Consider the following 115343-nt stretch of genomic DNA (forward strand, 5'->3'; position numbering starts at 1 on the left):
TTATGGTGCGACATAACAGCGGTGCAGGTCTTTCACCTCCACATTGGTTGACAGCGCCTCGTGGCGCACCCCCGGAAAAGCACATCCCCGATCCCGGGCGTGCAGCGCCTTGCGCTGCGCGACACTCACCGTCCGCTTCGTCCGCCCCAGATCCACCACCTCGGAATCACCTCCCATCACGACGGGGAGAATTTTCGCGTCGCACGCGATCCGCCGAGCCTGCGCCGCACTCAGATAACGGTCGCCGTCCAACACCGCGTGCCCCACACCCCGCCGCAACGTCTCGAAATCCAGGGTCACGCTGATGTGCGGACGTTCCCCCGCCTCCGACGGCAGATCACCCGACCGCGACGCCAGCGACACGACATCGGCGAACGCCTCGCCCAACCGGTGCGCCCGGTCCTTCGGCCCCTCCGGACGCGGCGTCGCCAACGGCTCCAGCATCGCGGTGAACCGCGCCCCCGTCTCCGCCGACAACTCACCCCAGAACTCCACCCGCCCACCCGGTAGATCCCGCACGTACAACACATCCCCGGGTTCGGCCGCAGGTTCGTCCAACTCGTCCATCGAGTCCTGCTCAACCCGGTCCCGGATGCGGTCGGCGAGCTGCCGGACCACTTTCGGCTCCACCGACCCGGCTGCCTCGACCAGGACCTCCTCCGACCAGTCCGGCAACTTCAACGTCGTGAACGCCCGGGTCAACTCCCGCAGATGCCCCTCCGACAACACGCCCTCCGTCAACGCGGCACCGGTAGCCCGGTACAGCGGCGGCAGTGGCTGCCCGGTCGGTGTGACCGACGGCAGGAACAACTCCACCTGCGCCGCCCACTGCTTGAATTCCGCCGGATTCGCCCGCGTCAACCGCCGATAGGCATCCAGGTCATAACCACACCGCAGTACTTGCGCCAGCAGTTCCAGCCGCCGCCGGTGCGATGCCCGAATCGACGCTTCGACCTCCGCAATGGCGGCGAACACGTCGTCCTCGCTCAACAACACCGGCGAAACATCCATACCCGAACAATAGTCGAACAGACATTCGTACGTCATCACCCGACCAGGTAAGGGAACTGGCCGGAAATGGCACGGTCCGTCACCAGGTCGCACGGACGCGTGAATTCAACCGTACGGCGAGGGAATCATGCCGGGGTTGGTGCGGATTCGATGATCTGGCGCAGCGGGGGTGTCCTACCCGTTGGGCGCACTCACCCACTGCCGCAACGACTGCCGCGGGTCGTAGGTCAATCTCGCCAGCGTCTCGGCGAACGTCGCACCGAAGGACACCACCGTCGTCTCGTCGAACAGGTCGGTCGAATACTCCATCACCACCCGGAGACCGTCGTCGGACGGCGCCAGCACGACGTACAGCTCGTTGCGCGCCAACCCCTCCCGCGCCGGCACGTGCACCGCGGCGGTCGCGTTGGGCAGGGAGAAGGTCGCCGGCCCGGTGGTGACGACGGTGAACAGGGTGGTCGGGAAGAGGGCGTCCGCGGTGTCCGGGTCGAGCAGGCGCGCGACCTCGGTCAGCGGCAGCGCCTGGTGGTCGAGCGCGCTGTAGACGGTGGTGCCCATCCGCGCGACGAGGTCGGCGAAATCAGCCGCCGCGGACACCCGTGCGCGCAGCAGGACCGCGTCACCGACGAAGCCGAACACGTCCTCGTGCTCGGGCCGCAGCCGGTTCACGCTCGACGCCGGCACGACCACGTCCGGCTGCCCGCACCGGGCGGCCAGCCACACCGCGTAGGCGCTGACCAAGACCGTGTACGGGGTGCTGCCCAGTTCGGCGGCCACCCGTCCGACGCGGTCGGCGACGTCACGGCCGATGACGAACTCGTGCAGGCCCCCGCGTCCGGACAGCCGTGCCGGACGGGGGCGGTCCACCGGCAGGGCAGGGCGCAGCGGCACACCGGCCAGTTCCGCTCGCCAGAACCGTTCGAGCGACGCCCTGCCGTCGCCACTGAGCTGCCGGTGCTCCCACCTCGCGTAGTCCGGGTACTGCGCTTGAACGGGTGGCAGTGCCGGGGAACCCGCGTACAGCCCGGTCAGATCCCGCCACAGGACGCCGAGCGACCACGCGTCGCAGATCGCGTGGTTGAGCACGACCACCAGCACCCACCGCGACCCGTCGAGCCTGCCGAGCCGCAGTCGGAACAGGGGTGCTTCTCCCAGGGAGAACGGCTCGTCGGCCGCCTCCCGGCACCACCGGTCGACGTCGAGATCACCCGTCAGGGTGGTGACGGGCAGGTCCACCTCCACCGCGGCGAGGACTTCGACCAGGAGGTCGCCGTCGCGCTGGACGGCCCTGCTGCGCAACGCCGCGTGTCGGCGCACCACCTCCCGGAACGCCCGCGTCAACGCCGCGACGTCCAGCTCACCGTCGATGTCGACCCGCTGCACCACGTTGTAGACCGACGGGTCCGTCCGCTCGTGGTGCCGCTGCCACAGCCGGCGCAGGCTCGACGGCATCGGGGCCGTGTCGACCACGACGCCGTCGTCGAGGCGGCGTGCCAGGGCGCGGATGGTCGGGGTCCGGAAGAACTCCGTCATGGTCACCTCGACGCCGTGGTCGCGGGCCATCCGGTTCACCAGGCGCAGGGCGGTCAGCGAATGCCCTCCCAGCTCGAAGAACGATCGGGTGACCGGCACCGCGTCGACCCCCAGCTCCGCCCGCCACGAGTCGTGCAGCAGCCGTTCGGCGCGGGTCGACGGGCCTTGCGCCGGCTCCGCGACCGGACCCGCCGGTACGGGCAGCCGGGAGTGGTCGAGCTTGCCGTTCACCGTGTGCGGCAACCGGTCCAGGGAAACCCACCGCCGCGGCACCAGGTGGTCCGGCAGGACGCGCTCCAAGTCCCGCTGGTACGACGCCACCTCGGCCTCCGCGCGTGCCGGCACGACGTAAGCCACCAACTCGGGCTCACCGCGGGACTCCCGGACGACCACGGCGGCGTCCACGACGCCGTCCAACCCCGCCAGCACGGACTCCGCTTCACCCGGCTCCACCCGGTGACCCCGGATCTTCACCTGGTCGTCGAACCGGCCGAGGAAGTCCACCGTCCCGTCGGACCGCCACCGGACCCGGTCGCCGGTCCGGTAGACCTTCGCGCCGTCCTGGTCGGGCGCGAACGCGGGCGAGTCCTGCCCGACGTAGCCCAGCGCCACCGGCTCTCCGCCGATCAGCAGCTCACCGGGCACACCGATCGGCACGTCCCTCCCCGCCGCGTCCACCACCCGCAGCCGGACGCCGTCGATCGGCGTGCCGATGGGCGGGCGCGGCTCGCCTTCGGGATCGACCCGGTGCGAGGTGACGATGATCGACGCCTCCGTCGGCCCGTACTGGTTGTGGAGCCGACACCCGGGATGACCGGCCAGGAACTGCCGCAGCGCGGGCGTGAGGACCAGCGACTCACCGGCCGAGAACACCTCCCGCAGCGACGGCAGCTCGGGCTGCGCCTCCACCAGGTACTTCAGCGGCGTGAACGGCAGGAAGAGCCGCTCCACCCGGTACCGGGCCACGACGGCGGCCAGGTCGTGGCGGGACTCCTCGTCCACCAGCACGAGGGTCGCGCCGGCCGCGAGCGTGGTGAAGATTTCCTGCACGCTCACGTCGAAGGACAGCGAGGTCCACTGCGCGGTGCGCAGCGCGTCGTGCCGTTCCAAGTGCCAGCGCACGAGGTTCACCGGACCCCGGTGCGGCACGAGCACACCCTTGGGACGCCCGGTGGAGCCCGACGTGTAGATGCAGTAGGCCGGGTCGTCCGGGCTGCCGCCGCCCGGCACGAAGTCGGACCCGTCCACGTCTTCGACCAACTGCACCGGAAGTCCGGCCCAGTCCGGCGCGCCGGCTGTGGTGAGGAGCAAGACCGCCGAGCTGTCCTCCACGCAGAACGCCGACCTCGCGGCCGGTAGGCCCGGGTCGAGCGGCAGGTAGGCCGCGCCGCTCTTGAGCACGCCGAGCACCGCCGTGATGAGGTCCGGCCCTCGTGGCAGCAGCACCGCCACCACATCGCCACGCCCGACACCGCGCGCACGCAACCGCGCGGCGATCCGATTCGCACGCTCGTCCACGTCCCGGTACCGCAGCTCCACACCGTCGCCGAGCAACGCGACCGCGTCGGGCGTGCGCTGAGCCTGGAGCGAGACCAGCTCGTGCAGGCAGAGGCCCGGCGGGTCGACGGGCGCACCCTGCCACGACCCCACCGCGGCCCGGTCGCCCTCGGTGAGCGGCGTCAACTCGGAGAGCCGGCTCGCCGGAGCCGCCATCGCCCGGCGCAGCACCAGTTCGACGTAGTCCAGCACCCGCGCCACGCTGCACTCGTCGAACAGCGCCGTGTCGTACTCGATCATGCACCGCACGCCCTCGCGGTGTTGGCTCAGGTAAATCGTGAGGTCGAATGGCGCCCGGTCGCTGGGCACGTCGAGCAACCGCGCCGACAGGGCGGGCGGGTCGAACGCCACCTCGCCTTCCTGCTCGAACTCCACCATCACCTGGAACAGCGGGTTCCGCCCCGCGTCGCGTTCCGGGTTCAGCGCCCGGACCAACTCGTCGAACGGCACGTCGCGGTGCTCGTAGGCGGCGGTCGTGCGCTCCCTGACCTGGTCCAGCAGCGTGGTGAACGCCGGATCGCCGGACAGGTCGAGGCGGACCGCGACGGTGTCGAGGAACAGGCCGACCTCCCGTTCGGCGCCCGGCGGCCGGTTCGCCACGGCGGTCCCCACCACCACGTCCCGCTGACCGGCGAAGCGGCCGAGCACCACCCCGATCGCGCTCAGCAGCGACATGAAGACCGTCGTGCGGTGTTCGGCCCCGAACGAGCGCAGGTCGCGCAGCAGGTCCGGCCCGAACTCCCGTGTGGTGCTCGCTCCCGCACCGGTCCGCACCCCGCCGCGCGGTCGGTCGGTCGGCAGGTCCAGCACCGGGAGGTCCGCCAGCTCACGCCGCCAGAACGCCAGATCGCGGTCCTTCGCCGCCGGATCGGCCTCGACCGGAGCGCGGACCGCCACGGGCGCCAGGCCCACCGGTCGCGCGGGCCAGGCCCGGTAGTGCGCGGCGAGGTCGTCCACCAGCACCGCACTGGACGACGAGTCGAACACGATGTGGTGCACCACCAGGAACAGCAGGTGGCGGTCCGGTCCCAACCTGAGCAGCCGGGCCAGGATCAACGGACCGTCCGGCAAGCTGAAGACCCGCTTGCCCTCCGTGGCCAGCACCGACCGCAGCGCGTCCTGCTCGTCGTACCCGGTGAAGTCCAGGACCGGGCAGTCGAGGTCGATCTCCGGCAGCACGACCCGGTGCGGTTCCCCGTCCACTTCCCGGAAGACGACGCGCAGCTCGGGATGCCGGTTCACGGCGCGGTTCAGCGCACCGGTGAGCGCGTCGACGTCCAGCGGTCCGTCGAACCGGACGGCCTTCGGCTCGTGGTAGGCACTGCTGCCCGGGTGCAGCTGCTCCAGGAACCAGATCCGCCGCTGCGCGGGCGACAGCGGCAGCGGCCGTGAGCGGTGTCGGAGCCGGAGCCGATCCACTGCGGGCAGCGCGGCCAGCACGTCGTCCGTCGGCACGCCGAAGTCCACGAAGCAGGCGATCTCGTTCGCACCGGCGGCCACCAGCCGGTCGACCACCGGTGCGGCGGTCTGCTCACTGCCGATCAGCGCCCGTGAGGCGCAGTAGCGCTCGTACGCCCGCTCCAACAGGAAGTCGACGTCCGCCGGTGGTGTGTTCTCGAGGTCGATCTCGAAGCCGAGGCTGTTCGTCACCTGGTCGAACAGCGACAGCGTCGACCGCAGGTAGTCGCAGAACGGCCGGAACGCCTCGGCCCGCGCCTGCTCGGCGTCGGCCCCCAGGTACGTGTGCACCAGCACCACCACGCGCCCCGCCGCGGGATCGAGCCCACGCTCGGCCCGTGTCCGCCGGTAGAGCGCGATGTTGTCCGCCAGCTGGTCGACCGTCTGGGTCATCAGGTTGGTCACCACGCCGAGGTCCTGTTCCGCGGCACGCCGGTAGCTGTCCGGGTTGCCGACGACCGCGAGGAACAGCGGCGGGCTGGACTGGACCGGTCGCGGGTACAGGCTGACGTCGACGTCGTCACCGCTGCCGGACTTCGTCGTGATCGCCTCACCGGCCCACAGCCGGCGAACGGTGTCCAGCTGCGCGTGCACCAACTCCTTGTGCCGCCCGTAGTTCTCGGGAGCCAGCGCGAAGTCCCTCGCGTGCCAACCACTCGCCACGCACAGGCCCACTCGCCCGTGGGAGAGGTTGTCGACGACGGACCACTCCTCGGCGACCCTGATCGGGTTGTGCAGCGGCAGCACCACCGAACCGGCGTGCAGCCGGATCTGCTTCGTCTTGGCCGCCAACCAGGCCGCGAGCACCGGCGGGCTGGGGAACAGGGCGCCGAACGAGTGGAAGTGGCGCTCCGGCAGCCACACCGCGTGGAAGTCGTGCCGGTCGGCGAACTCGGTCGCCGCGGTGATCAAGGCGTACTTGTCGCTCTCGTCCTGCTCCGGGTAGTCGCCGAAGAAGTAGAGGCTGAAGTCGCAGGACGACGCCGGTTCGGCGGTGATCAGCGGCTCGGGCACCGGAACGGGCTGCGGTGCGCGGGTTCGGGGGACGGGGACGGGGACGGGGACGGGTGGAGTCACGTCGGGAGCGGACAACGCGGCGAGTTGGCGCTCCATCAGGCCGACCAGGCGTTCACTCAGGTGCAGTTGGCGGTCGACCAGGTCCCGCACGCCGTTCGGTTCTCGCGCGTCATTCGGTTCCCGCAGGCCGTTCGGCGCGGCCACGGGAACCTGGGCCGGCTGCGGCGCGGTGCGGGGCTTGACCAGCGACGCGAGCTTGCGCGGCGTGTCGGCTTCGGTGATCAAGGTCCGCATCGGCACGTTGATCCCGAACCGCCGGTCCAGCACCCTGCCCAAGCTCATCAACGCCAGGGAGTCCGCGCCGAGCGCGAAGAACGAACCGTCCGGCGCGACCGCGTCGACGTGCAGCCCCAGCACCTCGGCGGCGGCCTCGCGCACGGCATCGAGCACGTCCGGCGGCACCGGTTCCCGTGCCGGTTCCACCTGCGAGTTCACCTGCGGTTCCACCTGGGGAGGCACCGGGAACCGCGTCCGTGCGAACGGGTACTCAGGCATCGGCACCCGCCTCCCGCCACGCACGACGTCGGGCCAGGACACGTCGGCGCCGCGGACGTACAGCTCGCCCAACGCCTCCAGCACCGCGACCACCGCCGGCCGATCGGCGCGCAGGCCCGCCAACCAGCCGTGACCGCCCGAGTCGGTCAGCACCTCACCGGGCCCGACCTCCAGGCAGGTGTGCTCCGCCACGGCCGACAGCACCAGGTCGAACCGGACCGGCCTGCGGGCCTGCCGCACCAGGTACTCGGCGTCGGGCCGCCACCCCACCGGCCTGACCTGCCCGTCGAGGCCGCTGACGAACGGAACCGTCACCGGCCGCAGCGAGGGGACGTGGTCCCGCAACGCCGGCAGCACCGGTTCGAGCAGGGCGGTGTGGAACGCGCCGTCGACCGGCAGCCGTCGCCCCTTCAGCCCTTCCTCGCCGAGCAGCTGTTCGGCCCGGCGCACGTTCTCCAGCGACCCGGCCAGCACGTGCGCAAGCGGACCGTTGACCGCCGCGACCTCCGTGCCACTGGCCCGCCCGATCCGGTGAACGACCGCCGCGTCGGCCCACAACGCGAGCATCCCGCCCGCCTCGCACCGCGCCGCCAGCCGTCCCCGCGCCCCCGTCAGCCGCACGCCGTCCGCGACGGAGATAGCCCCGGCCACGCACAGCGCCGCGTACTCGCCGAGGCTGTGCCCGGTGACGAGATCCGGCCGAAGCCCGAAGCTCTCCCACAGGCGGCCCAGCGCCACCTGGAAGGCGAACAAGGCCGGCTGCGCGGTCTCCGTCGGCCACACCTCGCCCGGCCGCGGGTCCGCGTCGACCAGGAGCCGGGTCAAGCCCGCCCCGAACTCGGCCGCGTACACCTGCTCGCACTCGTCCAGCACGCGGCGCACGACGGGGAACGCCGCGTACAGGTCGCGCGCCATGCCGTACCGGGCGACGCCTTGCCCGGGGAACGCGAACACCAAGCGGCCCAACGGTTCCGCGGCGGGCGCCACGCCGTCGAGACCGCTCGCCAGCTCGGCCGGGTCCGATCCGACCACGGCGACCCGGTGCGGCAAGTGCGGGCGGCCGAGCGCCAGGGTCGCGGCGGCATCGGCCACGGGCAGCGACGGATGGGCGGTGAAGTGGGCGCGCACCCGATCGGCCAGCGTGGCGAGCGCCTGCGGACCACGGGCGGACAGCGGCACGATCACCGGGCCGGCGGACGGCGGTGACGCCTCCCGCACCGGCGGTTCCTCCAGCACGACGTGGACGTTGGTCCCGCCCACGCCGAGCGCGCTCACCCCCGCTCGCCGGGGCAGGCCGTCGGTGGTCCACTTCCGCAGCGCGGTGCCGAGAACGAAAGGACTTTCCGCGAGGCGCAACTGCGGGTTCGGCCGGTCGAGGTTCAGCGTGGGCACCAGTTCGCCGTGCTTCACCATCAGCACAATCTTGATCAGCCCGGCCATGCCCGCGCAGCTGTCCAGGTGGCCGATGTTGCCCTTCACGGAGCCGAGCGTGCAGAACCCGCGGCGGTCGGTGCCCGCGCCCACCGCCCGTGACAGCGCCGTGAACTCCACCGGATCGCCCAGTTCGGTCCCCGTCCCGTGCGCCTCGACGTACGAGAGCGAGTCGCCCGGCACCCCCGCCCGCCGCAGCGCGCGTTGCACGACGTCGACCTGACCCGCCACACCGGGTGCGGTGAAACCCGCCTTGCCCGAGCCGTCGTTGTTGACCGCGGAGCCGAGGATCACCGCGTGCACGGTGTCGCCGTCCGCGATCGCCCGGTCCAACCGCTTCAACAGCACCGCGGCCACACCGTTGCCGCCGACCGTGCCGTCGGCTCGGGCGTCGAACGGCCGGCAACGCCCGGAAGGCGACAGGATGGAGCCGGTCGAGCTGCGGTAGCCGGACTCCTGCGGCAGGTGCACGGCAGCCGCACCGGCCAACGCCATGTCCGCCTCGCCGTTCACCAACGACTGCACGGCCAGGTGCACCGCGACCAGCGCCGTCGAGCACGCGGTCTGCACGCCGATCGCCGGACCCGTCAACCCGAGCCGGTAGGCGACCCGCGTCGCGAGGAAGTCCGGTTCCCGGCCGATGGCCGCCTGCAACCGCTCGGCGGGATCGTCCGATCGGGTCGTGGGCATCCCCTGGTGGCCGTAGAGGTTCATTCCCGAACCGGCGAACACCCCGATCCGGGCGTCCGCCGCGCCGGCGTAACCGCCGTGCTCCAACGCGTGGTAGCAGCTCTGGAGGAACAGCCGCTGCGCCGGGTGGGTCGACTCGGCCTCACGCGGCGTCATGCCGAAGTACTCCGCGTCGAACGCGTCGACGTCGTCCAGCGCTCCGATCGTGAGCACCCGTCCCGGATCGGCGGTCAGCTCGGCCGGCACGCCCGCCGCCGCGGCCTCGGCGGGGGAGAACGTGCGGGTGCTGTCGACGCCCGCGCGCAGGTTGAGCCAGAACTGGTCGACCGATGCCGCTCCGGGGAACCGCGCGGCCAGCCCGATGATCGCGATCCTGGTGTCGGGCGTCGCGGGCGGTGCCGGCTCAGGTGCCGTGGCCGATCCACCACCGGCCAGGTGCCGCGCCAACGCCTCGATCGTCGGGTGCTCGAACAGCGCGGTCTGCGGAACCGGCGTGCCGAGCCCTTCCTCCAGGCGGCGTCGGAGCCGGACCAGCGTGACGGACGACAAACCGGCGTCGTAGAAGGGTTCCCGGTCGCCGATGCGTTGCCCGGCCACCTCGGCGACGGCGTCGGCGAGCAGCCGTCGGAGTCCGGCGACGTCACGGCGAGGGCGGTCGGGCCGCAGCCGGTCGCGGAGCTTCGACCGTTGGACCTTGCCCGCCGGCGTGCGGGGGAAGTCCGCCGGTGGCACCGGAACGACGTGCGCCGCCGTCAACCGCAACCTGCCGTACAGCGAGCGCTTGATCTCACCGACGATCCGCGCGTCGTCGGTCCCCGCGCTGACGAAGAAGACGGCGAGCGCTTCGCTGCCCGTGCGGTCGTCCGGGACACCGCACGCGGCGACGTCCCCGATCCGGACACCGGGCACGGTCGCCGCGACGCCCTCGATCTCGTGCGCGAAGTGGTTGTGCCCGTTGAGGATGATCACGTCCTTGTGCCGCCCGGTGATCACGATCTGCCCGCCGGACAGGAAGGCCAGGTCACCGGTGTCCAGCCACTCCCCGTCCACGAACGCCGCCGCGGTGGCCTCGGGATCGTTGTGGTAGCCCGCCGTGACCCGCACCGACCGGATCAGGAGTCGCCCGATCCGGTCCTCGGGCAGCGTCGACCCCTGCTCGTCCACCACCCGCACGCTCGCCTCGTGAGCCGGTTCCCCGACCGCGATGAACGTCGAGCAGTCCTGGTCGGGCACCGTGTCGTCGGCGTGCGCGAGTCGACCGCCCAGGCTGGAGGTCACCACCCGCAGCACCGTGCCCGGTCGGTCGAGACGCCCGTAGCTGATGGCCGTCGTCGTCTCCGCCATGCCCCACGCGGGCACCACGTGACGCTCCTCGACACCGCAAGGTCCCAACGCGGTGAGGAACCGCCGCAGCACCGGCAACAGGATCTGCTCACCGCCGCACGTCAGGGACTTGAGACCGGACAGGTCCCAGTCCGGCTGCCGGTCCGCGAGCGCGTCCGCGACCATCTGGAAGGCGAACGTCGGCGCCCAGCTGTGGTTCGCCCGGTGCTCGGCGATCAGGTCGAACCACCGCGGGGGATCGGCCAGCACGACCTCGGTCGGCACGTGGACGTTCGTGCACCCGGCGAACACCGTCATCAGGTGGTAGAGCAGCAAGGCGCCGCTGTGGTCGAGGGGCAGCCAGTTCAACGTGACGTCGTCGGCCCGCACGTCCAGGATTCGGCGTGAACTCGCCGCGAACCGCACCAGCGCCTCATGGGTCAGACCGATCGCCTTCGGCAGGCCGGTGCTGCCGGAGGACAGCATCAGCAGGGCGACGTCGTCGAGCGGCACCTCGGCGAAGTCGTCGGCGGGTTCGTGCCGGGAGCACTCGGCCATCGTGACCGCCCGCGTCGAACGACCCGCGGTCGACGGATCGGCGAGCACCAGCGGCTCGCCGAGCAACGCCCACGTGTGCCGCAACCGCTCGGCCACGGGTGAGCCCTCGTCGGCGGGCTCGGCGATCACCGCCGGTCGGATGCCGCCGAGCAGGCACGCCCAGAACGCCGGGAAGAAGTCCGCCAACGGGAGCCCGCAGAGCAGGACGGAATCCCCCGGGTTAACGCCGTGTGCGCGCAGTCCACTGAGGACCCGTCGCGCACGGTCGAGGAGGTGCGGGTAGGTCAGCAGATCGGACCGCCCCTCCGCGTCGACCACCACGACCCCGGCGTCCGGCCGCGTCCGAGCGGCACGGGTCAGCGCCGACAGCACGGTTCGGGGGTCGTCGTCGGCGAGGTCGAGCTCGGGACCTCGGTAGGTGGTGCTTCCGGCCACGTTGCCGCTCCCCAATCCCACCGCTCAGCCGGTGCGTCTACGTGTGGTTGTGACGAACAGGAATGCAATCGCCGCGCACGTCGCCAGGCCGTGCATCAGCCCCACGACCGCGACCGCGGGCAGGACCTCCAGCAGGCCGCCCGCCACCGCCATGCCGACGGCGAAACCGGACGTCTCGACCGTCGCGGAGAGCCCGAACAGCCGGGTGCGGAGGTGGTCGGGTGCTTCTTGCAGGCGTGAGACGTAGGCGATCTCGGTGATGCCGTCCGCCAGCCCCGCGACCAGGACGACGCACGCCATCGCGAGGGCGGGCAGCCCGGTGAACGCGAGCGTGAACGACACCGCCATCAGGCACGTGGCGAGGCCGAAGGTCCGCTGGAGGCGGTCGGCGGTGCCCAGGCCGCCCCACTTCGTCACGACGCGGTGGGCGCACAGCACCCCCACCGCCCAGGCGACCCAGAAGTAGCTCATGAACGCCGCGGCGCCATCCGGCCGAACGGTGCTCGCGAACACCGGGAGGGCGATGTTGTGCGACGACGACGCCAACGCGTCGACACCGCGAAGAACCAGCATCAGCAGCACTACCGGTGCGATCCCGGCCAAGGCGTAGCCGCCCACGGCCTTGTCAGGCGGGGGCGTGGTGTCGTCGTGGCCGCGGAACCGGAGCAGGACCAGCGCGACGGCGGACACCACGAACGTCGCCGCGTTGAAGGCGAACGCCGCCGCGAAGCCGCCGAGGCCGATCAGCGGTCCCGCGCCGGCGAAGCCGACCACCATCGCCACCGACTTCGCGGTGACGAGCAGGCCGTTCGCCCGGACCCTCGCGGCGGAGCCCACCATGTCCGGCACCGCCGAGCGCAGTGCCACGGTGAACAGGCTGTTGCCCGCGCCCATCACCGCGACCGCGCCGCCGAGCAGCACGATGGCGGGTGCGCGGGTGGTCGCGGCCAGGACGGTCATCGCCGCCACCTGCGCGAGGTCCGCGCCGATCATGAGCCGGCGTCGGTCGAACCTCTTGACCAGTGCCCCGGCCGCGAAACCGGCGAGGGCACCGGCCGCCAGGCGCAGGGCGGCGAGCAGGCCGACGCCGAGCCCGCTGCCGGTCGCCTGATAGCTGAACAACGCCAAGGCGACGAGGTTCAGGTAGTTGCCGCAGGCCGACACCCCGTATGCGACGACGAGGCAGGCGAACCGCGCACCCGGTGTACTAGCGGGTGCCGACTGGTAACTGGCAGCGCTCAATGTCGTTCATTTCCCCCCACCCTCGGGGGAACGTATTCAGGACGTTCACGGCCGTCAACCCCGTGGACCGTCTCATCCCTCGACCGGAGTAGCGCGCCACGCTCCGTGTTCCCGCAGGTCAGCGGCACTGGGGATGGAACGCGGTAGGCCAGGAACCCGATGCTCGACAGCTTCGGTGCCGAATGGTGGGGGTTCCGGTGGCGGCGATTACTGTGGTAATTCGGCCTCTCGGAACACCGGGCCCGCGCGCGGTAGCGGTGGCTACCCCCGGCGGGTTTTCAGCGGGCGGGGATTCCGACCCGGGGTCGGGGCGGGGTGGTGGCCCGCCGCGGTGATTCTTTCGAATGGTCGCCGGTCATCCGCAAAAGGCGGGCGGACCGTCCGTCCGGGTGACGTGCCGGACGGAAGTGCTCGGGGAATGCGCGACGCCCGGTGTCGGGCCTGGTTCGTGCCGGGGCCGGCCTGTGGAGTGGTGTTCGGGCTTACTCCGCACGCCGACCCGTCTTATTCTCGCGCGCAGCACCTCGACCGCCAGGTCCACCAGGGCCTGGTTGTTCACGGAGTTCGCCGACGCCGAGCCGGCGACCGTCCGGCGCACGACGTCCAGCGCGTTGTCGGCGTGCGGGGCGATGGCCGTCGCCAGTTCGGCCAACAAGGTCAGCGCACCGGCAGCCGAACTGCCGCGACCTCCCGCCGCGAGCACCGCCCTGACCGCGTGCACCTCGATCGCGCCGTCTTCCCGGCACGACACGATGCCTCCTTCGACGGTCTCGGCGAGGAGTGCCGGCCTGCCGCGCAGCGCCTCGGTGACGGCGGGTTTCACCGGCATGACCTGGCTGAGGACCATGTCCGGTTCGAGCAGCGCCGCGACGGCGTCCAGCGACAACCCGCAGCGCTGGAGGTACAGCACCTGGCGCATCCGGCTGAGGTGATCGGCCGAGTAGTGCGGCGCCCGACCGATGCGCACGGGCGGCGGCAGCAGGCCGCGCCCGTGGTAGGAGCGGATCGTCCGGGCGGTCAGCCCGATTTCTGCGGAGAATTCGTCGGCATTCATCAGTCGGCAATTGCCCGGCCGCCCGATGTTCGACCGTGCGCTCCGGTAGTGCCCTGCGACAAGAGTGGCGTCATGCACCGCGGCTCCCCCTTCGGACGTGCATCTCACCCATTGGGCGGAGCTTCCCCGACGGATATACCGCGCTCCGCGAACGGCGGTCGTCCGGCTAGGAGTGTGCCAGTCGCCTCGTAAGCAAAACATAAGACCGGCATATGGTGCCCCGTTCGGGCTAGTGGAATGAGGCACCCGTGGAAGCGTCTGCTTCCGGGACTTCCGCCGGTCGGGTCGCCGTGCTATGCGCGCGTATTTCACGTCCGGGCCGGATATCGGTCAGCCGGCTGACTTCTCTTCCGTTTCATCTGGACCGGTCCGGTATTCGTCCATGCTGCTCCCCGTCCGGATTCATCCGACTTCACGGAAAGACAGGCCGCTGATGTCTACAACTTCTGCGAAGCGCTCGGTGTTCGAGCAGGGGCTGAAAGCTCTGGTCGTCGCGCTGGCGTTCTTCGGCGCCACGTTCGGTGTCGCGCAGTCCGCCTCCGCCGCACCCGCCCAGCACGCCGCCGTGGCGATCCAGGCCGTGGCGGTCGACGCCGCGCCGTCGATCGCGGCGTCGTGGTCCTGCACGAACTACTTCTACTCCAACGCCGTCGAGCGGTACTGCAACGTGTACTCCGGGTACCTCCGGTCGTACCTCTCGTGCAGCAACGGCTACACCTACTACTCGGCCTGGGTCGGCCCGGGTTCGTGGCGGATCGTGCAGGTCTGCCCGAGCGGCACCTCCAGGGTCGGGTCCGGGGTCCAGACCGTCGGCTGACCCCGCCCGGTGAGGCACGCGGTCCCGGCGGGCGACGAGTCGTCCGCCGGGACCGCTTTTACGCGTCCGCCAGCGCCGTAGTCGGCGCCATGCGTGCCGCGCGGACCGCCGGGTACAGCCCGGCGAGCACGCCGATCACCACCGCCGCACCCACCCCGCCCAGCAGCACCGGCACGGGCAGCACGGCGGGCCAGCCCTGCGTCACCGCGTACCCGGCCGTGACGGCGGTGCCCAGCAGCACGCCGAGCCCGCCGCCGAGACCCGCGAGCACCACCGACTCGGCGAGGAACTGCACGCACACCTGCCGCCTGCTCGCGCCGAGCGCCCGGCGGAGACCGATCTCCCGCCGCCGTTCGAGCACCGAGATCACCATCGTGTTCGCCACCCCGATGCCGCCGACCAGCAGCGCGATCCCGCCCAGCCCGAGGAACAGCGCCGAGTACGCCTTCTCGGTGATCCGCTGCGCGGCCAGGGCGTCCGACGGCCTGCTGACCAGCACCTCGTTCGGCCGGGCCGGGTTCACCGTGCGGCCGAGGACCGACTTCACGGCCTCGATCGCGTGGTCGGCGGCCCGCACGTAGATCAGGCCCGGCGTCCCGTCGAACCCGAGGAACGCCTCGGCGGCCGGCCACCCGACCAGCGCCGAGCTGTCGATCTCCGGCGCGAGCGGCACCGGGTCGAGCACGCCGACCACCACGAACTGGCGGTCGTCGATCCACACCAGCGGAGCCGGCCGGTCCGCCGGCAGCGCCACGCCGAGCAGGTGCGCCGCGCGGTCGCCGAGCACCACCACCGGGTAGCGGTCGTCGGCGGAGGTGAGGAAATCACCCTCGCGCACCCGTGCGTGCACCACGTCGAGCAGGTCGAGCCGGCTCGCCGCGACCCGGATGCCACCGGTCTCCTCGGCCGGCACCAGGTCGCTGCGCCGCACCGACGCCTTCGTGACACCGGTGGCGCTGACCGCCTCCACCGGCCCGATGCGCCTGATCATCGCGACGGACTCGGGCGGCAGCTTGGCCTTGTCCGCGCCGAACAGGTCGCTGCCCGGTGCGACGGTGAGCAGGTTCGGCCCGAGCGCCGCGATCTGCGCGCGCAGAGCCTCCTGGTTCGACGCCGGGATGCCGACCACCGCGACCAGGGCGGCGATGCCGATGGCGATGCCCAGCGCCGCGAGGACCGTGCGGGCCATCCGGGCGCGGAGCCCGACGACGCTCAGCACGGCCACGTCGCGTGCGGCGAGCCGGGTGGGGCGGGGCAGTCGGGGTCCGGTCACGACCGCCACCCCGTGTCCAGCCGCACGGCGCCGTCCAGCACCTCGACCCGCCGGGGCAACGCCGCCGCCACCGACTGGTCGTGCGTGATCAGGACGATCGTCGTGCCCTCGCCGTTGAGCTCGTGCAGCAGGGACAGCACCTCGCCGCCCGACGCCGAGTCGAGGTTCCCGGTCGGCTCGTCCGCCAGCACGATCAACGGCCGGTTCACCACCGCCCGCGCGATCGCCACGCGCTGCTTCTCACCGCCCGACAGCTCCGACGGCAGGTGGTCCGAGCGGTGGGCGAGCCCGACGCGGGCCAGCGACTCGTCCGCCCGTCGACCGCGCTCGCGCCGCGACACACCGCGGTAGACCTGCGCGGCCAGCACGTTCTCCCGCGCGGTCAGCCCGTCGACCAGGTGGAACTGCTGGAACACGAAGCCGATCCACCAGGCGCGCAGCGCCGACAGCCGCCGGTCCGGCACGGTGCCGACGTCGTGGCCGTTGACCAGCACGCGGCCCGAGCTCGGGCGGTCCAGCGTGCCCATCAGGTGCAGCATGGTCGACTTGCCCGAACCGGAAGGTCCGATGATCGCGACCATCTCGCCTTCGCCGACGCGGACCGACGCGTCGCGCAGGGCCGTGACGCCGCCGGGGTAGGTCTTCGACACCCGGTCCAGCTCCAGCACGGACGTCATGACGTCGTCACCACCTCGAGGCCGTCGGTCAACCCCGGACCCGACACCTCGACCCTGCCGTCGGCGAACATGCCCAAGGTGACCGGAACGAGCCGGCGCCCCTCCACGGCCTCGACCGCGTAGCCGCCTTCGACGAGCGCCACCAGCGCCTGCACCGGCACCGCCAGCACCTGCTGCCGTTGTTCGCCGTGGAGGACGACGCGCACGCGACCCGACTCGGGCGCGGCTTCGGGGTCGTCCAGGCCGATGGTCAGGAGCAGGTCGTCGCCGTCCGGCTTGCCCTCGACGGTCTTCACCACGCCGGGGACCGTGCGCTTGTCGGGCAGCACGACGTCGACCTTCGCCCCGACGGGCGCGTACGCGCGGCGGGACTCGGCGAGCTCCACCTGGATCAGCCGTCCGGTGCCGGTGACCTTCATCAGCTCACCGTCACCCGGACCGCCCGGTTGGGCGGTGAGGCTGTCCACCCGTACGGCGGCCGGGAGCACCACCACGTCACCGACGGCCAAGGCACCGCTGGGTTCGAGCCCGGTCGCCTTCTGCCACTTCTTGAGCGCGCGGGTGGTGGCCGGGCCGAACTTGCCGTCAGGCGTGCCGAAGTCGGTGTGGCCGAGGGCGGCGAGGTTCTCCTGCAGCTCCTTGACGTCCTGGCCGGCCGGCACGCCCTGCTTCAGCTCGCGGTAGTGGGGGGTGGTGCCGAGGAGCAGCGGGACGGGGATCGCGTTGACGGCGTACAGCGTCTGGCCGCGGTCGATGCGCTTGCCGGGTTCGGGCAGCCAGGTGATCGTGCCGGACTTGCGGCCGGACAGGGCGGAAGCGGCGCCGTGGCCGGACTCGCCGTCGACCCGGATGCGATCCACCAGGTCGGTGCGGACCACCTTGGCCGTGGCGGGCGGCCGACTGGCGGCCGGCGGGGGAGCAGCGGTCTCCGCAGCCATCCGCGTGACCACCACAACCCCACCGGTAGCGACAACCCCGACCACCACCCCGACCACCACCCACCGCCGCCGGCGCTTCCGCCTCGCGACGCCAGGCCCCTTTGGTGCGCGCCCACCCGGCCCGGATTCCGGCTCGCCACCTTCCGGCTCGCCGGCTGCCTTTTCGCGGACCGCGTGCCCGCCGCCCGCTTGCCCACCGGCTGCCTGCCCGCCAGCTGCCTTTTCGCGGACCGAGTGCTCGCCGGCTGCTTGCTCGCCGGCTGCCTGCCGACCGGCCGCTTGCCCGCCAGCTGCCTGCCCACTGGCCGCTTGCCGGTTGGCCGCTTGCTCGCCGGCCGCGTGCCCGCCGCCTGCCTGCCCGTTGGGCAGCTGCCCAACGGGCGTCCGGTTTGCGGGTGCCTGGCCGGCGGGGGAGTACCGACCAGGCACCGCGTCGACGCCGGACCCCGATCCGGTCGTCGGCTTCGGGGCGCCCGAACCGCCCGATGTGCCCGATGCACTCGGCTTGCCCGACTGGGTCGGCTCGCCCGACTGGGTCGACCCGGCCGGCGTACCCGCCCCGCCCGGTGTGCCCGACCCGCCCGGTGCACGCGGCTCGTTCGGCTCGTCGTGCCAGGCCTCCGCCGGCCCGTCAGGTGGCTCCGCCCGTGCCGCAACGTCCCGATCGTGTGACACCGCGTCCGTCACCGCGAACCCCCTGGCACGACCCCACCGGTCTGCCGTGAGCAGTCGGCCATCATCTCGCGCGTCGCCGGGTCGTTCACGTCGATTCCGCCGGGAATCGGGGTGACCCCTTCACCGCCGAGCGCATTCGGGTCCGGATCGGGGTACTCGACCCCCTTGTCACGCATGCACTTCGCGAACTCGCGCGCCTGTTGCAGCGCTTCCTCACCCAACGGTTTCGGCGCTCCGCCATCCGGCAGGAATTCACGGCACTTCGCCAGCGCCTCCTGTTGCGTCTGCTGGTCGGCGGGCGACGAAGTGCCCTGCGAGGTGCCGTCACCACCCTCGTCGTCGGGCGTGCCACCGGCGTTGAGGTCGACGCCGTTGTCCAGCATGCACTTGGTGAACTCGTCCTGCCCCTGGCCACCCGGCGGCGCCTGGCCGGGGCTCGTGGAGGCCGGCGTGGACACCGAGGCGACCTCCGGCCGCGGGCTGTCCGCCGAGCAACCCCCGACCAGCAATGCGAAGGCGGCGACAACTGGGAATAGGGCCATTCGAGCATTCATCGGTGGTCTCCCCGGTGTGAATGGGCGATGTCCGCAGTTCTACCGATCGGGCTATCTGTGGGCCGTAAGGGTCGTCCTTATGGCCTGCTTATGGCCCCCTGAGCACAATGAGCCGCATGCGAGTTCTGGTGGTGGAGGACGAGGTGATGCTCGCCGAGGCGATCGCCGAGGGCCTGAGGCAGCAGGCGATGGCGGTCGACGTGTGCTTCGACGGCGCCGCCGCGACCGAGCGGGTGGCCTTGACCAGCTACGACGTCGTGGTCCTCGACCGCGACCTGCCCACCGTCCACGGCGACGAGGTGTGCCGCACGATCATCGCCGGCCACAGCGACACGAGGGTGATCATGCTGACCGCGGCCCGCAACGTGATGGAGCGCGTGCACGGCCTTGGCCTCGGCGCCGACGACTACCTGACCAAACCGTTCGCGCTCGCCGAGCTGGTGGCCCGGGTGCAGGCGTTGGGCCGGCGCGCCCGCCCGGCCCTGCCGCCCGTCCTGAGGTGGGCCGGCATCGAGATGAACGTGCCACGGCACCAAGTGCTCCGCGAAGACAGGTTCATCCACCTGTCCCGCAAGGAGTTCGCGGTCCTGGAAGTGCTGATGCGCGCGGACGGCGCCGTCGTCAGCGCCGAGGAGCTCCTGGAGCAGGCATGGGACGAACACGTGGACCCGTTCACCAACGCGGTGCGGGTGACGATGATGACGCTGCGCAAGAAGCTCGGGCCGCCGGCGGCGATCCGGACGGTGCCGGGGGTGGGGTACCAGTTGGCCGACTGAGCCGCTGGCGGCCGGCGTTCCGCACCCGGCTGTCGCTGCTCATCGGCGCCATGCTGCTGGTCAGCGGCGCGTTGCTGCTCGGCGTGAACTACCTGCTGGTGCGTTCGGCGCTGCCGGTGCCCAACAGCGCACCGAACAGCGTGCCCACCACCGCGACCCTGCCGGCGATCGGCGAACCGCAGCTCGTGCCGGACGACCCCTCGGGCTCGCAGGCCCAGGTGAGCGAGATGAACATCGCCCAGTACCGCGCCGACGTGCTGCGAACCCTGCTGGTGCAGTCGGGCATCGCACTGGTGGGTTCGGCCGTGGTCGCGCTGCTGCTCGGACGACTGGCCGCCGCGGGCATGCTGCGGCCCGTGCACCAGGTGGTCGCCACCGCGCGCAGGCTCGGCGCCGACAACCTGCACCAGCGCATCCGCCTCAGCGGTCCGAGGGACGAGCTGACGGAGCTGGCCGACACGTTCGACCAGATGCTGTCCCGGCTGGAGAAGTCCTTCGACAGCCAACGCCGGTTCGTGGCCAACGCCTCGCACGAGCTGCGCACCCCGCTGGCCACGCAACGGACGCTGGTGGAAGTGGCGATGGGGCGTCCGGGTGACGGCGCGTCCCTGCGCGAGCTGGGCGAGCGGCTGCTGGTGATGAACGCGCGCAGCGAAGCGCTGATCGAGGGCCTGCTGGTGCTGGCGAGCAGCGACCAGGGCCTGGAGCACCCGGAGGACATCCGGCTGGACCACGTCGTGGCGCGGGTGGTCAGGGCGTGCCGTCAGGCCTTCGCCGACGCGGCGGTCACCGTGCACACGACCCTGGAACCACGAGTGGTGCGCAGCGATCCGGTCCTGCTCGAACAGCTGGTGCGCAACCTGGTCGACAACGCGGTCAAGTACAACGACGGCGGCGCGATCTGGGTCAGGGTGGGCGGGTCGCCCGCGCTGGAGGTGGCCAACACCGGTCCGCACGTGCCGGAGGACAAGGTCCCGCTGCTGTTCGAGCCGTTCGTGCAGTTGCGCCGGGAACGCGTGGCGGCGAACCGGGGTGTGGGCCTCGGGCTGTCGATCGTCCACTCCATCGCCCGCGCCCACGGCGGTTCCGTCGACGCCGTTCCTCGCCGGGACGGGGGACTGGTGGTCGGCGTATCGCTGCCCTGAGAACCCCCACCCCGGCAGAGGAGAGGCGTCAGCCCAACGCGGGCGCGAAGGTGATGCCCAGCTCCCGGTTGAGGCCTTCACGCTGCTCGGCGGTGGCCAGGACCATGAAGTCGTCGTCGTGGGCTGAGCCCTGCTGCTGGACGCAGCGGAAGGCCCGGGGGTCGTCGTCGGGGCTGAGCGCTTCGATGGCGTGCCGCGCGGCTCCCATGTCGAGGTAGTCGTTCGACTCCTGCTGGACGTCGAAGGAGAACGGCTTGCCGTTGCACGAGAAGTGCATCGTCCCCAGCCCGCACTCGTCGTCGTCCGGGTCGTCCTTCTCGAAGCGGTACTCGGAGACGGTGACCTTGCCGTCGGTGAGGGTCGCGGCCTCGTTCAGGAGCCAGTCGTAGTGCTCGTCGGCGAAGTCGACGTCGTCGGAGTGGATGCGCACGGCCACGGCGAAGGATTCGAGCGAACTGGCGACTTCGGGGCTGCGCTCGAGCGGCTCGGTCGCGTATGAGGAGGCCTCGGCCAGGACGCTGCGGGCCTTGTCCTCGGTGATCATGCCGAGGTCGGTCAGGACTTCGGCAATCCGCGTGTAGGTGAGCGGTCGGGTGTTCGCCATGCGGACATCTTGGCACCAGCGTCGGGTCGTTGATCAATCACGTCCGACCGTCGGCACCGCACCTCTCAGTGCGAACCGGTGAGCTGCCCGGTGAGCCTGCTGTGGAGCCGTTCGCTGTGCGGGTTGAGACCGACGATCTCGGCCTCGATCCCGCGTGAGGCGAACTTCGCGGTGACGGCGTCGAGCGTGGCGACCGCCGAGCTGTCCCAGACGTGCGCGTCGGACAGGTCGATCACGACCTTGGCGACGGTGTCGGTGTAGTCGAAGGCGTGCATCAACTCGTTGGTGGACGCGAAGAACAGCTCACCCGTGACGGCGTAGACGCGGATCGCGCCGTCGGGGTCCAGGACACTGGAGACGTCGACCAGGTGGGCGACGCGGCGCGCGAAGAAGATCGCGGCGAGCAGGGCGCCGGCGACGACGCCGAGGGCGAGGTTGTGGGTGGCCACCACGGTGCCGACGGTCACGACCATGACCGCGGTCTCGCTGCGGGGGGCGTGGCGCAGCGACTTCGGCTTGATGCTGGACCAGTCGAACGTGCTGACCGACACGAAGACCATCACCGCGACGAGGGCGGCCATCGGGATCAGCGAGACGACCGGACCGAGCGCGAAGACCAGGATCAGCAGGAACACGCCCGCGGCCAGGGTGGACAGCCGGGTGCGCCCGCCGGACTTGATGTTGATGATGGACTGGCCGATCATCGCGCAGCCCGCCATGCCGCCGAGGAAGCCGGTGGCGATGTTCGCGATGCCCTGGCCGCGGACCTCGACGCCCTTCCGGGAACCGGTGTCGGTGAGGTCGTCGAGCAGCTGCGCGGTCAGCAGGGACTCGACCAGGCCGACGACGGCCAGCGTCAGCGCGTACGGCGCGATGATCGTCAACGTCTCCACGGTGAACGGGACCACCGGCAGGCCGAAGAACGGCAGCGCGTCGGGCAGGTCGCCCATGTCGCCGACGGTCGGCACGGAGATGTCCAGGAACACCGTCAGCGAGGTGATCACCACGATCGCGACCAGCGGCGAGGGGATCACCTTGATGAGCCGCGGCAGCAGGTAGATGATCACCAGTCCGAGCACGGCCAGGCCGACCACGGGCAGGCCGCCGGCGGTGATGTGCGGGATCTGCGCGGTGAACAGCAGGATGGCCAGTGCGTTGACGAAGCCGACCATGACCGTGCGCGGCACGAAGCGCATCAGCTTGTGCACGCCGATCAGCCCGAACAGGATCTGGAACGCACCGGTCAGGACGGTGGCGGCGAACAGGTACTCCACACCGTGATCGCGCACCAGCGGCACCATGACCAGGGCCATCGCGCCGGTGGCGGCGGAGATCATGCCGGGGCGCCCGCCGGAGAAGGCGATGATGATCGCGATGGTGAACGAGGCGTAGAGGCCGACCTTGGGGTCGACGCCCGCGATGATCGAGAACGACAGCGCCTCGGGGATCAGCGCCAGGGCGACGACCAGGCCGGAGAGCAGGTCGGCGCGCGGGTTGGCGAACCAGGTGTCGCGAATCCTCGAGAGCGGGGTGGGGCGTGCGGGCGCCTCGGACGAGGACAATCAACACCTCGGGACTTGTGCGCGAGCAGGCAGGGTACGACTCGCGTGGGTGGGCAAGGGCGTGCCCGACGCGCTGTGCTGCGGCGGGAAGTTCCGTGACGGGAAGCGGCTTCTCCGGCGCAACCGCGACGAACTCTACCCTGACGTGACAGTAGATCCCGGTCGGGCGGGCCGACCGTGACCAAGCTCTCCGTGCGGACCCGACTGCCTCGCCCTACCGCCCTGCGCCCACCGCCCCACGCCCGCCCTGCGCCGGCCGTCCTGCGCCTGCCCCCTGCGCCTGCCGCGCTACGCCTCGACGACCACCGGGATGACGACGGGGCGGCGGCGGTAGGTGCGCTGGGCCCACATCTGGACCTCGCGCCCGATGAGTCGTTCGAGTTCTTCGATGTCCTTGACGCCGCGTTCGGCCGCGCCGGCCAGGGACTTCTCGATCGCGGCGGTGGCGGGCGTGAAGGTGCTGCCGTCGTGCTCGAAGCCGTGGGCGATGTAGTCGGGCGGTTCGGTGAGGTGGCCGGTGTCGGTGTCGATGAGGGCGACGACGGTGATGACGCCCTCCTCGCCGAGGGTGCGGCGTTGGGCGAGGGAGGCCTCGGTGACGCCGCCGACGGTCTGCCCGTCGACGTAGACGTTGTGGACCTCGACCTTGCCGGTGACCGTGACGCGTCCGTCCTGGAGGTCGATGACGTCGCCGTTGGCGGCGATCGGCACGCGGGCCCGGTCGACGCCGGTGCGGACGGCGAGCTCGGCGTTGGCGCGCAGGTGACGTGCCTCGCCGTGCACGGGCAGGACGTTGGCGGGCTGGACGATGTTGTAGCAGTACACGAGTTCGCCGGCGCTGGCGTGGCCCGAGACGTGGACCTTGGCGTTGCCCTTGTGGACGACCTTCGCGCCGAGGTCCGTGAGGCCGTTGATCACGCGGTAGATGGCGTTCTCGTTGCCGGGGATCAGGGAGCTGGCGAGCAGGACGGTGTCGCCCTCCTCGACCTGGATCGAGTGGTCGCCGCTGGCCATCCGCGACAGCGCGGCCATGGGTTCGCCCTGCGACCCGGTGCAGACCAGGGTGACCTGGTTGACGGGCATGCGGTCCATGCGCTTGATGTCCACGACGAGCCCCGCCGGCACCTTCAGGTAGCCCAACTCGGTCGCCACGGCCATGTTGCGGACCATGGAGCGGCCGACGAAGGCGACCTTGCGGCCGTGGGTGTGCGCGGCGTCGAGGACCTGCTGGATGCGGTGGACGTGGCTGGCGAAGCTGGAGACGATGACGCGGCGGGGCGTGGTCCGGAAGACCTCGTCGATGGCGGGCGCGAGGTCGCGTTCGGCGGTGGTGAAGCCGGGGACGTCGGCGTTGGTGGAGTCGACCAGGAACAGGTCGACGCCCTCCTCGCCGAGGCGGGCGAAGCCGCGCAGGTCGGTGATGCGCCCGTCGAGGGGGAACTGGTCCATCTTGAAGTCGCCGGTGTGCAGGACGAGTCCGGCGGCGGTGCGGATGGCGATGGCCAGGCCGTCGGGGATGGAGTGGTTGACGGCGAGGAACTCCAGGTCGAACGGTCCGCGCGTCAGCTCCTGGCCTTCGGCGACCTCGACGGTGACGGGGGTGATGCGGTGCTCGACCAGCTTCGCCCGGAGCAGGCTCAGGGTGAGGCGGGAGCCGATGATGGGGATGTCGGCGCGTTCGCGGAGCAGGTAGGGAACGCCGCCGATGTGGTCCTCGTGGCCGTGGGTCAGCACCACGGCGACGATGTCGGCGAGGCGGTCCCGCAGGCTCGTCCAGTCCGGGAGGATGACGTCGACGCCGGGTTGGTGCTCTTCGGGGAAGAGGACCCCGCAGTCGACGACGAGGAGCTTGCCGTCGTGCTCGAACACGGTCATGTTGCGGCCGATCTCACCGAGCCCGCCGAGGGCGGTGACGCGGAGTGCGTCGGGGGCGAGGGGCGGCGGAGGAGCGGAGGTTCGAGCCATGGTCACACCCTCACGCTACGTGAGAGTGGGGTGGCGGGTGAAATCGAGCACCCTGTCGGGTGGGATGGTCAGGCGACCGGCAGGTGGGCGCGCAGGGTGCCGGCGAAGTCCTCGGCGATGCGCAGCTGGGCCCGCAGTTCCTCGCAGCGTTGCTCGGCGGCGGTGTGGAACCCGGCCAGCCGGTCCAGGTGCTCGGCCCGGTCGGTGTCCTCGGCCGCGCTGAGGGCGTCGAGGATGGTCAGCAGCTCGCGCATCTCCTCGAGCTGGAACCCCAGCGGCTTCATGCGCTTGACCACCCCGAGGCGGTCCACGTCGGGCTGGGTGTAGAGCCGGAACCCGCCCTGGCTGCGCGCACTGGGCACCACCAGGCCGACTTCCTCGTAGTAGCGGATCGTGCGCAGCGACAGGCCCGTCTGTTCGGCCACCTCGCCGATCTGCATGTGACCGCCCACCGGACCCCTTCCGACGTCGAACGATCCGTCCAGACTACAGTAACGTGAGGGTAGACTTCAGTGGGTATCCGATTGAGCTCAGGAGATCACGCATGACCACCGCGCACCCGGTGACCGCCTCGTCCGCCGATGTGCTGCGGGAGGCTGGGCGGCGGCGCACGTTCGCCGTGATCAGCCACCCGGACGCGGGCAAGTCGACGTTGACCGAGGCGCTGGCGCTGCACGCCCAGGTGATCTCCGAGGCGGGCGCGGTGCACGGCAAGGCCGGTCGGCGCGGCGTGGTCTCGGACTGGATGGAGATGGAGAAGGCCCGTGGGATCTCCATCACCTCGGCGGCGCTGCAGTTCTCCTACGGCGACGCGGTGGTCAACCTCCTCGACACGCCCGGTCACTCCGACTTCTCCGAGGACACCTACCGGGTGCTCGCGGCCGTGGACTCGGCGGTGATGCTGCTGGACGCCGCCAAGGGCCTGGAGCCGCAGACGCTGAAGCTGTTCGACGTGTGCCGCCACCGCGGCATCCCGGTGATCACGTTCATCAACAAGTGGGACCGCCCCGGCCGTGAGGCGCTGGCGCTGTGCGACGAGCTGGTCGAGCGGATCGGGTTGCAGCCCATGCCGCTGACCTGGCCCGTCGGCGAGGCGGGCCACTTCCGCGGTGTGCTGGACCGCCGTGACGGGCAGTTCATCCGCTACGCGCGCACCGCCGGCGGCGCCACGGCCGCGGGCCAGGAACGCCTCAGCGCCGCACAGGCGGAGGCCGAGGAGGGCGCGGACTGGGTCCGCGCGGTCGAGGAGGCCGACCTGCTGTCCGCCTCGGACGGCGACTTCGACCTCGCCCGCTTCCTCGACGCCACCGCCACCCCGGTGCTGTTCGGGTCCGCGGTGCTCAACTTCGGCGTGAAGCACCTGCTCGACCTGCTCGTCGAACTCGCACCGGAGCCGACGCCGCGCGCGGACGCGCAGGCGAAACCGCGCGAGCTGGACGCGCCGTTCTCGGCGTTCGTGTTCAAGGTCCAGACCGGTATGGACCCGTCCCACCGCGACCAGGTCGCCTTCGCCCGCGTCTGCTCCGGAGTGTTCGAACGGGGCATGGTGGTCACCAACGCGACCACCGGGAAACCGTTCGCCACCAAGTACGTCCAGCAGGTCTTCGGCCAGCAACGCTCCACTTTGGACACCGCGTACCCCGGTGACGTCATCGGCCTGGTCAACGCCACCGCGCTGCGCGTCGGCGACACGCTCTACACCGACAAGCCCGCGGTGCGGTTCCCCGGGCTGCCCAGCTTCGCGCCGGCCCACTTCGCGGTCGCCCGCCCGGCGGACCTGAGCCGCTCCAAGCAGTTCCGCAAGGGCATCGAGCAGCTGGAGTCCGAGGGCGTCGTGCAGATCCTGCGCTCCCTGCGCCGCGGTGAAGCCGCGCCGGTGTTCGCCGCGGTCGGGCCGATGCAGTTCGAGGTCGCCTCCCACCGGCTGGTCGCCGAGTTCAAGTCACCGGTCCGGCTGGAACCCCTGCCCTACACGGTGGTGCGCCGCCTGACCGACCCCGCGCACCGGTCGCTGGTGGACGGCAACCGCAGTGAAGTGCTGACCCGCACGGACGGCGTCGACCTCGCGCTGTTCGCCGACTCCACCACCCTGGGCGTCCTGCGCCGCCTGCACCCCGAGGTCGAGGCGGCGCTGGAACCCCTGGTCGCCGGCAACACGTGACTCGCGGCGTCACTTGCGGCGTCCGGCCAATCGCCAACCGAGCACCGCGCCCGCGACGGCCAGCAGCACGGTTTCCGCGATCGGCGCGCCACCCCCGGCGACGCCGGGTCCGCCGAGCATGCCCTGCCACGTCAACACGGCCGTGGTCGCCAGCGTGATCACCAGGCCCGTCACGGCCGACACTGCGGCCGGTCGGGACGGGACCGGCGCGCCGGTGAGCCACCGGTGGGTGAGCGGAGCCGCGGCGGCGGCCAGCGCCGGCGCGACGTGGAAGGTGGTCGCGGGCATCCGGACCACGAGCAGCACCCACAGCAGGGCGAACCCGAGCGACGCCGCCGCCGGTTGCCACCGCGGCGTCCTCGGCTCGGTGGGCGTCAGGCCGGGGGAGTGCTCGCGAACGGCCGCCAGCACTTCGTCCATGCCGGGGTTGACCATGGCGTGCGTGCCGACGAACACCGTCGGCACGGTCTCGTTGCCGTCCGCGACCGAACGCACCCGCGCCGCGGCCTCCGGGTCGTCCCAGATGTTGACCTCCCGCAGCGGAAGCCCGCTGCGCCGCAGCGGCCCGCGCAGCGCGAGGCAGTAGGGGCAGCCGGGCCGCCAGTAGAACTCGACCACCGCGTCGTCACCTGTCATGAGCGGGTACTCAACCAGGTCGCCGCCGAGCCACCGGCGTGGAGCCCGCGACGGGTCGCCATCGGCCGGGACGCCCCGCCCGCCACGCTGGGGGCAACCCTCCATGGTGATCGCACGAACCTGAGAAACTGCTGAAAATCCAGTGCGATTGGCGCTGGATGTATACCCTTGGGTTTCCGGTGCGACGGTAGCCGATACCGCGGGAACCGAATCGATCATCGATTCGACCGGCGTCACCGGAGCCTGCGTCGGTGCGCTTCGGCTTGGGGTCCGAGTGCGTCGAGTGGAGCACTGGCGCGGTCCGCTGATTTCTTCATCAGGGGGTTCACTGTGCACCAGGGTGATGGGCCGGTCGATCTCGTGCGCATTGTCGGCCGGGGCGCGGAAACGCCTGCCCCGCGGCAGTCTGGTGGTGCCGGAGTCGGCCGCTCGCCGGTCAGTCGGCGACCTTTGGCTACCTCCGCCGGTATCGGTCACGGTTCCCCCATCGCACGTCGGCGGAGCATTGGACGCGCAATTCACGTATGTGCGTGCTCAATGCGGTGGATGGACTGCCGGATAAGTCGTCGACACCGGCCCGACGCGTCCGAAGTGGCTTGTCCGGCGTAGTCGTTCGACACGGCCGTTGACAGACGTACATCGTAAGTGCATAGTGAACGAGGGCAACTTACGCTGTACGCCTCGGATGAAGGCCCTGGTGGGAAGGGGGTATCCAGTGTTTCGCCGCGCCGGTCGCGGCCGGTCGTATTCCATTCGAACGGGAAATTGTGTTTGTTCGGGCACGCGGGTGGGCGGCAGATCCTGAACGCGGCAATCCGAAGTGCCGGGCAATTCGAACCAGGGGGGGTCCCTGATGTCGGAGTTGACGTGCCTGCTCGACGGGAGCGAGGCGTGCCACGCCATGAACGGCAGGTACAGCGGCCGAGCGGTCCGCGCCTCGAACCCGTTGGACGTGGAAGCGCTGTCGGCGGCGGTGAGTGCGCTGGGGGCGGCGCACTCGGTGCTGTCGAGCCGAGTCGACCGGGACGAGGAGGGACAACCGCTGCTCGTCGAGGGGTCGAGCAGCGAGTTCCACTTCTCCCGGTGCTGGGGGTACAGCGATGACCGGTTGGCCGGGATGCCGCCGCTGGACGGGCAGGTCGGCGTGGTCCACGTGGTGCACCACGACGCCGAGACGTGGTCGATGACGTTGCTGACGCACAACTCGGTGGTCGACGGCCCGCTGATGCTGAAGATCCTGACCGACCTGTGGACGTACTACACCGAGGCGGCGGCGGGCCGGAAGCCGTGGCCCCGCCGCTACGGGCTCCCTCGGCCGCCCACCGAGTTGCCGGCCCCGCGCGGCGCCGGGTCGAGGGTGCCGAATCCGGGTGCGCCACCATCGGGCTTCGCTGGGGACGCCGGTCGGCCGCGACCGACCGGCAGCGGTCCGGTGGTGGCCCGGCCGAGCCGCGACCAGGTGGTCCGCGACCTGGTCGGCGTGGCGCGGTCGCACCGGGACCTGCTGCACGTCCTGTCGAGGCCGAGCGGTCACGGTGAGAAGGTGCGCACCACCGCGTACCCCGGCATCCCGTTCAACCACGATGCCGCTGACGTGCGCAGTCGGGCCTTCGCCATGCTCGCCTCGTGGGCTCGCCTGGTGGTGGAGGAGCTGCGCGTGACCCCGCCACCGGGCCGGATCGACGCGGTGGTCGGGTTCCTCGTCCGGCATGTCGACTGGCTGCTGGCGCACGACGCCGCGGACGACTTCGCCGACGAGGTCGCGGAGCTGGTCCTGGCCGGGCACAAGGTGGCCGCGCCGAGGCCGGGGCGGTCGGCGGCCATCGGTGGGTGCGTCGTGCGGGGCTGCGGTGGCGAACTGCGCGCGATGGGTTCCGTCATCGCCTGCTCGGTCGACCCGGGGCACTCGTGGGTGCCGCAGCGATGGACTGATCTGCGGCGACAGCTGGGAAGGGTGTAGCGGTGGAGGGGTGATCCACCGAGTCGGTGTCGTGTGCCCAACCCGGACTCGTGAGTTGGGCGGGGTGTGCCCGATTCGTCGTCGAAAGGTGGTGGTCGTGGTCGACTCCACCGTCCGGCCGGCCCGGCTCGCGCAGGACGGTGACGACATCGCGTTCTCCTACCGCCGCGAGCAGGAGGTCGCCGACGAGGTCGTGGAGGAAGCGGGAGCGGCCGGTCGCCGCTGGACGTCCGACGAGCAGGTGCGGTGCACACGACGCGGGCGGGCGTGATCGGGCGCAGGTGAGCGCGGGCGTCTGGCAGACTGACCGCAAGTGGACGTACTGCTGCTGAAGCTGTTCCTGGCGCCACTGCTGGTCGTGGCGTCGACGCTGGCCGGGCGACGGTGGGGCGCCGACGTGGCCGGGATCCTCGTGGCACTCCCGATCGTCGCCGGTCCGATCCTGTTCATCTCCTACCTCCAGCACGGCGCGGACTTCGCCGGCGGCGCGGCCGTCTCGTCCCTGTTCGGACTCGCGTCGCTCGCCGCGTTCGCGGTGGTGTTCTCGTGCGCGGCCCGTCGTCTCGGCTGGCTCGCCACGGTGACCACGAGCTGGGCCGCCGTTCTCGCAGTGGACGCCGCGCTGTCGTTCGTCCGCGTCACGGCACCCGTGGCACTCCTGGTCACGCTCACCGCCACCGCGGTCGCGATGGTCTTCATGCCGAAGGTCGAGCCGGAACTCCCGGGCGACGTCGACCGACGCCGGCCGCCGCTCTGGGACCTGCCGGGACGCGCGGTCGTGACCGGTGTCCTGGTGCTCGGCGTGACGACGGCGTCCAGCGCGCTCGGTCCGCAGTGGACCGGCTTGCTGGCGCCGTTCCCCATCGCGACGAGCGTCGTGGCGGCCTTCGTCCACGCCCAGCACGGCCCCGTGGTCACCGCGCGAGTCCTGTCGGGCACGCTCGTCGGCTTGCTCGGCTTCTCGGCGTTCTGCTTGTCGGTCTCCGTCCTCGTCCGCCCGATCGGCGCCGCCGCGTTCGTGCTGGGCACCGTGGTGGCGGTCGCCGTCCAACTCCTGGCGCTGCGCACGCGACGGACGCTTCGCCTGCGGGCCGTCGGGCGGTAGCAACGCGGACCGCTTCACATCTCGGTGTGGCCGAGCAGGGGACCGGGCACGAACCGGGCCACCGGCGAGGTCATCACGCCCGTCTCGAACACGACCACCTCGTTGGCACCCGCGCGGACGGCCGGGCCGGGCACGTACAGCGTCCGCTGCGGGCCCAGCGACGAGTAGCGGCCCAGGCAGAAACCGTTGACCCACACGACTCCGTTGCCCCAGTCCCCGGTGTCCAGGTGGAGGTCGGCCGGTCCGTCCAGGGTGAACCCGCCGCGGACGAGGACCGGACCGCCGACCCGGCCGCCGAACGGCATGCTGTCGGCGTGCCACGGCCCGGACAGCGCTCCCAGGTCGAGCGGCAGGACGTCCCAGCCGCGCAGGGGTTCGCCGTCCAGGGTTGCGCCGCCGATGACGCCCTTGGGCTCGCCGATGCGCGGACCGTAGTTGACCCGTCCTCGGTCCTCCACGAGCACCACGAGTTCACCGACGGCCTTGTGGAACCCGAGCGCTCGCTGGTGGTGCTCACGGAGCAGGACCCCGACCGACTGGCCGTTGAGGAACACCGACGCGCGGTCGCGTACCTCGCCGAAGCGCAGCACGGCCGGTCCCGCGTGGTCGATCCACGTGCGCAGCAAGGCGATCTGCGGCGTGGGCGTGAGTTCGTCGAACGTCGGCAGCGCGCTGTGGTGCTGCCAAGCGCCCCACCGCTCCGGCTCGTCGAGCAGCGGGACGTGGTGATCCAGCGGCACGGTGAACTCCGGCGCGGGCCGTGCGGCGGGCGGCGGGGCGTCCGGCACGTCGTGGTACCGGGCGATCACCTCGCGGAACGCGTGGTACTTGGCCGTGGGGTTGCCCGCCTCGTCCAACGGCGCGTCGTAGTCGTACGAGGTGATGGTGGGCCGGTAGACGCCCTTGTCGTTGGCGCCGTTGGTGAGCCCGAAGTTCGTCCCGCCGTGGAACATGTACAGGTTCACCGACGCGCCCGCCGACAGCAGCGCGTCGAGCTCCGCCGCGGCGTCGTCGGCGGACGTGGTGTGGTGGTGCGAGCCCCAGTAGTCGAACCAGCCGTTCCAGAACTCCGAGCACATCAACGGCCCGGTCGGCTGGTGCTCGCGCAGCGTGGCCAGGCGCTCGGCACTGCGCGAGCCGAACGACGCCGTCAGGTGCAGGCCGTCGAGGCTGCCCGCGGTGAGCATCTCGTCGGTCGGCTGGTCGACGGTGGTCAGCGGAACGGTGATCCCCGCCGCCTTGGTGTACTCCACCAGGGCTTCGAGGTACGCCTTGTCGGAGCCGAAAGCGCCGTACTCGTTCTCGATCTGCACGAGGATCACCGGCCCGCCGTGCTGCACCTGCAGGGGCTCGACGACGGCGTACACGCGTTCGAGGTAGTCGCGGACCGCCGCCAGGTAACGGGGTTCGGCCCGTCGGACGCCCACGTCGGGGTCGCGGAACAGCCAGGCGGGCAGACCACCGTTGTCCCACTCCGCACAGATGAAGGGGCCGGGCCGCACGACGGCCTTCATCCCGGCCTCGCCGACCAGCCGCAGGAAGCGGTCCAGGTCCAGCCCGCCGGACAGGTCGAACACGTCCGGGGTGGGTGCGTGGGCGTTCCAGGGCACGTACGTCTCGATGGTGTTCAGGCCCATCCGCCTGGCCTTGTCGATCCGGTCCGCCCAGAGGTCCGGGTGCACCCGGAAGTAGTGCAGCGCGCCGGACAGGACGCGGAACGGCTCGCCGTCGAGCAGGAAGTCGTGCTCGCCGATGGTGAAGTCAGGCACGGGGACCTCCGGAGGTGCGCGGCTGGAACGCCGACCAGGGCAGGGCGCGGGGCGTCGCGGAGATGGTCGTTCCTTTCGGGGAGGTCGTGCGGACCCCTTGCCGGGGCCGCGATCCGACCGGTCTGCTGTGTCGTGGGCGAGCCCGTTCCGGAAGGGCGGGACGGCCGGCACCCCGGCAGGCGCCGGCCGTCCCGGGTCGGTCAGCTCGTGGTGACGGTGAAACCCTGCTGGCTGCCGTAGTCGGCCAGCGACTTCTGCCAGTCGGTCAGGCCCGGGTCGAGGTGCGACGAGTTCAGGTACGACTTGCCGACCGTGTCACCGAAGATGCTGTTGGCGTAGAGCTGGTACGGCAGGTAGCTCCAGCCGGCCGCGACCTGGCCCGCCGACGCGGTCAGGACCTGGTTGACCTGCTGCCCGCCGAAGTACGCCGACGCCTTGTCCTTGAACGCGGCCGAGTCGAGGTCCGCGGTGGTGGCGGGGAAGCCGCCGCTCTCCAGGAACGGCTTGACGCCGTTGTCGTGGTTGAGCCAGCGGACGAAGCCCGCGGCCAACGCCGGGTTGGCGCTCTGCTTGAGCACCGACTGCCCGCCGCCGCCGTTCTCGGCGGTGACCGGCTTGCCGTCGTAGGTGGGCAGCGGCGCCACGGCCCACTTGCCCGCGCCGCCCGGCACCGACGACTCCAGCACGCCCGGCATCCACGCACCGGCGAGCAGCGTGGAGATGGTGCCGTCACCCAGCGCCTTGTACCACTCGTCCGACCAGCCCTTGATGGACGAGAGCAGCTTCTTCTCCACCAGCGGGCTCCACATCGCGGTGAACTTCCTGGTGCCCGCGTCCTGGAGGTCGATCCTGACGGACTTCCCGTCGGTGGTGAACGGCTTGCCGCCCGCCTGCCAGATCATGCTGGTGGTGAAGCCCGCGTCACCGGTGTCGGAGGTGATGTACTTGGTCGGGTCCGCAGCGTGCAGCTTCTCGGCGGCGGCGACGTACTCGTCCCACGTCTTGGGCACCGCGATGCCGTGCTGGTCGAACACCTGCTTGTTGTAGAACAGCGCCATCGGGCCCGAGTCCTGCGGCAGGCCGTACAGGCCGCCGGCGACCTTCACCGAACCCCAGGTGGACTTCGTGTAGTCCTTCTCGAAGTCGTTGAAGCCGTACTGGCCGAGGTCGACCAGGGCGCCGGTGAGCGCGAACTGCGGCAGCGCCTGGTACTCGACCTGGGCGACGTCCGGCGCGCCGGAGCCGGCCTTCACGGCGTTCTGGAGCTTGGTGTAGTGGTCGTTGTTGGTGCCCGCGTTGACGTAGTTGACCTTGACGTTCGGGAATTCCCGCTGGAACGCCTCCACCTGAGCCTTGGCCGACGGCGTCCAGCTCCAGTAGGTGAGCTCGCCGCCCGCCTTCAGCGCGGCGTCGACCGCGTCGGGGGTACCGGTGGCACCGCCCGGGGTGGCGTTGTCGGACCCCGGGGAGCAGGCCGCGAGCGCGGCGACGAGCAGGCCCGCCACGGTGACGGCCGCCCTCGCGCGGTGCTTGGTGGGTGACATTGGTGACTGTCCTCTCGCGACGGTGTTCCGACTACTGCTTGACGCTTCCCGCGCTCAGCCCCGACTGCCAGAAGCGCTGGAGCAGGAGGAATGCGGCGACGAGCGGGATGATGGTGAGCACCGACCCGGTGATCACGAGGTGGTAGATCGGCTGCGCGCCGACGCCCGAGGCCTGGGCGCTCCACTGGTTGAGGCCGACGGTCAGCGGGTACCAGTCCGGCTCGCTGAGCATGATCAGCGGCAGGAAGTAGTTGTTCCAGGTGGACACCACGGCGAACAGCGCGACGGTCACGACACCCGGCAGGAGCAGCCGCAACGTCACCGTGAGGAAGATCCGCACCTCGCCCGCGCCGTCGATCCGGGCCGCCTCGATCACCTCGTCCGGCACCGCCTCGACGGCGTACACCCACACCAGGTACAGGCCGAACGGGCTGATCAGCGACGGGATGATGATCGCCCACGGGGTGTTGGTCAGCCCCAGCTCGCTGAACATCAGGAACGTCGGCACGGCCAGCGCGGTGCCGGGGATCGCGATGGCGCCCAGCAGCACGGCGAACACCGCCCGCCGGCCGGGGAACCGGTACTTGGCCAGGCCGTAGCCGGCGGCCGTCGCGAGAACGGTCGCGCCACCCGCGCCGACCACCACGTACAGCAGCGTGTTGCCCAGCCAGCGCAGGAAGATCCCGCCGTCGTGGGTGAACGTCTCGGCGATGTTGTCGAACAGCGCGAACGAGTCGCCGAACGCGAGGCCCGGTGTGCCGAACAGCGCCGGCTGCGTCTTCGTCGCGCTGATCAACAGCCAGGCCAGCGGGACCAGCGTGTAGACCAGGAACAGCGACATGAGGATCGTCAGCACGACGGACTTGCGAGGCCGCAGGAAGGGCGATGGCGGTGTCCGCACGGTGCTCACACACCCTTCCGCGAGCCGCGCAGCTGCACGACGTAGGCGATGATCGCGGTGATGACGCCCATGACGATCGCCACGGTGGCCGAGTAGTCGTACTGCTGACCGGCGAAGGACAGGTTGTAGGCGTACATGTTCGGCGTGTAGAAGGTGCTGATCACGTTGGGCGCCAGGGTCCGCAGGATGTTCGGCTCGTTGAACAGCTGGAAGCTGCCGATGATCGAGAAGATCGTCGCGATCACCACCGCGCCGCGGATCGCGGGCAGCTTGACGCTCAGGATCGTCCGCATCGTCCCCGCGCCGTCGATGGCCGCCGCCTCGTACAGGTCACCCGGGACGACCTTCAGCGCCGAGTAGAAGATCAGCATGTTGTAGCCGACGAACTCCCAGGTCACGACGTTGCCGATCGAGGGGAGGATCCAGTCGGCCGACAGCGGCGCGACGGCCTGCCTGCCGAGCAGGTCGTTCAGGTCGGCGGCCAGCCCGAAGTTGTCGCCGTAGATGAAGCCCCACATCAGGGCCGCGACGACACCCGGTACGGCGTACGGCAGGAAGATCACGACCCGGAAGAAGCCGGACGCGTGCAGCCGGGCGCTGTCGATGGCCAGCGCCGCCACCAGCGCGAGCAGCAACATGACCGGCACCTGGACCACCAGGAACACCAGGACCCGGAGGAACGACTCCCAGAACTTCGCGTCACCGAGGACGGCGGCGTAGTTGTCGAGCCCGACGAACTCCGTGCCGCCGAAGAACACCTGCTCGCGGAACAGGCTCAACCACACCGCGTAGGCGATCGGAGCCAGGAAGACCAGGGCGAACACCACCAGGAACGGGGCGACGAACAGCCAGCCCTTCCGCTCGGGACGCCGACGGCGGACACGGCGTGCCGGTGCCGGTGGCGCCGGCGGAGCCTCGACCGGCACCGGGATGGACGTCATCCTCAACTCCTGTCGAGCACGTGGCGGTGGTGCGTGTCCGCGCGGGATGTTTGCGTAAACATCGGTGGCAGACGCTAACCCGTCGACCCCGGCATGTCCAGGGGTGGGGGTCGGACCGGGGAGCCGGCAAGTCGGTCGAGGGGAGTGGTCGATCATGCTCCACTGTGGACCGTGCGACCGGCCGCGCGTCGTGCGGCGCAGGTGGCCTGACCGGTGTCGCGGCGGAACGACGGCCTTCGGCTGGCCGAGGATGGGCAGGCGGTCCATGCTGGGACGCGATGGCAGCCCAGCGGGATCCGACCGGCTCGGCGCTGGCCGATCTCGTCGCCCGGCAGCGTGACGAGATCGACCGGCTGCGCGCCGCCGCGCGCCGACAGGCCGTGGTCGAGCAGGCCAAAGGGGTGCTCGCCGAACGGCTGTCGTGCCGGCCCGACGAGGCGTTCGAGGACATGGTGCGGCTGACCCAGGCCACGGGCAGCGACCTGGTCGTGATCGCGGCGGGCGTGCTCGGGGTGCCGCCGCCACCCCTGCCACCGGGCCCGCGCCCCGCGTCCGCCGACGGTGCCCTCGACCCTGTCCGCGACGTGCCGCGACCGGACATCCCGAAGCCGTCACCGGCACCGATGGGTGAACGCACGCCGCAGCCCGTGGCCCTCGCGGCGATCGGCACGGCAGCCGACCCCGAGGAGCTGGCCGACCTCGTCCGCGAGCACGTCGGCTGCGACGGCGTGCTGTTCTACCTGCTGGAACCCGACGGCGGGATTCGGCTGGAAGCCGCCGCGAACGTGCCCGCCAAGGTGCGGTTGGAGTGGGAACGGGTGCCGTCGCGACTGGAGACGGGCGTCGTCGCCGCGGGCCGGAGCGGCCTGCCCCAGTGGCTCCCCGACCTGGCGGAGGCCCGTCGGCGGTACGTCCTGATCGGCGACCCCGAGACGGTGTGGCAGTCGCGCGCCTGGCTCCCGTTCCGCGACCGGACCCGCACCGCCGGCGTCATCGGACTGCTGTGGACCGACCGCCACGAGTTCTCGGCCGAGGAGCAGTGGGAGCTGGAGGTGCTGACGAGCGCGGCGGGCTCGACGCTCCTGGCGGTGCTGAGCACCGGAGGCGCGGGTCAGGGCCGCAACTGGACGCTGTGGGTGCAGCACATGCTCGACGTGCTGCCCGGTTCGGTGGCGTTGCTCGGCGCCGTGCACGGCCCGGACGGTGACGTGGTGGACTTCCGGTTCGAGGCCGCCAGCCCCGACGCGGTCGACTTCACCGGCCGCCGGTACCGGCAGCTGGTGGGGCGGACCATCCTCACCAGCTACCCGACGGTCGCCGGGACCGAGCTGTGGGAGGCGTACCACCGGGTGCTCCGCACGGGGGTGCGGGAGGTGCTGGACACGTTCGACTACTGGGAGAACGCCCCCGGGCTGCCGCAGCACGGCCGGTACACGCTGACCATCGGCAAGTTCGGCGACGGGCTGATCCTGGCCTGGTACGAGCACGAGGACCCGTTGCAGCTGGACCGGCTGCGCAACGTCCAGCGCCTCGGCAACATCGGCTGGGGCGAGTGGAACCTGATGACCAACGAGATCGGCTGGTCCGACCAGCTCTACGTGATCTTCGACCGGGACCCGGCACTCGGCCCCATGTCGCTGGACGAGATCCGGGCGGCCGTCGTCCCCGAGGACCTGCCGATCCTCCAGAACGCCGTGCGGCGGATGCTGGAGCAGGGCGAGCGCACCGACTCGGAACTGCACCTGCTGGCCGGCGACCAGGTCCGGTGCGGCCGGTTCATCGGCGAACCCGTGCTGGACGTCCAGGGCCGGCCGGTCAGGTTGGACGTCGTGCTCCAGGACGTGACCGATACGCGGCGGGCGGAAGAGCGGATGTTCGACCTGAGCGAGCAGTTCGCCAAGGAGCACCAGGTGGCGAACCACCTCCGCTCCGCCGTACTGCCGCTGCCGAGCCGGCCGCTGGAGCTGCCGGGGATGCGGGTCGCGGTGCGCTACCTGGCGGCCGAGAAGTGGGCGGAGGTCGGCGGCGACTGGTACCACGCGTTCCCGATCGACGACGGCAGCACGCTGCTCGCCATCGGCGACGTCGCGGGCCACGGCCTGGCGACCGCGGCGGCGATGGCGAAGCTGCGGTACGCGCTCACGGGCGCCGCGCTCACCAACCCCGACCCGTCCGGTGTCCTCGACGTGCTGAACCGCATGCTGACCGGCGGTGAGGGCATCACGCTGGCCTCGGCGATCGTCAGCAGGTTCGAGCCGACCACCCGCAGGCTGTCGTGGGCGCAAGCCGGCCACCCCACGCCGCTGTTGCTGCGGTCGCACGAGGTGCACCGGCTGGACCGGCCCGCGGGCACCATCCTGGGAGCCATGCCGGGAGCGGTGTACGCGACGGCGCGCACGCTCCTCGCACCCGGCGACACGGTGCTGATGTTCACCGACGGCCTCATCGAACGACGCCCCTCCGCCGGTGCCAAGGGTGACGACCTGGAACGCCTGATGGAGGAGATCACCGGCTTCATCGCGGACCTGGACCCGGAGGAGATGCCGGAAGCCCTCACCTCACGCCTGGTCCCCGCCACCCCTCTGGACGACACCTGCATCGTGGCCGCCACCATCACCACCTGACGGGTCCCACCCCCTTCACCGCCGCGCCGCCCTGCCCACCGCACCGCCCACCGCACCGCACCGCCCTGCCCGCACCGCCGCCGCAGCACCGCCCTGCCCGCGCCGCACCGCCGCACCGCCTGCGCCGCAGCCCTGCCTGCGCCGGTCTGCCCGCCGCGCCGCACCGCACTGCCTGCCCGCACCGCTGCCCTGCCTGCGCCGTGCGGCCGCGCCGCACCGGCCTGCCCCATCGCTGCCCTGCCGGCACCGCCGTCCTGCCTGCGCTGCCGCCGCACCGGTCTGCCCGCACCGCTGCCCTGCCTGCGCCGTGCGGCCGCGCGGCACCGGCCTGCCCCATCGCTGCCCTGCCCGAACCGCGCCGCCGCCCTGCCTGCGCTGCCGCCGCACCGGTCTGCCCGCACCGCGCCACACCGTCGCACCGTCGCACCGGTTGTGGTCGCCGTGACCCTCACCGGCCCGCGCGCCGACCCGTGATCGTCAGATGTGCCACAACCCCGGTCGGCCCGACGTCGACACGTCGACCGGCTCGACCGCACCCGAACCCCGGGACACCTGGAGGAAGTAGGTGCTGAGGTGGCTCAGCCGAAGTCGCCCCAGCAGGCGGGCGTAGGACTCGCGGACCCGGTCCGGGGCGGCGTCCGCGATGGCGGCGACGGCCGGGACGAGCCGCTCGAACACCGCGCCACCCTCCGCGAGCCGCGCGTGGGAGATCACGGTGCAGCGGAGCGCCAGGTCGTTCTCGCGTGCCAACACCGACAACCGCTCGACCAGCGGGCCGGGGGTGCCGTCGGTCAACGTCATGCCCGCGAGGTGCGCGCGCCCGCGGTCGGTGAGGGCGTCGGGCAGTCCGGCGAGCACGCGTGACGTCACCCGCAGGCCGTCCTCCCCGCCGTGGCCGACGCGCGGTCCCGGGAGGTCCGCCGGGTACGGCAGGGTCGGCGGGTTGGCGACCACCAGGTCGAAGCGGCGTCCGGCGACGGGCTCGTAGAGGTCGCCCGGCAGGACCTCGACGCGGTCGGCCACTCCGTTCAACCGGGCGTTGAGCCGGGCGATCCGGGCGACGCGCGGGTCGAGCTCCACCGCGGTGACCTCGGGCGCGAAGCGGGCGCAGTGCACGGCGTGCAGGCCGGGGCCGGCGCAGAGGTCGAGGCAGTTCCGGGCACCCGCCGGCGTCAGGCGGCTCAGCAGGGCCAAAGAGTCGTCCCCGAGGTAGAAGAGCGGGTCGGCCTGGGGCGGGTGGCAGATCACCCAGCTGCCGCAGACGAGCAGGACGACGAGATCGGCGGCTGCGACCCACCCGTCCCGTTCAGCGAGCAGGCCGGCCGTCGTCAGACCGGGCACCAGCGCCGCCAGACCGGGCGGTAGCGCGCTCGGACTCACGCTCTGCCCCAGCAGGAACAGGTCGACCACCGGGCCGAGAGCGGGCGGCAGGTGGGTCCGGGCCGCCCGCCACGCCGACGGGTCGAGGACGAACGGGTCGAAGCAGGTCAGGAACTCCCCGTACCCGGACCGGGCCAGCTCCTCGCCCAGCCGCTCCACCGCGCCGGTGACGGCCTGCGGGGTGCGGAGGAACAGGCCGCCGTGCAGCATCCGCTCGACCGCCTCCGTGCCGTCGAGCGGTGCGGAGCCGTTACCCGCCTTGCCGTTGCCCGCCTTGCCGTTGCTCAGCGTGCTGTTGACGACCGCCTCGGCCTCGGCGACCGAAGTCCGGCCGTCGCAGAGCAGGAGCAGCGCGAACTCCCGCTCCGAGAGCCGCAACGACGCGCCGAACTCGTTCAGCCGGGCGACGGCGATCCCCGTGTCGGAGCGGAAGAAGTCGACGTCGAACTCGATACCGGGCAGGACCGGGCCGGGCGCCGGCGCCCGATCGCCATCCCACAGCGGGGTGCGGGGCACACCGTCGGACGTGCCGAGAAGACGTCGCTCCGCCCACGCGAACGCCGCCCGCGCGAAACCGGCGCAACGCACCGCGTGCGCGACCGCCGACTCCGGTTCCGGCAGTGCCGGTGCCCGGTGGAGGTCCCAGAACGCGCGATCCGCACGCACACCGGTGGGCCGCAGCCACAGCGGGCGCTCCCAGTCGAGAGGGAGCCGCGCCAGCAGACGGCTGCGCCACTTGGGGTTCGGGTTCGTGAGGTGGTGGCCAGCGAGCAGGCCGTCGACGCCGTGGCCGAGGAGGTCCTGCGCGGCCAGGACGAACGTGGCGTAGTCGCCTTCGGCGCGATACCCGACGAGGTCCACCTGGATGGTGCGGGCCTGGTGGCGCGCGACCTGGAGCTTGAGCCGCGCCAGCTCCGACCGGTCCGGCCGCCACGGCTGCGCCACGGGCTCGAGCGGGTGGACCACGAGCCCTTCGCGCAACCGGTGCAGCAGCAGCCGCTCGTCGTCGCTGAACGGGGCCAGCTCGACGAGGCTCCACGGCCGCCGCGCCCAGTCGCGCAACTTGCCGGTCAGCGCCTCGACGGTCGCCGGGTGGAGGATCCGCAGGTCGACCATGCTGCGCCCGACGGCCCAGCACAGCTCCGTCTCCGCGTGCCCGACGTCGTCGCCCGCGACGAGCAGAAGGTCGAGGTCGGACTTGTCGTTGGCGAGGCCCTCCGCGACGGAGCCGACCGCCAGGACCAGGTCACCGGGCCGCAACCCGACGGCCTCGTCGATGCTCGCCACGAGCGCCGCCTGGTCGGTGCCGCACCGGGCCAGGCACGTCGCCAGCGCGTCACCGGCGCGGGTGGTGCTGCTGCTCACTGCGGACCGAGTCCGATCTGGTGCAGGACCGGGGCGGGCGCGGCGTCGGTGGCCTTGGCCCGGCACGTGGGTCGACGCGCGCAGCACGCGACCGAGCAGTCGAACACGTTGCCGCCCAGCTCCTCGGTCGTGATGGTGTTGAAGTCGTGGAACCGCCTGCGGAACAGCGCACGCAGCCGGTCGGGGTCGGCGTCGCGCCCGATCTCGTCCACCAGGACGGCGGTGTAGGCGATGTGGGCCAGCTCGTCGGTCAGCAGCGCGTCGTGCAGCTTCGTGACCTTGTCCTGGTTGCCGGGCGGGCAGTGCTCGGCGAGCGCCGGCCGCTGCATCGTGTGGTGGATCGCGGTGCGGATCTCCGCGATGTTCATCTGGAGGAAGTCGTCGATCGTCGGCACCTTGGCGTACGGCGAACCCGGCACCGGGAACAGGTCCTGCCGCATCGTGAACCCGGGCGAGAGCTGCCGCAGCTCGACGCGGAACTCCGGTGAGACCGCACCGGGGAAGGCCAGGTCGAGGAGCGACAGGTAGATCAGGGAATGCCGGGACTCGTCGCAGGCGTGCCGTTTCAGCAGGTGCTGTTGCCGTTCGTCCACCGAGCACGCGGCGAGGGACCACAGCCGCTTCGAGCCGTCGCCCTCGCGCTCCGCGTTCGTGATGAGCGACACCGCCATCCATTTCGGTTCGACCGAGAGGCTGCGGTAGATGAGGCCGTACTCGCGGGTGCCGAACGGTGGCGGTTCGTCCTGCAGTGCCAGGTCGAGTCCCGCGAAGTAGCGCGGACATTCCAGACCCGGGTGGTGCAGGCGGACCGCCACCTCGGCGATCGATCGAATGAGGTCCGCAGACGGCTCGCGCTCGAGCAGCGTGTGCGCGAGAAGAATGTCATTCGACACACAGACCTCCGCAATTCCCGCGATTGACGACCGGTGCGACGGGTGGATCAGGTCAGACGGCCTGCGACTTGGCGTCGAAGGGCGAGTTGAGCGCGACGAACGCGACGTCCGCGTCGGGGTACTTCTGCCGGATCTGGTCGAGCGTCGGCTGGTCGAGCTGCAACTCGCCGTTCTTGATCCGGCCGGTCAGCACCATGCCGGTGCGGTTCTCCTGAAGTGTCTTCGCCGCATCCGCGAGTCGCGCTTCGTCGGCCGGGCGCTTTTCATTCGCCATGTCCGTGCCTTTCGTCAAACATATCTGTGACTTAGTTCACAGTTGCCGTCAGCGTACAGTGGGTCGACGGGACCGGCAAGGGATTCGGAACGCCTTGACCGGGGGAGCGAATTGTTCATCCGATGCGGTCACTCATAAGTGGCGCACATGACAGATCTATTGTCCGACGCCCGTCGTCGCGTCACCGGGCAGTGGTTCCGTCATCATTTCCGGGTAGCTCGTTCGGTGCAGTGGGTAGCGCTGCGGAATCACCGCGCCGCCGCGATCCACGTCCGGAACAGCAGCCGATTCCGACCCTCGCCCGGCTCGTTCTCGAACGCGGTCCGCCCGTGCACGATCGTCCGGTTGTTGATGACGATCAGCTGCCCCGGTTCGAGGCGGCGGTAGGTCCGCAGGTCCTCCCGGGCGAGCAGCGCGTCCAGCCGGTCCATCGCCCGCACCTGGAGCCGGGACAGCGGCGCGATGCCCGGCCGGCGGTGCGCGCTCTCGACGTACTCGCGCAGGTAGGTGATCCGCGGCGACCCGCCGTCGAACTCCAGGATGGACCGAGGCACCGTCGCCGGCCGGTCGGGGCGGCCGTCCCGGGTGTCGAAGTGCACCGGCTCGCGCAGGGCGGCCACCACGTCCGGCTCCAGGCACAGCTCGCGCACGAGGTCGTCGACGTGGACCAGCACGAGCGCACCACCGGACGCGGCCTGCCGGACGCAGTGCAACGTGAAGTAGGCCGGGATCTCGCCGGGCCGGTGCATCCCATCGGTGTGCAGGTTCCCGCCCTGGCGGGTGTCGGAGTAGCGCACGGTGGCGCCGCTCTCCAGCGTCACCCCGCGGTCGCGCACCTCGCGGATCATCTCGCCGTCGAAGTCCTGCGGCATCGGCCAGCCCAGCATCGCCGACACGGCCAGGACGAAACGGCGGGCCGCCTCCTCGTCCAGCTGCCCGAGCCCGGACAGGACGAGGTACCCCGGTCCGGACGACAGGCACCGCCCCTCGTGGTCGTGCAGCGCCGCCGCCAGCGCCTCGCACGCCGCGGGTTCGCCCCGGGCCACCCCGCTCACGAGCAGCGGGTCGACTTCGCAGGTCGGCACGTTCAGGGTGCTGTGGTTCATGTCGTCGCCAAGTCCTCCGTGGACGCACCGGACCGCCGTGAACACCAGTCGGCGATGTCCGGCCCGTGATGGCTCAGCCCGGCCAGTTCGATGTCGGCGACCGCCCGGCCGACGCGGTCGCACGCCTGCGCGCGGCTCGACCCGGTGGCCAGCACCTGGCTGGTGATCGTGTCGAACACGACCGCCAGACCGCCGTCGAGCGCGCAGTCGACGACCACGCCCGGCCGCGGGCCGGGCAGCCGCACGCCGGTGAGCAGTCCGGGCTTCCCACCGCGGACGAACAGGTGGGCCTGCGCCACGTGCGTTCCCCGCGTCACCACGTGCCCGAGCCGGTGTCCCATGGCGAGGCGGAGTTGCAGGGCGATGAGGTCGATCCCGGTCCGCGCCTCGCAGATCCGGTAGGACCCGGTCAGCCGCGCGTTGACCTCCAGGAAGGCGTAACCGCCGGGGTGGACGAGGAATTCGACGGTCGCGAGGTTGCGCAGGCCGAGCGCGCACGCCAGCCGCACCGCGTCGGCCCGCATCGCGCGAACGAGCACGTCCGGCACCCCGAGGACCGGCGCCGCCTCCAGCAGCTTGCGGTTGCCGGCCACCAGCAGGGACTCCCGCTCGTCCAGCCGGACCACGTGGCCCGCGTCGTCGGCCGCCACGGTCACGCCGACCACTCGGGCCGCCTCGACGTACAGCTCGGCGTACCAGCCGGAGTAGCCGCCGAGGGCAGCGGTGAGGTCGGCCCGGCTCCGGACCACTCGCACTCCGTCGCCGTGGTGGAGGTCCGACCGCTTGAGCACGACCGGCAGGCCGTGCCGGTCGACCAGCGCCCGGATCGCCCGCTCCCCGACGGCGTGCGGCAGCACGGGAACGCCGACCCGCTCGGCGGCCTCGGCGGCCGAACCCTTGTCCCCGGTGACGGCGAGCGCGGAGGCGGGCGGCCCGACGAAGCGGATGCCGCGCTCGGCAAGTTTCCTTGCCAGCAAGGGGTTCTCGGCGACGGCGCCCGGCCCCGGGTGGACGGCGTCCACCCGCGCGTCCTCCGCGGCACGCACGACGCAGTCGACGCAGCCGTAACCGCCGCAGCCGGTGTCGTCCAGGACCACGTGACCTGCCACGGCGTGCCGGCGTTGCGGATCGGACCGCGCCACCACGGTCACCGGCACCAGGCCGAGCGCACGGCACGACTCCACCGCCCGCACCGCCGGCGTTCCGCGCGCGGCGATCAGCACCGATCTCATCGGCCCGCCACGGGCTCGGCGGCGACCGGACCGACGCGGCCGTCGGACGCCACCCGCTGGAACCTCGCCCGGATCTCCCGGTTGCCGTAAGTCGAGGTGACCCGCGGCGGCGTGCGCGAACCGCCGGGCGCGATGCACAGCGCGACCAGGTGCGGGCCGGGCGTGCCCGCGATCCGCCGCAGGCACTCGTGGATCTCCCCGACGGTCCGGCAGACCGCGCCGGTGCGGTAGCCCACGGACAGCGCGAGGCGGTCCCAGGCCACCGGGTGATCGCGCGTCCGCTGCCCACCGGTCGAGTCGAACGTCCCGTTGTCGAGCACCAGGTGGGTGAGGTTGGCCGGCCGGCAGTCGCCGACCAGCGCCAGGCCGCCGAGGTGCATCAGGGCCGACCCGTCGCCGTCCACCACGACGACGGGCAGGTCCGGCCGGGCGATCGCGGTGCCGAGACCGAGGCCGATCGCGTGGCCCATGCTGCCCTGCATGTAGAAGTTGCCCGGGTCGTCGCGCAGCCCGAACAGCTCCCGGCTGATCATGCCGGTGGTGCTGTAGACCAGCGCGCCGTCCAGGTGCGCGGCCACCGCCGTGATCGCGTCCCGGCGCTCCATCGTGGTCTCCGCGGCCGAGTCGGCGCGGGGGCACGAGCCGAGCGTCGCCTTCGGCACGAGCAGCGCGTAACCGCGGTCCCGCCGGAATTCCTCGTCCGCGCGGTCCAGCGCGGCGGTGAGGCTTCCGGTCGACGGCTCCAGCACACCGTGCGCGAGCCCGATCGCGTCCAGCAGCGCGGTCGTGCTGCGGCCCATCACCTCGTGGTGCGGCTCGTCGTCGTCCGCGCACGGCCACCCCCGCAGGCTCATCACGATCAGCAGCGGTATCCCGTACGGCATCAGCAGGGACGTCAGCGGGTCGAGCAGGTTGCCCAGGCCGGAGTTCTGCACCAGGAGCGCGGCACGACGACCGGCGAGTTGGGCGCCGGCCGCCATCGCCGTCGCCACACCCTCGTTGGGCGCGGGCACGTAACCGGCGCGGTCCTGGAGCCGGGAGAACGGTCCTTGCAGGTAGGAACAGGGAACGCCGCTGAAGAAGCCGAACCCGCGCGCCTCCAGCTCCCGGCAGAACGCCTCCGCCTCGATCACGCGCCCCGCTCCTCCCGCTCGGCGGTCCCGGTCCTCGCCTCGCCGACGTTCCCTGCCGCCTCGAAGAGGCAGTGCCAGTGGTACGAGCCGGGCGCCGACTGCTCGGCGTCGAAGCCGTTCAGCAGCTCGAACCCCCGGTGCAGGCGGACCAGGTCGGCCGCGTCGACGTACAGGTGCGGGTGCACCTTGTCGTCCTCGGCCTCGGGCTGGACGAACGTGTTCGGCGACACCTCGACGCCACGGCCGTACTGCGCGTTGCGCTTGGACAGCATCGTGGACTGGTAGAGGCCACCCGGCCGCAGCACGCGGCGCACCTCGGCCAGCGCGCGGCCGAGGGCGACCTCGTCGGCGTGGTAGACCACGTTGAAGGCCAGCACCAGGTCGACGCTCGCCGTGGGGCAGGGCAGGTCCGTCACGTCGGCGACGTCGACCGCGACGGCCAACCCGTGCCCGGCCGCCTCGGTGCGGACGTGCGCCACGGCGGCGTCACTGCGGTCGACGGCCCGGACGGCGAAGCCCTCCGCGGCCAGGTAGAGCGAGTGCCGGCCGATCCCGCAGCCGAGGTCGAGCACGTCCCGGACGCCGCGGTCGCGCAGCGGCTCGACGCTCGCGACCACCCAGGGGTGCGGTGTGGACCAGTCGGCCCGTCCTTCGTCGGTGCGCCACATCTGGTCCCAGTAGAAGTACGCGGTCACGGAAATACCCCGACGGGCCCCGAGCGACCGGCGGCACGCAGATCAATAACACGCAATCGAGTGAACAATATGTGCACCTGGTCGAGTGACGGGAATTGCGCATCGTGGTGACCGCCGAGTCGGCCGTCCGTTCTCGCGCTGCCCGAGGTGTCGCACATCCACGCCCTCCCAACGGATTTGGCGGTCAGAGTAGCGGGTGCGGACTTGTTCGGCGTGTCGGAATCGAGCGCGTCCGGCGACGGTCCGCTTATCCTCTGGAAAAGCGACCCGCCACCGGTGCGGGATTCTGCGATGGAGGATTCGACGATGTCAGGTCGACGGGTGTGATCGTCGCGTTGGACGGCCCGGACGGTGCCGGGAAGAGCACCCAGGTCCGCGAACTCGTCGCGTGGGCCCGCGCCGAGGGCCGCACGGCCGCTGTCGTCGGCAAGTGGGACGTGTTCCGGCCCGGCGTGGTGCCGCAGGCGCGGTTCCTCCGCGGCACCGACCAGGTGGACCTGCGCACGTGCATCGCGGAGATGCCGTCACCGTCCCGGATGCTGTTCCTCGGCTGGATGAACACCACCGCCGCCACCCGCGCGCGGCAGGCCACCGAGGACCTGGTGATCCTCGACGGCTACTGGGCCAAGCACGCCGCCGCGGAGCTGCTCGCCGGTTGCCCGCCGGCGCTCGTGCACGCGATCACCGCGGCGATCGCCCCGGTCGACCACGTCGTCTACCTGGACGTCACGCCGGAGGAGGCGTTGCGCCGCAAGGGCTCCGACCTCGCCCCGTACGAGTGCGGCCGTGACCCGGGTTGCTCTCCCGCGCGTTTCCTGGCCCACCAGTCCGCGGTGCGGGAGGTGCTGCTCGACTGGGCGAAGACCCATGCCTGGCACGTGATCAGCGCCGACTCCCGGCAGACCGTCCAACACCGACTCCGGGACCACGTCGGGGCCGTGCCGGGAACGAGGGCCGCGGTCGAGCCGCTCGTGTGACCCGGCCTCCCACGCGACTGCCTTCCCCATGTCACAGACGGCGCGGCTGTTTCGTCTCGGGTGGCATGAGCGAGCACACCACACACAGGAAGATCGCGTTGGTCACCGGGGCCAACAAGGGGATCGGCCGCGCGGCAGCCGGACAACTCGCCGCGCTGGGCATGACGGTCCTGGTCGGAGCCAGGGACCCGCGGCGCGGCGAGGAGGCCGCCGCGGCGTTGCGAGCGGCAGGTGGCGACGCGCACGCGGTCACCCTGGACGTCACCGACGCGGCCACCGCCTCGACGGTGGCGGCGCAGGTCGAGGAGCAGTTCGGCCACCTCGACGTGCTGGTCAACAACGCCGGCATCACCGGTTCCGGGCAGGTCGCGCCCCAGGACGCGCTGGACCAGGTCCCCAGCTCCGTCGACCTCGACATGGTCCGCTCGGTGTTCGAGACCAACGTCTTCGGGGTGATCGCGGTGACCAACGCCATGCTGCCGCTGCTGCGGCGGTCACCGGCGCCGCGCATCGTCAACGTCAGCAGCCACGCCGGGTCGCTGGCCATCGCCGCGGACCCGGACGGCCCGCTCGCCGCCCTGCCCACGTCGGCCGCGTACACGCCCTCCAAGGTCGCGCTGAACGCGCTCACCGTGCAGTACGCCAACGAGCTGCGCAAGGACGGCTTCCTCGTCAACGCCGTCGCCCCCGGTTACGTCGACACCGACAGCAACGACCACAACGGGTACCTCACCCCCGCGCAGGGTGCGGCGGTGGTGGTGCGGATGGCTACGCTCGGCGCGGACGGACCGACCGGCGGGTTCGTGGGCGAAGACGGCCCGGTGCCCTGGTGATCGGCCGAGGGGGAGCGGCGTGACCCGGACCGAGGAGTTCGAGCAGCTGCGGTCGCTGCTGTTCTCGATCGCCTACCGCATCCTCGGCAGCGTGGGTGAGGCGGAGGACGCCGTGCAGGAGGCGTGGCTGCGCTACCAGCTCACCCCGACCCGCCCCGACTCGGCCAAGGCGTTCCTTTCCACCGTGGTCACCCGGATCTCGATCGACGTGCTGCGCTCGGCCCGCGCCCGACGTGAGGCGTACGTCGGGCCGTGGCTCCCCGAGCCGCTGCTCACCGACCCGTACCAGGACCCGGAGCGGTCGGCGGAACTGGCGGACTCGCTGTCGATGGCGGCGTTGCTGCTGCTGGAGCGGCTGAGCCCGTTGGAGCGCGCGGTGTTCGTGCTGCGCGAGGTGTTCGGGTTCGGCTTCCCCGAGGTCGCGTCGATCGTGGAGCGCTCGGAGTCGGCGTGCCGTCAGCTCGCGGTGCGGGCGCGCCGTCACATGGACGCGGGTCGGCCCCGGTACGAGGTCGACCGGAAGGTGCGCGACGAACTCGCCGAACGGTTCCTGGACGCCTTCCGGGAAGGTGACGTCGACGGGCTGCGGGACCTCCTGGCCGCCGACGTCCGGATGGTCGGTGACGCCGGCGGCAAGGCGCCGCGCTGGGGCGAGCGGTTCGTCGGCGTCGAGAACGTGGCCCGGTTGCTGGCCGCGCTCGCGCTGCCGTTCGCCAGTGTCGGCGGCGTGGTGGAGTCGCACGGGGTGAACGGCCAGCCGGGCGCGATCTTCCGCGACCGGGACGGCAAGGTCGTCAACACGTGGGCGCTCGACATCGTCGACGGGCGGGTCCGGACCATCCGCACGGTGATCAACCCCGACAAGCTCGGGCACGTGGGTCCGGTCGCGGACGCCTGGGCGGTGCTCCGCGAGACGAACCAGGCCCGCCGGTCCGCGGACTGACCGGTGGCGGCGACCGGTCGGTGCCGGCCGCCGCCTGCCCGGTGCCCGGGAGCGGGGTCAGAGCTTGCCCGCGCCGGCGCCCGCCGTGACGGACGACTTGACCGTGCCGACGGCTTCCGCGGTGTAGGCGTACGGGATCGGGGCCACGGTGCCGTTCACCTCGCACGGCCCGGAGCCGGTGAGCGAGTTGTCGCGCGCCACCAACCGCCCCGGATCGGAGTCCGCGTACCCGCTCGCCGACCAGCAGGCCTGCTGCACCCGTTCGAAGACGTTGCCCTCCACGAGCAGGCCGGCGTCCATGAGCGAAGCGATGGCGTACGAATCGGCATTGTTGTTGATGTCGGAGTAGTAGTTGTTGAACACGTGGACCGTCTCGCCGAAGCGCACCCTGGGGCTGCGCTCGAAGGTGTGGTCGAACCAGTTGTGGTGGTAGGTGACCCGCAGGTGACCGCGGTCCTCACTGCCGTTGCCGTCGGAGTGGCCGACCAACGACGTCTTCCAGTGGTTGCGCACGACGTTCCACGACACGGTGATGTAGTCGGCGGCGTGCGTGATGTCCAGCATGCCGTCGTAGAAGTCCGGGTCGTTCTCGATGGTGCTGGACATGGTGTTGTGGTCGATCCAGATGTGGGTGGCGCTCTCGATCTGGATCGCGTCGCGGCCGGGCACCCCGCGGATGTTCAGGTTCTGGACGATCACGTTCGCCGGGTGCATGTCCTCGATGTTGAGGGTGGTCCCGGAGATGCCCGAGTTGGCGCCGACGCCCCGGATCGTCTTGTTCGCGCTGACCTCGACGGTGCCGGAGCCGCTGAGCATCCCGTTGACCAGGATGGTCCGGGCGCCCGAGGCCTGCGCCTGCGTGCGGAGGTCGGCGAAGGTGCTCACGGTGACGGTCGCGCCGCCCGCGCCGCCGGTGGTGCCGCCGGCCTGCGTCGCCCAGCCGACGATCCCGCCGGGCGGTTGCGGGCCGGGGCCGCCGTCGCCGGTCTCGACGTCGAGGTAGTCGACGTTGGGCAGGCCGCCGGAGGTGGTCGGGTTCAGCCGGATGGTGTTGCTGCCCGCGTTCACCGACACGGTCAGCGTCTTGGTCACCCAGGTCGACCACGCGCCCGTGCCCTCGAACGACGGCGTCTGGATCGCGGACCCGTTCACGACCAGGTTGGCCGGGCGGGCCGTTGAGGTGCCGTTGGCGAACCGGACTCCCACCGTCGCGGTGCCGGCGGCGGCGGCGTTCACCGTGAACTGGGCGTAGCCGCTGGTGGAGTTGCTGCCGTTGCAGAACCCGCTGCCGGAGTAGCCGGTCCAGTCGGAGTCCACCGAGCCGGAGCACACCGCCGGCGAGGCCTCCGCCTCGTACCGCGTCGGCGCGGCCTGTGCGGTGGAGGACGCGACTACGACCAATGCGCCGGCCAACAGGCCGACGCAGGCGATCAGGGGTCTCACGCGCATGATGGGTCTCCGTAAGGTCGAAAGGCGATTCTCCTGGGGCGGCGGTGGAATGGATCGCGGAATCCATCGGACTTCATCAGTGGGAAAACGGTTTCCCCGTCGGATGCTATGAGGTCCTCCACCTGCGGTCAACGGCCTGTGCGCGGCATTCGGCGGAAAACACGGGATGGTCATACTCGTGAACAAAATCGGGCGGTGCCGGTCACATTTGTGAACCGGCAGGGGGTGCGACCGGCGCGGATTCGGGAATTGATCCGCACCGCACCGATCGGGTCTTGAGGGGTTGCGCCCCGTGCGCGGGCATGGTGAGACTGTGGTTTCCGCTGACGTTGGGGGACACCATGCGGACGTTGCTCGTCACCGTGCTCGCCGCGAGCCTGCTGGTGGTCGCACCGGAGGCCGGGGCGGCGACGATCGCCTGGCAGCCGTGCCCCGACCAGCCCGCGGCCGAGTGCGGCGCGGTGTCCGTTCCGCTGGACTGGGCGGACCCGCACGGCCCGAGAGTGGACCTGGCCGTGTCACGGGTCCGCGCCACCGATCCGGCCCGTCGGATCGGCGTGGTGTTCGTCGACGCGGGCGGGCCCGGCGGGTCCGGTGCGGAGTTCGCCCGCGCGCCGTACCTGAGCCCCGACGTCCGCGCCAGGTTCGACGTCGTCGGCTTCGACCAGCTGGGCACGAACAACAGCTCGGCGATCCGCTGCTCGCCGGAGCTGATGGCGGGCAACCCCGGTGACGACCCGGCGGACGAGGCCGGGTTCGCCGCGCTGGCCCGGCACAACCTCGCGGTGCGGGAGGACTGCCGCGCCCGCAACCCGGTGTTCGACCACGTGGACACGGCCCGATCGGCGCGTGACCTGGACGCGGTGCGGAAAGCGTTGGGGGAGCGGCGGATCAGCTTCTACGGCATCTCCTACGGCACGCTGCTGGGCCAGCAGTACGCCGAGCTGTTCGGCGCACGCGTCCGCTCGATGGTGTTGGACGGCGTGATCGACCACAGCGCCGACCGACGCCGGTTCGTGCTGGATCGGGCGCTCGCCGTGGAGGAGTCGTTCGGCGCGTTCGTCGCGTGGTGCGCCGACAACACCACGTGCGCCTTGCACGGCCAGGACGTCCACGCGGCGTGGGAGAAGGCGCTGCTCGCCGCGGACGAAGTCGGGTTGGGACAGCGGGAGCTGATCGACTGGGCGTTCTTCGAGCTGCGCGGCGGGACGTGGGAGTCCCTGGCGTCGCTCATCACCCAGGTCGGCGGCGCGCGGCTGGCGTTCGAGCCGAACTACCCGTCGCTGCGCTACGCCGTGGTGTGCCAGGACTTCGCGTTGCGGTTCAAGGACTTCGGCGAGTACCGGGCCTTGCGGCAGGCCGAGCTGGACGCGGCACCGACGTTGCGCGGCACGCCCATCGGCCACGAGGAGGCGGCCACGTGCGTCGGGTACACCGACCGCCCGACGAACCCGCCGCACCGCCTCGACGTCGCTGACGCACCGCCGCTCCTGCTGCTGACCAGCCGCTACGACGTCGCCACGCCCTACCTGTGGGCGCGGAACGTGCACCGGCAGGCGAAGGGCTCGCACCTCGTGACGCTCGACGGCCCCGGCCACGGTGTGTACCACGCCAACGCGTGCACCGAGGCCGCAGTGGACTCCTACCTCCTCGGCACCGCGCCCGCGCACGACAGAACCTGCTGACCGGTCCGTTCCCCGTTGCCGCGAGATCGTCAGGTGATCGGCAGGTGGGACGGCGGCGTGGTGCGGCAGGATGGCCACGTGGTCCGCGAACCACTGTCCTTTGTGGACTGAAAGGTTCGGCCGAAGGGGGTGCGGTATCCGTCCCGTGTGGACTCCGACCGGTGACCGGTGCTCGACCTGCCACCACCACGCGCTCGAACGGGTCGGGCGCTTCGGCCCTCCGGCCCGGGAACCCGGGGCGACGACGTGAACTTCTGGGAATTCCTGGCCGACCGGTGGAACCGCCTGCTGGTCGAAGCCCTGTTGCACGTCAGCGCCGTGGTGCAGTGCGCCGTGCTGGCCGCCGTCATCGGCGTGGCGATCGGTGTCGCGGTGTACCGCAGCCCGCTCGGGTCGACCGCCGCGACGGCGCTGACCAGCGCGATCCTCACCATCCCGTCGTTCGCGCTGCTCGGCCTGCTGATCCCGGTGCTCGGCCTCGGCGTGCGGCCGACGGTCGTCGCGCTCGTGCTGTACGGGCTGCTGCCGGTAGTGCGGAACACGATCGTGGGTCTCGGCGGCGTCGACCCGGCCGTGCGCGACGCGGCGCGCGGCGTCGGGATGAGCCGGTTCGCGGTGCTGACCAGGGTCGAGCTGCGGCTGGCCTGGCCCGCGATCCTGACCGGTACCCGGATCGCCACCCAGATGCTGATGGGCATCGCCGCCATCGCCGCCTACGCCCGCGGCCCCGGTCTCGGCGTGGAGATCTTCGCCGGGCTGACCAGGGCGGGCAGCGCGAACGCGACCAACCAGGCGGTCGCCGGAACTCTCGGCATCATCGTCCTCGCGCTGGTCCTGGACGGGATCTTCGCGCTGATCGGCCGGCACACCGTCTCCAGGGGGATCCGTGGCCAGTGAGATCCAGCTCTTCGACGTGACCAAGCGCTACGCCGGCGTTCCGACGCCCGCGGTGGAGTCCGTCAGCATGACCATCCCGGCGGGGGAGACCGTGGTGCTGGTCGGCCCGTCCGGGTGCGGCAAGACCACCACCATGCGGATGATCAACCGGTTGATCGAGCCGACGTCGGGTCGGATCACCATCGACGGCGAGGACACGCTGTCGCTGGACCCCGATGAGCTGCGCCGGGGCATCGGGTACGCCATCCAGCAGGCCGGGCTGTTCCCGCACCTGACCGTCGGCCAGAACGTCGGCACCGTCCCGGGCCTGCTGGGCTGGGGCCGCGCCAAGGTGTCCGACCGGGTGGACGAGATGCTGGACCTGGTCGGGCTCGACCCGGCCGAGTTCCGCGACCGCTACCCCCGGCAGCTCTCCGGCGGCCAGCAGCAGCGCGTCGGCGTCGCCCGCGCGCTCGCGGCGGACCCACCCGTGCTGCTGATGGACGAGCCGTTCGGCGCGGTGGACCCGATCACCCGCGGCAACCTCCAGGACGAGCTGATGCGGCTGCAGTCCGAGCTGCGCAAGACGATCGTGTTCGTCACGCACGACTTCGACGAGGCCGTCAAGGTCGGTGACCGGATCGCCGTGCTCGGTCCCCGGTCGCAGCTGCTCCAGTACGACACGCCCGAGGCGATCCTGGCCAACCCGGCCGACGACACCGTCGCGGGGTTCGTCGGTGCGGGCGCGTCGCTCAAGCAGCTCAGGCTGCGCCGCGTGCGCGAAGTCGAGCTGAGCCACGCGGTGACCGCGTCGGTGACCGACCCGCCGGCCGAGGTCGGCCGCAGGCTCGCGGCGTCCGACCGCCGGTACGCGCTGCTCCTCGACGCCCGCAACCGCCCGGTGAGCTGGGTCAACGCCCGCGACCTCGGCCGACCGCAGCCCGTCGGCGCCCCGGTGTCGCTCCAGTCGACCCTCCAGGACGCCCTGGAGGCCATACTCACCGAAGGCGGCGCGGCGGTCGTCACCGGCTCGCGCGGCGAGTACGTCGGCCTGGTCGAGATGGACGCCGTGATCGGCACGGTGCAGAAGCTGCGCGACGACCACGCGGAGGTGGGTGCGTGACGGCCGCGACCTCGGTCCCGGCCGCGACCGCCCCACCGCAGCGGGCGGAGCGACTGCGCCTGCTGGTCCAGCCGCTCGTCGTGGTGGCGCTGGTCGGCGGCGTACTGCTCTGGGCGTTCGGCAGCGACCTCGACTCGATCGAGCGACAGAGCATCAACGCGTCGGCCCTCGCGTCGGCGACCTGGGACCACCTGGTGATCAGCCTGGTGGTGACCGGGCTCGTCCTCGTCGTGGCCGTCCCGCTCGGCATCGTGCTCACCCGCCGGTGGGCGCGCCGCGCCGCACCGCTGTTCCTCGGCATCGCGACCATCGGCCAGGCTTCGCCGGCGATCGGCATCCTGGTGCTGTTCTTCCTGGTGTCGGGCACGGAGGGGCTGTGGGCGGCGGTGCTGCCGATCGCCTTCTACACGCTGCTGCCGGTGCTGCGGAACACGATGGTCGGGCTGCAGGGCGTCGACCCGGCACTGGTCGACGCCGGTCGCGGCATCGGCATGTCGGCCGGGACCGTGCTGCGCCGGATCGAACTGCCGCTGGCCGTGCCGCTGATCCTGGCCGGGCTGCGCACGGCGCTCGTGCACGCGGTCGGCGTCGCCACCCTCGCGGTGTTCGTCAACGGCGGTGGCCTCGGGTTGCTGATCGACACCGGCTACAAGCTCGCCCGCGTCCCCGTGCTCGTCACCGGTGCCGTGCTGGCGGTCGGGCTCGCCCTGCTCGTGGACTGGCTCGGCGCGGTGGCCGAGACCTACCTGGGACCGAAAGGGCTGCGATGAGGCGGATCACCCGACTGGCCGCCGCGGCGGTGGTGCTGCTGACGTCCGGCTGCGGGCTGGAGTCGTCGTTCGCGCTGCCGTTCGACGTGGCGCCCGGCTCGATCCGGCCCGTGCCGGAACTGGCGGGGCTGGACATCGCGGTGGGCTCCAAGGACTTCACCGAGAACCAGGTGCTCGGGTACGTCGCGGAGGTCGCGCTGGTCGCGGCCGGGGCCGACGTGCGGGACATGACCAACATCCAGGGCTCGAACAGCGCACGCCAGGCGTTGCTCACCGGCGACGTCGACCTGTCCTGGGACTACACCGGCACCGGGTGGATCAGCTACCTGGGCAACACGGACCCGATCCCCGACGCGCAGGCGCAGTACGAGGCGGTCCGCGACGCCGACCTGGCCCGCAACGGCCTCGTCTGGCTGGACTACTCGGCGATCGACAACACCTACGCCTTCGCGGTCACCGAGCAGTTCGCCGAGGCCAACGACCTACGCACCACCTCCGACATGGCCGCGCTGATCGCCGCCTCGCCGGACAAGGGCGTGTTCTGCCTGGAGACGGAGTTCGTCAGCCGCAACGACGGGTTCCCGGGCGTCGCGCGGGCCTACGGCTTCGACCCCGCGGCGACGGAGGTCAAGACGTTCGGCACCGGCACGATCTACACCGCGACCTCGACGGGACTGTGCAACTTCGGCGAGGTGTTCACCACCGACGGCCGCATCGTCGCGCTGGACCTGGTGGTGCTGGAGGACGACAAGAACTTCTTCCCCCGGTACAACGCCACGATCGTCCTGCGGGACGATTTCCACGCCGCCCACCCCCAGGTCGGACAGGTACTGGCGCCCATCGTGGCCAAGCTCGACAACGACACGATCCGGGCGCTCAACGCCGAGGTGGACGTCGACGGCCGCGACCCGGCCGCCGTGGCCCGCGACTGGCTGGTGCGCGAGGGGTTCGTCTCGCTGCCCGCGCCCTGACCCTCGTCGTCCTGCCGGCGGCGTGACGGCACGCGAACCCATCGCGGTTCCGCGTGCCGTCACGCCGGGTCGAAGGCGTGCGCTGGTGTGGCCGCCCTCGTCGGTTCAGACGCGGCTGATCTGGAACTGCTGGTTCTGCCCGCCGTTGCACGGGTACTGCTTGAACTGGATGTTGTCCTGCGAGCCGCTGGGCAGGTCGAGGCACTTGCCGGAGTGCCGCGCGACCAGCCTGGAGTAACCCGACCCGACGTCGACGACGGACCACTGCTGGTTCTGCCCGGAGGTGCAGCTCCACTGCTGCACGGCCGCGCCGTCGGCCGTGCTGTTGTCGCTCACGTCCAGGCACTTGGTGGAGTGGCGGGCGATCAGCTGGTAGTACCCGCCGGTGGCCTGCAAGCGGAACTGCTGGTTGGTGCCGCTGCCGCAGGGGTACTGCATCAGCGCCGCGCCGTCGGCCTGGCTGACGTTGGCGATGTCGAGGCACTTGCCGGAGTGCCGCACGGAGATCCGGTTGTACGCCAAGGCCACCGTGCTGATCGTGCCGGTCGCCGTGTCGATGACGATCTGGCCGGCGTTCGACAGGGTCATCGTGGTGTCGTTCGAGAACGTGATCGGGAGCCAGACGTAGCTGGAGTCGCTCACCGGACCGCCCCACGCGCCGGCCCAGCGGTCGCCCATGTAGAGGTAGGACGTCGTCTGGGTGCCCTGGATCGGCAGCACGTACGCCGGTTGCGAGCCGTACGTGGTGGAGTCGCCCACGTTGCGCATCGCGCTCCAAGGGCCGGACATGCTGGTCGCGGTGGCGTACTTCGCCTGGTTCGGCGACCAGCCCGTCGCGCCGGACGTGAGCATGAAGTACACGCCGTTGCGCTTGAACACCGCGGGCGCCTCGCGGTGCCCGCCCGGCCACGGGTTGCCCACCAGCTGGGCGACGCCCCGGTAGTCGGCGTTGAGGCGGTAGATGTGCAGGTCGTAGTTCTCCCGCGCGGCCGAGATCATGTACGCCGTGCCGTTGTCGTCCTTGTACAGCGTGATGTCGCGTGACATGTGCTGGCCGAGCGGCCGGAAACTGCCCTGGTACGTGTAGTTCCCGTCCACTGTGGACGAGTACGCCACGGCGGCCCGCGCCTCGCCGTAGTGCTGGCCGTTCTCCCAGTGCATCCACATGACGTACTGGCCGGTGGACGCGTTGTAGATGACCTTCGGGCGTTCCACCCAGGAGGTCCGCAGCTCCGAGTGGCTGTTCTGGGTGAGGACGTTGTTGCGGAACTCCCAGTTCTTCAGGTCGGTCGACCGGTAGACCGAGACGGCCCGGAACAGGTTGTCCGGGTGCCGGTTCTCGCCGAACCAGTAGTAGTAGCCGCCGACCTTGATCACTCCACCACCGTGCGCCTCGACGCGGCTGCCGCTGGTGTCGGTGAACTGCACACCCACGTCGACGGTGACGGGCGCGGCGTGCGCCGTACCGCCGGGTAGCAGCAGGGTCGCCAGGCCGACGGCCGCGGCGGTCAACGCCGCACGCCACCGCTTAGGGGACAAGCGGGACATTCTGGACTCCTTTGTCCGGCCCACCACAGGGACGAGAACGCCAGCGCCGGGCGTGGGCGAATCCGTGCGCTGGTGCATCGGGCCGCCACCCGGCCGCGTGACGCGTAGTCGATGGCGGGGTGCGTGCGTGGAAGTCCGTGTTTACGCAAACATCGTGCCGAGAATCCTGGCAGCGCCGAGGGATCGTCGTCAACCCTCACCTCGTCGTCTCGGGGGACGGCCGGCTCAACCCGTCCGGGTGCACCCATCCGAGGTTGGTTCCCCCGATCGGCGGGTATCCGAACTTCGCGTCAAGCAGTCGGCGCATCGACACCTGGCGGTTGTAGAAGGGCGCGATGCTTGATGGAACTGGACTTCGACGACGCGTTGGTGCTGGGGCTCCGCGGGTACGTCCGACTGGTGACCGAGGAGGTCGGGCTCAGCGGTGAGTGCTCGTACGTGCACGCCGACCCCGCCGCCGCGTACCTCGCGCTGGACGGCCGGCTGCCCGGGTTCCCGGACCGCGACGTGGCGCTGCTGTGGGACGAGGACGGCGGCTGGTCGGTGGCCGTGGAGACGCACAGCGGAGAAGACCTCATCGTCTGCGCGTACTTCGGCGCGGACATCCTGCCGCCGCCTGCGGCCGTTGCCCGGTGGGTGCGCGGGCTGTTGCGCGGTGAACGGCGCCCCACGTCCCGGCCGGGGAAGCGGAAGGTGCACGGCGATCTCGTCCGACTCGTGGCGCCCTACGCCACGGCACTGCTCGTGCCGGCTCCGCGCACCGCGAGGCTTTCCGAAGCGGCGCCGGACGACGCCGCGTGATTCGGGGACTACTGGTGGGCCATCGATCGCGCCGGACGGTGCTCGGCACGCAGCGCCGTGAGCGCGTCCTCAAGAGTGGGGTGGACGTCCACCGCCTCGTCGACCAGCGTGACGCGCAGGGGGTGCAGGACGGCACGCCGGTCGGTCACCACGGCGAACCCCACGCCTTCGACCTGCGTGCGCAGCACCGCCTCCACCAGGAGTTGGATACCGGCCGACCCGAAGAAGTCGGTCCTGCTGAGGTCGACCACCAGCCCCGCCGGCCGTCGGTCGAGCTGCGCGGCGATCAACGCGCGCACCGCGGCGTCGCTGGCCATGTCGACCTCGCCGATCACTTCGACCACGGCGACGCCGTCGTGGTCGTGGGCTCTGGTTGTTTCCACGGGTGTTGTCCCGGTACGGGTGTGGCTCATGGACGCTCCTCGGTTCGCACGAGAACCGGCAACCGAGCTACTGCTCAACCCGAATCGTCGCTCCGCGCAGCTGTCATGGCTGGCCCACCCACCGTACGACGCCTGGTGAGGAACCACAACCGGGTGTGACACCGTCACCGTCGGTCACCGGTTCTTACGTCGCGACCGGTGACCAGCCGTCCGCGTGCCGACAGCACAACGGGGAACCCGGGAAGGAGAGCAGGACGAACCACCGTGAAGTGGAGACCCGTCGTGAAGCAATTGTCCGCACCGCGCAGGCGCGGCGGCCGTTGGGGGCCGTCGTACATGCCCGGTGCCCGCCAACCCGCTCCGCCGGACCCGACGCTGCCCGAACCGGGACCGGACCAGCCCGTGCCACCCGGCCCCGAACCGAGCCCGATCCCGCCGACACCGGTACCCGATCCCACCCCGCCGCAGCCCTGACGCGGGGGCAGAGCGGCAACCGGGTCAGAGCAGCAACCGGGTTAGCGCCGCGACCGGACCAGGGCGAGCAACCCGACCAGCACCGTAACCCAGGTCAGAGCCGCAACCCGGGCCGCCACCCGGGCCGCAGCCAGATGGGGGCCGCAACCGGGCCAGAGCCGCGACCCAGGTCAGAGCCGCAGCGGTTCAGGACCGCGCTACCGGGTCAGGGTCGTAGCCGGAGCGAGCCGTCCCGGTTGAGCCGGGTGCCCGGTCCGAACACCTGACGCAGGTGCTCCGCGTCCTCGACCGACGCGCGGCGCAGGCTCAGGCGGTGTGCGCGCATCGGGGTGATGCGGAGGTCGACCAGGTCACCGGTGCCCACGTCGACCGTGGCGAAGTACAGCGGGCGGAGGTCGTCGCGGTACTCCTCGTAGCCGCCGATCCCCTCGTAGTCGTTGACGAGATCACCGCAGCCGTAGAGGGCGAGCTTGCCGCGGTGGACCTCGATCCCGCGCGGGTGGTGCGAGGAGTGCCCGTGCAGGACGTCGACACCGCCGTCGAGGAGCCGGTGCCCGAACCGCACGTGATCGGCGGGTACCTCGTACCCCCAGTTCGACCCCCAGTGCAGCGAGACCACGACGACGTCACCGGCCCGCTTCACCCGCCGAACGCGGTCCACGACCCAGTCGGCGGTGGCGTCGGACAGGTCCGGGAGCAACACGACCCCCGGGCGTTCACCGGTCGCGCCCCACCGGTGCGGCACGCCGCTGGACCAGTGCGCGCAGGCGAAGACGACCACTCTCGCAGCTCCGACGGGAACGATCGCGGGCGCCACGGCCTCACCCGGGTTCCTCCCCGCCCCGGTGGTCGCGATCCCCGCCGCGGCCAGCGCGTCGAGCGTGTCGGCGAGCCCCCGTCGGCCGAAGTCGAGCACGTGGTTGTTGGCCAGCGCGCAGACGTCGGGGCGGGCGACCGTGAGGCAGCCGGTGTTACCCGGCGCCATCCGGTAGTGCACCGCCTTGCCGAGGTCGACGTCGTCACTGCGCGTGATGCTCGTTTCGAGGTTGATCACCCGCACGTCCGGGTCGACGGCGTCCAGTTCGGCCAGTGCCTCGCCCCACGGCCACGCGAAGCCCGCCGGCCGGGGAACCGGGCCGCCGACCTCCTCGGCCAGGCCGACGTACCGACCGGCGTCACGCACGTCCCGCTCCCACAACCGGGGGTCTCCCGGATGCGGCAGGATTTGATCCACACCCCGCCCGGTCATCACGTCACCGCAGAGGAACAGCGTCACCGAGGACACCTGGCGTCACCTCCGCCTGTCGGGCACGGCCAGTCCCCTCCACGAAGGCAATACCCACGCCCGACCTGCCGCGAACTCGCCCCGTTCGGTGGAGTGACAGGTCGCGGAACGGCGGGACCATGGGTCCGGGGGCCGCCATGGAATTCGACCGCAGGACCTTCATCCAGGCCACCGGACTCGTCGCCCTCGGCGCGTGGGACCGCGACTGGGACCGGCTGCGCCGCGCGCTCACCGGCAGGCTGGTGCTGCCCGGTGACGACCTTTACGACACCGTGCGCCGGCCGTACAACACGGTGTACGAGCACCGGAGGCCGGCGGCCGTCGCGCTGTGCGCCGACGAGTCCGATGTCGCGCGCTGCCTCGACTTCGCCGCACGGGAACGGATACCGGTCGCCGCCCGCAGCGGTGGTCACAGCTACGCCGGGTACTCGGTGCCCGAGGACGGGTTGGTCGTCGACCTCGCCGCGCTGAGCACGATCCGGGTGGACGACGACGGCCGGGCGCGGGTCGGCGCGGGCACCCGGATGATCGACCTCTACGACCGGCTGGCCGGTGCCGGGCGACTGCTGCCCGCCGGGTCGTGCGCGACCGTCGGCATCGGCGGGCTCACGCTGGGCGGCGGGATCAGCGTCGTCGGCCGCAAGTACGGCCTGACGTGCGACCGCTTGCTCGCCGCACGGGTCGTGACACCGGACGGCCGCTCGCACCGGACCGACCGGCACACCGAGCCCGACCTGTTCTGGGCGCTGCGCGGCGGCGGTGGCGGCAACTTCGGCGTCGTCACGTCCTTCACGTTCGACACCGCGCCCGCGCCCGAGGTGGTCGTGTTCACCCTGGAGTTCCCGGCGGGCGCGGCGACCGACGTGCTCGGCGCGTGGCAGGAGTGGATGGTGGGCACGCCGGACGGGCTGTGGACGGTGTGCAACGTCGGGTCGGGCACCCCGCCGGGAACGAACGTGGTCGGCACCTGGATCGGGTCCGAGCAGGAGCTGTCCCGGCTGCTGGACCGGCTCACCGCGAAGGTCGCGCCGTCCACCCGCACGGAGGTGCCGATGGACTACGGCACCGCCATGCGGTACTTCGCCGGCTGCCTGCCCGCGTGCGCACCGGACGACGGGTCGCCCTTCGTGGCCTCGTCGAGGATGCTGTACCGGCCGGTCGACCCGGCGCGGGTCGTCGCCCTGCTGACCGGTCGGCGGGCGGGACGGGCCCAGTTCGACTCGTTCGGCGGCGCCATCGGCCGGGTCCGGCCGGAGGACACCGCGTTCCCGCACCGGCACGCCATCAGCAGCGTGCAGGCGTACGTGGACGTCGTGGACGTCGACGAGGCCGAAGCCCGCCGCATCCTGGCCGATCTGCGCGACGGGCTCGGTCACCACACCGGTTACGTCAACTACATCGACCCCGACATGCCGGACTGGCAGACCGCGTACTACGGCCGCAACCTGCCCCGGTTGCGCCGCATCGCCCGCCGCTACGACCCGGACCGCGTGCTGGCGTTCCCGCAAGGCCTGACTTGACGATCAGCAACGCCGGTGGGGCGAGCCGAAAGAGACTCGCCCCACCGGCGTTGTGCTGTCAGGTCACGGGTAGTTGACCAGGTTGCTGGGCACGGTGCCCGGCTGCGTCACCCCTCCCGCGTCGTTGATCACGCGGGTGATGAGGCCCTGGTAGTTGAGCGAGACGGTCGCCATGTTGTGGAACCTCACGCCGGACGTGTTGGGCACCTCGAAGGCGTGGTAGGAGCTCACCGAGGGGTTGACGTTGAAGAAGCAGTAGCTGCCCAACCCCCACGCCTCGTGCGTGGTGACGTTGTTGCCCACCTTGTACGCCGCGTACCCGTTGACACCCGGCGCGCTCATCCAGGACGCCTGGTCGGGCACGTCGTAGGGCATCTCGTTCTGGTAGAAGATCGTCCTGCCGCCCTGGCCGTTCCAGATCACCTGGTGCTTCTGGTAGTGCTCGACGAACAGGCCGGTCGCCAGGACGTTGTTGCCGTTGACGATGAGCCCGGTGTCACCCGTCGCCTGCGTCCACCCCCACGTGCCCGCGTTGCCGTGGTCGGCGCGCCAGGCCCAGATGTGGTCGATGACCACGTCGTGGCTGTTGACGACCAGGCTCGTGGTCGCCTTGCCCGCGATCGCGCCGCCGATGCGGAAGAACACGTCCTGCAACGTCGTCGGGTTGCTCGCGTGACCGGCGTTCGAGCCCGCCGGGCCGACGGTCAGCAGCGCCGCCGAGTTGGTGGTGCCCGCGTCGAACAGGATGCCCTTGATCCGGACGCCGTCCACGTCGGCGACCTGCATGGCGTTGACCCCGTTGTCCGGGATCAGGGTCGGGTAGCCGATGCCGAGGACGACGGTGTCGGCCTTCGTCACGTTGAGCGTCCGGTCGAGGTGGTAGATGCCGGGGGTGAAGAACAGGTGGCAGCCCGCGGCCAGCGCGGAGTTGATGGACGACGCGGTGTCGCCCGCCTTCACCACGTAGAACTGGCTCATCGGCAGCGACGTGCCGGGGGTGCTGCCGTTCGCCCAGCTCGCGCCGGAGGCGTTGGTGCGCAGCGAGGGCTGGAACACCCGGTACTTGCCCGCGCTGTCGATGTACAGGTAGGGCACGTCACGGGAGACGGGAGTGGTGGCCAAGTTGGTGTGCGGCGGGTTCGGGAACGCGGTCGGCGGAGCGCCGGGCGTGCCGGAGAACACCATGTTCCACACGCCGCCGGCCCAGCTGCCGAGGTTGCTGTCCCTGGTGTACCACTGCTGCTGCGACACCGACGAGGTCTGGCCGGAGACCTTGGTGTCGGCGATGTAGCCGCCGCTGGCGAAGCCGTAGCTCGCCGGGTAGAGCTGGAGGTTGCCGCGGATGTCCATCCGGCGGAACGGGGCGGCCTGCGCCACCGCCCAGCGGTTGGAGCCGCTGCTCGGGTTGACGGCCATGTTCTCCGCCGACCGCCAGAAGTTCTGCAGCGCCACGCCCTTGTCGGACTCGTTGAACGCGTCGACCGTGATGTCGCCGTTGATCACCACGTCGCCGGGGTTGCGACCCAGGCCCGCGACCGAGGTGTAGTAGCCGACGTCGTCGTGCACGCTGTAGGTGCCCGGCTTGAACAGGTGCGCGACCCGCCGGTCGGCCATCTGCGCGGTGATCGTGTCCTTCTGCGCGTTGAAGTCCGCGTCGAGCTGCGCCTGGATGGTCGCCGAGGACATGCTCGGGTCGAAGATCCGGGTGTTGGGCCCGAAGTTCGGGGTGTCGGACTGGGTGGGGCACCCGGCCGAGGTGCCGATCGTGTAGGTGGCACTGCCCACCGACGAGTTCGCCAGACCGGACTTCAGCGCGATCGCGTTCACGGTCCTGCTGCTGGGCACGCTGATCGGCCCGCTGTACAGCGTGGAGGACGCGGTGGGAGTCGAACCGTCCACTGTGTACCGGATGGTCGAACCCGAGGTGGCCGAGGAGATCGTCACCGTCTGCCCGGACGCGTACTGGCCGCCCGCCGGGCTGAACGTCGGCGTGGCGACGGCGGCGCCGATGACGTACGCCGCGGTCGCGACGGCGGAGTTCGGCTGACCGGACTTCAGCCCGATCGCCTTCACCGTCCTGCTGCTGGGCACGCTGATCGGCCCGCTGTACAGCGTGGAGGACGCCGTGGGTGTCGAACCGTCCACTGTGTACCGGATGGTGGCGCCCGAGGTGGCGGTGGAGATCGTCACCGTCTGCGCGGTCGAGTACGTGCCGGCGCCGGGGGTGAACGTCGGCGTGGCGACGGGGGAGCTGACGTTGCCGTGGGTGTAGCTGAAGTGCGGCGTGTCGTACTGCGGACCGCTCTTCTCGTAGGTGAACCAGTAGTCCAGCACGGTGCCGGCCGTCAGGGAACCGACCGTCTTCTGCCACGTCCCGGCGTTGTTCGTCATCCGGAAGTTCTGCTGGCCGGCGCCGGTGGCGATGTAGTGGACGTCGACGTAGAGCGCGGCGGTCGTCGGCCGGAAGTCGATCCGCGCCTGCGTGGCGTCGACCTGCGTGACGGCCTGGGTGTAGTCGGCCTCGGCCGCGGCGATGCCCGTGACGGCCGGGAGGGCCGCGAACACGGCCAAGGCGAGCGCGGCCAGGCGTGAACGCCGGCGTGCGGGGCTGTGAGGGCTCGGTATCACGTTGATGCCACCTCCGTGCAGGGGAACAGCAGATGACTTGCACGTGAGAGCGCTCTCACAGTCCGAGACTAATACGGCGAGCTCCAGCCGGGAAGGGCTGCACCCGCAGAAACGAGCCGGAGACCGAAAACCGGGCCACGTTCGGGCTTTCGCACCAACCGACCCGCGCATTCGGCCCACGAAAGCCGGGGCCAGGCGGCTTCCTGGCCGCTCGCGGGCCGCTCAGAGCGCGCGGGAGAGGGCGATGATCGCCTGGGTGTCGCTCTCCATGCCGGCTTCCAGGGGCGGGGCGATGACCGTGGGAACGGTGGGATCGGTGGCGTCGGCGCGGCGCTCGATGGCCGCCCGGACCAGTGCGGCCTGCTCGGCCGGGGTGTGCGTGGGCAGCGCCGCGGTCGACATGTACGGGCTGAGGCAGACCAGCCCGTCACGGCACTCGATGACCCGCCGGTAGTAGCGCATCCGCATGCGGCGGACGGTGAACCAGTCGCGACCCGGGCTGCGCTCGGGGAACAGGGCGATGGTGGGGAACTCCCGGTACAGGATCTCCCACAGCGGCCGGAGTTCGTGGTACCGGCTCTTGGCCTGCACCCACAGGCGGACCTTGACGATCCCGGTGCGGGCGCCGGGGTAGCCGACGCCGAGGAAGAACACGGCCACGCCCGTCGCGAGCAGGGGAGAGGTCCAGGTCGCGGTGGCGGGCAGGACGGGGTCGCCGGTGGTGAGCCGGCCGGTCATGGCGATCACCCGGGGGACGTGGTCGCCGAGGCACGCGATGGCCAGCCCGACTGCGGCGACCCGCAGCCCCTTGCGGGTGTGGGCGAGCGCGTGCTGCGCCACCGTCCACGAGAGGTGGGCGCCGCGCGCGGTGGCGTAGGCCATGAACAGGTTGCCGACCAGGTGGAAGACGAGCACCCCGGCCGGACCGGACGCCTCCGTGTAGTCCCCGTAGTTGGCGCCCGAGCTCGACGGCTCGGTGGTCGCGAAGGTGATGACCAGGACGGCGCTGGTCGCGACCGCGAGACCGAGGTCGGTGAAGAACGGGGCGCGGGAGATGTCGAACCGGGAGCCGGTGGTGCGCAGCAAGCTCAGCAGCAGCACGAAGAAGAAGTTGAGCAGGATGAACTCGACCAGCACCGGCGTCTGCCGGGGGAAGTGGTTGCCCGCCAAGGCGACCGCGAGCTGGGCGGTGAGCGCGAGGAGCACCAGGACCGTGCACGTGGTGACGATCTGCAGGCCGCGGTCCCGGGGGACCCTGATCAGCTGCGATCCCTTCCAGACCGCCGCCATCGCCGCCGCGCACCACATGATCCCCAGCACTATCACCGCTACAGCCATCCCTGGTGGTCGTCGAACGCGCCGCTGACGAGTCTGCCCGCGCCGGTGGTCGACCGGCCCCCGGCGCCGAGCCCTTCGAGCAGGACGGCCCACTCCTTGATCACGGTGGCCACCATCTCCGCCTCCCGCTCGGCGACGGCACTGTAGCCCTCACGGCGCAGCGCCCGCAGCACGATGTCGGTGGGGATGTCGGGGAAGATCTGCGCCCACAGGTCGTCGTCGTCCTCGTCACCACCGTGCTCGCTGATGATGTGGCCGAGTTCGTGCAGGATGATGTGCTCCTGGTGCGCGGGCGTCGTGTCGCGCTGGTAGAGCACGTAGTCCTCGGTGTGCGTGCCGATCCACAGCCCGAAGGCGCCAGGGGTCGGCAGCGGGTAGGCGACGAGGTTGATCGCCCGCTTCCGGTGCTCGGACAGCCGCCGGCACAGCAGGCGCACGTCCAGCGGGGCGCCGATGTCGAGCTCGCGCAGCAACTGCTTCACGCCCCGGCGCAGGTGCGCCTCGCCGCGCCAGTGCCGACGGCCGGACTTGTCGGCTCTCACCCGGTCACCCCCGGACGCCGGCGAGGCGGCTGATCGCCGCCGCGGTGCCGCGCGGGTGGGTCGCGGGTGCTTCGTGGCCGCCGTCGATGCCCACGAACGGCACGCCGAGGTCCCGTGCGAGCTCGCGGGCGCAGCGGTACTCCCAGCGTTCGCTGCCGCCGGTGCCGCCGGTCAGGGTGATGGGGACCGCCGGGACGACCGGCCGGAGCAGGTCGGCGCTGACGCCGCTGGTGCGCACCGCGGGGAAGTCGTGGGCGAAGAACCGCTTCAGCGCGGCGTTGATGTCACCGCCGGGCCGTGCGGGCTTGGCGCCGGGTTCGAGTTCGGGCTGTTTCCCCGCGAGGCCGGCCATGTGGCGGATCGCCGCGCGTGCGTCGTCGCGGGCGAGCTGGGCGACGTGGTCGAGTTCGCGTTCGCGGTCGGGTTCGCGCACCACGTCCGGCAGGGGCGGCTCGTGGGCGATCACCGCCGACACCAGCTCCGGGTGGTCGACGGCCAGCCGGAGGGCGATCACCGCGCCGATGCTGGCACCCACCACGACGGCCGGCTGCCCGGCGGTGCTCCGCAGCAGCTCGGCGGCGTCGGCGGCGTGGACGCCGATCGTGGTGGCGGCCGTGTCGTCGACGGTGGAGCGGCCCAGTCCGCGCCGGTCGTAGGTGATCACGCGCGCACCCTCGTCGACGAGCTGGTCCACCAGCTGGCCGGTGGCGTCGGCGTCACCGATGCCACCCTGGACCACCAGGACGTTCCAGCCGGAACCCCGGACCTCGTAGTGCAGCGAGCCGCCGTCGACGGGCACAGTCCCGGACTGGGCGTGCGTCATGTGTCGTCTTCTCCTTGCCTGGCCTGGAAGTCCATGAACTCCAGCACGCTCCGCAGGCGCTCGGGGGACAGCTCGCTCGCCCGGGTCGCCAGGCGGTGGACCTGCTGCTCACCCAGTTTCGCCAGCAGTTCGTACTGCCGGGTCAGCTCCATGGCCCGGGGGGAGTCCGCGAAGTACTCCAGGTCCACCTCGAAAAATCTCGCCAGCTTGACGACCAGAGAGTAGCCGGGCTCGCACTGGCCAGCCAGGAGCAGGTACACGTACGACCGCGACACACCCATCGCGTCGGCGACCTCCGCCTTGCCGTACGGCTTGCCGTCGGGGCGGCGGACGCTGTTGAACAGCAGTCTCAACTTGTCGGCGAACGCCGAGCCCCCCGCACTGTCGGTATCAGACAAGGGTCCACCCTCCCACCGCCACAGGCGTCAAGTATGTTGGACAACGACCACGCTGGCAATGAGGATAGTTGACACCCTTGCCAGGGAACCCTACGATCGAAGCGTACTGTCGAGTTTACTTGACGCCGAGCGCGTCCGGGCCGGCAGTACCTGCCGGCGGTGAGCAGGGGGAGCAAGGTCGCCTGCCGCCGGGAGTGCTGGGGGATGGGGGCGTGGTGGGGCGGTGGCGTACATCCGCCGCCCCACCACGAAAGTCACCGCCCCACCGCGGAAGCCGCGGGAGCACGGCTCCCGCGCTCGCGGCATCTCGCCGGCGGGATGAGCGCCGGCCGTCTCGTCCACACCGGTCATCCGCCCTTTCGCTCGTGGACCCGACTTCGCGCGCGAAAACCCTTGCGCCGGAACAGGTCTCGGCCCACGGGCGTCACCTGGCCCTTTGATCGACGCTCACCGGCTGTGTATCGTCCGTCGCAATCGCGTGACGACCGATCCGGGGGGACGGGGCAGTGGCGAGTGGGGCGAAGGACGGTTTCCGGTTCCGACTCCTGTCCCTGCTCGTGTGGATCGGGATCGCGGCCGGGATCAACCTCGCCGTGCCGCAGCTGGAGACGGTGATCGCCGGTAGCTCGGTGCCCGTGGTGCCCGAGTCGGCACCGTCCTCGCAGGCGTTGGTCGCGATGGACAAGGCCTTCGGGAACGCGAACGCCAAAGCGGTCGCGTTCGTGGTGCTGGTCAACGAGAAGGGCCTGACCCAGGCCGACCAGGACTACTACCGCGACCTGGTCGGCAAGCTGCGCGCCGACCGCGATCACGTCGCCGGCGTGCAGGACTTCCTCAGCCTGCCGGAGCTGAAGTCGGCGCTGGCCGCCGAGGACGGCAAGGCCTGGTACGTGCCGGTCGGCCTGCACGGCGGTGCCGGCTCGGCCGAGGCGGCGTCCGACATCGCCTTCCTGCGTGCGACGGCCGACGAGGGCAGACCCGCTGACCTGCTCGTCAGCGTCACCGGCGCCACCGCGACGATCAGCGACCTGTTCGTCTCCGTCGAGGAGAGCATCCTCCCGATCACCGTGCTCACGGTCGTGCTCATCGCGATCATCCTGTTCGGCATCTACCGGTCGCCGGTCACCGTGATGATCGCCCTGTCGACGATCGGCGTGGCGTTGGCGGTCGCACGCGGTGTCACGGCGTTCCTCGGGGAGCACCTGTTCAGCGTGTCGACGGTGACCGCGTCGTTCCTCACCGCGGTGGTGCTCGGCGCGGGCACCGACTACGGCGTGTTCCTGATCAGCCGGTACCACGAGTTGCGGCGTGACGGGGTGGAGCCGCAGGAGGCCGTGCGCACCGCCGCGGCGAAGGTGAAGCACGTCATCGTCGCCTCCGCCGCCACCGTCGCCGCCGCGTGCGCCTGCATGGGGTTCGCCGAGCTGGGCGTCTTCAGCACCACCGGCCCCGCCATCGCGACCAGCGTCGTGGTCACGCTGGTCACGGCGTTGACGCTGACCCCGGCGCTGCTCGGCATCGCCGCCCGCTTCGGGTGGGCGGAACCGCCGCGCGGGCGCTCCGGCCGGTTCTGGCCGGTCATCGGCAAGGCGGTCGAGCGCCGTCCCGGTGCGGTGCTGGTGCTGGGACTGGTGCTGCTCGGTGCCATGGCCGCGTTCTACCCGTTGCAGCGCACGAACTTCGACGAGCGCGCCATGCAGCCCGAGACGACCGAGAGCAACGTCGGCTACCGCATCCTGGCCGAGCACTTCCCGTCGAACGAGGTGGTGCCGGGCTACCTGGTCATCGCCGCGGACCACGACCTGCGCAACCCGGGTGACCTCGCGGCGCTGGAGCACGCGGCGGCCGGTGCGGCGAAGGTGCCCGGCGTCGCGACGGTGCGCGGCGTGACCAGGCCGTTCGGCACGCCGCTCGACGTGGCCTCGCTCGGCAACCAGGTCGGGCAGGTCGGGCAGGAGCTGTCCGACGCGGGCACCAAGGTCGAGCAGACCAAGAAGGACGCCGACGTGCTGTCCGGCGGTGCGAAGCAGGTCGCGGAGGGCGCGGACCGGCTGGCCGACGGCGCGCGTGACGGCTTGAGCGGCATCGACACGATCATCACCGGCCTGCAGGACGGCGGTAAGGGGCTCGCCGAACTGGAGACGGGCGCGGCGCGCGGGTACGACGGCGCGACCGCGCTGGTGTCCGGCGCCCAGGAACTCGCCGCCGCGCTGCGGCTGGCCCACACCCAGACCTCGGTCGCGGTAGACGGGTTGCGGCTCGCCTCCGAAGCCCTCGCCGGGGACCTGCTCTGCGGGCTCGACCCCGTGTGCGCGAAGGTGCGGCAAGGAATCGACGAGATCTACCGCGCCCAGCGCGACCAGCTCCTGCCGGGCCTGCTGAGGGCGGCGGAAGGCGCGGACGCGCTGGCGAAGGGCAACACCGACCTGGCGAACGGCCTGCGGCAGATCCAGGAGGGCATCGGCACCGCGCACGCGGGCGTCGACCAGCTCACCTCCGCCCAGCAGCGGCTCAAGGAAGGGCTCGGCGGGCTCGTCGACGGGCTGGACAAGGTCGCCGACGGAGCCAACCAGGTCAGCGACGGCTCGAAGCAGGCCGGGCAGACCGCGCAGCAGTTCGTCGAAGGGCTCGACCGGGCCGCCGCTTTCCTGCTGAACGCGAGCAAGGACGCGGCTGACACGTCCGTGGGCGGCTTCTACCTGCCCGCCGGCGCCATCGACGACCCCCGGCTCGCGCTGGCGCGCAACTACTACCTCTCGGCGGACGGCCGGACCGCGCGGCTGGTGGTGCTGGACGGCACCGACCCGTTCGGCGCGGAGGCCATCGCACGGGTCGACGCCGTCAAGGACGCCGTGCGAACCGCGTTGCGCGGCACGTCCATGGAGAACAGCGAAGTGCTCGCCGCCGGCCCGGCCGCGGTCAACGCCGACGCCGACCGGCTGATCAAGAAGGACTTCGCGCTCGTCGCGTCGATCGCGCTGCTGTGCGTCCTGCTGATCCTGGTGCTGCTCATGCGCAGCTTCCTCGCCCCGCTCTACGTCCTGCTGTCCGTGGTGCTCTCCTACGCGGCGGCCATGGGCGCGAGCGTGCTGGTGTGGCAGGAACTCGTCGGCGTCGATCTCGAGTGGACGGTGCCGCTGATCACGTTCGTCGTGCTAGTCGCGGCCGGTGCGGACTACAACATCCTGTTGATGACACGCATCCGGGAGCTGGCGCCGAACGCCGACAGAGCGGGCATCCGCCAGGCGGTCGTACTCACCGGCGGCGTGATCACCTCGGCGGGCGTCATCTTCGCGGCGAGCTTCTTCGCGATGATGAGCTCCGACGTGGTGACGTTGGCACAGGCGGGTTTCACGATCGGCACGGGGCTCCTGCTGGACACGTTCGTGGTGCGCGCCCTGGTGGTGCCGTCGATGGCGACGCTGTTCGGCCTCTCGGGCAAGGGTTTCGTCGCTCGGACCCCCGAAGCCGCGGCCGTCCCGGCTCCCTGATCGCGGTGTGACGGCGCGGTCGCGGTAGGCGGCGTTGCGCCCCCGGTTCACCCGCCTCGTACGCGCTGCGTCACGGGCTTCGTCCGATTGTGTGTTTCCAGGTGGAGCCGAATGGTCCACGGTTGACAGCCGGATGCGGCCGTCCATATGATCGCTGACAATTGAACCAGGGGGTAACAAATCAGCGGTCGAGCGTGTCGGCCGAAAGATGTGGAACCTGTTCTCATCGGACCGTAACCTTCTCGCGTGTTGCTCGTTTACTGAGTAGGGAGTTCCGGCTTCGTCGGTGCGTGTGGCCACCGGCGCCTGAATTCCGCTGTTGGGGAGCCGATTTTTCGGTTGGTGCAGGTTCGATCACCGGGGGGTGTGGTGTTAAGTTTTCCATCACTTATTGATGGACACGACGCAGATCACGAGAAATGGCTGTACGTTGTCCGCGCGGGTGCGTTGTTGCGCGATGAGATCAACGTTCTGAAGCTCAAGCGGAATCTGGACCGGGGTCTGCTCCGGGACACGGACGACCCCAGGGTGGCGGGCAGGGTCGGCCTCAGCACGACCGGGCAGGTGGCCGCCGCCGCGGCGGCGGCCCGGCGGGCCCAACCCGACTGGGGTGCGGCGGGCATCGACGAGCGCATCGCGTTCGCCCGAGCGGTCGGCGAGCGGGTCCGCGCCCACACTGCCCAGTTCACAGACGTGTTGATCGCCGAAGGGCATCCGCGGAGGCTGGCGGTCTGGGAGGTCGCCAGCGCGCTGGAGATGACCTCGGAGGAGAACCTGGACCGCGTCCGCCGGCAGCTCTGCGAGATCGGCCGGGTCGGGCAGCGGGAGACCAGGCTCGTGCGCAAGGCGGACGGCGTGGTGGCCGTCCACCCGCCGCACAACGCGGCGACGGCGAATTCCCTGCTGGCCATGGGCGCCCTCCTGGCAGGCAATTCGGTGGTCATCAAAGCGCCGCGCAGCGCCCCGTTCGGAACGGCGTGGTTCTGGCGCGAGATGGTGTGGCCGGTACTGGCCGAAATGGGCGCCCCGGCCGGCATCCTGAACGTCGTCTGCGCTTCGCCGACCGAAGTGCTCGACCAGTGGCTGCACAGCGATGACGTTGACGACCTGATGTTCTTCGGTGAATCCGAACGCGGTGTCGCGATCGGTCACCAATGGCATGCGCGCGGTAAGAAAGCAATTCTGGAGTTGGCGGGCAACGACGGTGTGCTGGTGTGGCGCGATGCGGAGGTGGAACACGCGGTCACGGCGTTGACCGAATGTTTTTACGGCTCGTCGCAAATCTGCATGGTGCCGAAGTACGCCATCGTCCACGCCGACGTCGCGCCCGCGTTGTTGCGAGGCCTGGTCGACGCGGTGGGCGCGGTCCGTCCCGGCTATCCCGAGGACGCCGACTCGTTGCTGTCCCCGGTGCTGAAGCAGGGTGACTACGACGTCGTGCTGAAGGACGCGCTCGAAGCGGGCGCGGAACTGGTGCACGGCGGGCGGCGGCTGGAGGTCGACGGCAGCCCCGACGAGATGGGCCCGTTCATCGAACCGACCCTGCTGCGAGTCGACGGCCTCGCCGCCGCCGCGGACCTGGACGCCGTGCGGCGCGAGACGTTCTTCCCGCTGCTGCCGATCGTCGTGGTCGACCCGGGCGACGCCGGCGATCACCGGTTGCTGCTGGACTGCGTGGAGTTCTTGAACCGCAACCGGTACGGACTGCGCAACTCCGTGTGGAGCCGCGACGAGCACGTCATCGACACCGTGTGCCGCAGACTCGGCAACGGCGGCATCCTCAAGGTCAACGACAGCCACATCGGGCAGGTCGCCGGGCTGCCGACGCACGGCGGGACCGGCCTCACCGGCGGCCCGTTCGGCGAGGCGCACTACCCCGTGCTGCGCACCAGCCACCTCCAGGCGATCAGCATCGCCACCGCGGTCGAACCGAGATCCGCGGTGTTCTCCAGCGTCACTGCTCTCTGACCCGGTCTTGTAACCCGGTCTCGTAGCCCAGCCCTCCGCGATCCCGGACCCGAGCGGTCCGGCGAGGAGCGCTGCCCCGAAACAGACGGGATGTGTGGATGAACTTCACGGAGAAGTACCTGGCCACGCTGGACGCCAAGCTGCCCGGCCTGGCCGCCGACCTGGTGGAGATCGGGCCGGAGGAGCTGGAGAGCGACAGCACGCGCGGGATCGCGAGCTTCCGCGCCAGTGGGGGTCCGGGCCTGCTGGTGCCGGAGAAGCACGGCGGGCCCGGGGCGACAGCGCTGGAGGCCGTGCACTGCGTCCGGGCGCTGGGAGCGCTCGCCCCGTCGTTGTCCGTCGCGACGACCATGCACAACTTCTCGGTCGCGGCCCTCGTGGCGGTCGAGGAGAACTTCGACGGCTTCGAGTGGATGATCCTCGACGCGATCGCGAACGACCGCCTGCTGATCTCCTCCGCGTTCGCGGAAGGCCTGTCCGGCCAGGGTTTCCTGACTCCGACGATGACGGCCCGGAAGAAGGGCACGGGCTGGATCGTCAACGGGACCAAGAAGCCGTGCAGCCTGTCCAAGTCGATGGACCTGATGTCGGCCAGCGTCGCACTGGTGGACGGTGACGAGCGGATCGGCATCGGCGTGATCGTCATCCCCGCGACGATGGACGGCATCACGACCAAGCCGTTCTGGGCGGCTCCCGTGCTGCGCGGGGCGGAGAGCGACGAGGTGGTCCTCACCGACGTCGAGGTGCCGGACGAACTGGTGATGAAACCGGAGGAGAGCGCGACGGCGTCGCTGGACGCGCTGGAGGCCAAGGGCCTGATCTGGTTCACGCTGCTGATCTCCGCCGCCTACCTCGGCATGGCGAGCGCGCTGGTCGAGCGGTTGCTGGTGACGGGCCGGGGCGCCGCCGAACGCCGGGTCGCCGCCGCCTCCGAGCTGGAGGTCGCGACGATGGCCCTCGAACGCGTCGCGACCGTCGTGGACGAGACGGCCACGGCGCCGGAGTCGCTGCCGCAGGCCCTGATGGCGCGGTACGCGGCGCAGGGCGCGATCCGCCGCTCCGTCGAGATGACCGTCGAGTCGCTGGGCGGCATGCAGTACATCACCAACCCGATGGTGAGCTACCTGGCCTCCGCGGTGCACGCGCTGGCGTTCCACCCGCCCTCCCGCCTGTCGGTGGTCGAGGAGCTGGAGAAGTCCTTGCTCGGCAACGAGATGTCGATCAGGTAGGTGGGGGACATGCACAACGACACGATCGACCACCAGGAGCAGATCCGCTCGGTCTACGCGAAGAACCTGGGCAGCAGGCTCGCCGCGATGTCGCGGATGCTCGGCGGGCACGTCGAACGCGAGTCGCACGGGGCGCTGCTCGTCACCGAGGACGGCAAGGAGTTCGTGAACTGCGCCGGGTACGGCGTGTTCCTGCTCGGCGCGACCCACCCGGACGTGGTCGCGGCGGTCGTGGAACAGGTGCGGCGGCACCCGGTGTCGGCCCGGCTGTTCATCGACACCGTCAGCCCGCGCGCCGCGGAGGCGCTGGTGGACATCGCGCCGGACGGCCTGGAGAAGGTCTACTTCGCCGGGTCCGGTGCGGAGGCGGTCGAGACGGCGCTCAAACTGGCCAGGGTCAACGGGTACCGGCGCATCGTCACCACCGTCGGCGGCTACCACGGCCGGACGCTCGGCGCGCTGAGCGTGAGCGCGCGCCCGGTCTACCAGGAGCCGTTCCGGCCGTTGATGCCCGACGTGGCCGAGGTTCCGTTCGGTGACGCCGAGGCGCTCGACCGTGCGCTAGCGGGCGCTCCACCGTCGTGCTTCATCGTGGAGCCGGTGCAGGGCGAGGGAGGGGTGGTCATCCCCGATCCCGGCTACCTGGCCGCGGTGTCGCGCATCTGCGCCGAACGCGACTGCTTCCTCATCGTGGACGAGATCCTCACCGGCATGGGCCGGGTGGGGCGGATGTGGGGGATCAGCGGCCAGGACGTCGCGCCCGACGTGATGCTGGTCGGCAAGACGCTGTCCGGTGGGGTGATCCCGATCGCGGCCGTGCTGGCGACCAACGAGGCCTACGCGCCGTTCGAGAAGGACCCGCTGCTGCACCAGTCCACGTTCGGCGGCTCCCCGGTGGCCACGGCCGCCGCGCTGGCCACGATCGACGTGATCCGCAAGGACGACATCGTCGGTGCCGCCGATCGCATCGGCCGCAGGCTGCTGGCGAGCTTCCGGGAGGCCGCGGCGTCTGCTCCGGCCGGTGTGGTGGAGGAAGTCCGCGGCGCGGGCCTGCTGCTCGGCATCGAGTTCTCCGACGGCGGCTACGCGGGCGAGATGGTGCTGGCCCTGATCGAGCACGGCGTGATGGCCAACCACTCCAACAACAACCCGACGGTCATCCGGCTCACCCCGCCGGCGGTCATCGAGGAGTCCGAGATCAGGACCATCGAACGAGCCGTGCGCCGCGGGTTCGACTCACTCGGCTCGTACTGACCGGAGGGCACCATGCAGACCGTCACCGTCGAGGCCGTCGTGCCCGACTGGCAGGCCGCCGACGTCTACGAACGGCTGAAGGACTCGGACGTCTACGTGAAGTACGCGCCGGAGCAGGTGAAGTCCGTCGTCACCGAGGCGGTGGACGAGCCCGGCGAGGCCATCACCCACTGGGAGATCTTCTTCCGCAACGGCCTGCTGCGCTGGTCCGAGCGGGACTACTTCGACGACGAGAAGTGCACGATCAGGTTCGAGCAGGTCTCCGGCGACTTCGACGTGTTCGAGGGCGACTGGGTGGTGTCCACTCGCGACGGTGACGTGCTGCTCACCTTCACCGCCCACTTCGACTTCGGGGTGCCCAGCCTGGAGGCGATCATCGAGCCGGTGGCGATCCGCGTGCTGCGCCAGGCGATGAGCCGGATCATCGGCAAGCTCTTCGACGGTGTCGTCCTCGCCTAGATCGGGAGACCATGGATACCCTGAACCACTTCTGGACCCGCTCGACCGTGCTGCACGCGCGGGCCGAGTACGCGCTCGGGTTCGTCGTCTGCATGTGGTTGATGATCAGCCACTGGTCCGAGCTGGACGTGCTCCAGGCCGTCCTGCTGTTCGCCTACATCGACCTCATCGGCACCGTGCCCGCGCTCTGGGCGTACAAGCGCAGCCGGGACGGCCAGATCGCCAAGGCGTACTACCACGTCTACAACTTCCTGCACAGCTTCGTGACGCAGGGTCTCGTCATGATCGGCTACGTCGCCGTCTTCGGCTGGCAGTGGGCGCTGCTGGGCATCCCGACGCACCTGTTCATCGACCGCTTCATGTTCAACAACTACCCCAAGCCGCTGGGGGTGGCGTTCGACCCCGTCAAGCACCCGGTGTTCGAGAAGTTCGAGCGCGAGTACGCCGCGTTCGACCCGACCGGGGTCGACTGGAAAGCCGTGAAGAACGAGAAGTCACTGGTCGCGTAGAGCGCGGACCGCTGGGAAGGGGGAGGACGGCCGCATGACAACGACCGAGGAACGCCTGGTTTCGGCGCTGCGCAGCTCGGTGGTGGAGAACCAGTCGCTGCGCGCGCGGCTGGCCGAGGTGGAGGGGCAGCGGGCCGAGCCGATCGCCATCGTGGGCATGGGCTGCCGCTACCCGGGCGGTGTCACCTCGCCCGACAGCCTGTGGGACGTGGTGGCGCAGGGCAGGGACGTGATCTCGGCGTGGCCGGACGACCGCGGCTGGAACGTCGCGGACCTGTACGACCCCGCGATCGGCGTCGAGGGCAAGTCCTACGTGCGCGACGGCGGTTTCGTCTACGACTCGGCGGACTTCGACGCGGGGTTCTTCGGGATCAGCCCGCGTGAGGCGGCGGCGATGGACCCGCAGCAGCGGATGTTGCTCGAAGTGTCCTGGGAGGCCCTGGAGAACGCGGGTTTCGACCCCCGGTCGCTGAAGGGGTCGGAGACCGGAACTTACGTCGGGGTGGCGGGCGCGGACTACGGCGCGCGGCTGAGCGCGGCGGTGCCGCCCGGTCTGTGGGGCAACATGACCGAGGGCAACTCGATCAGCGTGGTGGCGGGCCGGGCGGCGTACGCGCTCGGCCTGGGAGGGCCTGCCGTCTCGGTGGACACGGCGTGCTCGTCGTCGCTGGTGGCGCTGCACTTGGCCGTGCAGGGGCTGCGCGGCGGTGAATGCGGGCTGGCGCTCGCCGGTGGTGTGACGGTCATGGGTTCGCCCGTGATGTTCCTGGACTTCTCGCAGTTGCGCGGGCTGGCGCCGGACGGTCGGTGCAAGGCCTTCTCCGACCGCGCCGACGGGTTCGGTCCCGCCGAGGGCGTCGGTGTGGTGGTGCTGGAGCGGTTGTCGGACGCCCGTCGTCTCGGTCACCGGGTGTTGGCGGTGATCCGGGGGTCGGCGGTCAACCAGGACGGCGCGACGAACGGGTTGACCGCGCCGAGTGGTCCGGCGCAGCGCAGGGTGATCCGGCGCGCGCTGGTCGGTGCGGGACTGCGACCGTCCGATGTGGACGCGGTGGAGGCGCACGGCACCGGCACGCCGCTGGGCGATCCGATCGAGGCGCAGGCGCTGCAGTCGGTCTACGGGCAGGATCGCGTGGCGCCGTTGTGGCTGGGGTCGGTGAAGTCGAACATCGGGCACACGCAGGCCGCGGCCGGTGTGGCGGGTGTGATCAAGATGGTGCAGGCGATGCGGCACGGCGTGCTGCCCGCGACGCTGCACGTCGACACGCCGAGCGGGCACGTCGACTGGTCGTCCGGTGCGGTGGAGCTGTTGCGGGAGAACCGGGACTGGCCGCGTGACGGTCGTCCGAGGCGTGCGGGCGTGTCGTCGTTCGGGTTCAGCGGCACGAACGCGCACCTGATCCTGGAGGAGGCGCAGTTCGACGACGGGGACGGGGCCGACGTGCGGGAGCGCCCGGCCGTGGTGCCGTGGGTGCTGTCCGCGCGCAGCCAGGAGGCTTTGGTGCGGCAGGCGCGCAGGCTGAAGGAGTTCGTGGTCGGGCGGCCGGAGGTGGATACGGCCGACGTGGCCGCCGCACTGGCCGGGCGGACCGCGTTCGAGCACCGGGAAGTGCTCGTGGGCGGCACCGTCGAAGAATTCCTCACGCGGTTGGACGCGGTGGGACAGCGGAAGGCGGCGCCCGGTGGCCGGGTGGTGTTCGCGTTCCCCGGCCAGGGCGCGCAGCGGTTGGGCATGGGGCGTGCGCTGTACGAGGCGTTCCCGGTGTTCGCGGAGAAGTTCGACGCCGTGGAGGCCGCCGGTGGACTGCCGCTGAAGGACGTTCTGTGGGGTGCCGACGCCGACGCGCTGGACATGACGTCGTTCGCGCAACCAGGCCTGTTCGCGGTCGAGGTGGCCCTGGTCGCGTTGCTGGAGTCGCTGGGCGTGACGCCGGACGTGGTGTTGGGCCATTCGCTGGGCGAGATCACGGCGGCGCACGTGGCCGGAGTGCTGTCGTTGACGGACGCGGTGACGCTCGTGCTGGCACGCGCCCGGCTGATGGCGGCGTTGCCACCCGGCGGTGCGATGGTGGCGGTCCGCGCGTCCGAGGACGAGGTCACGCCCCTGCTGACCGCACGGGTGGGGCTCGCGGCGGTGAACGGGCCGGAGTCCGCGGTGCTGTCCGGCGACGAGGCCGAAGTGCTCGCCGTCGTGGAACGGCTCGGGGTGCGGTCCAAGCGGTTGGCCGTCAGCCACGCATTCCACTCGGTGTTGATGGAGCCGGTGCTGGCGGAGTTCAGGGCGGTGGCGGCCGGGGTGACCGCCGGCGCTCCACGCATCCCTCTGGTGTCGAACGTGGACGGGCAGGTGGCCGGAGACGGCTACGGCACCGCCGACTACTGGGTGCGCCACGTGCGGGAAGCGGTGCGGTTCGGCGACGCCGTGGCGACGGTGCTCGCGGACGATCCCGCTGCGCGGTTCGTGGAAGTGGGGCCGGGCAGCGGGCTGTCCGCGCTGATCGGACCGCCCGCGGCGATCGCGTTGCAGCGTGGCGGCAAGGACGAGGTGGCCTCGCTGGTCGACGGGCTCGGCGCCGTGTTCGCAGGCGGCGGCGCGGTGGACTGGCGCGCGTTGATCGGACGGCGGCCGGTCGTGGACCTGCCGACCTACGCCTTCACCCGCAAGCGCTACTGGCTCGACCCGCTGCCGGCGGGCGGGGACGCGGGCAGCTTCGGCGCGCACGCGGCCGAGCACCCGTTCCTGGGCGCCGTGGTCGACCAGGCCGGTTCGGGCGAAGTGGTGTGCACCGGGCGGATCGGGCTGGACGCGCACGAGTGGCTGGCCGGGCACGCCATCGGCGACGTGGTCCTGCTGCCGGGTGCGGCCCTGGTCGAACTCGCCCTGGCCGCCGCTGGCCGGGCCGGGTGCCCGGTGGTGCGTGAACTGGTGCTCCAGGCGCCGCTCGTGCTGCCCGAACGCGGCGGCGTGCACGTGCAGGTGGTGCTCGGGCCGGATGGAGCAGACGGCGAGGACGAGCGTTCGGTGTCGATCCACTCGCGGCCGGAGGCGGACCGGGGTGCGTGGACGTGTCACGCGCGTGGCGTGGTCGGTCCCGCCGCGGGCACCTCGCCCGAACACGACCGCTCACCGTGGCCGCCCGACGCGGAACCCGTCGACCTCGCCGCGTTCTACGAGCGGTCGCGCGAGCTCGGCTACCGCTACGGACCGGTGTTCCAGGGGCTCACCGCCGCGTGGCGCCGCGCGGACGAGGTCTTCGCCGACGTCGTCCTGCCGGAGCAGGCCCGGTCGACCGCGGCCGGGTTCGCCGTCCACCCCGCACTGCTGGACGCGGCGCTCCAGGCCACCGCGCTGCTCGGCCTCACCGCGGATGACGAGCAGGTGCTGCTGCCGTTCGCCTGGGAGCACGTCGAGGTGTGCTCGACCGGCGCGACCCGACTGCGCGTGCGTGCGACCCGTGCCGCCGGCCATCGCGTCACGATCGCGCTGGACGACCCGGCGGGCAGGCTGGTCGCCCGGGTGCGGGCGGTCACGCTGCGCGGCGTCGCCCCCGACCAGCTCCGCCCCCACGACGACACGCTGCACCGGCTCGACTGGAGTCCGTTCGACCTGCCTGAAGGGGACGCCGCCGGTGACTTCGACGTGCTCAAGTGCGAGGACGAGTGGGACGGCGACCTGAGCGTGCTGCGGATCGCCCTGCACGACGTGGTGCGGGACGTGCGGGCCTGGTTGACGGACAACCGCGGCGGCACGGCCAGGCTGGTCGTGCTGACCCGCGCCGCCGTGCAGGTGACGGACGAGCAGGTGAACCCGGTGACCGCGGCGGTGTGGGGACTGCTGCGGTCGGCGCAGAACGAGCACCCCGGCAGCCTCGTCCTGGTCGACGTGGACGAACAGCCCGCGACCGCCGTGCTGGGCGCCCTGGCCCGCGGTGACGAGGACCAGGTCGCGATCCGGGGCGGACGGTGCCACACGGCACGGCTGGTGCCCGCCGGCCGGTCGGACTCACCCCCTCCGGCCAAGACCGGTGGGACCGTGCTCGTCACCGGCGGAACCGGCACTGTCGGCGCCGCGCTGGCCCGCCGCGTCGCCGAGCTGTCCGGCGCCTCCCGGCTGGTGCTGGTGAGCCGCGAGCCGCGCCGACACGTGCTCGACGGGTTCGCCGACCTCGGCATCGCGGTCGAGTGGATTTCGTGCGACCTCGCCGATCGCGCTGCCGTGGCCGCGCTGTTGGAGAAGACCGGACCACTCAGCGGTGTGGTGCACGCGGCCGGTGTGCTGGACGACGTCACCTTCGACGCGCTGACTGCCGATCGCCTGGACACCGTGCTGCGGGCCAAGGTGGACGGTGCGTGGCACCTGCACGAACTGGCCGGTGACGTCGGCTTCTTCGTCCTGTGCTCGTCCCTCGCCGCGCTCATCGGCTCGCCGGGTCAGGCGAACTACGCGGCGGCCAACGCGTTCCTCGACGGGCTCGCCTGCCACCGCAGAGCGGCCGGCCTGCCCGCCCAGTCGCTCGCGTGGGGGCTGTGGGACGGCGGCATGGCGGACGGACTTGACGCGGAGTCCGTGTCCCGGCTGCGGCGCTGGGGTGTGCGCCCGATGCCGCGACGCCACGCGCTGGCGCGGTTCGACCGGGCGGTGGCCGACGGGGCCGCTCACCTCGTCGCCGCCGACCTGGACCTCGCGCGGTTGCGGGAGACGAGTGACCGCACCGGCCTGCTCACCTTGCTGCGCGGACCACGAAAGGCCGCGGACCCCGTGCCGCAGGACGACCTGCTGGCCGAGCTGGCCGGCTTGGACCCCGAGCAGCGGCACCAACGGGTGCAGGAGGTCGTGCTGGAAGAGCTGGCGGCGGTGCTCGGCCACGCCGGCGCGCAGGACGTCGACCTCGACGGCCGCTTCGAGGACATGGGATTCGACTCGCTGAGCGCGATCGAGTTCCGCAACGGGCTCACCGCGCTCACCGGCATGAGGATGCCGCCGACGGTGGCGTTCGACTACGCGACCCCCGCCGAGCTGGTCGGGTACATCGCACGCGAGTTGTCGTCGATCCTGGCGAAGGGCTGACCTTGCTCACCGACGATCAGCAGTACGTCCTGGGGCTGCTCGGGAAGTACTCGGACAACCCGAGCGGCTTCCTCGCGCTCAACGAGGGCAACCGGTACTTCCGGGACGACGGGATCGACGGCGTCGTCTGCTACCGCGAGGTGCGGCGGCACTGGATCGGGTTCGGCGGGCCGATCGCGGACGCCGCCGACCGGGGCGAGCTGCTGGACAGGTTCCGCGTGGCCGCCCACCGGGCAGGACGTGCGGTGGCCGCGGTCCAGATCCCGGGTGCGGACGCGGCCCTCTTCGCCGACCGGGGCCTGCGCGTGAACCAGCTCGGCATGTCCTACGGCGTCGAACTCGCTGATTTCTCGCTGCGCGGCAAGAAGTTCGTGAAGCTGCGCAACAAGATCTCCCGCGCGGACCGGCTCGGCGTCGAAGTGGTCGAGGCGGGACTGGACGGGAACGAGGCCGCGCTCGCCGCGATCGACGCGAAGTGGCTGCGGTCGAAAGGGCGCTTCACCAAAGAGCTGGAGTTCATGGTCGGCGAGGTCGGCGGTCCCGCGCAAAACCTGCGCCGACTGTTCCTCGCCAAGGTGGACGGTCGTCCCATCGCCTACATCTCGTTCTCCCCGGTCTACGGCGAGCACGAGGGCTGGTTGCACGACCTCAGCCGCCGGTTGCCCGACGCGCCGCCCGGCGTGATGGAGGCGATCAACGCCTGCGCGATCGGGAAGTTCCGCGCGGAAGGCGTGCGCTGCCTGCACTTCGGCTTCACCCCGTTCACCGGCCTCGCCGCCGAGCACGGCCTGGGAACGGCCCACCCGCGCATCGACCGGCTCTTCGGGTGGCTGGCGAGGAAGGGGGACTTCCTCTACCCGGCGCAGAGCCAGCTCGAGTACAAGATGAAGTGGAACCCGACCTACCTGGTTCCCGACTACATCGCCTTCGAGAACCGCGTTTCGCCGTCATTGGTGTTCAGCCTGGCCACGGTCGCGAATCTGATCTGACAAAGGGGGAACCATGCGCGTACTCGCAGTGGTGAACAAGACCGCCGGCGGTCCGACCGACGACTTCGTCGCGGCGTTGGAAGCCGAGCGCGGCATCGAACTGGAGGTCATCCGGACCGCGGGCCCCGAGGACGGCACCCGCTGCACCGTGGAGGCGGCGACCCGCCAGGAACGCGACGTGGTGGTCGCGATCGGCGGCGACGGCACGGCGGGCGAGGTGGCTCGTGGCGTGGCCGCAGTGCCCACGTCGCCGGCCCTGCTGATCGCTCCCGCCGGCACCGGGAACTCCAACTTCCGCGGGCTGTGGGACGACCTGCCGTGGCCGGAGGTGGTGTCGGCGGTCTTCACCGAGCGCCGGTTCGAGATCAGGCCGATGGACCTCGTCCACCTCGCCGAGCTGGACACCGCCACCCTGCTCGGCGTCTCCACCGGCGCGGTGCCCGAGTGCCTGGTGATCGCGCCGACGCTGCCGCTGACCGGGCGGGAACGGCTGCTCACCGCCGCGTTGCAGGTGCTCACCACCTACGTGCCCTATCCCGGCAGGGTCCTGGTGGACGACGAGGTGTTGTGCGAGTGCGACACGCTGCTCGCCATCGTGGGCGGTGTCCGCTACCGCGGCGGCCTGCTGAAGATGCTGCCGCACTCGCTCGTCGACGACGGCCTGCTGGACGTCTGCGTGATCGACTCCTCCGCGTCGGTGGAGGAGCTCGCCACCGCGGCCCTGACCGGCGACATCACCGACGTCGCCGGCGTGCACTACGGCCGCGGGCGCACCGCTCGCCTGGAGCGGACCGACGGCGCGCCGATGAAGCTGGAGCACGACGGCGAGCTGGAAACCGGGCCGCACAGCTCCTACCGGCTCGAAGTCGTGCCGCGACCCATCTCGGTGGTCGTGCCGAGCCCCGCCCCCGAGTGCTTCGCCGGCGAGAGGTGACGGTCCCGTGACGGACAACCCTGAGATCGTGATCGTCGGCGCGGGCCTGTCCGGTATCTGCGCCGCCGTCAACCTGCTCAAGCGGGGCATCCGGGACTTCGTGATCCTGGAGAAGGCGGACGGCGTGGGCGGGACGTGGCGGTACAACACCTATCCGGGCTCCGCCTGCGACGTCATGTCCACCATGTACTCGTACTCCTTCGCCCCCAAGCACGACTGGGAGCTGATGTACGCCGACCAGCCGGAGATCCGCTCCTACATCGAAGGCGTGTTCGACTCCTACGGCCTGGGACGCGTCACCCGGTTCGGCACCGAGGTCATGTCCTACACCTACGACGACACCACCGACCGCTGGCAGGTCCTGCTGTCCGGGGGCCAGGTGCTCACGCCGAGGGTCGTCATCGCCGGGATCGGCGCGTTGCACAACCCGAACATCCCGAAGTTCAAGGGCGAGGAGACCTTTCGCGGCGACATCGTGCACTCGGCGCAGTGGAACCCCGACCTCGACCTGACCGGCAAGCGGGTCGCGGTGGTGGGCGTCGGTTCCAGCGCCGTGCAGATCGTGCCGGCCATCGCGGGCCAGGCCGAGCACGTGCACGTCGTGCAGCGCACACCGCAATGGGTGCTGCCCAAGCCGAACCGGCGCGTCAGCAGGGTCGAGAAGTTCCTGTTCCGGGTGCTGCCGTTCAGCCAGAAAGTGTACCGCAACATCGCGTACTGGACGCACGAGCTCGCGATCATCGCGTTCATGCACCCGCCGTTGCTGAAGGCGTTCAGGCTGGTTTCGCTGCGGCTGCTGGACAAGCAGGTCCCCGATCCGGAGCTGCGCGCGAAGCTGACGCCGGACTACACGATCGGCTGCAAGCGCATCCTGCTGTCCAGCGACTACTACCCGGCCCTGATGCGCGACGACGTGACGCTGCTCGACTCCGGCATCGCCGAGTTCACCGAGACCGGCTTCCGCGCCCGGAACGGCGAGGTCGTCGAGGCGGACGTGGTGATCCTGGCGACGGGCTTCGCCACGGACAACCGGCTCGCGGAGGAGCGGATCACGGGGCGCGGCGGCCTGACGATCCAGGAGGCCTGGCGCGACGGCATGCGCGCCCACCTGGGCACCACCATCGCGGGCTTCCCCAACTTCTTCCTCATGATGGGCCCGAACTCCGGCGGCGGCAGCCAGTCGATCCTGTTCGTGATCGAGGCGCAGGCGCACTACATCGCCGAGTGCGTCCGCGTGATGCGGGCGCGGGGCGCGCGGTCGTTCGAGATCCGGGCCGAGGTCGAACGCGAGTTCAACCGGCGCCTCCACGCCCGGCTCGCCAAGTCGGTGTGGAACTCCGGCGGCTGCGACAGCTGGTTCCTGGACCGCACCGGGCACAACCGGCAGGCCTGGCCGGGATCGAGCGTCAACTACTGGCGGCTCACCCGCCGGCCGAACGAGAAGTGGTTCCACCTGCGTTCACCGGAAACGGTCCGCTGACTCAGTGTGATGGGGGAGTGTCATGGCTACCGAGGAACGTCTCGTCTCCGCGCTGCGGAACTCGCTCGCGGAGAACCAGTCGCTGCGCGCCAGGCTGTCAGAAGTGCGGGAGCAGGCGGCTGAACCGATCGCCGTCGTCGGCATGGGGTGCCGGTTCCCGGGGGGTGTGACGAGCCCCGAGGAGCTGTGGGACATGCTCGTCGAAGGGCGTGACGCGGTCACCGGTTTCCCGTCCGACCGGGGCTGGGACGTGGAAGGGCTCTACGACCCCGACATCGGCGTCGAGGGCAAGTCGTACGTGCGCGAGGGTGCTTTCCTGCATGACGCGGGTGACTTCGACGCGGGGTTCTTCGGGATCAGCCCGCGTGAGGCGGCGGCGATGGACCCGCAACAGCGGTTGTTGCTGGAGGTGTCCTGGGAGGCGCTGGAACACGCCGGCATCGACCCGAAGTCGTTGAAGGGCACGGACACCGGCACCTACACCGGCATCTTCTACGAGGAGTACGCGCCCCGGATCTACACCGAGCGCGACGGCTACGCCGGGCACCTCGTGGCGGGCACGCTGCCCAGCCTCGCGTCCGGGCGGGTGGCGTACGTGCTGGGGCTGGAGGGGCCGGCGGTGTCGGTGGACACGGCGTGCTCGTCGTCGTTGGTGGCGCTGCACCTCGGTGTGCAGGGATTGCGGACGGGTGACTGCTCGCTGGCGCTCGTCGGCGGGGCGACCGTGATCTCGCTGCCGTCCACCTACGTCGGCTTCTCGCAGTTGCGCGGGTTGGCGCCGGATGGCCGGTGCAAGGCGTTCTCCGACCGCGCCAACGGTTTCGGGCCGGCGGAAGGCGCCGGTGTGGTCGTGTTGGAGCGGTTGTCGGACGCGCGTCGTCTCGGTCATCGGGTGTTGGCGGTGGTGCGTGGTTCGGCGATCAACCAGGACGGTGCGTCGAACGGGTTGACGGCGCCCAGTGGTCCGGCGCAGCGTCGGGTGATCCGGCAGGCGTTGGCCAATGCCGGGTTGACGGCGGGCGAGGTCGACGTCGTGGAGGCGCACGGCACCGGCACACCACTCGGCGACTCCATCGAGGCGCAGTCGTTGCTCACCACCTACGGCCAGGGCCGTGACGTCCCGGTGTGGCTGGGGTCGGTGAAGTCGAACCTCGGGCACACCCAGGCCGCTGCCGGCGTGGCGGGCGTGATCAAGATGGTGCAGGCGATGCGGCACGGCGTGCTGCCGGCGACCCTGCACGTGGACACGCCGAGCACCCAGATCGACTGGTCGGCCGGCGCGGTGGAGTTGTTGCGGGAGAACCACGACTGGCCGCGCAACGGCCACCCGCGCCGAGCCGGAGTCTCGTCGTTCGGCATCAGCGGCACGAACTCGCACGTGATCCTGGAAGAAGCGCCCCAAACGTCCGCACCGGAACCGGTGAACCCCGGTGCGCGGACCTCGGCGGACGAGACCGGTCCGATCCCGTGGGTGCTGTCGGCGCGCAGCCAGGAGGCGTTGGTCGGGCAGGCACGCCGGCTGCACGACTTCCTGGACGGTAGGCCCGGCACCGACGCGGTCGACGTGGCGGCGGCGCTGGCGAAGCGGTCGTCGTTCCCGCACCGGGCCGTGCTGCTGGGTTCGGACACCGGGGAGCTGACGCGGCGACTGGACGCGGTCGTGTCCGGGGAGGACGCGCCGAACGTGCTCACCGGACTGGCGCTCGCGAGCGACAAGACCGTGTTCGTCTTCCCGGGACAGGGCTCCCAGTGGACGGGCATGGGCCGGGAGCTGCTGGAGACCTGGCCCGCGTTCGCGCGGGCGCTGGGCGAGTGCGCCGAGGCGCTGAAGGAGTTCGTCGACTGGGACCTGCTCGACGTGGTGCGCGGCGGGCACGGGCTGGACGCCGTGGACGTGGTGCAGCCGGTGACGTTCGCGATGTACGTCGCGCTCGCGGCGGCCTGGAAGGAGCTGGGCGTCGTCCCGGACGCGGTGATCGGCCACTCGCAGGGTGAGGTCGCCGCCGCGCACGTCGCCGGGATCCTCCCGCTGCGTGAAGCGTGCCGCATCGTGACCCTGCGCAGCCGGGCGGTGCGGGACATCTCCGGCGCCGGCGGCATGGTGTCGGTGCCGCTGCCCGAGGCCGACGTGCTGAAGGTGCTCGCGCAGTGGCCGGATCGCGTCGGGGTGGCGGCGGTCAACAGCCCGGCGAGCACCGTCGTGTCGGGCGAAGCCGCGGCGCTGGAGGAGTTGCTGGCGTACTGCGAAGCGGAGGGCGTTCGCGCCCGCCGGATTCCCGTGGACTACGCCTCCCACTCGCCGCAGATCGACGCCGTCGAGCGGTCGCTGCGGGCCGGACTCGGTTCGGTGCGGCCCGACGCGGCGTCCGTGGCGGAGTTCTTCTCCACCGTCGTCGGCGGACTCGCCGACCCCGGCCTGCTCGACGCGGACTACTGGTACCGCAACCTGCGTGAGCCCGTCCGGTTGGACCTCGCCGTCCAGGCCGCCTACGCGCGGGGGTACCGCCGATTCCTGGAGATCAGCCCGCACCCGGTGCTGACGGTGGGCGTCCAGGAGAACTGCGAGGCCGTGGCGTCCGAGGAGGACCGGTACTTCGTCGGCGGCACGCTGCGGCGCGACGACGGCGGCGCGCACCGGTTCCTGACGTCGGTGGCGCAGGCCGACACGAGTGGCCTGCCGGTGGCGTGGAACGCGGTGCTCGGTGACGCGACGCACCTGGACCTGCCCACGTACGCCTTCGAGCACAAGCGGTACTGGCTGAACGCCGAGGCCACGGCTGGTGACGCCGGGAGTCTCGGGGTGACGTCGTGCGAGCACCCGCTGCTGGGCGCGGTGGTGGAGCAGCCGTCGTCGGGTGGGCTGGTGTTCACCGGGCGGATCGGGTTGGACTCCCACGCGTGGCTGGCCGACCACGCGGTCGGTGACGTCGTGCTCGTGCCCGGCGCGGCCCTCGTGGAGTTCGCGCTGTTCGCGGGCGACCGGGCCGGGTGCGGTGTCGTCCGCGAACTGGTCCTGCAGGCGCCGCTGACCGTGCCGGAACGGGGCCGGGTGCACGTCCAGGTGGCGGTCGGCCCCGTGGACGGCCAGGGACGCGGCGTGTCGATCCACTCGCGGCCGGAAGGCGTCGAGGACGGCGGGTGGACGCTGCACGCCCAAGGCGTGCTCGTGCCCGATGGCGGCACCGCGCCCACGCCGGCGGACACCTCCTGGCCACCGGCCGGGATGCGGGCGGTCGACGTGGCAGCCACCTACGAGCGCGCGCTGGAGCTGGGATACCGGTACGGGCCGGCGTTCCGGGGGATGACGGAGGTGTGGAGCGGGAACGGTGCGGTGTGCGCCGAGGTCGAGCTGCCGGAGCAGCTGCGGGAGCAGGCCGGCGCGTTCACCATCCACCCGGCGCTGCTGGACGCCGCCATGCAGGCCGTCACGTGCCTCGACCTGCCCGTCGCGCCCGGCGCGGTGCTGCTGCCGTTCACCTGGGAGGACGTCGAGGTGTTCGGCGTCGGCGCGAAGGCGTTGCGCGCCAGGGTGACCGCTGCGGGCGACGGCGTGGTCGGCCTGCTGCTGGAGGACTTCGCCGGTCGGCCGGTCCTGCAGGCCGGCCTGGGTCTTCGGGCCGTGGCGCTGGCCGATCTCGGTGCCGGTGCGCCCGACGACGAGCTGTTCGGCGTGGACTGGCTGCCGCTCGCGGTGCCCGCGGCGACCGTCGAGGAGGCCGACGTCCTGCGAGCCGACGCCGGCCTGCTCGCCGCGGCGGCCGAGGTGCGCGAGTGGCTGGCCACGCAGGACGGTGCGGGACGCCGCCTGGTCGTGGTCACCTCGGGCGCGGTCGGCACCGACGGGTCCGACCCGCTGCCCGGGTTGGCCGAGGCCGGTGTGTGGGGGATGGTCCGCTCGGTGCAGACCGAGAACCCCGGCCGGGTGCTCCTCGTCGACGTCGACGACTGGGCGGTGGTGGACGACGGCGTGACCGCCGCGCTGGCCACCGGTGAGTCACAGCTGGCACTGCGGCGCGGGGAAGCGCGCGTGCCGAGGGTGGTGCGGCGCGGTCGCGACCTGGTCGTCGGGTTGCCCGACGGGGACTGGGCGTTGGAGGTCGTCGGTGCCGGCACGTTGACGTCGGACAACCTGGTGGCCCGTCCGACCTCGTCGGGTGAGCTTGCACCTGGTGAGGTGCGGGTGGGGGTGCGGTCTGCGGGGGTGAACTTCCGGGACGTGCTGATCGCGTTGGGCATGTACCCGACGCCTGACGCGGTGATCGGTGGCGAAGGCGCCGGGGTGGTGGTCGAGGTCGGACCGGGGGTGACGGGTTTCGCTCCCGGTGAGCGGGTGCTCGGTGTGTTCCCCGGCCTCGGCTCGTCGGTGGCGGTGGATCACCGGTTGCTGGCCAGGATTCCGGACGGGTGGTCGTTCAGCCAGGCCGCGGTGGTGCCCGCGGTGTACCTGACCGCCTACCACGCGTTGCGTGACCTGGCCGATGTGCGGCAGGGGGAGCGCGTGCTCGTGCATTCGGCCACCGGCGGTGTGGGGATGGCCGTGATCGCGCTTGCCCGGCTGTGGGGTCTGGAGGTGTTCGCGACCGCGAGTCCCGGCAAGTGGGGAGTGTTGCGGTCGTTGGGGATCGACGACGACCACATCGCGAGTTCGCGGTCGTTGGACTTCGAGGAGAAGTTCGGTGAGGCCGACGTGGTGGTGAACTCGCTGGCGCACGAGTTCACCGACGCGTCGTTGCGGTTGCTGTCGCGCGGTGGGCGGTTCGTGGAGATGGGGCTGACCGATCTGCGTGCGGCCGAGCAGGTCGCCGCCGACCACCCGGGGGTCCGGTACCAGCCGTTCCGGCTGCTCGACGTGAGCATCGAGCGGTTGGGGGAGATGCTTGCGGCGGTGATGGAGCTGTTCCACGCCGGGTTGCTGGCACCGTTGCCCGTGTCGGCGTGGGACGTGCGGCGGGTGCCGGAGGCGTACCGGTTCATGTCGCAGGCCCGGCACGTCGGCAAGGTCGCCCTGACGATCCCGCGCCCGCTCGACCCCGCCGGCACCGTGCTGATCACCGGCGGCACCGGCGTGCTGGGCGGGTTGGTGGCCAGGCACCTGGTCGCCGAGCACGGGGTGCGAGACCTGCTGCTGGTCAGCCGCACCGGTGACGCCCCGGACCTGGTGGCGGAGCTGGAATCGGCGGGTGCGCGGGTGCGGGTCGCCGCTTGTGACGTCGCCGATCGTGTGGCGCTGGGGGAGGTGTTGGACGGTGTGTCGTTGACGGGTGTGGTGCACGCGGCGGGTGTGTTGGCCGATGGTGTGTTCACGGACTTGTCTGATGAGCAGTGGTCGGTGGTGTTGCGGTCGAAGGTCGACGCGGCGTGGAACCTGCACGAGTTGACCGCCGGCCATGACCCACCGGTCACCCGACCGTGGTGCCGGCCAGGCTGGACACGCAGGCGATCGCGGCGTCCGGCGCGGTGCCGGACGTGCTGCGCCGACTCGTGCGAGCGCGCCGGGTGGTGGACGACGTGGTGACCGGGCAGGGCCTGTCGAAGCTGGCCTCGCAGCTCACCGGTCGCCCGGCGGCCGAGCAGGACCGGATCGTGCTGGAGTTCGTCCGCACCCAGGCGGCGATCGTGCTCGGGCACGAGAGCAGCGGTGAGATCACACCCGACGAGACGTTCAAGGCACTCGGCTTCGACTCGCTGTCCGGCGTCGAGTTCCGCAACCGGCTCCAGGCCGCCACCGGGCTCAACCTGCCCGCCACCAGCGTCTTCGACCACCCCACGCCCACGCGGCTCGCCCAGTACGTGCGGCAGCAGGTGACACCGGACGGCGACGACGACGGCGGCGCGGCCGAGCTGAAGCTGATGTCGCTGCTGACCGAACTGGAACGCACGTCGGCGGGCACGGCGCTGGACGACCAGGTGAAGGTCACGTTCCTGCGCCGGATCGGCGCGCTCGAACGGGTGGTGCGCGGCACCGGCGACGCCGACGACCTCGACCTGGCCGACGACGCCGCGCTGTTCCAGCTGATCGACGGCAACTGACTACGGGGGAGCACATGTCGAACGAGAACGACCTCCGCGCCTACCTGAAGAAGGCCGCGGGCGAGCTTAAGGATTTACGCACGCGGCTGGCCGACGTGGAGGGGCGTGCCACCGAACCGATCGCGATCGTGGGCATGGGCTGCCGCTACCCGGGTGGCGTCACGTCACCCGACGACCTGTGGGACGTGGTCACCCGGAACCTCGACGTGGTGTCCGGCCTGCCGGGAGACCGGGGCTGGAACCCGAACCTGTACGACCCCGAGGTCGGTGCGGAGGGCCGCTCCTACGTGCGGGAGGGCGGCTTCATCGACGACGTCGCGGGGTTCGACGCGGCGTTCTTCGGCATCAACCCGCGTGAGGCGGCGGCGATGGACCCGCAGCAGCGGCTGCTGCTGGAGGTCTCCTGGGAAGCACTGGAACGGTCCGGTGTCGACCCGCGGTCGCTGGCCGGTGCCGAGGCCGGCGTCTACTTCGGCGTGTCGGGCGCGGACTACGGCAGCCGTCTCCTGGAGCGCGCCCCGGCGGGCTACGAGGGCTACCTGGGCGAGGGCAACGCCACCAGCGTCGCGTCCGGGCGGGTGGCGTACGTGCTGGGGCTGGAAGGGCCGGCGGTGTCGGTGGACACGGCGTGCTCCTCGTCGCTGGTGGCCATCCACCTGGCGGTGCAGGCCCTGCGCAACGGCGAGTGCGCGCTCGCGTTGGCCGGTGGCGCGACCGTGATGGCGTCCCCGGCGACGTTCGTGGAGTTCTCGCAGTTGCGCGGGTTGGCGCCGGATGGCCGCTGCAAGCCGTTCTCGGACCGGGCCGACGGTTTCGGTCCGGCCGAGGGCGTGGGTGTGGTGGTGTTGGAGCGGTTGTCGGACGCGCGTCGTCTTGGTCATCGGGTGTTGGCGGTGGTGCGTGGTTCGGCTATCAACCAGGACGGTGCGTCGAACGGGTTGACCGCGCCGAGTGGTCCGGCGCAGCGTCGGGTGATCCGGCAGGCGTTGGCCAACGCGGGGCTGACGGCGGGCGAGGTCGACGTCGTGGAGGCGCACGGCACCGGCACACCGCTGGGCGACCCCATCGAGGCACAGGCACTTCTGGCGACCTACGGTCAGGGCCGGGACACGCCGCTGTGGCTGGGGTCGGTGAAGTCGAACCTCGCCCACACGCAGGCCGCGGCCGGTGTCGCGGGCGTGATCAAGATGGTGCAGGCGATGCGGCACGGCGTGCTGCCCGCGACGCTGCACGCGGACACGCCGAGCGCGCACGTCGACTGGTCCTCCGGTGCGATCGAGCTGGTGCACGAGAACCGGGAATGGCCGGAGGACGGCCACCCGCGCCGAGCCGGCGTCTCGTCGTTCGGCATCAGCGGGACGAACTCCCACGTGATCCTGGAACAGGCGCCCGAAGCACCGGCCGTGACGTCGCCGCGAGAGGTCGAAGGCGGGTCGGTTCCCTGGGTGCTGTCGGCACGCACCCCGCAGGCGTTGACCGCGCAGGCGGTCCGGCTGCGCGACTTCCTCGCCGAGCGGCCGGAAATCGGCGCGGAGGACGTGGCGGCGGGCCTGCTCACCAGGACCGCGTTCGAACACCGGGCCGTCGTGCTCGGCAGTGACCGGACTGAGCTGATGCGTCGGCTGGGTTCACTGGCCGAGGGTGAGCCCGGCGTGGGCGTCCGCACCGGGCAGTCCTCACCCGGCGGGACGGTGTTCGTGTTCCCGGGGCAGGGCGCGCAGACGTGGGGCATGGGGCGTGCGCTGCACGCGGCGTTCCCGGTGTTCGCCGACGCCTTCGACCAGGTCGTCGCCGCGGTCGACGCCGAGCTGGACGCGTCGTTGCGCGAAGTGATGTGGGGCGCGGACACCGGACTCGTCGACCAGACCGCGTACACCCAGCCCGCGCTGTTCGCGATCGAGGTGGCGCTGTTCCGGCTGCTCGAATCGTTCGGCGTCCGACCCGACTACGTCACCGGGCACTCGATCGGCGAGATCACCGCCGCGCACGTGGCGGGCGTGCTGTCGCTGCCCGACGCCGCCGCGCTGGTCGTGGCGCGGGGCAGGCTGATGCAGGCGTTGCCGCCGGGCGGCGCCATGGTGGCGGTGGAGGCCACCGAGGCCGAAGTCCTGCCGTTGCTGGACGCACGGGTGGGCATCGCGGCCGTGAACGGCCCGTCGGCGGTGGTGGTGTCCGGCGAGCTGGACGCCGTCACGGTGGTGGGTGACCACTTCACCGGGCTCGGCAGGAGGGTCAAGCAGCTGACCGTCAGCCACGCGTTCCACTCGCCGCTGGTGGAGCCGATGCTGGAGGAGTTCCGCGCGGTCGTGGCGAAGCTCGCCATCGCACCGGCGGAGCTCCCGATCGTGTCCAACCTGGACGGTGCGCCGGCCGGGGAGGACTACGGCGTCGGCGACTACTGGGTGCGCCACGTCCGCGAGGCCGTGCGGTTCGGTGACTCGGTGTCCACCTTGGTGGCGGCCGAACCCGGCGTGCGGTTCGTCGAGGTGGGGCCGGGAGCCGGGCTGACCGCGATGGTCGAGCAGACCGGGGCGGCGGCCTCGGCGGTGGCGTTGCTGCGCGGCGGCAAGGACGAGGTGCCGTCCCTGTTCGACGGGTTGGCCGCGCTGCACGTGTCCGGCGCGCCGGTCGACTGGTCGGCGCAGGCCGGGACGCGGCCGTTCACCGAGCTGCCGACGTACGCCTTCGAGCACAAGCGGTACTGGCTCAACCCGGAGTCCGCGGGCGCCGACGTGGCCGGCCTGGGCGTGACGCCGGTCGAGCACCCGCTGCTGGGTGCGGTGGTGGAGCAGCCGTCGTCGGGCGGGCTGGTGTTCACCGGGCGGATCGGGCTGGACTCCCACGCGTGGCTGGCCGACCACGCAGTCGGCGGCGTCGTGCTGGTGCCCGGAGCCGCCCTCGTCGAGCTGGCGTCGTTCGTCGGTGACCGGGCCGGCCGCGCCGTGGTGCGCGAACTCGTGCTGCAAGCGCCGATGATCGTGCCGGACCACGGCGGGGTGCAGGTGCGGGTGGACCTGGACGAGGAGGGCAACGTCGCCGTCCACTCCCGTCCGGAGAACGACGAACGCTGGGTGCTGCACGCCCGTGGCGTGGTCGACTCCGACTCAGACTCCGACACCGCTGAGGCCTCGGCGGCCGAGCCGGCCGGAGCGTGGCCCCCGGCCGGAGCGACCGCGGTGGAGGCGGGCGACTTCTACGACGGCTTCGCCGAGCGCGGCTACCACTACGGGCCCGTGTTCCGGGGGCTGACCAGGGCGTGGCGGCGCGGCGACGAGGTGTTCGCCGACGTGGAGCTGCCCACCGGCGACGCCGGGGCGTTCGGCTTGCACCCGGCGCTGCTCGACGCCGCGCTGCAGGCGATCGGCTTCCTCGGCCTGCCCGTCGCGGACGGCGAGGTGCTGCTGCCGTTCGCCTGGGAGGGCGTCGAGGTGTACGCGGTCGGCGCGACCCGGCTGCGCGCCGCCATCCGTGCCGCGGGCGACGGCAGGGTGGGCCTGGTGCTGGCCGACGCGGGCGGACGCGTGGTGGCGAAGGTCGGCGGGCTGAGCATGCGCGGCATCGCACCCGGTGACCTGGCCGCCCGCACTCCCGGCGGCGACGGCCTGTTCACGCTGGAGTGGACCCCCGTCGACGTCGAGCCCACCGGCGTGCCGGCCGACGTGTCGGTGATCAGGCCCGACGGCCTGCTCGACGCGGTCGCCCGGGTCCGGTCGTGGCTGACGGACCCGGCGCACGCCGAAGGCAGGTTGGTCGTCGTCACTTCCGGCGCCGTCGCGGTGGACGGTGGCGAGGACGTGCCCGACCTGGCGTCGGCCGGTGTGTGGGGCGCGCTGCGTTCGGTGTGCAACGAGAACCCCGGCCGGGTGTTCGTGGTCGACACCGACGGTGCGGAAGCGGACGGCGTAGCCGCGGTGCTGTCCTGCGGTGAAGCGCAGCTGGCGGTCCGGCGCGGGACGTTCCGGGTGCCGCGGATCGTGCGACAGGCCGAGGACTCGGTGGTCGGGTTGCCCGACGGGGACTGGGCGTTGGAGGTCGCGGGTGCCGGCACGTTGACGTCGGACAACCTGGTGGCCCGTCCGACCTCGTCGGGTGAGCTCGCGTCGGGTGAGGTTCGGGTGGGGGTGCGGTCGGCGGGGGTGAACTTCCGGGACGTGCTGATCGCGCTGGGCATGTACCCGGCACCCGATGCCGTGGTCGGTGGCGAGGGCGCGGGCGTCGTGACGGAAGTCGGCCCTGGCGTCACCGGTTTCACGGCCGGTGATCGGGTGCTGGGTGTCTTCCCCGGTCTCGGGTCGTCCGTGGTCGTGGACCACCGGGCGCTGGCGGGGATTCCGGACGGGTGGTCGTTCAGCCAGGCCGCCGTGGTGCCCGCCGTGATGCTGACCGCCTACTACGCGTTGCGGGACCTGGCCGACGTGCAGCGCGGTGAACGAATCCTGGTCCACGCCGGCACCGGTGGCGTGGGGCTCGCGACGATCGCACTGGCCCGCTTATGGGGTCTGGAGGTGTTCGCGACCGCGAGCCCCGGCAAGTGGGACGTGCTGCGGTCGTCGGGGCTCGACGACGACCACATCGCGAGTTCGCGGTCGCTGGAGTTCGAGGAGAAGTTCCTGGCCGTCACCGGCGGGCAGGGCGTGGACATGGTCCTGAACTCGCTGGCGCACGAGTTCACCGACGCGTCGTTGCGGTTGTTGCCGCGCGGTGGGCGGTTCGTGGAGATGGGGCTGACGGACTTGCGTGAGGCGGGGCAGGTCGCCGCCGACCACCCGGGGGTGCGGTACCAGCCGTTCGCCCTGTTCGAGGTCGGGGTGGAGCGGTTGGGGGAGATGCTGGCGGCGGTGATGGAGTTGTTCCGCACGGGTGTGCTGGAGCCGTTGCCCGTGTCGGCGTGGGACGTGCGGCGGGTGCCGGAGGCGTACCGGTTCATGTCGCAGGCCCGGCACGTCGGCAAGGTCGCCCTCACCATCCCGCGCCCGCCGGCTGCTGAGGGTACGGTGTTGATCACCGGCGGTACCGGCGGCCTGGGCGGTGTGCTGGCCAGGCACCTGGTGGACCGGCACGGCGTCCGCGACCTGCTGCTGGTGAGCCGCCGTGGCGCGGACGCGGAGGGGGCGGCGGACCTGGTGGCGGAGCTGGAATCGGCGGGTGCGCGGGTGCGGGTCGCCGCTTGTGACGTCGCTGATCGTGCGGCGCTGGGGGAGGTGTTGGACGGTGTGTCGTTGACGGGTGTGGTGCATGCGGCGGGTGTGTTGGCCGACGGTGTGTTCACGGACTTGTCTGATGAGCAGTGGTCGGTGGTGTTGCGGTCGAAGGTCGACGCGGCGTGGAACCTGCACGAGTTGACCGCCGGCCATGACCTGGACACCCAAACGATCGCCAAGTCCGGTGCGGTGCCCGACGTGCTGCGCCGACTGGTGCGGGCCCGCCGGGTGGTGGACGACTCGGCGGCAGCCCAGCAGTCGAAGCTCGCCGCGCAGCTGGCCGGGTCCTCGGCGGCCGAGCAGGACCGGATCGTGCTGGAGTTCGTCCGCACCCAGGCAGCGATCGTGCTCGGGCACGAGAGCAGCGGCGAGATCGCACCCGACGAGACGTTCAAGGCACTCGGCTTCGACTCGCTGTCCGGCGTCGAGTTCCGCAACCGGCTCCAAGCCGGCACCGGCCTGAACCTGCCCGCCACCACCGTGTTCGACCACCCCACGCCGCTCGCGCTGGCCGGCTACCTCCGACAGCACCTGGCGGGCGCGGAGGAGACGAGCACGGGCGCGGAGTACTCCGAGTCCCACGTCCGCAAGCTGCTCGAACGGATCCCGATCGAGGCGCTGCGCTCCTCCGGCGTGGTCGACATCGTGCTCCGGCTCGCACCCGCCACCGAGCAGGAGCAGGCGGCCACCACCGACGGCGGCAAGCACATCGCCGACCTCGACGTGGACGAGCTGATCAACTTCGCGATGAACCAGTGAGGGGACGATGGACTCCGTGGACGGTCGGCTGATCCACCAGCTCGTGTCCTGGGCTGCCGGACTGCGCTACGACGACATACCGGCGCACACGGCGGCCCTGGCCCGCAGCCAGATCATCTCGGACCTGGCCGCGGTGCGGGCGGCGAGGGCGCACCCGCTGGGCCGCAAGATCGTCACCGCGTTCGGCGAGCCGTTCCGCGGCGACGCCCGGCAGACCGCGCACGTGCTGGCCGCGTTGTCGATGTGCCTGGAGTACGACGAGGTCGCGTACTCCGGGCACCCCTCGGCGTCCTGCGTGAACGTCGCCCTCGCCTACGCCGCGCAGGAACGGCTCGACGGGAGGCAGCTGATCACCGCGGTGGTCGCGGCGAACGAGTGCGCCACCCGGTTCCAGGCCGGGATGCTGCTCGGCTCGTTCTTCCGCGGGCAGAGCGCCACGTACACGCACCTGATCGGCACGGTGGTGGCACGGTCGCACGCCCAGCAGCACCCGGCCGGGATCTGGGCGGACGCGGCGGGCCTGGCCTTCGGCATCCTCCCGACCCCGGTGGAGGAGACGTTCCTGAACAGCGACGCCAAGTCGTTGGTGGCGGCGACCCCGGTGCGCATGGCACTGGACGCCTGCGACGCCGCGGTGGCCGGACTCACCGGTGCGCACGACGTCCTGGAGGGCGCGGAAGGCGTGCTCGCGCGGCTCTCCGACGTGCCCATGCCCGACGCCGTCGTCGCCGGACTCGGTCGCCGCTGGCACACCGACACGCTGTCGTTCAAGCGCTACCCGGCGAGCGCCTACCTCCAGGCCGCGTTCGAGTGCGCCGAACGCATCGCCGCCAGGGCGTTGATCGACCTCGACGACGTGACGGCGGTCCTGGTCGACGGCTCGATCCTGACCTTCCTGCTGCAGCACAAGGTCGCGCCGTTCCTGGCCGGCCCGGACACGCCGGTCGCGGCACTCACCTTCTCGGCCGGCTACCCGATCGCCACGATCCTGCTCACCGGCTCGCTGACCACCGCCGACCTGGCCGGAGAAGGCCTCGCGGACCCCGTCCGCTGGGCGCTCGCGGACAAGGTCGAGGTACGCCACGACAAGGACCTGACCCGCCGGATGGTCGCCGCGACCGTGCCGCTCGGCGAGGCGTTGCGGCAGGCGGGGCCATCGCGCGCCATGCAGGTGCCCGCCATCGCCGCGTTCGGTGCCGAGGCGGACGAGCTGCTCGCCGCGCTCGGGCCGCCGTCGGAGTCGTTCGTCGACGCCACGATGGCCATCGGCGCCAGGGTCGAGGTCGTGCTGCGCGACGGCTCCAGGCTGGTCGAAGAGCTCGGCCAGGCGACCGGGATGGCCGGACCGTCCACCAGGGACGGACATCGGATGCTGGCCGCCGCGAAGTTCACCGCGAGCGGCGGCCCGGCCGACGCGCTGGACGACCTGAGCCGGCTCGACGAACTGGACGCCGACGCGACGGCCGCGGCGGTGAAGGGAGCACTGGCGTGATGGAACTGGAGCAGTACCGGCGGTCGGTGGGCGGGATCAGCTACCTCGACGTCGGCGAGGGGCCGGTCACCGTGTTCGTGCACGGTGTGTTCACCAATGCGTTGCTGTGGCGCCACTGCGTGCAAAAGCTGGCGCCGCATCGCCGGTGCATCGCCATCGACCTGCCCGGTCACGGCCACACGCCCCCGGTAGCCGACGCCACGGTCCACGGCCTGGCACGTGCCGTCCGGACCGTGCTCACCTCCCTGCACCTCACCGACGTGCACCTGGTCGGCAACGACACCGGCGGCGCCGTCTGCCAGCTCGTCTACACGGCAGACCCCGGTCGGATCGCCTCGCTCGCGCTGACGAACTGCGACACGGAAGGCAACTTCCCGCCGCCGCTGTTCGCCCCGGCGGCGTGGCTGGCCAGGCTGGGTCTGCTCAGCCTGCTCCGGCCACTGGCGAACGCCCCGAACCTGGTCCGGCAGGCCTACCGGATCGGTTACCAGCACCCGGCGCCACCCGAGATCATCCGCCGCTTCGTCGCCCCCGTCATCGGAACACCCGACGGCACCCGCTTCATGCGCCGACTGCTGTCCTCAATGGACTCCAAACAGCTCACCGCCGCCACCGAAGCGCTGCGCCACTGCACGATCCCGACCGCTCTCATCTGGGGCACCGGTGACCGGCTGTTCAAGCTGCGCTGGGCGTCCTGGCTGAAGGACCTGATCCCCGGCGCCACCGACGTGGTGATCGTTCCCGGCGGCCGGTTGTTCTTCCCGGACGACCGAGCCGACGAACTCGTGACCGCGCTCCGGAACCATTGGAACTAAGGAGAAGCATGGCTGTCTTCGCGTCCACCGATGAGTTGTACGCCCACTTCGTGCCGTTCTTGGAGAAGGTGAGCCAGGGAGACCTGCGGCAGAAGTTCCTGTCGATCCAAGCGTCCTTCAAGGTGAACAACACCGACCCCGACGCCACCCTGTTCGTGGACTGCACCCAAGACCCCCCTCTGGTCAAGGCCGGAGACGCCGCGGCGGCCGAGACAGCGGACATCGAACTGACGATGTCAGCCGACGACAGCCACCGCTTCTGGCTGGGGGACCTGAACGTGACGAAGGCCGTGGCGACCCGCCGCATCAAGTTCTCCGGCCCCCTGCTGAAACTGATCGGCCTCCTCCCGGTCTTCCAACCAGCCTTCACCGAGTACCGCGAGTACCTCGTCGCCAACGGCCGCCGCGAGCTGCTGCCCGAGGAGTGACACCGGCGCCCTTCGCGGAATGGCTTCACCCGACCGTCACCACGACCTTGCCGAACGCCCCACGATCGAGGTGCCCGAGGGCGGACGGCAAGTCGGCGAGCGGGTACTCGGCGGCGATGACCGGTGCGATGCCGCCGGAGACCCCACAACCGTCCAGATGCCGATCAGGGAGATGCGGCCACCGACCGCCGCTGCTTCGCTCGAGCGTGCGAGGTGGTTCCCGCCGATGATTCCGCGCTCAACCGGACAGGACCTGGGGGGTGGAGTCGGGGTCCCGGGCTCCGCGTCGGTGAACAGTCCGGTGACCCATTGCTTGTCCGCGTAGAGGCGGACTTGGTCGGTGTGGTGCGGTGAGGCCTCGGTCAGTTCCGCGGCCATGACGAAGCTGGACCCCTGGCACACATCGGGGATCTCGCCGATCGGGCCGGGGACACCGGGCACCGAGATGACGTCGGAGCAGCCCTCCGGCCCCGGCAGCCGTGGATCGGGATGCCGGCGTAGTGCTGGACGGCGTCGAGCGGCACGTCCACCGGGACGCCGGCGGTGGTGAAACCTGCACGGCATCGGCGAAGGCTTTCCGGACACCGCAGTCGTCGGCGTCGATGCCGCGTGGTGTGTGCGCGGGGTCGGCCGGGTCGAAGGGCATCAGCCACAGGTCGGGGTCGATTCTATATTTTCAGTGTTGACTGAAGCATGGGCTGGCGGGACGTCGGCTTTGCTGAGAGTGGTGTGCGCCGCAACGGGCCGAACCGGATCAACGTCGTAGACCCGTTCTCACCATGGCGGTCGAGCAAGGCCGCGCCGATCCCGACCGCATTCCGCAATCCGCTCCGACGCCCGGGGGTGGCGGTCTCCTGTCAGCTGTGGCCGGCGTGGATGTGGCTGGACCAGAGCGTGGGGTGGTCGGGGTACTTGTCGCGGTGAAGGCGGACGGCGTGGTGCAGGGCGACGGCGGAGTGCTCGGGACGGGGTGGTGAGGTGCCGCCGTCGGTGAGGTAGTCGTAGACCTTGCGGGTGATGGAGAGTGCGACGTGGTCGTTGATCGGCCACAGCGTGCCGATGACGTTGCGGTACCCGGCCAGGTGGAACGCCGAGGTGAGGTGGGTGGCCTCGTCGGTGTGCCGCAGGGTGGTGTCCGAGGTCCCGCACGCGGAAAGGTAAGCGAGGCGGGCACGGGGCAGGTGGAGGGCGCTGACGTCGGTGACGGTGAGAGGGCTGCTCTGGTGGTCGTGCAGGACGAGCCGACTTGTCGCGGGGTCGGTCCAGTCGGTGATGCCATGACAGGCGAAGTGCGCGATCTCGTGGTCGGGCAACGCGGCGAGGACTCCGTCGCGGCTGGTGCTACCGCCCGGCGGGGGCAACGTGGTCGCGGTGGGCACCAGCCTGCGCAGCGCGGCGGCCTCGGCCGTGACCCCTGACAGCAACGGTGTGCCGGGCGCGTCGGCAACGGCCACGATGAGCGTGCTGCCGGTCGCATCCGTGGTCGGCGGTGTGCGGGTTCGCAGCAGCGCGCGGGCGGTGGGCGTGTAGGAAGACACGACGCGGTCCACGACCGCCGAGGCGCGGCCTCCGGCTGCGTGCAGGGGGAGGAACGTGGCAAGTCCGACCGGGCACCAGTGGACGCGGGGCCAGGCCCGGTCGTCGGGCAGCGTTCGGGTGTGGCCCAGGTGGTCCAGCACCGGGCCGGTGACGGTGTCCCCGAGCCACTCGAGGATGTCGAGGACCCGGCGCTGGGCAGCGGCCTGCTCGTCGGGTGCGGCGTCGGGATCGGTGGCGGCGTGCACGGCGGCTCGGAGGAGGGTCACCCGGTCACTCGCCGTCCGCAGGTCTGCGTCGGGCAGTGGCACGGCGTGCGCCGGCCGGTCGGGGTCGGCGGTGAGGATGATGGCGTGGCTGGCCCGGTCGTGCAGTACTACGTAGATGACCGGGCCGTCGGCCGCGGCGGATCTCAGCCGGTCCACCGATAGCGGGAGCAGGAATCCGGACAGGCCGGGGACCTCCCTGATCCGCGCCAGGAGCGCGTCCCAGCGGGCCACGAGCAGCCGTCGCGTGCGTGCCTGCCGCTCGTGGTCCACCTCACCGACGAGCCAGCCACCCGGTTCGCCACCGGAGTGGTCCAGCGCGTCCAGCGCTCGGCGGACCACGGAGAACTCGGCCGCGAGGTCCGGCGCGTGGAGCTCGACGGCGCTGAGGTCGCCACGCGTGTCCAGGGTGTCGGTGATCAGCAGTCCCCTGGTCTGCTCCAGCAGTTCGACCGCGCGGTCGACCCGGCCGGCGGCGATCGCCGCAGTGGCCACCGCGGCCGCGAGGCCGTGCAGGCCCGTGATGCGGTGCCTGCGATCGGGTGTGCCGAGGTTTCGTGGCGCGACCAGGGCCAGCAGCGCGACCGCTCGTTCGGCCATCGCCAAGGCGTGCGCGGTGTCGCCCGCCGCCAAGTCGGCGTCCGCAGCCCGATATGCAGCCAACGTGCGAACCGTGGTCGAGCCCGACCTGACCGCCCACGCGTCGTGGAAGCACGTCCTGGCTTCGCGGAGGTCGTCCTGATCACCGGTGCGCAGGAACCGCTGCCACACCGAGTCGCCGAGGTTGGCCAGACCGGTGCAGCGCTCGGGCCGGCCGGCCGGAGTGCGGACCACGGACCTGCGGCTGGCGTCGATGGCCTCGTCCAGCGCCGCAGGATCACCGGTGTGCTCGAACAGGCTCGTCAGCACCGTGCCGAGGTTGGCCAGCGCCGCCCCGTGCCGGGAGTGGTTCGCGGTGGACGTCGTCGCGACGGCTCGTCGCATGGCCGCCACGGCCTCGTGCAGGTCCGCGGGATCGCCCGCGTGTCGGAAACGGCGCCGTAGGGCACCGGCGAGGGCGGCGAGCCCAACGCCCAGTCTCGGATGATCACAGGGTGTGACTTGCACGGCCCGCCGGCCGACGACGATGGCCTCGTCCACCGTCGCGCGGTCCGACGTCCGGTCGAACAGTTCGGACAGCGACGAGCAGAGGCGGGTCAGGACGCGGCCGAGGCCGGCGTGGTCGGCGGACCCTGCGGCCATCGCCCGCCGACCGGCCTCGACGGCCTCGTCCAGCGCGATCGGGTCGCCGGTCGACGCGGACACCTCGCTCAACGCGCCGCTGATGGCGGACAGGCGCAGTCCGCGGCGGGCTTCGTCCGCGGGTAGCGAGGCCAGGGCTCGGCGCGCGGACTCGACCGCCTCCTCCAGCGCGGCCCGATCGCCGGTCAGCGCGAACCGGGCGGACAGGACGCCGCTGAGGTTGCCCAGGCACGTCATGTGGTGCGGGTGGTCCACGGGCGTCGCGGCCAGTGCCTGACGGACCGCCTTGACGGCGGCGTCGAGCATCGTGGGATCACCCGAGAACTCGAACACCCCCAGGAGGGTGTGACCGTAGTTGGACCGGCGCAGTCCTCGCGCGAAATCGTCGGCGGGCGTCGCGTCCAGAGCTCGGCGCGCGGCGTCGACCGCCTCGTCCAGCGCGGCCCGCTCACCGGTCCGCTCGAACCGGGTGATCTGGACACTGCCCAGGTGGGAGAGGTACAAGGGCCGGAGGACATGGCCGGGCGGCGTTGCCGCGACCGCCTCGCGAATGGCTGAAGCGGCGACGTCGAGAGACGTCAGGTCGTCGGTCCGGTCGAACTCGACCGTCAGCGCGAGCACGAGGTTGGCCACGCACTGGGCGTGGACGGGGTGCCCGATCGGGGTCGCGGCCACCGCCTCGTGTACCCGGTGGATCGCGTCGTCGAGATCGTCGAGGTCGTCGGTGCGCTCGAACCGGCGCAGCAGCGCGACACCGAGGTCGGACACGCTCAGGACGTGGATGGGGAACCCGACGGGGATCGCGGTCACCGCTGCGCGCAGTCTCGCGATCGACTCATCGATGTCGTCGAGGACAGCGGTCCGCTCGAACCGGCGCAGCAACGTCACACCGGAGTTCATCAGGGCCGCGCCGCGCCGCGGGTCCCCGGTCGGGATCGCGGCCACCGCTGCGCGGGTGACGTCGACGGCGTCATCGAGGTCCGCCCGGTCGTCGGTGCGCTCGAACCGGCGCAGGAGCGCCAGACCGAGGTTCGAGAGGCATGAGGCGTGGTGGGGCGCGTCGGGCGGGATGGCGGCCACCGCTCTCCGGGTGGTCCGGATCGCCTCGTCCAGGTCCCGCAGATCGCCGGTGCGCTCGAAGGCGCGCAACAACGCGAGTCCGAGGTTCTGCAGGCACAGGGCGTGGCCCGGGTCCTCGGCGGGAAACTCCACCACCGCCGACTGAGCGGTCCGGATCGCCTCGCGCAGGCTCCCGAGGTCGTCGGTCTGCTCGAAGTGGCGGGTCAAGGCGAGGCTGAGGTTGGCCAGCCGCGCGCCGCGGTCGAGCCGGTGGGGCGTGGGGTGGGCCACGGCCAGCCGACCGCACTTGATCGCCTCGTCCAGCGCGGCGAGGTCGCTGTTGGTCTCGAACAGCTTGGTCAGCACCATTCCGAGATCGGACAGGTGGGACGCGTGGTCGGGGTGGTCGGCGCCGCCCGAGGCCACCGCCAGGCGGCTGATGTGGACGGCTTCGGCGAGCGAACCGGTGTTCCCTGAGCGTTCGAAGTCCAGCCAGAGCGCGCCGCCGAGGTGGGACAGGTAGGTGGCGCGGTCAGGGTGGTCCGCCGGTGCGGCAGCGGCGAGCCCGCCGAGCAGATCGATGGCCCGGCGCAGAGTGGCGGGATCCCCATCGAGTTGGTGTGCGTCGAGCAGGCGGAGCGCTTCGGCGTGCCGTTCGTCCATTTCTCGCCGCATCACCGGTTCCCGTCCGTTCTCCGGTGTGCGGAAGTCCACAGCCACGCCTCGGTGCGGAAGGTCTTCACGGCGACGTCCACGCGGACGAACTCCTCGGCTGCGACGTCCGGAACACCCTCGCCGACGACGTAGCCGTGCAGGCGATCGGACACCATGGCGACGAGGTCGGCGTCGGGGTGGTCGACGACGGCTCGGCGCAGTGGGGCGCTGTCCAGGAGTCGGCCCATCACCGAGGCGATCTTCCCGCTGAAGCCGAGGGCCGCGAGCCCCATCGGGCCGACGTCGAGCGCCATGCGGACGCGCAGCCGATCCCGGTAGGCGCCGTTGTCGAGTCCCAGGCGGGTGGTCGTCTCCCGCAGCAGGACGGGCACCGCGCGCTGGACGTCGACGTGGACCGGCAGGAACACCATCAGCCCGTCCCCGGTGCCCTGGTGGTCGCAGTCGGCGAGCGTCAGGTCGAGGGCGCCCAAGACCGCGTTCACGAGGTCCGCCACTCGTTGCTGGAGTCGTGCCATCTCGGGCGTGCCGCGGGTGCTGTACCGGACGACGTCCAGCATGAAGCCCAGCCGGATGGCGTTGTGCTTCGGACGCGCCGGAGCGGCGACCTGCGCGGGCCGCGCGAGTTGCCGCACGTCGCGGGCGAGGGCGCGGCTTCGGTCCAGTTGAGTGCCCTCCTGGCTCAGTTGGGCCAGGAACCAGTCGGCCAGGCCGACGTCGGCGGGCAGCGGCTCGCTCTGGAGGGCGGCCATGTTCGAGCGGCTGATCTCCACCGACGCGCGCATGCGCTCCACCCGGTCCGCGGCGACGACCAGCCCGGCCTCGTCGCTGTGGAGTTCGCCGACGATCCCGGTGCGCGGGCGCCCGGACAGCAGTTCGCCCACGTGCTCGTCGACCTGGTTGCGCAGCTGTGTCAACCAGTTCTCGTCGTCGCGCCACACCCGCACGTGGTGCCGCAACTTCGCCGCCTGGAGCAGGTAGCGGCCCAGCGGCGGCATCGCCTCGTCACCGCGGCTCCACGTCCAGGCGCTCAACTCGGCGTCCTGGTGGGCCGGCGCGCTCACGACCAGGCGGCGGACCTGTGTGGTGTCCCTCGCTGGTTCCCACAGCACGAGTTCGCCCTGCCGGTACTCGCGGCTCCAGTCGACGTTTCCGCGGAGGCCCTTCGGGAGCGAGTCACGTGCGATCGACCGGGTGGCCTGGTGGATCAGGGCGACGCCCAGCAGGCCGTCGGTGCCCGAGTCCGCGATCTCGTCCCACCAGCGGACGAACTCGATCCACCCCGGTGGGACCCCGGACGCCAGGCCGGGTGCGGCGGGTGCGGCGAAGAGCACGGACAGGGCCAGCACATCGTGCAGCCGCCGCATGATCAGCTGGATGTCCACGGCCGCGTTCTGCGCGGCGCAGAGCCCTTGCGGCCCGCCGGGGACCACCACGTCGGGCGGCGCAGTGGGCAGGTCGACACCCGGAACCGGGGAGGTCGTGCCGAGGAGTTCCCCGCTCCGGTGCCAGACACCCAATAGCCCAGTCCGGCCGCGCTCGGCGTGCTTGCCGCGCAACGGCGCGAAGGCGTGGACGACGAGTTCCTGGTCAGTCCGCAGTACGGTCATCGTCTTCCTCGGTGGATCGGGTGGCTGTGCGGAGGCTGTCCAACGTCTCGTTGACCAGTTCCTCGACGCTCGGCGGTGGCGGAACGGTCGGCTCGGTGCCGAGGCGCTTGCCGCGGATGGGTGACAGCAGTTCCAGCGCGACGGTCGCCTTCACCAGCACCGACCCGTCACCCGCGCGCGCGGCGGCGGCGACGCGTGCAAGCCGCTCGTGCACCAGGAGCCACCGGCTCTCCGGCAACTTCCAATGCCTGACGTCGTCGAGGGTGAACATCGTGTCCTGCACCGATTCGCTGTTCAGCACTGGCGGGGGTCCTCCTCGGGGACGTGCGGTGCGGCGTGCCCGTCGCCGATGACGCAGAGGCTCGCCCAGGCGGCCGGCGGTGCGTCGTCGCCGAGTGCGAGGTAGTCGACCTGGGCGCGGTGCAGCGCCTCGGCGGGGGACAGGTCGCGCAGGTAGCGGTAGAACGAGGCCATGACGCGTGCCCCAGCAGACCCTCCCACGTCGGTGGTACCCGCCAGAACCCACCGCGCGCCCGCCAGCAGCGCGGCGGTGGGCAGGCCGAACGGTTCGGCCGCGGTGCGCGTCACGACGCGGCCCGACCAGCACGAGGCGGTGATGAGTGCGTCCGGCAACGAAGCCGCCAGCAGCTCGGCGGCGGTCAACCGGTCCGTCGGCGAGAGCGACAGTGCCTGGGCCAATCCGGCGCGCGCGGGACCGTCCACGTGCACATCGTGCTCGACCACGGGTGGCGAGCCGTGGGCGTTGATCACCACCGCCGCGTAGCGCTCGGCGGCGGCCAGCGCCGCGCGCAGCTCCGCCGCGGAGACGGACGTGACGGGCGCGTGGAAGCGGACCAGCGCGTCGAGCTCCCGACTCGCGCCGGGCAGCTCCGGGTCGATGAACACCAGCACACCCGTCCCCGACCGCCGGGGCTTGGCGCGGAGCGACGTCCACAGGGGGAAGGACGGCACGAGCGCGAGCGTGGCGAGTTCGGCGAGGAACCGGTCGCCCACGCGGACCGCGGCCACCGGGATCGGCCCGAGGAGCGTTCCCGTGGCCACCACCAGCGGCGGTGGCGCGTCCGCGGTGAGCAGGTACTCGACCAGGTCGGGTGGCACCACTGCCGCGCCCAGCTCCGCGAGCGCCTTGTGCTGCTCCTCCCAGCCGGCCTCGTCCGACGCGTTCGCGTACCGGGCGATGAACCCGTGCACCGATTCGGGCAGCACCACCTCGTCCACCTGCGGCTCGTGGCCCTCGCGCAGCCAGAACCGCACGCAGATCGTGTCGTCGTGGTCGAGCACGTCGACCAGCAGCGCACACCCGCCGGGCGGCAGGTTCGAGGTGAGCTCGTCCACGTCGAACGGATCGCGGCTCAACGCCCGACGCAGCTGGGTGGAGGTGGTGTGTTCGAGTCGTCGGTACAGCTCGGACAGCCTCTGCTCGGAGTCGGGCTCCGCGGACACGAGCGCGATCGTGGCGACGAGTTCACGCAGTTCGCCCGTCAGTCTGGCCCCCGTGCGCACGAACGCAGCGAGGGCCTCCGCCCGCGCGGCAGTCGCGATCGTCAGCGCGGTCCGCCCGTCGCCGAGGGCCGCCGCGCAGTGCATCGCGAGCGTGTACGGCTCGTTGTTGTCCAGGTAGAACGACCGCCGGTCGTCCGGGTCGGCGAGCCTGCGGCCGTCGTCCTCGTTCAGCCGGAAGCTCGCCACCGCGTGCGGCAGCGCTTCCGCCAGGCGTCCCGCTTCGGCGAGCTGGACGGCCACCTGCTGGTGGGCGATGCTCAACGGTCCCCGGTCGGCGTTCTGATCGAGCAGGTCGAGGGCCCGGGTGAAGGCTGTCAGCGCCTCTTCGGCCTGCCCGCGCGCTCGTGCCAAGAACCCGCGTTCCAGGATTGCGGCCGAATGCTCGTGTCGCGGTCGGAACCCTTCGACCTGTTCGTCGAGGAACGCGGTGACCTCGTCCAGCAGCCGCTGCGCCACGTCGAACCGTTTGCGCAGCCGGGCCAGCTGGGCCAGCAGGCGGGTGCAGGTCACGTGGTTGGTCGGTTCGCCGCGACCGAGCCGGAGCGCTTGGCGCAAGCGTCGTTCCGCCCGGTCCAGCAGGTCCGGGCGGCCGTCCACACCTCTCACGGCGTCCAGGTGGCCGAGACGCCGGGCGACCGCCGCCGCCCCCAGCCGCCTACCCGCGCGCAGGTAGGCCACGAATGCCTCGCCGTAGTGAGCCCTCGCCCCGTCGAAGTCGCCGACCTGGTGCAGCACCGCGCCCAGTTCGCGCAGGGCGTTGGCCACGCCGATCCGACGGCCGATCGCGGCGTACCGCTCCCGCGCCTCGGTGAGCAGGGTGCGCGCCCGGTCCAGGTCGCGCACGATGCGTGCGTGCACCGCCTCCTCGCGACAGATGTTGGCGAGCAGCAGTTCCACCTGCTCCGGCTGTCCGCCCGCTTCACCGAGGGCAGCGGCGGCGCGGCGTGCGGCGGTGAGCATCCCGGGCGCCGCCCCGTAGTCGTCGCGGAGCTGGGCGATCGCGGCGCGACCGAACCAGGCGTGCCCCTCTTCGAGGTGGTTGCCGATCGACCGGGCCGTTCCCACCACCCGGTCGAGCACCGCGTCCGCGCGCGTGAAGTCGCCCTGGTAACGCAGGACGGTCGCCAGTTCGCGCAGCGCCTCGCACAGCAAGGACGGCTCACCCGCCCGGTCGGCGAGGTCAGCGGCCTCGGACAGTCGACGTTCCGCCTCCGGGTAGTCCTCCTGCGCACCGCGCAGCCACGCCCACTCGATCAGGATGCGGCACCGCGTGCGCGGGTCGGGTACGTCCTCCGTCAGCAGCCCGCCCAGCACGCGGTGAGCCTCCGCCAAGTCGTGCCGGTCCACCGCCGCGGTGGCCCGTGCCAGGCGTGCGTCGAGGTCCGGGCTCACCGGGGTCGCCCGCACAGGGGAGGTCGCCACTCGCTGAGGTCGAACTCGCACGACTCGCTGTTCAGCGGCCCGGGGAGCCTGCCGTCGCAGTCGAGGGATTGTCGGATCACTGGAGCAACATCCGCCGCAGTCCGGCGGGGGACGCGGCCGGGGCGTTGCGACTGGATGGCCGCCTGGACGAGGTCGTCGAGGCCTTCGGCGTGCACCGTCCAGACGCCTCGTCGTGCTCGGCCCGGCGGGCTCCGGCAAGACCGTGCCGGCGCTGAGGTTCGTGCTCAACGTGCTCGACGTGCGAACCGGTGTGCCACCGAACCGGCAGCGGGAACGGATCATGGACCCGTCGCAAGTCCCGACCCGTGGAGTTCACGACGGTGATCGACCCGTGCACGGTCCCAGTCTGGACCATGGGATCTTGCACGATGCCCGTCATGGTGTTGTGCACCGATCGCCGCCACCGCGGTCCCTCACGATGACGTCCCACACATCCCCCAATGCGCCAGAGACGAACTGGTGTGGAATCTATAGCCTCCACGACCGGCGATCTCCGCACTAATAGGGTGGATCGACCTACCCTGACGACCCGCCCCAGTGGTCGGCGTGGTGGCGGGCTTACCGACGGGACGGCCGCTACCCCGTAGTAGTTGTTGATCGCCGGCCCGTTGTGGACCCGCGCCGTGTTCACCGCGTTTCTCGATCGTGTGACCCGTCAGGCGGGCCGGAAGGTGCATGTCGTCGCCGACCGGCACCCGGTGCACCGCGGCAAGGCGGTCCGCACCGGGCTGGAGACCAAGCCGACCGGGTCGAGCCGTGCCGGGCAAAGGCTCGCGAGGGTCTGTGACCGGGTGGAGGGGGCGACGCTGATCGTCACGGTCCTGGGCGTGCTGCCGGCGCTGCCGGTCGCCGCGGCGACCGGTTCCAAGCGCTGCGCAGACATCGACACCGCCCGCCACAACGTGCTCCCGCTGGACGGCCGCTCGTTCGAGCAGGTGCTGCCGGGAATGGCCGGTCTGCTCGGACCGCACGTGGTCAACCGGCCGCAAGCGCTCCTGGATCTTCACGTCTCAAGTGGACATCGTGGAAGGCGGCGCGAGATGCGCCATCCTCGACCTGGCGGCCACGGCGGCTGTCAGCCGGAACCGGGACCTCCGCGCACGACGCCACGCGGTCCGATTCCTCGATGCGCGGCCGGCGGGTGCCCCGGGAGTCGGCGGCGACCAGGTCGGCGGACAGAGTGCCGGCGTGACACGGGTCGTGGCGGTTCTCGGCGACGGCGAATGCTCATGTGGCGTCCATCGTGAACAGCCAGACATCGTCGACGCGACGGGCGGGGATGCCGGTCACCTCGCTGGTCCAGCGAAGCACAGGTGTTTCGTCGGTGTCGGGGAGATCGGCCACGAGGACCGTGTCGACGCCGTGCGCGCGTAGCCAGTCGGCGGCGGTGTCCGGTGTGGTCGCGACGGGATCGTGGCGGAGGATCGCGGCGACCGCCTCCTGGTACGGGCCGGGCAGTGCTTCGAACAGCACGGGACTGGTGGCGTCGGAGCCGATGAAGTAGCCGCCGGTGGTGCGGTAGGCCATGGTCGACACCGCCTGCCAGAGCAGTGGGACGGCTCCACCGTGCCAAGTGCGGGTGGCCCGTGGCACAGTCTCGACAACGTGCCCGCGGATCTGTTCGACACCTGTTCCGGTGAAGAAGGCGGGGATGTCGGCGGGCCTGGTCCTCTGGGCGTTGGCGGGCAGCCAGGTGCAGGACGCGGCCACCACCAGGGCGATGGCCGCCAAGCCGACCGGACGGGCCGATCGGGCGTGGAAGTGCTGCCACAGCAGGGCCATCATGAACGCGACGCAGAGTGCGACGAACACCGGCACGCGCCACGCCTCGGCCTGGCCGATCAGCGGAACCTCCGACAAGAGCCGCCACGGCAGGGAGACACCGGGATACCGACCGAGGACGATCAACGTGACCCCGAGGGACAACACAAGCAGAACGGTCGCGACGGCGGCGGTGAGGCGGAGCGAGCGGTTGCGGACGAACAGCGCTGCACCGATGAGGACGACCAGGATCGGGACGCCGATGTAGGTGCCCTGCTCTCCGGTGTAGATGCCGAGGCGTGGGGCGAGTTCTTCGGTTCCCAGGCGAAAGTGTGTCAGGTGGCTCGGAACGACCAGGTTCACGATGTCGGCGCCGGTGCCCTCGTGGTTGCGGATCTGCCCTTGCGGTCGTATAGGGCCCGCCAGGAGCAGGTACAGCGGATAGGCGCAGAGCACGGCGTAGACCGTGCAGCAGGCGACACCGGCGGTCAGCACCGGACGGAGACGTGCCACGGCCTGCCGGGGCCATCGCACGGCGAGAACACCGCCCGTCACGGCGAAAGCGATGGCGCCCAAGGCGACGGTCTGCGTGTAGAGACCGGTCTGGACCGCGAACGCCAGCCCGAGCAGTGCTCCGTCTCTCACCGGCCGGTCCACTCGGATGAAGATGGCCTTCACCGCCCACAGCAGGATCGGCGGCAGGACCGACCAGACGAGGTTGAGGTGACCGAAGTAGGTGTGCGCCACCACGAAAGGCGAGAACCCGTAAAGCAGTCCCGCCAGGGCTCGAGGTGCCCAATCGCTGACGTACGCGCGCGACACCAGGAACAACGCCGTCCCGGACGCGACCGGGCCGAGGATCATGCCGAGGTTGTACGCGGCGATCGGGCCCGCGGTCACCGTGATGGGGGCGAGCAGCGCCGAGAGCACCGGCATCGTCGTGTTCCACATGCCGTTGACGCCCGCGGGGGCGTTCATCGCCGTGGTGAACAACGGGTTCTCGCCCGAGGCGAGTGAGTGGGGGAACCAGGTGAGCCACCAGATGAACAAGTGGGAGTCGACGTCCACTTCGCCGATCGTCACTGTCGTGAACGCGCTGAGCACGTTGTGGTGCAACCCGAGCGAGACCACCAGGTAACCGGCCACGGTCAGACCGACCACGACCGAGCCCCGTACGGGCCGGGACGGCACGCCGGCATCGCCACCCGACTTCCCCGGATCCCGGTTCCCGGTTGCTTCGAGGCTCGGCCGGCTGGTCTCCAACGGCAGGTCGCCGATAGTCATGTGACTTCTTTCGGTCACCGTGGAAGCGATCGATGCTTCCACGAGGTCATGGAGATCGAGTCGCACCGGGTGCCGCCCTGCCCGCGGTCATGCGGACGTTCCGACACCCCGCCGCCATCGCCTCGCTGACGCAGCGGCCTCCGACACGCACCGCCACCACGGAATCCACTCGACAGAATCCGCACACGGCAGCAAGACCCGCCTCTCGAACACGACCCGAATCGAGACGCACATCCTCACCGTGGCGTAGGCCGCACTCAGGCATTCACACCATCGTGGGCACGTCCAGGCCGGTCACGATCTTCTCCATCGCCGAGGCGGCCGGCGGGTCGGTGCCGACGGTGTCCAGTAGCGCTTACCTCGGAGAGCGCGGCTGGCAGCCGACGTAGTCGACCGCCTTGTGCAGGAACGATGTCCGGAGATCAACGCGTGATGCCGACAGGCCAGGGAAGTGGATCCGGCGCGCAACGCCGACATCAAGCACGTTACGTTGACGATCACGGCCGACGCGGTGGCGGATGGAAAGAACGCCCGCAGCGCGTCCACAGGCCGCGCAGTAGAGCGACGGACGGCACGCCGTCAACTCCGCCGTGACGGAGCAGGAGGAATCCACCTCGGGGCGTCCCGAGCTTTCGACCCCCTGAGGCGACAAAGCAACACCGCCACGATCCGCAAGAGTGTCACTGGCAGTAATCGACTGCTAACTCATCGAACTGGCAACCTGAGGCCTCGTAGGCGAGCTTCACGCGGGAGCCGCGGAACACCTCGCCCGCAACTAGAGATCGCGATCCCGCCACCTCCTTCGTGGGGCGGTCGCCCTCGCTCCTCTGCATGGCCGCATTGCCGCAGGTCAGGGTTCTCGGGGGCCCCCGATTTTGGCCACCGAGAACGATCATGTAACCTATGCACACACCACGGCGAAAGCCGAGGAGTCCGGGTGGCGGAATGGCAGACGCGCTAGCTTGAGGTGCTAGTCCCCGAAAGGGGGTGGGGGTTCAAGTCCCCCCTCGGACACGAGCACTATTCACATTGCCCACGGGTTTGATGATCACATCAGCCACGTGGGCATTGTTTTTGTAGAGAACTTGCAGGTCAAGGGCGGTATAGAGCCCTGCCAACGTCTCCACCTTGGCATCGTTGACCGTCGCTCCGATGTCACCCAGCGAGTCGATCATGGCGTGTACTTCGGCCGCCGTCAGCGTCTGCGGTGGTGGTGTGCCCTCCAACTCGGCCTTGGCTGCCGCTCGTGCGGCCTGAGCTTCGTTCATGGGCTCTACCAGTGCCATCGGGTCGATTCCGGCTTTGATCGCTGCCTGGAAACGGCTGAGTTCCTGCTCTGCCTTGGCCAGTCGCTTTCGTGCCGTGTCGTGGTTCGTGGGGGTATCGGTCCCCTGTGAGGCAAGCAATGCCGCGACGGTCCGGTCAACGTTCTTCGGTGCGAACAACTCGCTGAGCCACTTGTTCACCGCCTCTTGAAGAACGTCCTCACGGAGGTAGATCGTCGCCGGGTGGGTGCCGAGCACGGGGGAGCCGATGGGAAGAGTCCTTGCTGGGCACCGGTAGTACATGCCGCGCGCCCGTGGGCTTGCTTCCATCTTCCGGGCGCACACCGTGCACCGCACTCGACCACGGAACAGGTAGGTCCGTTTCGTAGGTCGCTCGGAGCGTTCCGTCTTTCGAGCGGTCTTCAGGCCACCGGCCGACTTCGACATGCGGAGCAACTGCGCTTGCGTGAACTCCTCGACGCTCACGATCTCAGGGTGCGCCGGTTTCCGTGATCTGACGATCCGGTCGGTGCTGGCCTTCCGAAACCGGATCACGTGTCCTGCCGCCACGTCATCGGGGTCGAGCAACGTCTCGTGCCGCATCCACCGGCCGAAGAACGCGTACCCGGTATACCGGGGGTTGTCGAGAATCGCCCTCACCGTGCCGCCCTGCCAGGCGGCACCGGACCGGTGAGGGTTCTGATCGGGCCGCCGTGCCGAAGGGCAGGGAACCCGGTCCCTGTTCAAGCCGGTTGCGATCGCCCGGTCACCTCGTCCGCTGAGGTACTCGGCGAAGATCCGCCGCACCACCCCGGCGGACTCCTCGTCAATCGCCAGTACCCGCAACCGGTATCCCTCGGCGGCTTTGCGCGGGTTGGGATGTGGTCCGCCGTCCACGGTCTCGTATCCGTACGGCGCGCGTCCGCCCTGGTGTCGCCCTTCGTTGAGCACCTGAGCGTCCATAGCCGCCCGCACCCGAGCTTGGACGTGCTGGCGCTCCGATTCACTCATACCGCCCAGCACGCTCATCAACATCTTGTGCGAAGGGTTGCGCGGGTCGAACCTGCCGCCCAACTCCGGCACCCAGAGATCAACGCCGTACGCGGCGAACTTCGGTGCGATGAGCGAGAACTGGTTGCCGAACCAACACCGGGTGCCCTCACCGACCACCACGGCGTTCCACCCGCGATACGGGTTCTTCAACGCTTGGAGCAGCCGAGACGCCTCTTCCCGACGCTCCCACGGCACCGACCGTGATTGGCCGATGTCGAAGAACTCTTCCGCGATCACGCCGCCGAGCGGTTCCACGAACGTCCGGGCGTTGCCGAACTGCCACCCACGCGACGTCTTCGGGTCTTGGTTGTCCTCGGTCGAGCACCGCCCGTAGGCCGCTACCGGTCCGATGCCGTCCTCTACGGCGTCAACCACCTCGACGCCCAGCAGCTCGTCCAGCGTCGCCCACGGGTCGCGGCTGATTTCAACAGTCATCGTCACCCCCTCTCGGAGGTCCGTCCAAGACCTCCACCTCGGTCAGTTCGACCAGTATGGCAAGCAGTATGCGGCTGACAGCAGGTGTGAGCGCAGGAAGTTCGCTCGGCACGCGCACCGTGACACGCTCGTCAGCGGTCATCCCTGATCA

The 115343-nt window shown here is 71.2% G+C and carries 73 protein-coding genes, 1 tRNA gene and 3 pseudogenes (1 of these 77 running past the window's edge); 36 read left to right on the forward strand and 41 right to left on the reverse strand.

What is annotated here, in order from left to right:
* From OQ02_RS41480 to OQ02_RS41485, 4 genes are all read right to left on the reverse strand, one after another.
* Window positions 1-1104, reverse strand: a complete 1104-nt coding sequence (locus OQ02_RS41480; RefSeq protein WP_156077420.1) for a DUF222 domain-containing protein — start codon at window positions 1102-1104, stop codon at window positions 1-3.
* Between the two features lie 81 nt (window positions 1105-1185).
* Complete coding sequence (locus tag OQ02_RS31205) at window positions 1186-11568, reverse strand: hybrid non-ribosomal peptide synthetase/type I polyketide synthase (RefSeq protein WP_033442233.1); 10383 nt, start codon at window positions 11566-11568, stop codon at window positions 1186-1188.
* A 24-nt stretch (window positions 11569-11592) separates the two neighbouring features.
* Window positions 11593-12810: an MFS transporter gene (locus OQ02_RS31210; protein WP_156077421.1), complete on the reverse strand. Its 1218-nt coding sequence runs from the start codon at window positions 12808-12810 to the stop codon at window positions 11593-11595.
* 355 nt (window positions 12811-13165) lie between these two features.
* A complete protein-coding gene (locus OQ02_RS41485; RefSeq protein WP_051773011.1) occupies window positions 13166-13864 on the reverse strand; it encodes a MerR family transcriptional regulator in 699 nt (232 codons plus the stop codon).
* Window positions 13865-14297: 433 nt separating this feature from the next.
* On the opposite strand from OQ02_RS41485, the gene OQ02_RS31220 reads away from it, so the two are divergent.
* Window positions 14298-14681, forward strand: a complete 384-nt coding sequence (locus OQ02_RS31220; protein ID WP_156077422.1) for a hypothetical protein — start codon at window positions 14298-14300, stop codon at window positions 14679-14681.
* Window positions 14682-14739: 58 nt separating this feature from the next.
* Here OQ02_RS31220 and OQ02_RS31225 read toward each other — a convergent pair whose 3' ends face one another.
* The 4 genes from OQ02_RS31225 to OQ02_RS41490 all read right to left on the reverse strand — a co-directional run bounded on the left by OQ02_RS31225 (window position 14740) and on the right by OQ02_RS41490 (window position 18702).
* The gene (locus OQ02_RS31225) at window positions 14740-15954 is read right to left on the reverse strand and encodes an ABC transporter permease (RefSeq protein WP_033442292.1); all 1215 of its coding nucleotides are present in this window, start codon (window positions 15952-15954) and stop codon (window positions 14740-14742) included.
* Window positions 15951-16631: an ABC transporter ATP-binding protein gene (locus OQ02_RS31230; protein ID WP_033442235.1), complete on the reverse strand. Its 681-nt coding sequence runs from the start codon at window positions 16629-16631 to the stop codon at window positions 15951-15953. The genes OQ02_RS31225 and OQ02_RS31230 overlap by 4 nt, the downstream gene beginning before the upstream one ends.
* Window positions 16628-17569, reverse strand: coding sequence for a peptidoglycan-binding protein (locus OQ02_RS31235; protein ID WP_231500309.1), 942 nt, complete (start codon window positions 17567-17569; stop codon window positions 16628-16630). Before OQ02_RS31235 ends, OQ02_RS31230 begins: the two co-directional genes overlap by 4 nt.
* A 683-nt stretch (window positions 17570-18252) precedes the next feature.
* Entirely contained in the window at window positions 18253-18702 is a 450-nt protein-coding gene (locus tag OQ02_RS41490; protein WP_156077423.1) for a hypothetical protein, read from the reverse strand.
* Window positions 18703-18914: 212 nt separating this feature from the next.
* Here OQ02_RS41490 and OQ02_RS31245 point away from each other — a divergent pair, with 212 nt between their 5' ends.
* Both OQ02_RS31245 and OQ02_RS31250 read left to right on the forward strand, forming a co-directional pair.
* A complete protein-coding gene (locus tag OQ02_RS31245; protein ID WP_033442237.1) occupies window positions 18915-19574 on the forward strand; it encodes a response regulator transcription factor in 660 nt (219 codons plus the stop codon).
* A 50-nt stretch (window positions 19575-19624) separates the two neighbouring features.
* A complete protein-coding gene (locus OQ02_RS31250; protein ID WP_051773014.1) occupies window positions 19625-20719 on the forward strand; it encodes a sensor histidine kinase in 1095 nt (364 codons plus the stop codon).
* 28 nt (window positions 20720-20747) lie between these two features.
* On the opposite strand, the gene OQ02_RS31255 is transcribed toward OQ02_RS31250, so the two are convergent.
* From OQ02_RS31255 to OQ02_RS31270, 4 genes are all read right to left on the reverse strand, one after another.
* A complete protein-coding gene (locus OQ02_RS31255; RefSeq protein ID WP_051773015.1) occupies window positions 20748-21323 on the reverse strand; it encodes a hypothetical protein in 576 nt (191 codons plus the stop codon).
* Between the two features lie 65 nt (window positions 21324-21388).
* The gene (locus OQ02_RS31260; protein WP_033442238.1) at window positions 21389-22885 is read right to left on the reverse strand and encodes a SulP family inorganic anion transporter; all 1497 of its coding nucleotides are present in this window, start codon (window positions 22883-22885) and stop codon (window positions 21389-21391) included.
* A 288-nt stretch (window positions 22886-23173) separates the two neighbouring features.
* Entirely contained in the window at window positions 23174-24850 is a 1677-nt protein-coding gene (locus tag OQ02_RS31265) for a ribonuclease J (protein ID WP_033442296.1), read from the reverse strand.
* A 68-nt stretch (window positions 24851-24918) separates the two neighbouring features.
* Window positions 24919-25290: a MerR family transcriptional regulator gene (locus OQ02_RS31270; protein ID WP_081916067.1), complete on the reverse strand. Its 372-nt coding sequence runs from the start codon at window positions 25288-25290 to the stop codon at window positions 24919-24921.
* Between the two features lie 104 nt (window positions 25291-25394).
* Here OQ02_RS31270 and OQ02_RS31275 point away from each other — a divergent pair, with 104 nt between their 5' ends.
* The gene (locus OQ02_RS31275) at window positions 25395-27011 is read left to right on the forward strand and encodes a peptide chain release factor 3 (RefSeq protein WP_033442240.1); all 1617 of its coding nucleotides are present in this window, start codon (window positions 25395-25397) and stop codon (window positions 27009-27011) included.
* Between the two features lie 9 nt (window positions 27012-27020).
* Here OQ02_RS31275 and OQ02_RS47005 read toward each other — a convergent pair whose 3' ends face one another.
* On the reverse strand, window positions 27021-27647 hold the full coding sequence (locus OQ02_RS47005) for a glutaredoxin domain-containing protein (RefSeq protein WP_033442241.1): 627 nt from the start codon (window positions 27645-27647) through the stop codon (window positions 27021-27023).
* Between the two features lie 853 nt (window positions 27648-28500).
* On the opposite strand from OQ02_RS47005, the gene OQ02_RS42955 reads away from it, so the two are divergent.
* The 3 genes from OQ02_RS42955 to OQ02_RS31295 all read left to right on the forward strand — a co-directional run bounded on the left by OQ02_RS42955 (window position 28501) and on the right by OQ02_RS31295 (window position 30712).
* Complete coding sequence (locus OQ02_RS42955; RefSeq protein ID WP_051773016.1) at window positions 28501-29607, forward strand: hypothetical protein; 1107 nt, start codon at window positions 28501-28503, stop codon at window positions 29605-29607.
* A gap of 97 nt (window positions 29608-29704) precedes the next feature.
* Window positions 29705-29878 (forward strand): hypothetical protein, encoded by a 174-nt coding sequence (locus tag OQ02_RS31290; RefSeq protein WP_156077424.1) that lies wholly within the window; start codon window positions 29705-29707, stop codon window positions 29876-29878.
* A 42-nt stretch (window positions 29879-29920) separates the two neighbouring features.
* On the forward strand, window positions 29921-30712 hold the full coding sequence (locus OQ02_RS31295; RefSeq protein WP_197043581.1) for a hypothetical protein: 792 nt from the start codon (window positions 29921-29923) through the stop codon (window positions 30710-30712).
* Between the two features lie 14 nt (window positions 30713-30726).
* Here the strand turns inward: OQ02_RS31295 and OQ02_RS31300 are convergent, their stop codons facing one another.
* The 4 genes from OQ02_RS31300 to OQ02_RS31315 form a co-directional block, all read right to left on the reverse strand.
* Window positions 30727-32481: a glycoside hydrolase family 35 protein gene (locus OQ02_RS31300; RefSeq protein WP_033442243.1), complete on the reverse strand. Its 1755-nt coding sequence runs from the start codon at window positions 32479-32481 to the stop codon at window positions 30727-30729.
* Between the two features lie 200 nt (window positions 32482-32681).
* Window positions 32682-34025, reverse strand: coding sequence for an ABC transporter substrate-binding protein (locus tag OQ02_RS31305; protein ID WP_051773017.1), 1344 nt, complete (start codon window positions 34023-34025; stop codon window positions 32682-32684).
* 31 nt (window positions 34026-34056) lie between these two features.
* Window positions 34057-34866, reverse strand: coding sequence for a carbohydrate ABC transporter permease (locus tag OQ02_RS31310; RefSeq protein WP_051773038.1), 810 nt, complete (start codon window positions 34864-34866; stop codon window positions 34057-34059).
* Between the two features lie 65 nt (window positions 34867-34931).
* Window positions 34932-35867, reverse strand: coding sequence for a carbohydrate ABC transporter permease (locus OQ02_RS31315; protein WP_081916068.1), 936 nt, complete (start codon window positions 35865-35867; stop codon window positions 34932-34934).
* 278 nt (window positions 35868-36145) lie between these two features.
* Between OQ02_RS31315 and OQ02_RS31320 the strand changes: the two genes are divergently transcribed.
* Window positions 36146-38491 (forward strand): SpoIIE family protein phosphatase, encoded by a 2346-nt coding sequence (locus tag OQ02_RS31320; protein ID WP_033442244.1) that lies wholly within the window; start codon window positions 36146-36148, stop codon window positions 38489-38491.
* A 15-nt stretch (window positions 38492-38506) separates the two neighbouring features.
* Here the strand turns inward: OQ02_RS31320 and OQ02_RS44305 are convergent, their stop codons facing one another.
* The 8 genes from OQ02_RS44305 to OQ02_RS31355 form a co-directional block, all read right to left on the reverse strand.
* The gene (locus tag OQ02_RS44305) at window positions 38507-38902 is read right to left on the reverse strand and encodes a hypothetical protein (RefSeq protein ID WP_156077425.1); all 396 of its coding nucleotides are present in this window, start codon (window positions 38900-38902) and stop codon (window positions 38507-38509) included.
* A 66-nt stretch (window positions 38903-38968) separates the two neighbouring features.
* Window positions 38969-41236: a methyltransferase gene (locus OQ02_RS45155; protein WP_033442245.1), complete on the reverse strand. Its 2268-nt coding sequence runs from the start codon at window positions 41234-41236 to the stop codon at window positions 38969-38971.
* Window positions 41233-42129 carry a hypothetical protein gene (locus OQ02_RS31330; RefSeq protein WP_156077426.1) on the reverse strand — a complete coding sequence of 299 codons (897 nt, stop codon included), beginning with the start codon at window positions 42127-42129 and terminating at the stop codon, window positions 41233-41235. The genes OQ02_RS45155 and OQ02_RS31330 overlap by 4 nt, the downstream gene beginning before the upstream one ends.
* Window positions 42130-42181: 52 nt before the next feature.
* Entirely contained in the window at window positions 42182-42403 is a 222-nt protein-coding gene (locus OQ02_RS31335) for a hypothetical protein (RefSeq protein ID WP_033442247.1), read from the reverse strand.
* 248 nt (window positions 42404-42651) lie between these two features.
* Entirely contained in the window at window positions 42652-43509 is an 858-nt protein-coding gene (locus tag OQ02_RS31340; RefSeq protein ID WP_033442248.1) for a TauD/TfdA family dioxygenase, read from the reverse strand.
* Window positions 43506-44741 carry an ATP-binding protein gene (locus OQ02_RS31345; RefSeq protein ID WP_081916069.1) on the reverse strand — a complete coding sequence of 412 codons (1236 nt, stop codon included), beginning with the start codon at window positions 44739-44741 and terminating at the stop codon, window positions 43506-43508. The genes OQ02_RS31340 and OQ02_RS31345 overlap by 4 nt, the downstream gene beginning before the upstream one ends.
* The gene (aepY, locus tag OQ02_RS31350) at window positions 44738-45874 is read right to left on the reverse strand and encodes a phosphonopyruvate decarboxylase (protein WP_051773019.1); all 1137 of its coding nucleotides are present in this window, start codon (window positions 45872-45874) and stop codon (window positions 44738-44740) included. Before aepY ends, OQ02_RS31345 begins: the two co-directional genes overlap by 4 nt.
* Entirely contained in the window at window positions 45871-46569 is a 699-nt protein-coding gene (locus tag OQ02_RS31355; protein ID WP_063747188.1) for a class I SAM-dependent methyltransferase, read from the reverse strand. The genes aepY and OQ02_RS31355 overlap by 4 nt, the downstream gene beginning before the upstream one ends.
* Before the next feature lie 323 nt (window positions 46570-46892).
* Between OQ02_RS31355 and OQ02_RS31360 the strand changes: the two genes are divergently transcribed.
* The 3 genes from OQ02_RS31360 (at window position 46893) to OQ02_RS31370 (ending at window position 49322) form a co-directional block, all read left to right on the forward strand.
* On the forward strand, window positions 46893-47546 hold the full coding sequence (locus OQ02_RS31360; protein WP_051773020.1) for a dTMP kinase: 654 nt from the start codon (window positions 46893-46895) through the stop codon (window positions 47544-47546).
* Between the two features lie 65 nt (window positions 47547-47611).
* The gene (locus OQ02_RS31365; protein WP_033442249.1) at window positions 47612-48379 is read left to right on the forward strand and encodes an SDR family NAD(P)-dependent oxidoreductase; all 768 of its coding nucleotides are present in this window, start codon (window positions 47612-47614) and stop codon (window positions 48377-48379) included.
* A 19-nt stretch (window positions 48380-48398) separates the two neighbouring features.
* On the forward strand, window positions 48399-49322 hold the full coding sequence (locus OQ02_RS31370) for an RNA polymerase sigma-70 factor (protein ID WP_033442250.1): 924 nt from the start codon (window positions 48399-48401) through the stop codon (window positions 49320-49322).
* 57 nt (window positions 49323-49379) lie between these two features.
* On the opposite strand, the gene OQ02_RS31375 is transcribed toward OQ02_RS31370, so the two are convergent.
* A complete protein-coding gene (locus tag OQ02_RS31375; protein ID WP_033442251.1) occupies window positions 49380-50771 on the reverse strand; it encodes a pectate lyase family protein in 1392 nt (463 codons plus the stop codon).
* A 302-nt stretch (window positions 50772-51073) separates the two neighbouring features.
* Between OQ02_RS31375 and OQ02_RS31380 the strand changes: the two genes are divergently transcribed.
* The 5 genes from OQ02_RS31380 to OQ02_RS31400 all read left to right on the forward strand — a co-directional run bounded on the left by OQ02_RS31380 (window position 51074) and on the right by OQ02_RS31400 (window position 56196).
* Window positions 51074-52456, forward strand: coding sequence for an alpha/beta hydrolase (locus OQ02_RS31380; protein ID WP_156077427.1), 1383 nt, complete (start codon window positions 51074-51076; stop codon window positions 52454-52456).
* A 246-nt stretch (window positions 52457-52702) separates the two neighbouring features.
* Window positions 52703-53353 (forward strand): ABC transporter permease, encoded by a 651-nt coding sequence (locus OQ02_RS31385; protein ID WP_033442252.1) that lies wholly within the window; start codon window positions 52703-52705, stop codon window positions 53351-53353.
* Entirely contained in the window at window positions 53343-54455 is a 1113-nt protein-coding gene (locus OQ02_RS31390; RefSeq protein ID WP_033442253.1) for an ABC transporter ATP-binding protein, read from the forward strand. The genes OQ02_RS31385 and OQ02_RS31390 overlap by 11 nt, the downstream gene beginning before the upstream one ends.
* The gene (locus tag OQ02_RS31395) at window positions 54452-55225 is read left to right on the forward strand and encodes an ABC transporter permease (RefSeq protein WP_033442254.1); all 774 of its coding nucleotides are present in this window, start codon (window positions 54452-54454) and stop codon (window positions 55223-55225) included. The genes OQ02_RS31390 and OQ02_RS31395 overlap by 4 nt, the downstream gene beginning before the upstream one ends.
* The gene (locus tag OQ02_RS31400) at window positions 55222-56196 is read left to right on the forward strand and encodes a glycine betaine ABC transporter substrate-binding protein (protein WP_033442255.1); all 975 of its coding nucleotides are present in this window, start codon (window positions 55222-55224) and stop codon (window positions 56194-56196) included. Before OQ02_RS31395 ends, OQ02_RS31400 begins: the two co-directional genes overlap by 4 nt.
* Window positions 56197-56301: 105 nt before the next feature.
* Here the strand turns inward: OQ02_RS31400 and OQ02_RS31405 are convergent, their stop codons facing one another.
* On the reverse strand, window positions 56302-57744 hold the full coding sequence (locus tag OQ02_RS31405) for an RICIN domain-containing protein (protein ID WP_051773021.1): 1443 nt from the start codon (window positions 57742-57744) through the stop codon (window positions 56302-56304).
* Between the two features lie 342 nt (window positions 57745-58086).
* Between OQ02_RS31405 and OQ02_RS31410 the strand changes: the two genes are divergently transcribed.
* Window positions 58087-58545, forward strand: coding sequence for a DUF6292 family protein (locus OQ02_RS31410; protein WP_051773022.1), 459 nt, complete (start codon window positions 58087-58089; stop codon window positions 58543-58545).
* Between the two features lie 8 nt (window positions 58546-58553).
* Here the strand turns inward: OQ02_RS31410 and OQ02_RS31415 are convergent, their stop codons facing one another.
* Both OQ02_RS31415 and OQ02_RS31420 read right to left on the reverse strand, forming a co-directional pair.
* Window positions 58554-58928 (reverse strand): STAS domain-containing protein, encoded by a 375-nt coding sequence (locus tag OQ02_RS31415; protein WP_033442257.1) that lies wholly within the window; start codon window positions 58926-58928, stop codon window positions 58554-58556.
* A 679-nt stretch (window positions 58929-59607) separates the two neighbouring features.
* Entirely contained in the window at window positions 59608-60687 is a 1080-nt protein-coding gene (locus OQ02_RS31420; RefSeq protein WP_033442258.1) for a CapA family protein, read from the reverse strand.
* A gap of 137 nt (window positions 60688-60824) precedes the next feature.
* Between OQ02_RS31420 and OQ02_RS31425 the strand changes: the two genes are divergently transcribed.
* The gene (locus OQ02_RS31425) at window positions 60825-62207 is read left to right on the forward strand and encodes an FAD-binding oxidoreductase (protein WP_033442259.1); all 1383 of its coding nucleotides are present in this window, start codon (window positions 60825-60827) and stop codon (window positions 62205-62207) included.
* 63 nt (window positions 62208-62270) lie between these two features.
* Here the strand turns inward: OQ02_RS31425 and OQ02_RS31430 are convergent, their stop codons facing one another.
* The 5 genes from OQ02_RS31430 to OQ02_RS31450 form a co-directional block, all read right to left on the reverse strand.
* Window positions 62271-64835: a chitobiase/beta-hexosaminidase C-terminal domain-containing protein gene (locus OQ02_RS31430; protein WP_197043582.1), complete on the reverse strand. Its 2565-nt coding sequence runs from the start codon at window positions 64833-64835 to the stop codon at window positions 62271-62273.
* A gap of 222 nt (window positions 64836-65057) precedes the next feature.
* Window positions 65058-66173: an MAB_1171c family putative transporter gene (locus tag OQ02_RS31435; RefSeq protein WP_033442309.1), complete on the reverse strand. Its 1116-nt coding sequence runs from the start codon at window positions 66171-66173 to the stop codon at window positions 65058-65060.
* Complete coding sequence (locus OQ02_RS31440) at window positions 66164-66715, reverse strand: hypothetical protein (RefSeq protein WP_081916071.1); 552 nt, start codon at window positions 66713-66715, stop codon at window positions 66164-66166. Before OQ02_RS31440 ends, OQ02_RS31435 begins: the two co-directional genes overlap by 10 nt.
* Before the next feature lie 4 nt (window positions 66716-66719).
* Window positions 66720-67538 carry an alpha/beta fold hydrolase gene (locus tag OQ02_RS31445; RefSeq protein ID WP_033442260.1) on the reverse strand — a complete coding sequence of 273 codons (819 nt, stop codon included), beginning with the start codon at window positions 67536-67538 and terminating at the stop codon, window positions 66720-66722.
* Window positions 67535-67936, reverse strand: coding sequence for a helix-turn-helix domain-containing protein (locus OQ02_RS31450; protein ID WP_033442261.1), 402 nt, complete (start codon window positions 67934-67936; stop codon window positions 67535-67537). The genes OQ02_RS31445 and OQ02_RS31450 overlap by 4 nt, the downstream gene beginning before the upstream one ends.
* Window positions 67937-68442: 506 nt before the next feature.
* Here OQ02_RS31450 and OQ02_RS31455 point away from each other — a divergent pair.
* The 17 genes and pseudogenes from OQ02_RS31455 (at window position 68443) to OQ02_RS31525 (ending at window position 100042) form a co-directional block, all read left to right on the forward strand.
* Window positions 68443-71427, forward strand: a complete 2985-nt coding sequence (locus OQ02_RS31455) for an MMPL family transporter (RefSeq protein ID WP_063747190.1) — start codon at window positions 68443-68445, stop codon at window positions 71425-71427.
* 450 nt (window positions 71428-71877) lie between these two features.
* Window positions 71878-73395: an aldehyde dehydrogenase family protein gene (locus OQ02_RS31460; RefSeq protein WP_197043583.1), complete on the forward strand. Its 1518-nt coding sequence runs from the start codon at window positions 71878-71880 to the stop codon at window positions 73393-73395.
* 98 nt (window positions 73396-73493) lie between these two features.
* Window positions 73494-74624, forward strand: a complete 1131-nt coding sequence (locus tag OQ02_RS31465; protein ID WP_033442312.1) for an acyl-CoA dehydrogenase family protein — start codon at window positions 73494-73496, stop codon at window positions 74622-74624.
* A 9-nt stretch (window positions 74625-74633) separates the two neighbouring features.
* Complete coding sequence (locus tag OQ02_RS31470) at window positions 74634-75878, forward strand: aspartate aminotransferase family protein (RefSeq protein ID WP_033442313.1); 1245 nt, start codon at window positions 74634-74636, stop codon at window positions 75876-75878.
* A gap of 12 nt (window positions 75879-75890) precedes the next feature.
* Window positions 75891-76337 carry a type II toxin-antitoxin system RatA family toxin gene (locus OQ02_RS31475; protein ID WP_033442263.1) on the forward strand — a complete coding sequence of 149 codons (447 nt, stop codon included), beginning with the start codon at window positions 75891-75893 and terminating at the stop codon, window positions 76335-76337.
* A gap of 11 nt (window positions 76338-76348) precedes the next feature.
* Window positions 76349-76846, forward strand: coding sequence for a hypothetical protein (locus tag OQ02_RS31480; RefSeq protein ID WP_051773026.1), 498 nt, complete (start codon window positions 76349-76351; stop codon window positions 76844-76846).
* A 43-nt stretch (window positions 76847-76889) separates the two neighbouring features.
* A pseudogene (locus OQ02_RS31485) lies at window positions 76890-81914 on the forward strand (type I polyketide synthase); the annotation flags it as partial.
* A gap of 2 nt (window positions 81915-81916) precedes the next feature.
* The gene (locus OQ02_RS31490) at window positions 81917-82903 is read left to right on the forward strand and encodes a bifunctional lysylphosphatidylglycerol flippase/synthetase MprF (protein ID WP_033442264.1); all 987 of its coding nucleotides are present in this window, start codon (window positions 81917-81919) and stop codon (window positions 82901-82903) included.
* A 13-nt stretch (window positions 82904-82916) separates the two neighbouring features.
* Window positions 82917-83837, forward strand: a complete 921-nt coding sequence (locus OQ02_RS31495; RefSeq protein WP_033442265.1) for a diacylglycerol/lipid kinase family protein — start codon at window positions 82917-82919, stop codon at window positions 83835-83837.
* Between the two features lie 7 nt (window positions 83838-83844).
* Complete coding sequence (locus tag OQ02_RS31500) at window positions 83845-85317, forward strand: flavin-containing monooxygenase (RefSeq protein ID WP_033442266.1); 1473 nt, start codon at window positions 83845-83847, stop codon at window positions 85315-85317.
* Between the two features lie 22 nt (window positions 85318-85339).
* Window positions 85340-90832 (forward strand): annotated as a pseudogene (locus tag OQ02_RS40345) (type I polyketide synthase); the annotation flags it as partial.
* Window positions 90730-91347: an acyl carrier protein gene (locus OQ02_RS44315; protein WP_197043584.1), complete on the forward strand. Its 618-nt coding sequence runs from the start codon at window positions 90730-90732 to the stop codon at window positions 91345-91347. The pseudogene OQ02_RS40345 and the gene OQ02_RS44315, both read left to right, overlap by 103 nt.
* Before the next feature lie 44 nt (window positions 91348-91391).
* A pseudogene (locus OQ02_RS31510) lies at window positions 91392-96707 on the forward strand (SDR family NAD(P)-dependent oxidoreductase); the annotation flags it as partial.
* Window positions 96708-96893: 186 nt separating this feature from the next.
* Window positions 96894-97307 carry an acyl carrier protein gene (locus OQ02_RS47285; protein ID WP_442973693.1) on the forward strand — a complete coding sequence of 138 codons (414 nt, stop codon included), beginning with the start codon at window positions 96894-96896 and terminating at the stop codon, window positions 97305-97307.
* A 7-nt stretch (window positions 97308-97314) separates the two neighbouring features.
* Entirely contained in the window at window positions 97315-98799 is a 1485-nt protein-coding gene (locus OQ02_RS31515) for an MmgE/PrpD family protein (protein ID WP_033442267.1), read from the forward strand.
* Window positions 98799-99614 carry an alpha/beta fold hydrolase gene (locus tag OQ02_RS31520; protein WP_033442317.1) on the forward strand — a complete coding sequence of 272 codons (816 nt, stop codon included), beginning with the start codon at window positions 98799-98801 and terminating at the stop codon, window positions 99612-99614. The genes OQ02_RS31515 and OQ02_RS31520 overlap by 1 nt, the downstream gene beginning before the upstream one ends.
* 8 nt (window positions 99615-99622) lie before the next feature.
* The gene (locus OQ02_RS31525; RefSeq protein ID WP_051773032.1) at window positions 99623-100042 is read left to right on the forward strand and encodes an SCP2 sterol-binding domain-containing protein; all 420 of its coding nucleotides are present in this window, start codon (window positions 99623-99625) and stop codon (window positions 100040-100042) included.
* Window positions 100043-100899: 857 nt separating this feature from the next.
* Here the strand turns inward: OQ02_RS31525 and OQ02_RS31530 are convergent.
* The 5 genes from OQ02_RS31530 to OQ02_RS31560 form a co-directional block, all read right to left on the reverse strand.
* Complete coding sequence (locus OQ02_RS31530; RefSeq protein WP_156077429.1) at window positions 100900-104820, reverse strand: CHAT domain-containing protein; 3921 nt, start codon at window positions 104818-104820, stop codon at window positions 100900-100902.
* Window positions 104820-106427 (reverse strand): CATRA conflict system CASPASE/TPR repeat-associated protein, encoded by a 1608-nt coding sequence (locus tag OQ02_RS41510; protein WP_051773034.1) that lies wholly within the window; start codon window positions 106425-106427, stop codon window positions 104820-104822. The genes OQ02_RS31530 and OQ02_RS41510 overlap by 1 nt, the downstream gene beginning before the upstream one ends.
* Window positions 106408-106728, reverse strand: a complete 321-nt coding sequence (locus OQ02_RS31540; protein ID WP_033442268.1) for a CATRA system-associated protein — start codon at window positions 106726-106728, stop codon at window positions 106408-106410. Before OQ02_RS31540 ends, OQ02_RS41510 begins: the two co-directional genes overlap by 20 nt.
* A complete protein-coding gene (locus tag OQ02_RS31545) occupies window positions 106722-109373 on the reverse strand; it encodes a CHAT domain-containing protein (protein WP_156077430.1) in 2652 nt (883 codons plus the stop codon). The genes OQ02_RS31540 and OQ02_RS31545 overlap by 7 nt, the downstream gene beginning before the upstream one ends.
* A 1248-nt stretch (window positions 109374-110621) precedes the next feature.
* On the reverse strand, window positions 110622-112439 hold the full coding sequence (locus OQ02_RS31560; protein ID WP_033442272.1) for a hypothetical protein: 1818 nt from the start codon (window positions 112437-112439) through the stop codon (window positions 110622-110624).
* Between the two features lie 931 nt (window positions 112440-113370).
* On the opposite strand from OQ02_RS31560, the gene OQ02_RS31565 reads away from it, so the two are divergent.
* A tRNA-Leu gene (locus tag OQ02_RS31565) sits at window positions 113371-113453 on the forward strand.
* Here OQ02_RS31565 and OQ02_RS42965 read toward each other — a convergent pair.
* Both OQ02_RS42965 and OQ02_RS31570 read right to left on the reverse strand, forming a co-directional pair.
* Window positions 113435-115192, reverse strand: coding sequence for a recombinase family protein (locus OQ02_RS42965; protein ID WP_081916079.1), 1758 nt, complete (start codon window positions 115190-115192; stop codon window positions 113435-113437). The genes OQ02_RS31565 and OQ02_RS42965 overlap by 19 nt on opposite strands.
* 138 nt (window positions 115193-115330) lie before the next feature.
* Window positions 115331-115343: the 3' end of an FtsK/SpoIIIE domain-containing protein gene (locus OQ02_RS31570; protein WP_033442273.1), read on the reverse strand. The gene runs 2081 nt beyond the window's last position; 13 of the gene's 2094 nt are visible here — the last part of the coding sequence; its start codon lies beyond the right edge, outside the window — the gene reads right to left on this strand; the stop codon is at window positions 115331-115333.

Source organism: Saccharothrix sp. NRRL B-16314, assembly GCF_000716595.1.
Classification (GTDB): Bacteria; Actinomycetota; Actinomycetes; order Mycobacteriales; family Pseudonocardiaceae; genus Actinosynnema.

What these genes read in the sequence shown, in the direction of transcription:
- OQ02_RS31560 (WP_033442272.1), bottom strand. Translation starts at nt 112,439, where the DNA reads ATGACTATCGGCGACCTGCCGTTGGAGACCAGCCGGCCGAGCCTCGAA.
- OQ02_RS31340 (WP_033442248.1), bottom strand. Translation starts at nt 43,509, where the DNA reads ATGAACCACAGCACCCTGAACGTGCCGACCTGCGAAGTCGACCCGCTG.
- OQ02_RS31220 (WP_156077422.1), top strand. Translation starts at nt 14,298, where the DNA reads ATGTCTACAACTTCTGCGAAGCGCTCGGTGTTCGAGCAGGGGCTGAAA.
- OQ02_RS31530 (WP_156077429.1), bottom strand. Translation starts at nt 104,820, where the DNA reads ATGCGGCGAGAAATGGACGAACGGCACGCCGAAGCGCTCCGCCTGCTC.
- OQ02_RS41485 (WP_051773011.1), bottom strand. Translation starts at nt 13,864, where the DNA reads ATGAATGCCGACGAATTCTCCGCAGAAATCGGGCTGACCGCCCGGACG.
- OQ02_RS31255 (WP_051773015.1), bottom strand. Translation starts at nt 21,323, where the DNA reads ATGGCGAACACCCGACCGCTCACCTACACGCGGATTGCCGAAGTCCTG.
- OQ02_RS31230 (WP_033442235.1), bottom strand. Translation starts at nt 16,631, where the DNA reads ATGACGTCCGTGCTGGAGCTGGACCGGGTGTCGAAGACCTACCCCGGC.
- OQ02_RS31520 (WP_033442317.1), top strand. Translation starts at nt 98,799, where the DNA reads ATGGAACTGGAGCAGTACCGGCGGTCGGTGGGCGGGATCAGCTACCTC.
- OQ02_RS31305 (WP_051773017.1), bottom strand. Translation starts at nt 34,025, where the DNA reads ATGTCACCCACCAAGCACCGCGCGAGGGCGGCCGTCACCGTGGCGGGC.
- OQ02_RS31405 (WP_051773021.1), bottom strand. Translation starts at nt 57,744, where the DNA reads ATGTCCCGCTTGTCCCCTAAGCGGTGGCGTGCGGCGTTGACCGCCGCG.
- OQ02_RS31410 (WP_051773022.1), top strand. Translation starts at nt 58,087, where the DNA reads ATGGAACTGGACTTCGACGACGCGTTGGTGCTGGGGCTCCGCGGGTAC.
- OQ02_RS41510 (WP_051773034.1), bottom strand. Translation starts at nt 106,427, where the DNA reads ATGACCGTACTGCGGACTGACCAGGAACTCGTCGTCCACGCCTTCGCG.
- OQ02_RS31495 (WP_033442265.1), top strand. Translation starts at nt 82,917, where the DNA reads ATGCGCGTACTCGCAGTGGTGAACAAGACCGCCGGCGGTCCGACCGAC.
- OQ02_RS42955 (WP_051773016.1), top strand. Translation starts at nt 28,501, where the DNA reads ATGTCGGAGTTGACGTGCCTGCTCGACGGGAGCGAGGCGTGCCACGCC.
- OQ02_RS31270 (WP_081916067.1), bottom strand. Translation starts at nt 25,290, where the DNA reads ATGCAGATCGGCGAGGTGGCCGAACAGACGGGCCTGTCGCTGCGCACG.
- OQ02_RS31465 (WP_033442312.1), top strand. Translation starts at nt 73,494, where the DNA reads ATGAACTTCACGGAGAAGTACCTGGCCACGCTGGACGCCAAGCTGCCC.
- OQ02_RS31265 (WP_033442296.1), bottom strand. Translation starts at nt 24,850, where the DNA reads ATGGCTCGAACCTCCGCTCCTCCGCCGCCCCTCGCCCCCGACGCACTC.
- OQ02_RS31525 (WP_051773032.1), top strand. Translation starts at nt 99,623, where the DNA reads ATGGCTGTCTTCGCGTCCACCGATGAGTTGTACGCCCACTTCGTGCCG.
- OQ02_RS31275 (WP_033442240.1), top strand. Translation starts at nt 25,395, where the DNA reads ATGACCACCGCGCACCCGGTGACCGCCTCGTCCGCCGATGTGCTGCGG.
- OQ02_RS31380 (WP_156077427.1), top strand. Translation starts at nt 51,074, where the DNA reads ATGGTGAGACTGTGGTTTCCGCTGACGTTGGGGGACACCATGCGGACG.
- OQ02_RS31475 (WP_033442263.1), top strand. Translation starts at nt 75,891, where the DNA reads ATGCAGACCGTCACCGTCGAGGCCGTCGTGCCCGACTGGCAGGCCGCC.
- OQ02_RS31425 (WP_033442259.1), top strand. Translation starts at nt 60,825, where the DNA reads ATGGAATTCGACCGCAGGACCTTCATCCAGGCCACCGGACTCGTCGCC.
- OQ02_RS31515 (WP_033442267.1), top strand. Translation starts at nt 97,315, where the DNA reads ATGGACTCCGTGGACGGTCGGCTGATCCACCAGCTCGTGTCCTGGGCT.
- OQ02_RS31315 (WP_081916068.1), bottom strand. Translation starts at nt 35,867, where the DNA reads ATGACGTCCATCCCGGTGCCGGTCGAGGCTCCGCCGGCGCCACCGGCA.
- OQ02_RS31250 (WP_051773014.1), top strand. Translation starts at nt 19,625, where the DNA reads ATGCTGCTGGTCAGCGGCGCGTTGCTGCTCGGCGTGAACTACCTGCTG.
- OQ02_RS47005 (WP_033442241.1), bottom strand. Translation starts at nt 27,647, where the DNA reads ATGACAGGTGACGACGCGGTGGTCGAGTTCTACTGGCGGCCCGGCTGC.
- OQ02_RS31480 (WP_051773026.1), top strand. Translation starts at nt 76,349, where the DNA reads ATGGATACCCTGAACCACTTCTGGACCCGCTCGACCGTGCTGCACGCG.
- OQ02_RS31435 (WP_033442309.1), bottom strand. Translation starts at nt 66,173, where the DNA reads ATGGCTGTAGCGGTGATAGTGCTGGGGATCATGTGGTGCGCGGCGGCG.
- OQ02_RS31445 (WP_033442260.1), bottom strand. Translation starts at nt 67,538, where the DNA reads ATGACGCACGCCCAGTCCGGGACTGTGCCCGTCGACGGCGGCTCGCTG.
- OQ02_RS31335 (WP_033442247.1), bottom strand. Translation starts at nt 42,403, where the DNA reads ATGGCGAATGAAAAGCGCCCGGCCGACGAAGCGCGACTCGCGGATGCG.
- OQ02_RS31320 (WP_033442244.1), top strand. Translation starts at nt 36,146, where the DNA reads ATGGCAGCCCAGCGGGATCCGACCGGCTCGGCGCTGGCCGATCTCGTC.
- OQ02_RS31470 (WP_033442313.1), top strand. Translation starts at nt 74,634, where the DNA reads ATGCACAACGACACGATCGACCACCAGGAGCAGATCCGCTCGGTCTAC.
- OQ02_RS31375 (WP_033442251.1), bottom strand. Translation starts at nt 50,771, where the DNA reads ATGCGCGTGAGACCCCTGATCGCCTGCGTCGGCCTGTTGGCCGGCGCA.
- OQ02_RS31345 (WP_081916069.1), bottom strand. Translation starts at nt 44,741, where the DNA reads ATGAGATCGGTGCTGATCGCCGCGCGCGGAACGCCGGCGGTGCGGGCG.
- OQ02_RS42965 (WP_081916079.1), bottom strand. Translation starts at nt 115,192, where the DNA reads ATGACTGTTGAAATCAGCCGCGACCCGTGGGCGACGCTGGACGAGCTG.
- OQ02_RS31310 (WP_051773038.1), bottom strand. Translation starts at nt 34,866, where the DNA reads ATGTCGCTGTTCCTGGTCTACACGCTGGTCCCGCTGGCCTGGCTGTTG.
- OQ02_RS31400 (WP_033442255.1), top strand. Translation starts at nt 55,222, where the DNA reads ATGAGGCGGATCACCCGACTGGCCGCCGCGGCGGTGGTGCTGCTGACG.
- OQ02_RS31365 (WP_033442249.1), top strand. Translation starts at nt 47,612, where the DNA reads ATGAGCGAGCACACCACACACAGGAAGATCGCGTTGGTCACCGGGGCC.
- OQ02_RS31245 (WP_033442237.1), top strand. Translation starts at nt 18,915, where the DNA reads ATGCGAGTTCTGGTGGTGGAGGACGAGGTGATGCTCGCCGAGGCGATC.
- OQ02_RS31235 (WP_231500309.1), bottom strand. Translation starts at nt 17,569, where the DNA reads ATGGCTGCGGAGACCGCTGCTCCCCCGCCGGCCGCCAGTCGGCCGCCC.